The organism is Fulvivirga maritima, assembly GCF_021389955.1.
Taxonomy (GTDB): Bacteria; Bacteroidota; Bacteroidia; order Cytophagales; family Cyclobacteriaceae; genus Fulvivirga; species Fulvivirga maritima.
The window spans coordinates 2,035,317-2,150,659 of record NZ_CP089980.1; the positions used below are offsets into that span (position 1 = coordinate 2,035,317).

The 115,343-nt window shown below is 37.6% G+C and carries 94 protein-coding genes and 1 pseudogene (2 of these 95 cut by a window edge); 66 read left to right on the top strand and 29 right to left on the bottom strand.

Features of this window, described 5'->3' with window-relative positions; translation table 11 throughout:
* Positions 1-34: the final stretch of a LytR/AlgR family response regulator transcription factor gene (locus tag LVD15_RS08660; protein WP_233779898.1), read on the top strand. 689 nt of this gene lie to the left of the window's left edge; only the last 34 of its 723 coding nucleotides appear in the window; its start codon lies beyond the left edge, outside the window; it ends in the stop codon at positions 32-34.
* Positions 35-46: 12 nt separating this feature from the next.
* Here the strand turns inward: LVD15_RS08660 and LVD15_RS08665 are convergent, their stop codons facing one another.
* A complete protein-coding gene (locus tag LVD15_RS08665) occupies positions 47-421 on the bottom strand; it encodes a hypothetical protein (RefSeq protein ID WP_233779899.1) in 375 nt (124 codons plus the stop codon).
* 130 nt (positions 422-551) lie between these two features.
* Positions 552-1,676 (bottom strand): radical SAM family heme chaperone HemW, encoded by a 1,125-nt coding sequence (gene hemW, locus LVD15_RS08670; protein WP_233779900.1) that lies wholly within the window; start codon positions 1,674-1,676, stop codon positions 552-554.
* Here hemW and LVD15_RS08675 point away from each other — a divergent pair.
* The 8 genes from LVD15_RS08675 to porN all read left to right on the top strand — a co-directional run bounded on the left by LVD15_RS08675 (position 1,614) and on the right by porN (position 11,221).
* Positions 1,614-3,446, top strand: a complete 1,833-nt coding sequence (locus LVD15_RS08675; protein WP_233779901.1) for a BamA/TamA family outer membrane protein — start codon at positions 1,614-1,616, stop codon at positions 3,444-3,446. The two genes, hemW and LVD15_RS08675, sit on opposite strands and share 63 nt — an antisense overlap.
* Positions 3,447-3,476: 30 nt before the next feature.
* Positions 3,477-4,601: a DUF4271 domain-containing protein gene (locus LVD15_RS08680; protein WP_233779902.1), complete on the top strand. Its 1,125-nt coding sequence runs from the start codon at positions 3,477-3,479 to the stop codon at positions 4,599-4,601.
* Between the two features lie 30 nt (positions 4,602-4,631).
* Entirely contained in the window at positions 4,632-5,408 is a 777-nt protein-coding gene (locus LVD15_RS08685) for a uroporphyrinogen-III synthase (RefSeq protein ID WP_233779903.1), read from the top strand.
* Positions 5,409-5,524: 116 nt separating this feature from the next.
* Positions 5,525-6,481, top strand: a complete 957-nt coding sequence (locus tag LVD15_RS08690) for a PorP/SprF family type IX secretion system membrane protein (protein ID WP_370687402.1) — start codon at positions 5,525-5,527, stop codon at positions 6,479-6,481.
* A 194-nt stretch (positions 6,482-6,675) separates the two neighbouring features.
* Positions 6,676-7,749: a T9SS ring complex lipoprotein PorK/GldK gene (gene porK / locus LVD15_RS08695; protein ID WP_233779905.1), complete on the top strand. Its 1,074-nt coding sequence runs from the start codon at positions 6,676-6,678 to the stop codon at positions 7,747-7,749.
* A gap of 63 nt (positions 7,750-7,812) precedes the next feature.
* Positions 7,813-8,655, top strand: coding sequence for a type IX secretion system motor protein PorL/GldL (gene porL, locus LVD15_RS08700; RefSeq protein ID WP_233779906.1), 843 nt, complete (start codon positions 7,813-7,815; stop codon positions 8,653-8,655).
* A gap of 52 nt (positions 8,656-8,707) precedes the next feature.
* Positions 8,708-10,297, top strand: coding sequence for a type IX secretion system motor protein PorM/GldM (porM, locus tag LVD15_RS08705; RefSeq protein ID WP_233779907.1), 1,590 nt, complete (start codon positions 8,708-8,710; stop codon positions 10,295-10,297).
* A 21-nt stretch (positions 10,298-10,318) separates the two neighbouring features.
* Positions 10,319-11,221, top strand: a complete 903-nt coding sequence (gene porN / locus LVD15_RS08710) for a type IX secretion system ring subunit PorN/GldN (RefSeq protein WP_233779908.1) — start codon at positions 10,319-10,321, stop codon at positions 11,219-11,221.
* A 156-nt stretch (positions 11,222-11,377) separates the two neighbouring features.
* Here the strand turns inward: porN and uvrC are convergent, their stop codons facing one another.
* From uvrC to porW, 3 genes are read right to left on the bottom strand one after another with little or no spacing between them, the layout of a single operon-like run.
* Entirely contained in the window at positions 11,378-13,180 is a 1,803-nt protein-coding gene (gene uvrC / locus LVD15_RS08715) for an excinuclease ABC subunit UvrC (protein ID WP_233779909.1), read from the bottom strand.
* Positions 13,180-15,507, bottom strand: a complete 2,328-nt coding sequence (locus tag LVD15_RS08720) for a transglycosylase domain-containing protein (RefSeq protein ID WP_233779910.1) — start codon at positions 15,505-15,507, stop codon at positions 13,180-13,182. Before LVD15_RS08720 ends, uvrC begins: the two co-directional genes overlap by 1 nt.
* Entirely contained in the window at positions 15,497-18,070 is a 2,574-nt protein-coding gene (gene porW, locus LVD15_RS08725; protein ID WP_233779911.1) for a type IX secretion system periplasmic lipoprotein PorW/SprE, read from the bottom strand. The genes LVD15_RS08720 and porW overlap by 11 nt, the downstream gene beginning before the upstream one ends.
* A 186-nt stretch (positions 18,071-18,256) precedes the next feature.
* Here porW and LVD15_RS08730 point away from each other — a divergent pair, with 186 nt between their 5' ends.
* From LVD15_RS08730 to LVD15_RS08800, 15 genes are all read left to right on the top strand, one after another.
* Complete coding sequence (locus LVD15_RS08730) at positions 18,257-19,126, top strand: M23 family metallopeptidase (RefSeq protein WP_233779912.1); 870 nt, start codon at positions 18,257-18,259, stop codon at positions 19,124-19,126.
* Between the two features lie 13 nt (positions 19,127-19,139).
* Entirely contained in the window at positions 19,140-19,583 is a 444-nt protein-coding gene (locus LVD15_RS08735; RefSeq protein ID WP_233779913.1) for a bactofilin family protein, read from the top strand.
* Positions 19,567-19,779, top strand: coding sequence for an AtpZ/AtpI family protein (locus LVD15_RS08740; RefSeq protein ID WP_370687403.1), 213 nt, complete (start codon positions 19,567-19,569; stop codon positions 19,777-19,779). Before LVD15_RS08735 ends, LVD15_RS08740 begins: the two co-directional genes overlap by 17 nt.
* The gene (locus LVD15_RS08745; RefSeq protein WP_233779915.1) at positions 19,772-20,167 is read left to right on the top strand and encodes a DUF6168 family protein; all 396 of its coding nucleotides are present in this window, start codon (positions 19,772-19,774) and stop codon (positions 20,165-20,167) included. The genes LVD15_RS08740 and LVD15_RS08745 overlap by 8 nt, the downstream gene beginning before the upstream one ends.
* A gap of 108 nt (positions 20,168-20,275) precedes the next feature.
* Positions 20,276-21,361 carry a F0F1 ATP synthase subunit A gene (atpB, locus tag LVD15_RS08750; RefSeq protein ID WP_233779916.1) on the top strand — a complete coding sequence of 362 codons (1,086 nt, stop codon included), beginning with the start codon at positions 20,276-20,278 and terminating at the stop codon, positions 21,359-21,361.
* Positions 21,362-21,398: 37 nt separating this feature from the next.
* The gene (gene atpE, locus LVD15_RS08755; protein ID WP_202245536.1) at positions 21,399-21,587 is read left to right on the top strand and encodes an ATP synthase F0 subunit C; all 189 of its coding nucleotides are present in this window, start codon (positions 21,399-21,401) and stop codon (positions 21,585-21,587) included.
* Positions 21,588-21,681: 94 nt separating this feature from the next.
* Positions 21,682-22,182, top strand: coding sequence for a F0F1 ATP synthase subunit B (locus tag LVD15_RS08760; RefSeq protein ID WP_233779917.1), 501 nt, complete (start codon positions 21,682-21,684; stop codon positions 22,180-22,182).
* A gap of 7 nt (positions 22,183-22,189) precedes the next feature.
* Complete coding sequence (atpH, locus tag LVD15_RS08765) at positions 22,190-22,750, top strand: ATP synthase F1 subunit delta (protein WP_233779918.1); 561 nt, start codon at positions 22,190-22,192, stop codon at positions 22,748-22,750.
* Between the two features lie 14 nt (positions 22,751-22,764).
* Positions 22,765-24,345: a F0F1 ATP synthase subunit alpha gene (gene atpA / locus LVD15_RS08770; RefSeq protein ID WP_233779919.1), complete on the top strand. Its 1,581-nt coding sequence runs from the start codon at positions 22,765-22,767 to the stop codon at positions 24,343-24,345.
* A gap of 44 nt (positions 24,346-24,389) precedes the next feature.
* Positions 24,390-25,274 (top strand): ATP synthase F1 subunit gamma, encoded by an 885-nt coding sequence (gene atpG / locus LVD15_RS08775; protein WP_233779920.1) that lies wholly within the window; start codon positions 24,390-24,392, stop codon positions 25,272-25,274.
* A gap of 73 nt (positions 25,275-25,347) precedes the next feature.
* Entirely contained in the window at positions 25,348-26,184 is an 837-nt protein-coding gene (locus LVD15_RS08780; RefSeq protein ID WP_233779921.1) for a hypothetical protein, read from the top strand.
* On the top strand, positions 26,181-26,795 hold the full coding sequence (locus LVD15_RS08785; protein WP_233779922.1) for a class I SAM-dependent methyltransferase: 615 nt from the start codon (positions 26,181-26,183) through the stop codon (positions 26,793-26,795). Before LVD15_RS08780 ends, LVD15_RS08785 begins: the two co-directional genes overlap by 4 nt.
* 190 nt (positions 26,796-26,985) lie before the next feature.
* On the top strand, positions 26,986-29,595 hold the full coding sequence (locus LVD15_RS08790) for a PAS domain-containing sensor histidine kinase (protein WP_233779923.1): 2,610 nt from the start codon (positions 26,986-26,988) through the stop codon (positions 29,593-29,595).
* Between the two features lie 37 nt (positions 29,596-29,632).
* Positions 29,633-30,799, top strand: a complete 1,167-nt coding sequence (locus LVD15_RS08795; RefSeq protein ID WP_233779924.1) for a GNAT family N-acetyltransferase — start codon at positions 29,633-29,635, stop codon at positions 30,797-30,799.
* A 15-nt stretch (positions 30,800-30,814) separates the two neighbouring features.
* The gene (locus LVD15_RS08800; RefSeq protein ID WP_233779925.1) at positions 30,815-31,381 is read left to right on the top strand and encodes a YqaA family protein; all 567 of its coding nucleotides are present in this window, start codon (positions 30,815-30,817) and stop codon (positions 31,379-31,381) included.
* A gap of 256 nt (positions 31,382-31,637) precedes the next feature.
* On the opposite strand, the gene LVD15_RS08805 is transcribed toward LVD15_RS08800, so the two are convergent.
* A complete protein-coding gene (locus tag LVD15_RS08805) occupies positions 31,638-31,946 on the bottom strand; it encodes a hypothetical protein (RefSeq protein WP_233779926.1) in 309 nt (102 codons plus the stop codon).
* Between the two features lie 184 nt (positions 31,947-32,130).
* On the opposite strand from LVD15_RS08805, the gene istA reads away from it, so the two are divergent.
* Both istA and istB read left to right on the top strand, forming a co-directional pair.
* Complete coding sequence (gene istA, locus LVD15_RS08810; protein WP_233776528.1) at positions 32,131-33,654, top strand: IS21 family transposase; 1,524 nt, start codon at positions 32,131-32,133, stop codon at positions 33,652-33,654.
* Positions 33,655-33,665: 11 nt separating this feature from the next.
* The gene (gene istB / locus LVD15_RS08815) at positions 33,666-34,400 is read left to right on the top strand and encodes an IS21-like element helper ATPase IstB (RefSeq protein ID WP_233776529.1); all 735 of its coding nucleotides are present in this window, start codon (positions 33,666-33,668) and stop codon (positions 34,398-34,400) included.
* Here istB and LVD15_RS08820 read toward each other — a convergent pair.
* Positions 34,360-35,199 (bottom strand): hypothetical protein, encoded by an 840-nt coding sequence (locus tag LVD15_RS08820; RefSeq protein WP_233779927.1) that lies wholly within the window; start codon positions 35,197-35,199, stop codon positions 34,360-34,362. The genes istB and LVD15_RS08820 overlap by 41 nt on opposite strands.
* A gap of 174 nt (positions 35,200-35,373) precedes the next feature.
* The gene (locus LVD15_RS08825) at positions 35,374-37,518 is read right to left on the bottom strand and encodes a hypothetical protein (RefSeq protein ID WP_233779928.1); all 2,145 of its coding nucleotides are present in this window, start codon (positions 37,516-37,518) and stop codon (positions 35,374-35,376) included.
* Positions 37,519-37,779: 261 nt separating this feature from the next.
* On the opposite strand from LVD15_RS08825, the gene hemH reads away from it, so the two are divergent.
* Entirely contained in the window at positions 37,780-38,796 is a 1,017-nt protein-coding gene (hemH, locus tag LVD15_RS08830; RefSeq protein WP_233779929.1) for a ferrochelatase, read from the top strand.
* A 2-nt stretch (positions 38,797-38,798) separates the two neighbouring features.
* On the opposite strand, the gene LVD15_RS08835 is transcribed toward hemH, so the two are convergent.
* From LVD15_RS08835 to glmM, 3 genes are read right to left on the bottom strand one after another with little or no spacing between them, the layout of a single operon-like run.
* Positions 38,799-39,737 (bottom strand): polysaccharide deacetylase family protein, encoded by a 939-nt coding sequence (locus LVD15_RS08835; RefSeq protein WP_233779930.1) that lies wholly within the window; start codon positions 39,735-39,737, stop codon positions 38,799-38,801.
* Positions 39,738-39,749: 12 nt separating this feature from the next.
* Positions 39,750-40,892, bottom strand: a complete 1,143-nt coding sequence (locus tag LVD15_RS08840) for a cysteine desulfurase family protein (protein WP_233779931.1) — start codon at positions 40,890-40,892, stop codon at positions 39,750-39,752.
* Positions 40,893-40,900: 8 nt separating this feature from the next.
* On the bottom strand, positions 40,901-42,292 hold the full coding sequence (gene glmM, locus LVD15_RS08845; RefSeq protein WP_233779932.1) for a phosphoglucosamine mutase: 1,392 nt from the start codon (positions 42,290-42,292) through the stop codon (positions 40,901-40,903).
* A gap of 158 nt (positions 42,293-42,450) precedes the next feature.
* Here glmM and LVD15_RS08850 point away from each other — a divergent pair, with 158 nt between their 5' ends.
* Positions 42,451-43,416 (top strand): calcium/sodium antiporter, encoded by a 966-nt coding sequence (locus LVD15_RS08850; RefSeq protein ID WP_233779933.1) that lies wholly within the window; start codon positions 42,451-42,453, stop codon positions 43,414-43,416.
* Here LVD15_RS08850 and LVD15_RS08855 read toward each other — a convergent pair.
* The gene (locus tag LVD15_RS08855) at positions 43,413-43,640 is read right to left on the bottom strand and encodes a hypothetical protein (protein ID WP_233779934.1); all 228 of its coding nucleotides are present in this window, start codon (positions 43,638-43,640) and stop codon (positions 43,413-43,415) included. The two genes, LVD15_RS08850 and LVD15_RS08855, sit on opposite strands and share 4 nt — an antisense overlap.
* Positions 43,641-43,731: 91 nt before the next feature.
* Between LVD15_RS08855 and mazG the strand changes: the two genes are divergently transcribed.
* The 4 genes from mazG to LVD15_RS08875 all read left to right on the top strand — a co-directional run bounded on the left by mazG (position 43,732) and on the right by LVD15_RS08875 (position 48,901).
* A complete protein-coding gene (gene mazG / locus LVD15_RS08860) occupies positions 43,732-44,550 on the top strand; it encodes a nucleoside triphosphate pyrophosphohydrolase (protein WP_233779935.1) in 819 nt (272 codons plus the stop codon).
* A 122-nt stretch (positions 44,551-44,672) separates the two neighbouring features.
* A complete protein-coding gene (locus LVD15_RS08865) occupies positions 44,673-46,385 on the top strand; it encodes a sensor histidine kinase (RefSeq protein WP_233779936.1) in 1,713 nt (570 codons plus the stop codon).
* Between the two features lie 116 nt (positions 46,386-46,501).
* Positions 46,502-48,049, top strand: a complete 1,548-nt coding sequence (locus tag LVD15_RS08870) for a glycine--tRNA ligase (RefSeq protein WP_233779937.1) — start codon at positions 46,502-46,504, stop codon at positions 48,047-48,049.
* The gene (locus tag LVD15_RS08875; RefSeq protein WP_233779938.1) at positions 48,050-48,901 is read left to right on the top strand and encodes a zinc-dependent peptidase; all 852 of its coding nucleotides are present in this window, start codon (positions 48,050-48,052) and stop codon (positions 48,899-48,901) included.
* A gap of 33 nt (positions 48,902-48,934) precedes the next feature.
* Here the strand turns inward: LVD15_RS08875 and LVD15_RS08880 are convergent, their stop codons facing one another.
* Positions 48,935-50,086: a hypothetical protein gene (locus tag LVD15_RS08880; RefSeq protein WP_233779939.1), complete on the bottom strand. Its 1,152-nt coding sequence runs from the start codon at positions 50,084-50,086 to the stop codon at positions 48,935-48,937.
* A 289-nt stretch (positions 50,087-50,375) separates the two neighbouring features.
* Here LVD15_RS08880 and LVD15_RS08885 point away from each other — a divergent pair, with 289 nt between their 5' ends.
* Positions 50,376-52,841 carry a TonB-dependent receptor gene (locus LVD15_RS08885; RefSeq protein WP_233779940.1) on the top strand — a complete coding sequence of 822 codons (2,466 nt, stop codon included), beginning with the start codon at positions 50,376-50,378 and terminating at the stop codon, positions 52,839-52,841.
* The gene (locus LVD15_RS08890; protein ID WP_233779941.1) at positions 52,841-53,956 is read left to right on the top strand and encodes a PepSY-associated TM helix domain-containing protein; all 1,116 of its coding nucleotides are present in this window, start codon (positions 52,841-52,843) and stop codon (positions 53,954-53,956) included. The genes LVD15_RS08885 and LVD15_RS08890 overlap by 1 nt, the downstream gene beginning before the upstream one ends.
* Positions 53,957-53,968: 12 nt before the next feature.
* Here LVD15_RS08890 and LVD15_RS08895 read toward each other — a convergent pair whose 3' ends face one another.
* Together LVD15_RS08895 and LVD15_RS08900 are read right to left on the bottom strand one after the other, a co-directional pair.
* Positions 53,969-55,183: a cation:proton antiporter gene (locus LVD15_RS08895; RefSeq protein WP_233779942.1), complete on the bottom strand. Its 1,215-nt coding sequence runs from the start codon at positions 55,181-55,183 to the stop codon at positions 53,969-53,971.
* Between the two features lie 503 nt (positions 55,184-55,686).
* Positions 55,687-56,379 (bottom strand): annotated as a pseudogene (locus tag LVD15_RS08900) (SDR family oxidoreductase); the annotation flags it as partial.
* 483 nt (positions 56,380-56,862) lie between these two features.
* Between LVD15_RS08900 and LVD15_RS08905 the strand changes: the two are divergent.
* The 6 genes from LVD15_RS08905 (at position 56,863) to LVD15_RS08930 (ending at position 66,487) form a co-directional block, all read left to right on the top strand.
* Positions 56,863-57,564, top strand: a complete 702-nt coding sequence (locus LVD15_RS08905; protein WP_233779944.1) for a ferritin-like domain-containing protein — start codon at positions 56,863-56,865, stop codon at positions 57,562-57,564.
* 41 nt (positions 57,565-57,605) lie between these two features.
* A complete protein-coding gene (locus tag LVD15_RS08910; RefSeq protein WP_233779945.1) occupies positions 57,606-58,427 on the top strand; it encodes a ferritin-like domain-containing protein in 822 nt (273 codons plus the stop codon).
* Between the two features lie 164 nt (positions 58,428-58,591).
* Positions 58,592-59,929, top strand: a complete 1,338-nt coding sequence (locus LVD15_RS08915; protein WP_233779946.1) for a deoxyguanosinetriphosphate triphosphohydrolase — start codon at positions 58,592-58,594, stop codon at positions 59,927-59,929.
* Positions 59,930-60,079: 150 nt separating this feature from the next.
* On the top strand, positions 60,080-62,512 hold the full coding sequence (locus LVD15_RS08920; RefSeq protein WP_233779947.1) for an efflux RND transporter permease subunit: 2,433 nt from the start codon (positions 60,080-60,082) through the stop codon (positions 62,510-62,512).
* A 22-nt stretch (positions 62,513-62,534) separates the two neighbouring features.
* Positions 62,535-65,834, top strand: coding sequence for an isoleucine--tRNA ligase (gene ileS / locus LVD15_RS08925; RefSeq protein ID WP_233779948.1), 3,300 nt, complete (start codon positions 62,535-62,537; stop codon positions 65,832-65,834).
* A complete protein-coding gene (locus tag LVD15_RS08930; protein WP_233779949.1) occupies positions 65,834-66,487 on the top strand; it encodes a lipoprotein signal peptidase in 654 nt (217 codons plus the stop codon). The genes ileS and LVD15_RS08930 overlap by 1 nt, the downstream gene beginning before the upstream one ends.
* A gap of 100 nt (positions 66,488-66,587) precedes the next feature.
* Here LVD15_RS08930 and LVD15_RS08935 read toward each other — a convergent pair whose 3' ends face one another.
* Both LVD15_RS08935 and pnuC read right to left on the bottom strand, forming a co-directional pair.
* Positions 66,588-67,001 (bottom strand): AAA family ATPase, encoded by a 414-nt coding sequence (locus LVD15_RS08935; RefSeq protein ID WP_233779950.1) that lies wholly within the window; start codon positions 66,999-67,001, stop codon positions 66,588-66,590.
* Positions 66,998-67,639, bottom strand: coding sequence for a nicotinamide riboside transporter PnuC (pnuC, locus tag LVD15_RS08940; protein ID WP_233779951.1), 642 nt, complete (start codon positions 67,637-67,639; stop codon positions 66,998-67,000). Before pnuC ends, LVD15_RS08935 begins: the two co-directional genes overlap by 4 nt.
* Before the next feature lie 35 nt (positions 67,640-67,674).
* Here pnuC and LVD15_RS08945 point away from each other — a divergent pair, with 35 nt between their 5' ends.
* Entirely contained in the window at positions 67,675-69,072 is a 1,398-nt protein-coding gene (locus tag LVD15_RS08945) for a flavin monoamine oxidase family protein (protein ID WP_233779952.1), read from the top strand.
* Positions 69,069-69,815, top strand: coding sequence for a toxin-antitoxin system YwqK family antitoxin (locus LVD15_RS08950; protein ID WP_233779953.1), 747 nt, complete (start codon positions 69,069-69,071; stop codon positions 69,813-69,815). The genes LVD15_RS08945 and LVD15_RS08950 overlap by 4 nt, the downstream gene beginning before the upstream one ends.
* Here the strand turns inward: LVD15_RS08950 and LVD15_RS08955 are convergent.
* Together LVD15_RS08955 and LVD15_RS08960 are read right to left on the bottom strand one after the other, a co-directional pair.
* Positions 69,812-71,368 (bottom strand): tetratricopeptide repeat protein, encoded by a 1,557-nt coding sequence (locus tag LVD15_RS08955; RefSeq protein ID WP_233779954.1) that lies wholly within the window; start codon positions 71,366-71,368, stop codon positions 69,812-69,814. The two genes, LVD15_RS08950 and LVD15_RS08955, sit on opposite strands and share 4 nt — an antisense overlap.
* 1 nt (position 71,369) lies before the next feature.
* On the bottom strand, positions 71,370-72,029 hold the full coding sequence (locus tag LVD15_RS08960; RefSeq protein ID WP_233779955.1) for a septal ring lytic transglycosylase RlpA family protein: 660 nt from the start codon (positions 72,027-72,029) through the stop codon (positions 71,370-71,372).
* Positions 72,030-72,156: 127 nt separating this feature from the next.
* Between LVD15_RS08960 and guaB the strand changes: the two genes are divergently transcribed.
* From guaB to LVD15_RS08980, 4 genes are read left to right on the top strand one after another with little or no spacing between them, the layout of a single operon-like run.
* Positions 72,157-73,626 (top strand): IMP dehydrogenase, encoded by a 1,470-nt coding sequence (gene guaB, locus LVD15_RS08965; protein ID WP_233779956.1) that lies wholly within the window; start codon positions 72,157-72,159, stop codon positions 73,624-73,626.
* Positions 73,626-74,252 carry a hypothetical protein gene (locus LVD15_RS08970; RefSeq protein WP_233779957.1) on the top strand — a complete coding sequence of 209 codons (627 nt, stop codon included), beginning with the start codon at positions 73,626-73,628 and terminating at the stop codon, positions 74,250-74,252. Before guaB ends, LVD15_RS08970 begins: the two co-directional genes overlap by 1 nt.
* Positions 74,182-75,192, top strand: coding sequence for an apolipoprotein N-acyltransferase (gene lnt / locus LVD15_RS08975; RefSeq protein WP_233780949.1), 1,011 nt, complete (start codon positions 74,182-74,184; stop codon positions 75,190-75,192). The genes LVD15_RS08970 and lnt overlap by 71 nt, the downstream gene beginning before the upstream one ends.
* A gap of 7 nt (positions 75,193-75,199) precedes the next feature.
* On the top strand, positions 75,200-77,476 hold the full coding sequence (locus LVD15_RS08980) for a T9SS type A sorting domain-containing protein (RefSeq protein ID WP_233779958.1): 2,277 nt from the start codon (positions 75,200-75,202) through the stop codon (positions 77,474-77,476).
* Positions 77,477-77,567: 91 nt separating this feature from the next.
* Here the strand turns inward: LVD15_RS08980 and LVD15_RS08985 are convergent, their stop codons facing one another.
* The 5 genes from LVD15_RS08985 to LVD15_RS09005 are packed head-to-tail and all read right to left on the bottom strand — an operon-like array spanning position 77,568 to position 82,213.
* On the bottom strand, positions 77,568-78,158 hold the full coding sequence (locus LVD15_RS08985) for a NifU family protein (RefSeq protein ID WP_233779959.1): 591 nt from the start codon (positions 78,156-78,158) through the stop codon (positions 77,568-77,570).
* A 48-nt stretch (positions 78,159-78,206) separates the two neighbouring features.
* Positions 78,207-79,061, bottom strand: a complete 855-nt coding sequence (locus LVD15_RS08990; RefSeq protein WP_233779960.1) for a dicarboxylate/amino acid:cation symporter — start codon at positions 79,059-79,061, stop codon at positions 78,207-78,209.
* Positions 79,051-79,635: a dicarboxylate/amino acid:cation symporter gene (locus LVD15_RS08995; RefSeq protein ID WP_233779961.1), complete on the bottom strand. Its 585-nt coding sequence runs from the start codon at positions 79,633-79,635 to the stop codon at positions 79,051-79,053. The genes LVD15_RS08990 and LVD15_RS08995 overlap by 11 nt, the downstream gene beginning before the upstream one ends.
* Before the next feature lie 16 nt (positions 79,636-79,651).
* On the bottom strand, positions 79,652-80,731 hold the full coding sequence (gene aroC, locus LVD15_RS09000) for a chorismate synthase (protein ID WP_233779962.1): 1,080 nt from the start codon (positions 80,729-80,731) through the stop codon (positions 79,652-79,654).
* An 18-nt stretch (positions 80,732-80,749) separates the two neighbouring features.
* Entirely contained in the window at positions 80,750-82,213 is a 1,464-nt protein-coding gene (locus tag LVD15_RS09005; protein ID WP_233779963.1) for a BatD family protein, read from the bottom strand.
* Positions 82,214-82,350: 137 nt separating this feature from the next.
* Here LVD15_RS09005 and LVD15_RS09010 point away from each other — a divergent pair, with 137 nt between their 5' ends.
* From LVD15_RS09010 to LVD15_RS09040, 7 genes are all read left to right on the top strand, one after another.
* The gene (locus LVD15_RS09010; RefSeq protein ID WP_233779964.1) at positions 82,351-82,536 is read left to right on the top strand and encodes a hypothetical protein; all 186 of its coding nucleotides are present in this window, start codon (positions 82,351-82,353) and stop codon (positions 82,534-82,536) included.
* 347 nt (positions 82,537-82,883) lie between these two features.
* Entirely contained in the window at positions 82,884-85,925 is a 3,042-nt protein-coding gene (locus LVD15_RS09015) for a SusC/RagA family TonB-linked outer membrane protein (protein WP_233779965.1), read from the top strand.
* Positions 85,926-85,943: 18 nt separating this feature from the next.
* Positions 85,944-87,488 carry a RagB/SusD family nutrient uptake outer membrane protein gene (locus LVD15_RS09020; RefSeq protein WP_233779966.1) on the top strand — a complete coding sequence of 515 codons (1,545 nt, stop codon included), beginning with the start codon at positions 85,944-85,946 and terminating at the stop codon, positions 87,486-87,488.
* Between the two features lie 152 nt (positions 87,489-87,640).
* A complete protein-coding gene (locus LVD15_RS09025) occupies positions 87,641-89,014 on the top strand; it encodes a glucoamylase family protein (RefSeq protein WP_233779967.1) in 1,374 nt (457 codons plus the stop codon).
* Positions 89,015-89,016: 2 nt separating this feature from the next.
* Positions 89,017-89,814, top strand: a complete 798-nt coding sequence (locus tag LVD15_RS09030) for a carboxylesterase family protein (protein ID WP_233779968.1) — start codon at positions 89,017-89,019, stop codon at positions 89,812-89,814.
* Between the two features lie 8 nt (positions 89,815-89,822).
* Positions 89,823-92,126 (top strand): beta-glucosidase BglX, encoded by a 2,304-nt coding sequence (gene bglX / locus LVD15_RS09035; RefSeq protein WP_255763389.1) that lies wholly within the window; start codon positions 89,823-89,825, stop codon positions 92,124-92,126.
* Positions 92,127-92,166: 40 nt separating this feature from the next.
* Entirely contained in the window at positions 92,167-93,117 is a 951-nt protein-coding gene (locus LVD15_RS09040; RefSeq protein WP_233779969.1) for an alpha/beta hydrolase, read from the top strand.
* Between the two features lie 80 nt (positions 93,118-93,197).
* On the opposite strand, the gene LVD15_RS09045 is transcribed toward LVD15_RS09040, so the two are convergent.
* On the bottom strand, positions 93,198-93,539 hold the full coding sequence (locus LVD15_RS09045) for a hypothetical protein (protein ID WP_233779970.1): 342 nt from the start codon (positions 93,537-93,539) through the stop codon (positions 93,198-93,200).
* Between the two features lie 297 nt (positions 93,540-93,836).
* Between LVD15_RS09045 and lpdA the strand changes: the two genes are divergently transcribed.
* The 3 genes from lpdA to LVD15_RS09060 all read left to right on the top strand — a co-directional run bounded on the left by lpdA (position 93,837) and on the right by LVD15_RS09060 (position 96,678).
* The gene (gene lpdA / locus LVD15_RS09050; RefSeq protein ID WP_233779971.1) at positions 93,837-95,231 is read left to right on the top strand and encodes a dihydrolipoyl dehydrogenase; all 1,395 of its coding nucleotides are present in this window, start codon (positions 93,837-93,839) and stop codon (positions 95,229-95,231) included.
* An 89-nt stretch (positions 95,232-95,320) separates the two neighbouring features.
* Positions 95,321-95,878 (top strand): RNA polymerase sigma factor, encoded by a 558-nt coding sequence (locus tag LVD15_RS09055; RefSeq protein ID WP_233779972.1) that lies wholly within the window; start codon positions 95,321-95,323, stop codon positions 95,876-95,878.
* Positions 95,875-96,678 carry an anti-sigma factor gene (locus tag LVD15_RS09060; RefSeq protein ID WP_233779973.1) on the top strand — a complete coding sequence of 268 codons (804 nt, stop codon included), beginning with the start codon at positions 95,875-95,877 and terminating at the stop codon, positions 96,676-96,678. The genes LVD15_RS09055 and LVD15_RS09060 overlap by 4 nt, the downstream gene beginning before the upstream one ends.
* Positions 96,679-96,783: 105 nt before the next feature.
* Here LVD15_RS09060 and LVD15_RS09065 read toward each other — a convergent pair whose 3' ends face one another.
* Entirely contained in the window at positions 96,784-99,039 is a 2,256-nt protein-coding gene (locus tag LVD15_RS09065) for an inorganic phosphate transporter (RefSeq protein WP_233779974.1), read from the bottom strand.
* A 337-nt stretch (positions 99,040-99,376) separates the two neighbouring features.
* A complete protein-coding gene (locus LVD15_RS09070; RefSeq protein WP_233779975.1) occupies positions 99,377-100,006 on the bottom strand; it encodes an alpha/beta hydrolase in 630 nt (209 codons plus the stop codon).
* Positions 100,007-100,184: 178 nt separating this feature from the next.
* Here LVD15_RS09070 and LVD15_RS09075 point away from each other — a divergent pair, with 178 nt between their 5' ends.
* Entirely contained in the window at positions 100,185-101,084 is a 900-nt protein-coding gene (locus LVD15_RS09075; RefSeq protein ID WP_233779976.1) for a glycerophosphodiester phosphodiesterase, read from the top strand.
* Positions 101,085-101,089: 5 nt separating this feature from the next.
* Here LVD15_RS09075 and LVD15_RS09080 read toward each other — a convergent pair whose 3' ends face one another.
* The gene (locus LVD15_RS09080; protein WP_233779977.1) at positions 101,090-104,188 is read right to left on the bottom strand and encodes a sensor histidine kinase; all 3,099 of its coding nucleotides are present in this window, start codon (positions 104,186-104,188) and stop codon (positions 101,090-101,092) included.
* A 141-nt stretch (positions 104,189-104,329) separates the two neighbouring features.
* Here LVD15_RS09080 and LVD15_RS09085 point away from each other — a divergent pair, with 141 nt between their 5' ends.
* The 3 genes from LVD15_RS09085 to LVD15_RS09095 are packed head-to-tail and all read left to right on the top strand — an operon-like array spanning position 104,330 to position 108,795.
* Positions 104,330-105,331 (top strand): adenosine kinase, encoded by a 1,002-nt coding sequence (locus tag LVD15_RS09085; protein ID WP_233779978.1) that lies wholly within the window; start codon positions 104,330-104,332, stop codon positions 105,329-105,331.
* A 31-nt stretch (positions 105,332-105,362) separates the two neighbouring features.
* Positions 105,363-106,721: a M16 family metallopeptidase gene (locus LVD15_RS09090; protein ID WP_233779979.1), complete on the top strand. Its 1,359-nt coding sequence runs from the start codon at positions 105,363-105,365 to the stop codon at positions 106,719-106,721.
* A gap of 1 nt (position 106,722) precedes the next feature.
* Complete coding sequence (locus LVD15_RS09095; RefSeq protein ID WP_233779980.1) at positions 106,723-108,795, top strand: M16 family metallopeptidase; 2,073 nt, start codon at positions 106,723-106,725, stop codon at positions 108,793-108,795.
* A 91-nt stretch (positions 108,796-108,886) separates the two neighbouring features.
* Here the strand turns inward: LVD15_RS09095 and LVD15_RS09100 are convergent, their stop codons facing one another.
* On the bottom strand, positions 108,887-110,614 hold the full coding sequence (locus tag LVD15_RS09100; RefSeq protein ID WP_233779981.1) for a M61 family metallopeptidase: 1,728 nt from the start codon (positions 110,612-110,614) through the stop codon (positions 108,887-108,889).
* Positions 110,615-110,807: 193 nt separating this feature from the next.
* On the opposite strand from LVD15_RS09100, the gene rpmH reads away from it, so the two are divergent.
* From rpmH to LVD15_RS09130, 6 genes are all read left to right on the top strand, one after another.
* A complete protein-coding gene (rpmH, locus tag LVD15_RS09105) occupies positions 110,808-110,963 on the top strand; it encodes a 50S ribosomal protein L34 (RefSeq protein WP_233779982.1) in 156 nt (51 codons plus the stop codon).
* Between the two features lie 76 nt (positions 110,964-111,039).
* A complete protein-coding gene (rnpA, locus tag LVD15_RS09110; RefSeq protein WP_233779983.1) occupies positions 111,040-111,438 on the top strand; it encodes a ribonuclease P protein component in 399 nt (132 codons plus the stop codon).
* Positions 111,413-113,071 carry a S41 family peptidase gene (locus LVD15_RS09115; RefSeq protein WP_233779984.1) on the top strand — a complete coding sequence of 553 codons (1,659 nt, stop codon included), beginning with the start codon at positions 111,413-111,415 and terminating at the stop codon, positions 113,069-113,071. The genes rnpA and LVD15_RS09115 overlap by 26 nt, the downstream gene beginning before the upstream one ends.
* On the top strand, positions 113,072-113,752 hold the full coding sequence (gene tsaB, locus LVD15_RS09120; RefSeq protein ID WP_233779985.1) for a tRNA (adenosine(37)-N6)-threonylcarbamoyltransferase complex dimerization subunit type 1 TsaB: 681 nt from the start codon (positions 113,072-113,074) through the stop codon (positions 113,750-113,752).
* Between the two features lie 27 nt (positions 113,753-113,779).
* Positions 113,780-114,298 (top strand): DUF2480 family protein, encoded by a 519-nt coding sequence (locus LVD15_RS09125; RefSeq protein ID WP_233779986.1) that lies wholly within the window; start codon positions 113,780-113,782, stop codon positions 114,296-114,298.
* A gap of 89 nt (positions 114,299-114,387) precedes the next feature.
* Positions 114,388-115,343: the 5' portion of a M43 family zinc metalloprotease gene (locus LVD15_RS09130; RefSeq protein WP_233779987.1), read on the top strand. Its footprint extends 1,207 nt past the window's final position; only the first 956 of its 2,163 coding nucleotides appear in the window; its start codon is at positions 114,388-114,390; the stop codon falls past the right edge of the window.

Sequence of the window (115,343 nt, forward strand, 5' to 3'; positions counted from 1 at the left end):
AGCGGCCAAGTTCAAAGAAATGATGAGCTTGTAAGTAGAATCAGGTTTAGGAATGACTGTTCCTTAAAATATTGATCAAATCTTCTTCTACCTGCCAGTCACGAGCCAGTTGTAGCATGGCCGTGGCTTCCAGTTCGGTTACATAGCCTTTCAGGTTATTGGCCTTCCATACCATATCTATATAAAAAACACGCTTGTCTTTAGGGTAGTTTCCTATTATATCATTTAGGTAGTTTCTTGCTCTGTCAAATGAGTTAAAGTAATCTTCTGCTATAAAATCATTTACCCATTGCATTTCTTCATGCCCATCTATTTCAGTAGTGCTTTCTTCCAGATTCTTTTTTTCTTCATCATCCAAACCATGGTAATGAAAGATAACTGACTTAAGTAAAAGATATGCTTTTTTTTCCTCGCTGTCCATCTTCGAATTTACTTGGGCAAATAAAGGGTTATAAATACGTATTTTATTCTAGAACTATTTGAATGATGCTATGCGCACTTGAGAAAGTTAACATCATTATTTATAATAATAAAGACCCTAGATCATCTTTTTATATAAATAATGATGAAGATATTTCATCTGCAAGTAAAAGACCTTCTTCGGTCAGTTTTAGATCATTCGCCTCTAAAGTTGCAAACTTATTAGAAATCAAGTTCTTAAGGTAAGAATCATTAAGAGTTTTTAAATCATAATTATAAATATCTTTCAAATAATTAAGATCTACTCCCCACAGTGTTCTTAAACCTGTTAGCAGATATTCATTTACCTTGTCTTCTCTACTTAGAACTTCATACTCAGCCGGAATATTGCCCTGCTTTAGAGAAGATATGTATTTAGGGTTATTAGAAATATTAAACTGCCTGCTATTTCCATTATAGGAATGTGCGCCAGGGCCAATTCCTAAATACTTGTCTTGTTTCCAATAACTTGAGTTGTGTCTGGAATGTTTTCCGGGAAGAGAAAAATTGGATACTTCATAATGCTCGTATCCTATATTTTTTAACTTGCTTATAAGCAAGTCATATTGTTTTGCTTCAAAATCTTCACCTTTAAGAGAAAGCGTCCCTTTTTTAGCTCTGTGGCCAAATACTGTTTTGGGCTCTATGGTTAAGCAATAGGAGGAAATATGTTCAGGTCTGATTTGCGCTATCTCATCAAGATCATTTACCCAATCTTCATGAGTATTAACGGGTATTCCATAAATCAGGTCAATGCTGATATTATTAAAACCAACATTACGAGCCTCATTAACAGAACTAAGTGCTTGACCACGATTATGAGCGCGGTTCAGAAATTGAAGCACCTGTTCTTTAAAAGATTGAATGCCGATGCTTAGCCTGTTTACCCCTAGGTCATAAAGATCATGTAGCTTTTCTGAAGTTAAATCGTCAGGATTAGCTTCCAGTGTGATTTCGGCGCCCTCTTTTACATTAAAATATTTATGAATAGCCTCAAATATAGCTCCCAGATTACTTTTGCTCAGAATTGAAGGCGTTCCACCTCCAAAATAAACCGTATTAATAGGCTCCTTTTCGAGGTAATTGTGCTGTAATTTTATTTCTTCGCATAAAGCCACTGTCATTTCATTCACATATTTTTGATTTGTACTGAAATGAAAGTCGCAGTAATGACACGCCTGCTTACAGAAAGGAATATGGATGTAGATACCCGCCATTATTATTTATATGCTGCAAACTTAAGATTTTTAGTAGGGATTTGTATACTTCTTATTTCTATGTTTAGCTATTCTACCCAGGCCATAGCCCAAAAGTATAGCATAGAGTATATAAGTAGTGATAAGGAAGGGGCGGCAGATATTTCTAAATCATTTCCAGAAAACCTGAAGATTGCCTTTGATAGCGCATCTACTCAATTAAATATTAAAAGCGCTTTAGAATTATTAATGTATGAAGGCTATTTAAATGCCCGAGTGCAAGAGATTGCCTGGCGAGATTCCTTATTAAGAGTTTCTGTTAAAAAAGGCTCCTTATATGAATGGGCCTATTTAGATCAGGGAAATGTACCGGAGGTGCTGCTAAGTAAAGCAGGTTTTAGAGAAAGGTTCTATGTAGAAAGGCCTTTTAAAATAAATGAAATCAATAGAATTTTTAAGAAAGTGATTTCTATTAGTGAGAACAGTGGCTATCCTTTTGCATCTATCAGTTTTGACTCACTGGGTATTGAAAAAAATAAGGTTAAGGCCGTTTTAAATTATGATTCCGGTCCGGTTATTACTTATGATAGCCTAATTATTAATACTGATGTGCCCGTCAAGGCAGAATGGCTGGCAAAATACTTGCGAATCAGTTATGCTAAAAATTATAATCAAAAGGAAGTAAATAGTATCGCAGATAAGATACAAGCACTTCCATTCTTAAACCTGGAACAACCGCCGTCAATTACATTTCAGAATGATCAAGCCAGAATTAATCTGAATGTAAAATATATAAAGGCCAATTCCATAGATGGAGTAATTGGTTTTTTGCCAAATGCTCAAAATGATGGAAGGCTTTTGGTCACAGGTCAGTTCGAAATGAGTTTACAAAATTTATTTAGAAGTGGTAAGTCTTTTCATGTGGAATGGCAGCGGTTAAGACCAGAGTCCCAGCTTTTAGATCTTGCTGTGGGCTATCCTAATTTATTTAACACTCCAGTAAATATGAATCTAGGGTTTAATCTATTGAGAGAAGATAGCACCTTTATAAATAGAAATGCCTTGTTTGATTTTAATTATACAAGAGGTAGAGCTAAGCTGGGCTTTTTTACAGAAATAAGGTCATCTCGTACATTTACTACTGAAACAGTGGTTAATGATTCCATTACCGATTTTAATCTTACTTACTATGGACTGAATTATAATTACAGAAATTATTCGTTAAACAGAAACAAGAGATCTGGCTATAGTTTGGGAGGAAGTGCCGCCATTGGCACAAAAAAGTTACAGGAAAATGCTCTGGCATTTATAGATACTACGGAAATGTTAGACCCCAATTCTGTTCAGTATAGACTGCAGGCAGATTTTGGGTATTATTTCAGACTGGGTAAATATTTGGTGTTAAGTCATAAAATGATAGGAGGTAAGCTTATTAATAATAGCAGCCTATATTTAAATGATATGTTTCGGTTGGGAGGATTAAGAACGCTTAGGGGGTTTAATGAAAACAACTTTTTTGCTTCTGACTATGTGCTGTCTAATTTGCAGCTGGAGTTATATTATGCTGAAGAATCATTTTTATACTTGTTTTATGATCAGTCTTTTATTAACCTCCAATTGAACAATGAAGAGGGTAGCACTTCAGATTATCCTTATGGAATAGGAGCAGGCATTAATTTATACACCGGGAAGGGACATTTAAATTTAGCCTATGCCGTTGGTCATAGTGATACCCAGCCATTAAGTTTGAGGCTTTCTAAATTTCATTTCGGTTATGTGGCCAAATTCTGATAAATTGCATAATTATAAATATAGAGAGAATTGAAGCGGTTACTGATACTACTATTTTTGGCTCATTATAGCATTTTTTCATTCAGTCAGGATACTACTATGATTAGGGATCTTGATCAGGATTGGTATTTCTATGAAGATGATGGCTATCTGCCTTTAATAGATAAAGGTGACTATCATGGTAAAACGCTTCATTTTAATCTTAACTCTAATGATTACGCCGAAGCCACGCTCTTGCTTACAAGTGATCAGCAACTTTCTATATTTATAAATAATAAATTGAGCTTTGTTCTAAAAAGCAAAAGATTGCTTTCCATAGATAGTCTAGCCGGTGAATATGGAGAAAACATGCACTTTACTATCTATAATAAAAACTTAAACCCCTTTCAGATCGGTACTCATATTATCAGGATAGAAGATGCCTCTACCTCTCCTTTGGCGGATAACCTTATTATGATCAAACAGAGGAAGCGCTCTACCTTTAATGAAGTCATTATTGTTGGGATGCTTATACTTATTGCATTGCTAGCCATTCTGTATTCTTCCTATCCAAAGGTATTTAGTGACTTCTTTAAGGTGCGCAGAGCCATGAGCATGCGAGAGTTAGATGAGAATTTACTTAAAACCAGACCCTTAAGTGTAGTTAACCTGCTTTTCTATTTTTATTTAAGCATGATGGTTGCAGTCACACTTATGCTCTATGTTAATCTAAGTGGTACTTTTCAAGAAGTGGGCATTTTTAGGTCAGAAAACTTCTGGGAAGGATTATTTAATATGCTAAAAGTTGCCCTATTGGTGTTTTTCTGGTTTTTGCTTAAATATTTAGTGATAGCAAATCTCACCAGTTTATTTAAGTTAGGCTTCTTCCAGTCATCTCATTTTTATAATTCGGTGAGAATTAACATTTTAATTTTTTCTATCTGCGTAATTTTAATAACAGGCTCATATTTTTGTTTTAGCATTTTAAATCCAGAATATTATACTATTTTGTTTAATATTCTCTTAATAATGATGGGTTTGAGGGTCATTATTTTGTTTTTTAGACTAATGAATACGGGCTCGTATAAAACTTTGCATTTATTTTCATACCTTTGCGGCACGGAAGTGATACCATATGTGGTGCTTCTGTATTTTGGATTTAATCAACCATTCTGAGTATCTAAGAAGTAATAGTTGCGCGAAGATATGACCGACCAAGTGAAAGATAGGATACAACCAGTTAAAAGTATCCTGGTGTCTCAGCCAAAGCCTAATGATGAAAATTCACCTTACTTTAAACTTGCAGAAAAGTATAATATTAAAGTGGATTTCAGACCTTTTATTCAGGTAGACCCTGTATCATTAAAGGAATTTAGGCAACAAAAAATAGATGTACTAAAACATTCTGCTGTTATATTTACCAGTAGAAATGCAGTTGACCATTTTTTCAGTATCTGTACAGATCTGAAAATTGAAATGCCTGCAGATATGAAATATTTTTGTATCTCAGAGCAAACGGCCAACTACCTACAAAAGTACATCGTAATCAGAAAACGGAAAATATTTACAGGGCATAGAACTGCCGGAGATCTTATAGAGATCTTAAAAAAGCATAAGAATGAGAAATATCTTTTCCCATGCTCTGATATTAGAAAAAATGACATACCGGATTTTTTAGTTAAAAATGACTATAAATTTTCGGAAGCAGTAATATATAGGACAGTAGCAAGTGATTTATCTGACCTGGAAGACGTTTACTATGATATATTAGCATTCTTTAGTCCTTCAGGAATTAATTCACTGTTAGTTAATTTTCCGGATTTTAAGCAGAATAATACAAGGATGGCGGCATTTGGCCCTACTACTGCTAAAGCAGTGAGAGATGCCAATATGATTCTTGATATAGAAGCTCCATTACCAAATGCACCTTCTATGACAGGAGCCATTGAACTGTATATAAAGAAGGCCAACGGCATCAAATAGGATATATTTTATATTAATTTAATGTAAATAAGATATTATCTTACGCTTTTTAACGGAAAAGGCTTGAATCTATTGTCAAAAAAAACTTATATTTAAGACTCTTTTTGATTTTAGATATGCACAAGTTATTTTTTTACATATCAATTTTGGCGTTATTTTTTGGCTTCAGCAGAGCTAACGCACAGCAGGATGCGCAATTTTCATTCTATATGAAGAATATGCTCTTCTATAATCCTGCTTTCGCAGGCACCGAAGGCATCACGCAAATGACATTAATTCACAGGCAGCAGTGGGCTGGCTATGATGGCACTTATAGTGATGGCGGAGCTCCTACTACCAGCGTCTTCAGCATGACCACACCTATATACCGACTTAAGAGTGGTTTTGGTGCTCATGTGGTAAATGACAACCTTGGTCCATTAAATAATTTGGAAATGCAGGTTTCCTATGCCTACCATTTAGGTATAAAGAAATCCAAGCTTAGTTTTGGTGTAAGGGCTGGCCTATTTTCACAATCTATAAATGTAGGTGAATATAGAGCCATCCACCCTGATGATGAGTTGCTTTTAAACGGTGATGAATCTCAGATTAGACCAGATATGGCTTTGGGTGTTTATTTTAGATCAGAAAAATATTTTGCAGGATTGAGTTTTAATCACTTATTAAAATCGGAGTTTAATTTTGGTGTTAATGCAGTGAAGAATCCACTAGAAAATCATGCTTATCTCACTATGGGATATATTCATGAGGTGAATTTCGATGTAAAACTTTCTCCTTCATTTATGGTTCAAACGGATTTTAATGAATACAGTTTTATACTCGGAGGACTAATTTATTATAAAGATCAAGTCTGGGGAGGGGTTTCCTATAGACAGTCTGATGATATAAACGCAATGTTAGGGTACAATTTTTTAAAGGATAAATCGTTAAGCTTTGGCTATTCGTTCGGTTATGTTATAAGTCAACAAGACGCTAAGAAGCCAACTACGCATGAAGTACTAGTTAGTTATCAATTACCAGTTAACCCTGGTAGCGGAAAGAAGATTATACGTACTCCAAGGTTTAGACATTAAGCTTTAAAATATTTTGCTTTTAAAGAGAAATTATACAATTTGTGAAATATATTTTTTGAGATACTCTAGTTAAAAACTTAAGCTTAGAGAATTTAGATAGAATTTTTTTATATATTTCCGCTCAAAAATTAAAACAAACAAAATGGTTGGCTTTAACTTGAAAGAATAAGTTAAAGAGTTTAAACAAAAGTGTTATGCATAAAGTTACAAGAAGATTCCTCTACTCATTGTTGTTGTTGGCACCAGCAATATTAGGAGGTTGTGGACTCTTAGGCCTGAGTGGCGGAGGAGGTGACCAAGGCGAGCTGGTAGGCGTTCCGGGTCGTGAAGGCTGGGTAATGACACTACCCTATGGTATGGTACCGATTCCTGCAGGAACGTTCCACATGGGGCAGGCTGATGAAGATCCTGCTTCGACACAAATTAATTTCAACAAGCAAATAACAATCGGTTCATTCTATATGGATGATACCGAGATTACTAATAACGAGTATCGTCAATTTATTAACCGTTTGATGGAAGACTCTGTTAGTGTGCTGGGTGAAGAGACTATCATGAATGATTATTACCCTGACACTACCGTTTGGGTAAGAGACTTTGCTCACCACATGGGAGACCCTGTTCAGGATTACTATTACTGGCACCCTGGCTATGATGACTATCCTGTAGTAGGTGTAAACTGGGAAGCTGCCGTTTATTTTAGTAAGTGGAGAACTGCTTACTGGGCTGATTATAGAATTAGCATCGGCGAAGTACCTATGCCGTCTTTCAGATTACCTAACGAAGCTGAATGGGAATATGCAGCTAGAGGTGGTCGTGATATGGCTAAGTATCCTTGGGGTAACCCTTATATCAGAAACGCAAAAGGTTGTATGTTGGCTAACTTTAAACCAGGCAGAGGTAATTATTACGATGATGGTTTTGCATACACAGCTCCAGTAGCACAGTATTTTGCTAATGATTACGGTCTATATGATATGGCTGGTAATGTAGCTGAATGGTGTTTGGATGATTTCAGTCCTGTTTCAGTGCCCACAGTATGGGATCTTAACCCACAATTTATTGATAAGCGTACTGATCCTACCAGTGCAGATTACGATCCAGAAATTCTTCCTAAGAAAGTTATTCGTGGAGGATCTTGGAAAGACGTAGCTTATTATTTGGAAACAGGAACTAGAACTTTTGAATTTAAGGATTCGGTAAGAGCCTACATTGGCTTTAGAAATGCTATGACTCATTTGGGTAGATCTTCAGGAGCCGAATTTTAGAATTATATTTTTTTATTTATCAAACCCAATAATTAACTTTCATTAAATTAAAACCTTAAGACAATGAGTAAAAAAAAAGGTGGACTAGCGGAACTTGTTTATAAAACCATAATGCCTAAGGTTTATGGTATAGGTGCAGCCGTAGTTATTATAGGTGCTTTATTTAAACTTTTACACTTAAAAGGCGCTAATGAGATGTTGATCCTAGGTCTAGGTACTGAGGCGTTAATTTTCTTTTTAAGTGCTTTTGAACCCCCACACGCAGAGCCGGATTGGGCAAAAGTTTACCCTGAATTAGCAGAAGACTATGAAGGAGTGGCTACTGCTCCACGTATATCTAATAAACCAGTTGCTAATACTAGTAATGGAAACTCTACTAGTCAGCAATTAGATAAAATGATGGAAAAGGCTAAAATTGGTCCTGAGTTGATCGAAAGCCTTGGAAAAGGAATGAAGAGTATGGCTGACTCAGCTTCAAAAATGTCAAACTTGGCTGATGCTGCTGCTGCTACTAACGATTATGCTAAAAACGTAAAAACTGCTTCTCAGTCACTATCTGACATGAACAAGTCTTATGCAACTACTGCTCAGGCTATGTCTTCTATGGCAGATGCGACTAAAGATTCTAAAGAATACCATACACAAGTACAAAATGTAACTAAGAACCTTAGTGCTCTTAATGCTGTGTATGAAATGGAATTGAAAGATGCTGATAGTCACGTTAAAGCAATGAATAAATTCTACACTAACATGGCCGGAGCCTTAGAAGGTATGACCAAAGCTGGTGAGAAGACTAAGACATTTGCTAACGAATTAGATAAGCTTACAACAAACCTTACTTCATTGAACACAGTGTATGGTAACATGCTTACTGCAATGAGAGGATCTAGCCCTAAACAAGGATAATTAGGGATATCAATATTGTTTATGATTTATTCATTAAAAGTATCAATCTAATATGGCTGGCGGAAAAGAAACCCCAAGACAGAAGATGATCGGCATGATGTACATGGTGTTAACAGCCCTGTTAGCACTAAACGTAAGTAGTGCCGTATTAGAGAAGTTTGTCTTTATAGATGAAACATTAAAGGAATCTGGAGTTGCGTTATCTGAAAAGAATAATAAAACTTTAACAAATATTACTGCAGAGGTTAAGAAGAAGGGTGATCGTGGACCGGACGTTAAAGTGCTTAAAAGTGCTCAAGATGTTCGCAACATGACGCAAGATATCTTAACTTACATGGACGGCCTAAGAACCAGAATGGCTGAAGAAACCGGAGGTTACGATCCTGAAACGCACGAGCTTAAAGGTGCTAAGGATACTGAAGGTGTAGCTAATATAATGATTAAGAATAAGGAGGGTGAAAAGTTAAAATCACAGTTAAATGACTATTCTCAAAAATTAGCATCTGTAACGGGATCTGAATTTACTCCTTTAGCAAGAGATGCTGCTGAAATACCTATGGCGGCTTCTGATCCTGATCAAAAAATGAAAGATTTCTCTGAATATTATTTTGGAGATACTCCTACAGCAGCTGGTATGGCAACTATTAGTCAACTTGAAACTGAGCTTTTGGGTTACGAGTCACGAGCACTAGAAATTTTGGCTGAGAAAGTTGGAGCTAAAGATGTAGAATTTGACAAAGTGGTGCCTTTGATTAGGCCAACTTCTAACGTTGTTGCCTCTGGTGCTGATTTTGAAGCAGACTTATTTATAACTGCTGCTGCATCTGGTATGAACCCTACATTTAGTTACAATGGTAAAGAAGTGCCTGCTGAAACTAATGAATTTGGCATCAAATATGGTAAGGTGAAGTTTGCTGCAAAAGCAACTAGCTATGACCCTAAAACTTTGATGTCAGAGCAAAAATTCAAGGCTCAGATTAACTTGAATGATAGTACTTATACTATTGATCATACTTATTACGTTGTAAAACCAGTAATACAAGTTAGATCAGCTGCTTTACAAGCTTTGTATATGAACTGTGGAAATGAATTGGATATTCAGGTACCTGCTTTAGGTACAAGCTATAATCCTTCTTTCTCTTCTTCAGAAGCAACAGTTGTAAAAGGTAACAAACCGGGTCTTGTAGTAGTTGTACCTAAAGGTAGATCAAAAGTTAATCTTACTGTTAGTAATGGAGGTAATGTACTTGGAACTGAAAGGTTTGATGTTAAGAAGGTACCTGCTCCAAATATTGAGATTACTTCAAGGAATAGGCCTGTTGATTTCGAGAATGGTGTAGCATCGGCTGCTTTAACTACTATCAAAGTTAGTGCTGAAGCGGAGGAAAATTTCGCACGTGAAGTTCCAAATGATGCAAGATATAGAGTAAGAAAAATTAATGTTAAGTTGGCCAGATCAGGCAGACAAATTAAGACCGGAGACTTTTCATCAGAAAATATAGATTTAAGAGCTTGGAGGTCATTGTTTAGAGCTGGAGATAACTTAATTATAAAGGTGGAGGATGTTAGTAGAAGAACATATCAAGGTGAAAATGAGAGAGTGAAGCCTACTACTTCTATCTATAATATCCCAATAAAATAAAATTATATAGAGGTTGTGAACATGATAAACTGTAAAAAATTTATACTTGTTGTCTTTATAGGATTGTTGGCCACTCCTATGTTAGCGCAGAAGAGTGAATTGGATCAATATAATCCTAATTCAATAGAGCCCATAGCAAAGTATGAGCATCTGTTTAAAAGGCGAGTATGGCGAACAATTGATTTAAAAGAAAAGCAAAATAAAGGATTCTTTGCAAGAGGTGGCGAGATAACTGCTTTTATCCTCGATGCTATTCGATCTGGTGAACTAGTGGATTTATATACTAATGATTCACTAACTACAAAGATGAGCAAGGATGAATTTTTAAACAGATTAGTTTATCAAGAAGGTCTTGAAATAGCTCCTTGGGAACCAGGTGTAGAGTACTACGAAGGTGATCAGGTAAAATATAACGGTGTAGTTTATTCGGCTATTTTCGATGAGATTACTTCTGTTCCTTCTGAATCACCAGATGATTGGGAAGCTACTCCTGGAGTAGGTAGTGCAATTCTGTTCTTACCTCGTCAGATCAGTATTTTGAGGTTAATGGAAGATATGATTTTCGATAAAAGAAGATCAAGACTTTATTATAAACCTCAGAGTATCCAGTTAATTATACCTGGCTCTGAAACTCTTGATGGAGTAGAGTTGCCATTGGTAGTGCTTAAATACAAAGACTTGTATAAGTTGTTTAAGGATCATCCTGAAACAGCTATATGGATCAATAGATACAACAGTGCTGAAAATAAGAATTTTGCTGATGCATTATCTTTAAGAGAATTTAGATCTACTTTGTTTAAATTCGAAAACCCTGATGATGATCCTATTGTAGATATGTACAAGAATAGGATGGAAGCTGTAATGGCATCTGAATGGTGGGAGATGGAACTGATGGAAAAAGAACACAACCTTTGGGAATATTAATCCTATAACGATAATAAAAAAGGGCCACATCTGTGGCCCTTTTTTTGTTGATAGCAATTTTCCTTTTATAACAGAACCCTATATTTCTTTAGCTAATATTGGATGAGGCGCTAGATTTAAGTCCCAGTTAATCGTGTTGGAGACTGTTAATTGGAATTAAGCTTTGTTATTAAGCCCTTTATTAAAATGCTCGATTATGATTTGAGCTTTTTGATTTCCTACGGAACTGCTAAGTTCTTCCAAGCTTAGTTTTTTAATTTTTGTGATGGACTTATACTCTTTAAGAAGTTTATCTGTAGTGTTTTTGCCAATGCCTGGGATCTGTTCGAGCTCTGTCTGGAAAGTATTTATACTTCTTTTTTGACGGTGAAAAGTTATAGCAAATCTATGCGCTTCATCTCTTACCCGTTGTAAGAGTAAAAGAGAAGGAGATTTTTTATTGATGTGTACTGGTATACTATCTTCGGGGAAGTAAATTTCTTCTAATCTTTTGGCTATACCCACTATTGGAATTTTCCCGTACAAACCTAAATTTTTTAGTGCCTCACAAGCACTGCTTAGCTGTCCTTTACCTCCATCAATAACTATTAACTGAGGTAGTGGAAGGTCTTCGTTGAGTAGTCTTCGGTAGCGCCGATGCACTATTTCTTTCATTGAAGCGAAATCATCTGGTCCAACTACTGTTTTAATATTAAAATGGCGATAATCCTTCTTCGAGGGTTTTCCATTTTTAAAACAAACCATTGAGGCTACAGGGTTGGTACCTTGTAGGTTACTGTTATCAAAGCACTCTATATGCTCTGGGATTTCGGTTAATTTTAAATCAAGCTTAAGTTGTACTAATGTTTCATTTTGCTTTTTCTTCCCTGAATAGGTGAGCTTCTCCTTTTTGTATTCTAATGAATTTTTTAATGATAGTTCGAGCAGCTTGCGCTTATCACCTATTTTAGGGACTGTATTAATTATCCCCTCACCTAAATTAATAGGTTCATTTGAAATGATTTCCTTATGATCGCTATTGTGTAGGTCTCTTAGGGCGACTGCAATTAATGTAAGTACTTCGTCATTGGGTTCTTCTAATTTTTTCTTTACCTCAATGGTCTTGGCTAGTGTAATAGCTCCATTTTTCACCTGCATATAATTGATAAATGCAGTTTGTTTTTCTGTAACTATACTAAATACATCTAGTTCAGAAAGTTTAGGGTTAACAATGGTAGACTTAATCTGGAATTTTTCTAAGAGCGCTAATTTTTCCTTAAATAATTGAGCTTTTTCAAATTGTAATTCTTGAGAAGCATCCAACATATGGCTTTTGAAGTAGTTTTTGACAACTCCGAGATTGCCTTTTAATATGTTTCTTGCTTGCTCAATGTCGTTGTCATAATCACTTTCACTTTGTAAACCTTCGCAAGGGCCTTGGCAGTTCCCGATATGATATTCAAGACATACTTTGAATTTGTGGTCTTTAATATTTTTAGGAGTAAGGCTTAATTTACAAGTTCGAATAGTGTAAAGCTTCCTAATGAGATCCAGCACATTTTTCATTGCCGAAACACTGGAAAATGGCCCGAAATATTCACCGAAAGTAGGTATAAACTTTCTGGTTGAAATTATACGGGGGAAGCGCTCATTAATAATGCATATATAAGGAAAGGTCTTATCGTCTTTAAGGAGAATATTATATTTAGGTTGATTCTCCTTGATAAGGTTATTTTCTAATAATAGTGCATCAAACTCGGTGTCTGCAATGGTATAAGCAATAGCTTCAATTTCAGAAATAAGCTTTCTTGTCTTTCTGTTGAGCTGGTGTGATTTTGTGAAATAACTAGCAACTCGTTTTCTGAGACTTTTGGCTTTACCAACATATATCAGTTGGTCTTCCTTATTGTAAAATTTGTAGACACCGGGCTGTTGTGGTAATATGTTTCTTTGATCAACTTTAAGTTTAGGAACTTGCATTAATTATTGAAATCTGAATCATCCCACATTTGTTCATCTTCACCTTCATCTGCTTCTGTGGAATCAGAAGATACCTGATTATACCTGCTACAGTCCAGGTTGACGTCAATGCCACCAATTGGGCGCTCAAACGGACCTTTTTCTATGGCCAGGTCTTTATCATTATAAACCTTGAGCATATACTTTTCCCAAATTGGTCTTGCAGTTCTTCCTCCTTGACCGGATATCCAGTTTCTGAAGTGTATGCTTCGTTCATCACCTCCTACCCAAACTCCGGTTACGAGGTCTTTTGTTACACCCATATACCAGCCATCTGAAGCATTATTGGTAGTTCCTGTTTTACCACCTACCTCGTTGTTGATTTTTAATTCTCTATCAATACCTACAGAGGTACCACCTCTTTCCTCCACACCACCTCGTAGCATGTAAAGCATTTTATAGGCTGTAGATTGACTGATAGCTTGTCTTGTTTTAGGAACGAAATTTTCAATAACATTACCATTCTTATCTTCAATTCTGGTGATGTAATATGGTTTGGTGTATATACCATTATTAGCAAAGGTGCTATATGCTCCCACAAGTTCATAAATACAAACATCACTAACTCCAAGACATAACGAAGGCACTTCATCTAGGTGGCTCTCTATACCTACTCTATGAGCAAAGTCCACTACATTTTTAGGAGTGACTTCTTTCATGAGATATGAAGTGATCGTATTTACAGACCTTGCCATTCCTTGTCTGATGGTCATTTTGTCTCCGGTACCATACTTGCCATCTGAGTTAGGGGTAGTCCATGTGCCACCTTCAGGAAGGTTGAAAGTTACCATCACATCAGGTACTTCAAAGCATGGAGGGTAACCCTGCTCTATAGCCGTGCCGTAAACAAAGGGCTTGAAGGTAGAACCCGGCTGCCTTTTACCTTGCTTTACGTGATCATATTTAAAATATTTATGGTCAATACCACCCACCCAAGCTTTAATATGGCCAGTGTGAGGATCCATAGACATGAGACCTGTTTGTAAAAAGCGTTTATAATAGTTGATAGAGTCCAACGGACTCATAAGAGTATCTTTTTCACCTCCCCAGCTGAAAACCGTCATTTTACGCGGCTTATTCATCATGATTTTGAGGCTATCAGAATCACGACCATATTTTTTTACCAGTTCTCTGTAATGTTCAGTACGTTTAAAGCGAGATTCTAAGAAATTAGGTATCTCTTTTCCTTCATTGATCCAAGGGTTTCTGTCTCCCCAGTGATCATCGAATAACTCTTGGAGTTTGGACATATGTTCTGTAACCGCTTCTTCTGCATAACGCTGCATTCGGCTATCTATGGTGGTATAGATTTTTAAGCCATCTTCCCAAAGGTCATATCCATTTTGCTCAGACCATTCTATAAGATCACGCCTGATTACAGTTCTAAAGTAAGTAGCTAATCCTTTATTTTGGTTGGCTACATCATAACTTTCCAAGTCAATAGGGCTTGTGCGAAGTGAATCTAATACCTCTTGGGTGATATGCCCATGTCGGTAAATTTTCCCTAGCACCTGGTTTCTCTTCTTTACTGAACTCTCGTAATTATATACTGGGCTAAAAGCATAGGTTCCTTGTAATAGACCTACTAATACAGCAGATTCATCATAATTAAGTTCACTAGGCTGCTTACCGAAGAATGTTTCAGCCGCAGCTTTGATACCATATGCGTTACTACCGAATGAAACGGTGTTAAAGTACATGGCTATTATTTCTTCTTTAGTGAAATTTCTTTCTAAATGAGCCGCAATCATCCATTCTTTGGTTTTGATGATTATCTGCTTAAGTCCATTTATTTTATAAAGGCTACCCTCGTTCTCCGTCATAGTGTTGAAGAGGTTCTCTGCCAGCTGCATAGTGATGGTACTACCACCTCCTGCATAGTTGAACGTTAATTTACCCACTACGGCTCTTATAAGACCTTGAAAGTCGATTCCTGGGTGCTTATAGAAACGGTGGTCTTCCGAAGAAAGTAGGGTATTAACCAGTTCCGGAGATAGCTCATCATAAGTTACCTGGCTTCTGTTATATCTAAAATAACGACCTAGAGAAACACCATCAGCGGAAATTAATTCTGAAGAGAGGTCATTTTCAGGATTTTCCAAGGCTTTAAGGCTGGGCATGCCTCCATATAATCCGAATAGGTTTACATTAACCGTAAGGATATAAATAGGTAGCAATATCACTACGATAAAGAAAAAAATCCACAACGCTAGTACTGCGAATTTAAACCCCTTTGACTTCTTAGTGGATTTAGTTCTGAATTTTTGTAGAATGTTTTTAAAGTCCATTAATATAGTTTTTATTAAAAAACCTTAGATAGGCTTCTAAGTCTTTAGTCTGGTAAAAAATGTTGAAGTTATCTTTTGTGATTACAAATTTATAGAATTTTGAGTTCTTAGTATCTTCTGAAATGGCGTCTGTGTCAATGAATTTTTCATAATAATTCACAGCATCTTCTTTTTGACCTAATCCGGTGACCATAACCATGTCATATTTATCATTCAAAATCAGGTTGCTGGTCTTTAAATTGGCATTTGATAAAGACTTGTTATAATTACTAACCTCTTTAGACAACACGTCGGCTAGGTCTTTACCAGACTCGTATACTAATATGAAATAGTGATCTTGCTCGAAATATTTAACAAATTCAGTACCCAATAGACGCTGCTGCTTTTCCTGGAAGTTTTTAGATGCCTGAAGCAGCTCTTTTGCATATGGCAAGATGTCACTGTCAGGGTTCTTTTCAATAAACTCTGAAAGCTGATACTGATATAGATTTATATTTTCTGTTTTACCAACTATTAAAATTTTCAAAAGCCTTAACCTGGGACTAAATACAGTTTCAGTAATGTTATTAAGTCCTGAATCTAACTTTTGAGTGGCCAGTTTGTATTCCCCATTTTTAAAAAGAGCATAAGCATCTTTATAAACTACTTTCAATTGTTCATTCGCTGCTGTGCTTTCTTCGGTATAGTTCGGGTTAGCAAGTAGCTTAGCATATGTTGTGTTAGGATACTGATCCAGTAGCTGAGTCTTATATATGTCTGTACTTCTATTCAACGCCTTATTAATAAGGTACATTTGGTAGAGCACCTCAGGTTCATTTTCTGATCCAGGAAATCTGGTTAGTAACTTTTCAAAGGTTGCTGAAGCATTTTCAAGCTCATGCAGGTCAAAGTAATAGATGTTGCCCAGTGTGTAGTACGCTTCTTTGATCATTTCTAGCGATTTTTCTTTGGCTTCATCACTAAATGGAATTTGGGCATAAAGCTTATCTGCTTCACTACTTTGAGGTAGTGGATCGGCGTCAGGCTCCTCTTGCGTACCTTCTACCACCTCAACATTGTTCTCAGCCAAATTATCAGGACCTATGGCTGGTGTGTTGCCTTGAACACTGCTTAATCTCCAGTTATCCTCTAGCGCTCGGTCTCCCCAGATTCTTTCAAATTCTGTTTGACCTAATGCTACTGCCGAAGGATTACCAAAATACCAACCTGTGCTATTACCTATACCGCTGTCTTCGTTTGCGAGTGTAAACTGCCGCCTTCTTTCTGCTATTCGGTTTTTCTCTTCAATCTTACGTTGCTCTTCGGCTTGTGCCTCTAAGTATGCATCTATCGTATTTCTTATGGTTATAGAATCTAAAGAAGCCAATTCTAGCAAGCTGTCTTGTAGATGAATAGTGTTGAGCTGGGTCACGAACTTTTCTAAAATTTGCTGGCGTTCTTGAATCTGAGCATAGTTTTCGAAATCTGTCGGTAAAGTTTGAACGGCACTATCATAGTAATTTTTAGCTAGTTCATAATTGGCCATACTATCATATTCTATCTGACCAATTCTCAAATAAGACTGACCTTTTTGACGATTATTGTTAGTACTAGAGTATATGGATGATTTAAAATAAGCGATTGCCTGATCCATATTCCCTTGGCGCAATTCAAATTCAGCCATTTCATAGTAGATCTTATCCTTGTACTCTACGTTTTTCTTATCCTTCAATAATTTTTTGAAATGTTTTCTGGCATCTTTTAGGTCTCCTGATTTGCCAAGTTCGGTAACTTGGGCCATGTATAAGCGAGCATAGAAGTCCAGCTCATACTCAGGATTGCTGGCTATACATTTTTTGTAAAAATTGTAAGCCTCGGAGTCAAAGCCCAGATCCTGGTAGATTTGAGCTATTATAAAATAGATACGGCCTTTGCCATCTTTTCTTTTTAATAAAGGTGCCGCTTTTACTAAGTTGGCCACCATATTATCAAGATCACCTTGGGTTTGGTAATAATGAGCCTGATTGAGATAAAGTATTTTAGCACTCTTTTTATCTAGATCCTCTTTTTTAAGATAATCAGAAACGGCTATAGCATTATTGTATTCGCCATAATCAGTAAAGGTTCTGTGTAAATGTGCCAGTGCCAGGTGCCTGGTGTCATCATCTTCACTTTTAGTGTTTACATACTTAAAAGTCTCAATGGCATTTACATAGTCTAATGAATAAAAACGGGCAAGCCCTATGAGCACATAGCTGTCATCTACCCACTTACTATTCTTGTGAATTTGTATTACCAGAGAAGATTTTTTAATACAGTCATCGACCTGCTCCTTATAACTACTGGCCAGCACAGAATCTATGGGAGGGTATATTTTTAAGACCTTATTGTAGTCATTGTCGGCACTGCTTTTTACAATTTCTTTAATCTCTTTTATATCATTCTTAGCGTAGAAGTAGGCATTATACCTTGCAGTGGTATTATGGTATGCCTTACTGATGATATTCTTACGTTCAGCGGAGCATCCGAGTAAAAAAAGGAGAATGATGAAGGAAAGTAGCGTATAGTTTTTATTGCGTAACAAAGTCTTTTTGTTCTGTTTTTAGGTTACCAGAAAATATGTATACAAAAATGATATTTAAAATGCAGTATGTTGCGAGTTTCGCTAAAATTTAGTTAACTGTCCAAACAACGTAAAAAATATGATAATTAATACAATAATAGTTTATTATATCTATTTTTGTTGCCCTAAATTTTAACAGACAGCAAATTGAAGGCAAGAAAGACACTTTCGAGTTGGTTGGTTAATCGTTATCTGCTGATAATTAGAAACGAGGAGAACTTTGCTGAGAAGTCCACTTTCAGTTTTACCTATGCTAAGGTAATTCTGCTTGCTGTAACAGTGTTTATTATCCTTATGTTTTTAAGTCTGCTGCTGGTAAAAACTTTACTAGCACAGTGGTTTGATCCCAGGCATGCTCAAATAGAAGCTAATAAAAGGTTTTATGAACTGACAGCTAAGGTAGACTCTCTCTCCTTGGAGGTAGATGAGAAAGAGCGGTTTATAAAAAATTTCCAGCGCGTGCTTAGCGGAGATACCGTTAATATTGGTGAAGAATACCACCAGGAACATATTGAGAGCAGTGAAATCATTAATGAGAATATAGACGTGAGTCAATTATCTCCTATTGATTCGCAATTCCGGCAGGAGTTTGAGCGAACAGATATGTCACTATTAAACTATACATCAGGTAATTATAGTGAGTTACAGGAGATATTCTTCTTTTCACCGATTTCTGGATTTATTTCTTCTCCTTATAATATTAAAGACGGCCATTTCGGCGTTGATATCGTAGCTAAGAAAAATGAACCGGTGAAAAGCATTGCAGATGGCACGGTAATAATGTCGTCATGGACGCAAGATTCTGGGTATGTTATAGCCATTCAGCATAGGGGAAACCTGATTTCAGTGTATAAGCATAATGCAGAACTTTTGAAAAAAGTTGGTAATTTTGTTAACGCTGGAGAGATTATTGCCATAATTGGTAATACCGGGGAGCTTACCGATGGGCCTCACCTTCATTTTGAATTGTGGAATAATGGAAACTCTGTTAATCCAGAAGAATTTGTAACTTTTTAAACCCTCTTAAAGTATGTTCGCTTCTAAAGAAGATCATAAAACAGCAGAACTCATAAGCAACTCAAGCAATATCATAGGCAAAGGAACTGTATTGCAAGGTAGTGTTGAAACATTTGGAAATATAAGGATTGAAGGAAAGATAATAGGAGATGTTAAAACAAAATCGAAAGTGGCTTTGGGACAATCTTCTTTTGTGGAAGGCAGCATTCTGGCTCAAAACGCTGAGATAGAAGGAAGGCTAGATGGCAATATTGAAACCACAGAGATCTTAATTCTTAAACCAACAGCGGTAGTAAATGGTGATATATATACCAATAAACTAATAGTAGAAACTGGGGCCATTTTCAATGGAGGATGTAAAATGGGCATTACCACTAAGGAGATTAAGATAGAAACTATGAATAGTAATGGTCAGGCTACCAAATCTTTAACTCCTGAAGGTGCCCAGGCAGTATAATAACTATATCAAATATTCAGGAATGGCCATGCAATTGGCCGTTTCTATCTATGCAGGCCATTGGTTGGGTGAACTTATTGATGAGGAGACAGGAAACGAGTCTGGTCTTTATGCAAAAATCATCACACTGGTTGCGGTCTTTCTCTCTACTTTTTTAATCATCAGAGAAGTTATCAAATCTAATTCAGATGAATAAAGCCTTTAAAAGGTTCATTATTTTTTTCGTAGTTTTAATAGTAATGAGTGTAGCTATGTACAGTTTACAGATGTATGTGCTCAACTCAGGAAACTACGACTTACATTTTACCCTACAGTCAATTTATATTTTTCACTTTATAGCCACTTTGCTGGTTTGCGCATTAATAGAAGCTATTAGCACTATTATGCCTAACCAGGCCGGTTATGCTTATCTTGGTTCTATTTTTATAAAAATTGGACTTTTCGTATTGATCTTCAAAGACGCTCTTTTTATAGAAGGAGGTATGAATAAGCCAGAAAAACTGTCAGTTGTTATACCAATGCTTGTGTTTTTATTGGTGGAGTCAGTATATTGCGGCAGGTTACTTAATGCCCAGCAGGGCTAAAACAGATAGCAACTTTCTGCAAAACAATTTGTAAAAAGGGAAGTTACTTTTCGGGAAATTCTTAGCTTTGCGCCAAAATTATAACAGATTCCTTTTTTCCGTAGCGTGATGATCAAAAAAAACACCGCCTTTTTTACATTATTAGTCATATTGTTTGCCTCAAGCCTGGCCTTTGGATCAAATGATGAAGAAGCTGGCCATTCTACAGGAGGTGCCGTGGATACAAAAGAAGAAATTGATGAGTATATCCATCACCACCTGAGAGATTCCCACGATTTTACGTTGTTCACCTTAGGTGAATCAGGTACACACATAGGTTTTCCTTTACCTGTAATTTTATGGGACGACGGATTACATGTTTTCATGTCATCTAAATTTCACCATGACACAGAAGTAGCTGAGTCTAATGGTAATTATTATGCTGTTCACCATGGAAAGATCTATAAAACTAATGCAGAGGGTCATATGGAATATGATGAGCACCATCATCCTACTAACCCCACTCCATTAGATCTTTCCATTACCAAGAACGTAGTAGGTATGATATTCGCAGGTCTTTTACTCCTGTTGATGTTCGGATCATTAGCTAAAAGCTATAAAAACGGTCCTATCCCTACTGGAGTTGGTCGTTTCTTAGAGCCATTAGTTATATACGTAAGAGATGAAATGGCAAGACCAAACATTGGTGAAAAGCATTATCAGAAATTTATGCCTTATTTATTAACGGCATTCTTTTATATCTGGATACTCAATTTGATGGGAATGACTCCGCTTGGTTTTAACGTTACTGGTAACATAGCCGTAACCGTTTGCCTGGCCTTGTTCACATTCTTTATTGTACAGTTTAGTGGAAATAAAGATTACTGGAAGCACATCTTCTGGATGCCCGGAGTACCCGTACCAATGAAAATTATATTAATGCCTATAGAGATAATAGGTATGTTTACCAAGCCGTTTGCACTACTTATTCGTTTGTTTGCAAACATGACAGCTGGTCACTTTGTGGTAATGAGCCTTATCGCTTTATCAATCACCATGAAGGCCGCTTTTGGCCCGGCAGCAGCTATGGGAATGTCTTTCTTCCTGGCTTTGTTTATCTCTATTATTGAATTACTTGTTGCTTTCCTTCAGGCTTATATCTTCACTATGCTATCAGCATTGTTTATAGGTATGGCTATAGAAGAGCATCACTAAAATTGAATTTATTGTTTAATTATATAAATCTATACACATGTACAATTTAATTGGAGCAGGATTAATCGTAATCGGTGGTGGAATTGGACTTGGTCAAATTGGAGGTAAAGCAATGGAAAGTATTGCTCGCCAGCCAGAAGCAGCCGGTAAAATTCAAACTGCTATGATTATCATTGGAGCATTATTAGAAGGATTAGGTTTTGGTGCCTTAATCTTAGGAGCATAATAGTGCGTAGACATTAAAGCTCACCTTGTTGCGATAGGCGCAAGGTGTGCTTTACCTTAAGAATTAAACACAGAATTATATATATATATAAGAAATGGATCAGCTGATTAATGACTTTTCTCCCGGCTTGTTTATCATGCAGGCTATTATTTTCCTGGTATTATTGTTCATCCTCGGCAAATTTGCGTGGAAACCAATTATTCAATCTCTAAAAATAAGAGAGGAATCTATCCAGGAGGCTTTAGATGCTGCTGAGCGTGCCAAACAAGAAATGGAGCGCTTACAGTCTGATAATGCTAAGCTATTAGATGAAGCAAGACACGAGAGAGAGCAGATTCTTAAAGATGCAAGACACGTAGCCAACAATTTAAAAGAAGAGGCTTCTCAAGATGCTGAAAAGCAAGCGAAAAAAATCCTTGAAGATGCAAGACTTGCTATACAAACAGAAAAGCAGGCAGCACTTACTGAGGTGAAAAATCAGGTAGCTAAGCTTTCATTACAAATCACAGAAAAACTTCTTAGAAAAGAACTTAGTGATGAGAAAGCTCAGAAAGAATTAATAGAAGATTTTGTTAAAGACGCTAAGCTGAATTAATTAGAAAATGACTGAACACAGAGCCGCTTCACGCTACGCTAAGTCTTTACTGGAACTAGCAAAAGAACAAGGAGTTTTAGACCAGGTGCATGATGATATGCTTTCTTTTCATAAAATATGTGAAGAGAACCGCGAGTTTGCACTTATGCTGAAAAACCCTGTGATAAAAAATAATAAGAAACGGGCCATTTTGGAGAAAGTGTTTGAAGGAAAAGTAAATGAGCTGACCCTATCTATATTTAAGGTTATTTCCAGAAAAAACCGTGAAGCTTTATTACCTACTATAGCCAAAGAATTTCATGTTCAATATAACATTATAAATGGTATAGAGGTAGCCAGTGTAACTACAGCTGTAGCGCTAACACCAGAACTTAGAGCACAAATAGAAGAAATGGTTAAGAAAATTTCTTCTAAGCAAAAAGTAGATTTGGTAGAGAAGGTAGACCAGGAAATCATTGGAGGTTATATCCTTAAGGTAGGTGATCGTCAGATTGATGATTCGCTGAAGACAAAATTGAAATCATTAGAACACAAGTTCAGTCAAAATCCATATATCAAAGAATTTTAAATTAACAACATACAATGGCAGACGTAAGACCAGACGAAGTTTCAGCAATACTTAGAGAGCAGCTATCCGGAGCCAAAACCGAAGCCGAATTAGAGGAAGTTGGTACGGTACTAGAGGTTGGTGACGGTGTAGCACGTATCTATGGTTTATCAAAAGCTCAGTCAGGAGAGCTTCTTGAATTTGAAAATGGACTTAGAGCACTAGTGCTTAACCTTGAAGAGGATAATGTAGGTGCTGTAATTTTCGGAGAATCTAAAGGTATCAAAGAAGGTGATACTGTAAAAAGAACCGGCCGTATCGCCTCTATTAATGCAGGTGATGGCATGGTTGGCCGTGTGGTTGACACATTGGGTAATCCTATAGACGGAAAAGGCCCAATAGAGGGAGAAACTTACGAAATGCCATTGGAAAGAAAAGCTCCCGGTGTTATATACAGACAACCTGTAAACGAGCCTTTACAAACAGGTATTAAAGCTATTGACTCTATGATTCCTATCGGTAGAGGTCAAAGAGAGCTTATCATTGGTGATAGACAAACCGGTAAAACTGCCGTGGCTATTGATACTATCATCAACCAAAAAGAATTTTATGAAAGAGGAGAGCCTGTATTCTGTATTTATGTAGCAGTAGGTCAAAAGGCTTCTACTGTTGCTGGAGTAGTAGCTGCTTTAGAAAAAGCTGGTGCTATGGATTACAGTGTGGTAGTTTCTGCTTCTGCAGCTGATCCTGCTCCTATGCAGTTCTTTGCTCCATTTACTGGTGCTGCCATTGGTGAGTACTTCAGAGATACAGGTAGACCTGCTTTAGTAATATATGATGATTTATCTAAGCAAGCAGTAGCTTACCGTGAGGTATCTCTACTTCTTAGAAGACCTCCAGGTCGTGAAGCTTACCCTGGTGATGTATTCTACCTTCACTCAAGATTATTAGAGAGAGCTGCGAAGATTTCTCAAAATGATGAGATAGCGCAAGGAATGAATGATCTTCCTGAAAGCTTACAAGGGAAAGTAAAAGGTGGTGGTTCTCTTACTGCACTTCCTATTATTGAAACTCAGGCTGGTGACGTATCAGCATATATCCCTACTAACGTAATTTCTATTACTGACGGACAGATATTCTTGGAGACTAACTTGTTTAACTCTGGTATCAGACCGGCCATTAACGTAGGTATTTCTGTATCAAGGGTAGGAGGTTCTGCTCAGATTAAATCAATGAAGAAAGTAGCTGGTACGCTTAAGTTAGACCAGGCACAGTTCCGTGAGCTAGAAGCATTTGCTAAGTTCGGTTCTGATCTTGATGCTGCTACTAAGCTTACTATTGATAGAGGTAGAAGAAACCTTGAAATCCTTAAACAAGCTCAATATTCTCCTGTAGCGGTAGAAGAGCAAGTAGCTATTATATTTGTATCTACTAAAGGTATGATAGATGATGTACCTGTAGATAAAGTAAAGGCTTTTGAAAGAAGCTTTATTGATGTGCTAAGAAGTAAGCATCAGGATGCATTGGATTCACTAAGAGCTGGTAAGCTGGAAGACAGTGTTACTGAAGTATTGGCCTCTGTGGCCAAAGACTTATCTAAGCAATACAGTAAGTAATCATTTTCAGGGTGTGTATGCACCCTGGTAACTTAATTCGATAAATGGCGAATTTAAAAGAAGTAAAAGCGAGAATACAGTCTGTTAACTCTACTCAGCAGATCACTAAAGCCATGAAAATGGTGGCAGCGGCTAAGTTGAAGAGAGCTCAGGATAATATTTTACAAATGCGTCCTTATGCTCAGAAACTTTCTGGCATTTTGAAGAACTTATCATCACTTAATGATGGTGATAACAATTCAAGCAAATACTCTGAAGAGAGAGCTGAGGGCAATATACTTCTGATTGTAGTTACTTCAGATAAAGGGCTTTGCGGTGCATTTAACAGCTCTATATTTAAGGCTACTAACAGAGTAATAGAGGAGAAATATAAGAAGCAATTCGAAGCTGGAAGATTAACTATTTTGCCTATTGGTAAAAAAGCTTTGGAATTCTTCACTAAGCGTAATTATAATGTTATTAATGATTACTGGAATATGTTCTCTCCGGTATCATTTGAGAAAAGCTCTGAAGCGGCTCAGTTTGTAATGGATTCTTTTGTTGATGAAAAATTCGATAAAGTAGAAATCATTTATAATGAGTTTAAAAACGTGGCTACTCAGATTCTTAATGTAGAGCAATATCTTCCTGTAGAGCGTGCAGAAGAGGCTGAAGCTACTACTTATGGAGTAGACTATATCTTTGAGCCATCACAAGAGCAGATTGTAAAAGATTTAATACCTAAATCTTTGAAAGTTCAATTATATAAAGCCATTTTGGAATCTAATGCTTCTGAGCATGGAGCCAGAATGACAGCTATGGATCAGGCTACTGATAATGCTGGTGAGCTTCTTAAAGATCTTAGATTAACATACAATAGAACAAGACAAGCAGCTATTACTACCGAAATCCTGGAGATTGTGGCAGGAGCGGAAGCTTTAGGTGCTTAAAAGATAATTTTATTAATTTTGAAAGGCGAACCTCTTTGGTTCGCCTTTTTTGTTTAATCTCCAGCAGATACATATGAGAGGGATGGTGCGGCTGTATAAATATTTTAACCTACTTAGTTTAGATGTGGCCGTAGGGGCTGTTTCATGTTCACTATTTGTGAGCAAGATATTAGGCGTACGTATCCCTTGGCCAGTAACTCTTATTTTAGGATTAACCGTGTGGCTGATCTATACTTTTGATCACCTGGTAGATGCCCGTGGGTTAAAGCACAAGGCCAGTACACAACGTCATCGTTTCCATCAGAAATATTTTAAAGTGCTTACTATTGCTTGCGCGGGGGCTTTGATTGTTAATGCCTACTTGGTGTTTTTCCTTCCCTCTGAAACAGTGCTTTTTGGAATAGCCATTAGCTGTTTAGTAATGGTTTATTTTTTATTGTTACATTTTCTTAAGCTTAAATCAGTTTATCATAAAGAGTTAATGATAGCTGTTTTATATGCTGCTGGAATTATGGTGGGGCCGGTAAGCCTGTATCAAGGACAATTGGACTTACGAATAATCATCATTTTCATTCAGTTTGTTATGATTGCCCTTTCTAACCTCATTGTTTTTTCGCTTTATGAGAAAAGGTCAGATCAGATAGATAGCTTTCCTTCTATAGTGCAGTATTTAAATGAGAAAAATGTACGTATTGGTTTAAAGGTCTTTATTCTATTTCAATTGGCTTTGGCCGTTTTTATATCTCAAATCCCCACTTTGAAAAGCTTCGAATATACATTTATGTTCATGTTGATAATACTTGGCGCTCTTCCCTTTTTCAGATCTTCCTTTGAGAAAAATGAAAAATACCGCTGGGTGGGTGATGCTATCTTTCTGTTGCCTTTAATTACGCTGCTAATTGGCTTATGAAAGTAAATTTTAATCTGATTGCTCCAATATATGATTTACTATCCTCATTGGTGTATGGAAAAGAATTAATAAGAGCTCAGGTTGAGTTTTTAAATAAGATACCCAAAAAATCGAAGGTTTTGGTAATTGGAGGCGGAACGGGTAAATTTCTTGAGTCTCTAGATAAGCTAGGCAGGGCTATGGATTTGGTTTATTTGGAGGCCTCTTCTTCAATGTTAAAAAGAGCAAAGAGTAGAGCACCATTTGAGAATCTGTCAATAGACTTTCAATTAGGCACGCAAGAAGATATTAAAGGAGATTTTGATGTCATTATCACTTTTTTCTTTCTTGATCTTTTTACTGAAGCCAGCCTAAAAGTGATTAGCACCTCTTTGTATAAGCACTTAAAAAAGGAAGGGATATGGCTCTTCGCTGATTTCTGTAAAACTGAAACTTTTTGGCAACAGTGGCTTGTAAAAATAATGTACACCTTTTTTAGAGTAGTGAGTGGTATTGAAGCGAGCCATTTGTTAAACCTACCTCAGCACCTCAGTAATTTACCTCTTGCTCAGCTACAGCAGAAGCACTTTTTTCATGGTATGGTGGCTTCCTATGTTTTCAGAAAATCATAATCTATGGGAAATAAATAAGGGCAAGTTTTAACTTATTTATTATGAGAGTGTTATTGGTATAAACTAATAACCCACACCTTACTTACGTTCTAATGATCTTCATTTTTATAAATGGGGTAATAAACCAATTTTGCTATTGAATCCTAAATAAGAAAGGTTATCTTGCGTAGTTCGGTTATAATATTATGGTATGAATGATTTAGATTCCTCAAGGTTTCTTCTTGAGAATTTTATAGAGCTCAATGCCGAGGCAATTTTAATTGTAGACAAAGAATTTCGTGTTGTAGGTTGGAACAAGCGGATGGAGGTATTAACGGGAAAGAGCCGAGAAGAAGTGATTTCCGCTAGTGTTACAAATATCTTGTCAGTTTGGGATTTTGACTTTGCAAAATATACGGAAGCGGCTTTTTTTACACAAAGTTATTCTTCGTCTGAAATATATAATCTGTATACCAATTCAGAGATTGTTACCGTTTCGCCAAGTTTCTCGCCTTTAAATGCTGAGGAAGAGCCTTTGTGCATGATTATGCTTAAGGAAGTTTCTAAAGAGCAACTTGGGGCTAAATACCAATCATTAGTAGCCGAGTCACCTGTAGCTACCGCTATTTTTCTACCTGGGGGCAAAATGCAATATTTTAACCCTGCCTATGCTCGTTTATGGGATATGGATGATAAAATGGGCATGGAAATGCTGGAGAAATATAATATTCTTGATGATGATCAGCTACTGGATTTAGGTATTATGCCTTTTGTTCAAAAAGGATTTGGCGGAGAAACTTCAGAATTACCACCTACTTATTATGATCCTGCTGATACCAAGAGCTGGTATAAAAATAAGATAGGAGAAAAGAAATATGTTAGAGGCCATATATATCCTGTTAAGAATAACTTGGGTATAGTTAAAGAAGTGGTTATAGTGCTGTCTGATATTACTTTTCAGAAGCAGGCCGAGCAAATTCTTACGGATACTCATTTAAAATTTCAGATGCTCACGCTGGGTTTACCCGGAGTAATTTATGAGCTGGAAGAGCTTCCTAATGGAGAGGAACGCTTCAGGTATATAAGTCATGGCTGTGAAGAGATGTTTGATCTCACCTCTGAAGAAGTAAGAAGTGATGCCTCTTTATTAGAAGGGTTAATTCACCCTTTAGATAAACAAAGCTATTTGAAATCAACCCTTTCTTGTAGAAACAAAGTAAAGGAATGGCAATGGGAGGGGCGCTTGCTGGTAAATGGCAAAGAAAAGTGGATAGAGGGCAGATCCAGCCCAGCTCGTAAAAAAGGGGGCAGTGTTATTAGATATGGGTTATTATTAGATATTACCGATAAAAAGCTAGCCCAAAAACGGTACAGGTTATCAGAGGAACGATTGCATGTAGCGCTTCAGGGAGCCGAATTGGCTTTGTGGGAATGGAAGGTGAATGGTAAGAAAATCATTTTTAATAAATCATGGATTGCCAGGCTTGGCTATGAACCAGGAGAGCTTGAGCTTACATTAGAGGAGTGGTCTAGCTACATACATCCTGATGATGTAGAAGAAACCATTCAAAAGCTGAATGATCACATGGCCGGACTTCTGCCATATTATGAAGCCGAATATCGGTTTAGAACCAAAAACGAAGGCTACCGGTGGTTATTAGTGCGTGGGCGAGTAGTAGAACGATATGCTAATAACCGCGTGAAGAAGGTCTGTGGCACCTATTTGGATATTGACGAAAAGAAGCGTTCTGAAATACTCAGCCAAAGAAATGAATTGCTTTTCACCCAGTTATTTGATAATTCCCCTCTGGGAATAGTGCTTTTAGATGAAAGCCATAGCGTAATGCAGGTGAATCAGGGCTTTAAGAATATGTTTGGTTTCTCTGATGAAGAAGTCATAGGGAATCAGCTTAATAGTGTGTTGGTGCCGCCTGAGCTGATGCAGGAGGCCAAAGATATCAATACCCTCACTGCCAGTGGACAAGTGGGCTTGCTGGAGTCATTCCGGTTGCATAGTGATGGCCATACCGTTCCGGTTATTATTTACGGAGTGCCAGTTTCTTTAAAAAATGAAACCATAGGCATCTATGGTATTTATGTAGACATAACGGAGCGTACAGAAGTAGAGCATGAACTGCAGATAAGAAATAATGAGCTGGATAACTTTGTCTATAAGGTGTCTCATGATTTAAGAGCACCTTTGTCTTCAATCTTAGGCCTTGTAAATCTGGCAGGGTATGAAGAAAATGAAGATGACATTCGCCAATATATCTCTTTAATAGAAAACAGGGTAAAGCAGCTCGATAGCTTTATAAATGATGTGCTCAGCCATTCTAAAAATCTAAAATTGGCGATTACTGTAGAGGCTATTGATTTTAATCAGATCGTTTCTGACTGTTTTACTAATCTTAACTATCTGCCTAAGGCGAAAGAAATTCAAAAGAAGATAGAAATATCTGATCATGCTTTTTATAGTGATAAATGGCGTATCAATGAGATCTTTCGTAATCTTATTTCAAATGCCATTAAATATCTTGACCCTGAAAAGGAGATGCACTATGTGAAAATAGAAATTGGTATTACAGATGAGATGGCCCACATTAGGTTTGAGGATAACGGAATAGGTATAGAAGAGTCTATTTTATCTAAAGTATTTGAAATGTTTTACCGGGCTACTGAGTACTCTGAGGGATCAGGAATAGGCCTTTATATTGTTAAAAATGCTATAGAGAAATTGGGTGGAGAGATCAGGCTAAGAAGTAAGCTGCATGTAGGTAGTACTTTTGATATTATGATTCCGAACAAGAATCCGGAAGGATAAGTCGCTAAAATGAGAAATAAAGCCTTATTATTGCGCTATGAAAATGCTAGAGGTAAATTCTAAGGAGCTCGCTAAGGAGTTTATAAAATTTCCGGTAAGATTATACAAAAATCATCCTACCTGGATTCGCCCATTAGATAAGGATATAGATGCCGTTTTTGATACCAAACAAAATAAGGCGTTTAGAAGTGGAGAATGTATCCGCTGGATCTTGAAAAATGATGGTGGAGAAACCATAGGCAGGATAGCAGCATTCATAAACAAAAAGACAGTAAACAAAGGCAATGATCAACCTACTGGTGGATTAGGCTTTTTTGAATGTATTAATGATAAAGAAGCTGCATTCAAGCTTTTTGATACTGGTAAAGAATGGCTCGAGGCCAAAGGAATGGAGGCCATGGATGGACCTATTAACTTTGGAGAAAGAGATAAATGGTGGGGGCTGTTGGTTGATGGATATGAGCTGGAGCCTAACTATAACTGTAACTACAATTTCCCTTATTATAAAGACCTTTTTGAAGCCTATGGCTTTCAATTATATTTTAATCAATACACTTTTGGGCGTAAAGTAAGAGATCCGTTTTCTCCTAAGCTTATGGAGAAAGGGAAGAAAATGCTTAATGCTCCCGGCTATTCTTTCAGGCATATGGACATGCGCAAGATGGAAAAGTATACCGAAGATTTCAGAACGGTATATAATAAAGCCTGGGCGCGCCATAAAGGAGTGGCTCAAATGTCTTCATTACAGGCTAAGACCATTATGAAGCAGATGAAGCCAATCATGGATGAAAAAATTGTGTGGTTTGGCTATTATGAAGATGAGCCGGTGGCGTTTTATATTAACCTGCCAGAGGTAAACCAGATCTTTAAGCATGTAAATGGTAAGCTTGACCTGATTGGGAAACTTAAGTTTTTATATCATAAGTGGACTAAAAGCTGCAATAAAATGCTCGGCTTGGTGTTCGGGATTACTCCTGAGCATCAGGGTAAAGGTTTAGAAGGAGCATTGGTTTTGGCCACTGCTGAGATGGTTCAGGATAAATACCATCGTTACCCTTACCTGGAAATGAATTGGATAGGAGATTTTAACCCTAAAATGATCAGGGTGGTGGAACAAGTGGGTGGAGAAATCGTTAAGACCCATGTTACCTATCGCAAATTATTTGATGAGAGTAAACCATTTAAACGCTGCCCTATTCAATAAAGCCCATTTTACAATATGGGCAAGCTAAGTTATAAAACCAGGTTCCTGATAAAGAATCTGGTGAGAGGGCTGTTTGTTTTGAGCCTGATCATAGTGGCTTATATAGTTCTTCAGAAGCATACTAACTTTGAAGAATTTCTAGACTATATAGGTCAATGGCCTTTTATGGTTTATACGGTCTATACCATTTCTGAAGTGGTTTTTGGCATCATTCCGCCAGAGCTATTCATGATATGGTCTATTAACAGTGGCTTGTTTGATTCTTATGTATTAGATGTCGCTTTTCTTGCAGCCATATCATATGGAGCCGGAGTGTTAGGGTATTTCGTAGGCAGACGGTTTAAAGGAACTGAGCTTTTTGATCGTTTTTTGGCGAAATATGTCAATCAATATCATAACCTTTTCAGAAGATTTGGCGGCTTTTTAATTTTTGTAGGAGCCATTACCCCTATACCCTTTTCAGCAGTATGCATGCTGGTAGGCATGACTCGATTTAAATTTGGTCGGTTTCTGCTTATAGCCACCACGCGCTTTCTTAGGTTCGCCGTTTATTCCTATATCATCTATCAGGCACAGATATAGCGGGTCATTTGTTTATTGTATTTGATTAAGATGGAGTCCGATATTGCACTGGCTTATGACAGCTTATTGACTATATAATATTGTTGACTTAGCATTTAATCCTTTCATGGCCTAGATAAAGTTGATTGGCTAAATTGAGAACATCCTTCATGTATCTATTGCTCTTTTACCCATACTTAACCAGGCAGAGGTTTTAAAATAATTGTCATGGGGCAAAGGGACTGCTGGGGAAGTCACTTAATAGATTTACTAAATACTATTCATTATCAATAGGTATATAATATGGTTTTAAATAGGAGCCTTCATGAGAGCTCAAAAAATCATTTACTTTATGCTCATACTCCTTAAATTCAATTAAATAATTCTTTAAGTAAGCTGCCAATTCATTACTACAGTATACCTTGGAGTAATTTAAATTATCAACATATTTGTCAGAATCCATGCTTATTTCTGATTTTGCTTCATATGAAGAAATACAATTATTCTTATAAAAATATGATCTTTTTGATTCAAGTTTTCGAGTGGAATCATTGTTGGATACAACGGTTTGAATTATGCCACCCATTTCGGTTAGGTATATGCCAGTGATTTCGGTTCAAACCGTGCCAGTGTATCTATTTGATTACGGTTCGATTTGTGCCACCATATTATAATAATTGATACCTATTACGGTTCGATTTATGCCACTTTAAGAGTTCATTGATTGTTAATATCGCCCCAAAAAAAGGATGGCGAATAAACTTGACATAATGGACTTAAAACAAATTATCAATCTTCATTTGAGAGGGCTGAGCAATCGGCAAATTGCTTTGACCCTGGGTGTGAATAGAAACACTGTTAACCATTATTTGCGATCACTTCAGTCAAGCGATCAGCCCATGGAAGCATTGCTACAGTTGGATACTGATGCTTTAGAAGAGCTATTTTCGTCTAAGACAACCATAAACAATGATCGTTATGCGGTTTTAATGCGTTTTTTTGAGACCATGCACCCACAGCGTCATCACCCTGGCTTTACCCTTCAGTACCACTACCAGTTGTATGCTGAGCAAACTCAGGATAGTTACAGTTACACTCAGTTTACCACCCATTATCAGCGTAAGTACAAACAGGCCAAAGGTTCTATGAAGTTAGAGCACAAGGCAGGAAAAGAGCTTTATGTTGATTTTGCAGGTAAGAAATTAGAAGTAGTAGATCCATCTACAGGAGAAGTAAGCCAGGTAGAAGTTTTTGTGGCCACACTTCCTTTTAGTCAGTATACTTATGTGGAAGCATGTAAAAGTCAAAAAAGGGAGGACTTTATTCAATGCCTCAATAATGCACTCCGCTTCTTTGGAGGAGTACCTGTAGCCATCGTGTCAGACAACCTTAAATCGGCAGTTACCCGATCCAGTAAGTATGAGGCGGTTATTAATAAAACTTTCAAAGACTTCGCTCATCACTATGGGTGTGCCATAAACCCTACACGTAGTTATGCCCCACAAGATAAAGCACTGGTAGAAAATGCTGTTCAGCTGGCCTATCAGCGCATTTATTACCCTATGCGTAAAATGACTTTCTTCTCTATTGAAGCGCTTAATGAAGAGATCCAGCATCATCTTAAGGGCTATAATAATGTGCTTTTTCAAAGAAAAGAAGCTTCCAGAAAAGAGCTGTTCCAATCCGTAGAATCATCCCTTCTAAAAAGCTTACCCCAAAGTACTTATCAGGTTAAAGAATACGCCAGAGCCAAGGTACAGAAGATGGGATATGTATACTTCTCGGCTGACAAGACTTATTATAGCGTTCCCTATCGCTACATTGGCTCTCAAACTCAGATACAGTACACCTCCAAACATGTTGAAGTATACTACAAAAGCCAACGCATTGCGCTGCATAATAGAGTAATGAGTAAGGGTGCTTATATTACTAATAAGAATCACCTCTCCAGTACACACCGTGCTTATAGCCAATGGAGTCCCCAGTATTTTTCTGATCAGGGAGGTAAAATAGGTGTAAATGTAAAGCTGTTTATGACAGGTTTATTCCTGCAGGGTGACTATCCTGAGATTAACTACAAAAGAGCCATGGGCATTTTAATGCTGGCCAAAAACTATGGCCATGAGCGTGTAGATAAAGCCTGCCTAAGGGCTGTTCATCATGACACATACAGCTATCAAAGGCTCAAAAATATACTCAGTAATAATATGGACGAGCATGAAATAGAACAAGAAAATCATCAATCACATATCCCTTCTCACAAAAACATCAGAGGGGCTAACCATTACCAGTAAACAATAATTTTATGAACAATAATCAAACAATAGAAAAACTAAAATCCATGAGGCTATCTGCGATGGCTGAACTGCACAGACAACAACTCAGCAGCAATGCTTATCAAAAATGCACCCCAGATGAATATCTGGCCTTACTCACTGAAAGTGAATGGGAAGACAGGCAGAATAAGAAGATTACACGGCTGATGAAAAAGGCCACCTTCAAGCAGCAGGCAGACATGGATGAAATAATCTTCTCTGAAAATAGGAATCTGGATAAAAACATGTTCAACAGGTTGTCCTCCTTACAGTTCATCAAGCAAAGTGAAAACATCATTATTACAGGTGCTTCAGGAGTAGGCAAAAGCTTTATGAGTCAGGCCATAGGCAGACAAGCTTGTCTGATGGGCTATAGCACCATCTATCAGGTAACAGCTCGCCTGTTCAACAAAATGAAACTCGCCAAAGTAGATGGCACCTATATCAAAGAACTTAAAAGAATTACCTCTGCCCAACTCTTAATACTAGATGATTTTGGTTTACAAAGCATGGACAATATTGCAAGAGAAGTACTTATGGATATTATCGATGATCGTCATGGAAAAACTTCAACTATAATCTCCTCTCAAATACCAGTATCAGCCTGGTATGATATTATTGGTGAAGGCACTATTGCTGATGCCATATTAGACAGGCTCGTTAACTCTTCTCATAGAATAGATCTCAAAGGAGAATCTTTGAGAAAAGGTATGTTGAAACATTAATATTTACTAAAATTACGAAACTCTTAAAGTGGCATAGATACACCGAAATCACTGGCATAGTTTGACCGAAACAACTGGCATAGTCCGACCGAAATAGCCAATTGTCATTTAATCTGCTAAATTCGAAAACATCTTCCCCTAATTTTAATTGATCAACATATTGAAGATGCCCATTCCATAAATAGAAAGTCGTTTTTTGATATTGCATTGGCATAGACCAATAATACTTTCTTCCTTCATTCACACTATGTCCGGTCTCAACTACTATCTTTTGTAATGAATCCCTTTCATCAAAAAAATAGGTTCTTCTACTGTTATTTGTATATGCAATTAATTTAAAAGCCTCGTCTCCTTCAAAATCATAATATAATTTATGATAATCATTATGTCGTAGTTCTCTTGTTCTTAAATTTTTATAAAAGCCATACTCAAACCTGTTGATTATATCTACATATGAATTAGGAAAAACCATTCTATTAAATTCACTATTCCGCTTAGATATGTCTGATACACGTCTATTAATCAAGACCTCGAGTGAATCACTATTAATATCTCCAATTATATTAAAGCCATAGTTATCTGTTTGTGATTTTTTTGAACTAGAAACAATCAAAGGAGCAGGGGGCTTACCTCTCATCTCTCTTACAGCATTTCCTAATTCCCTAGAAGTCATTGACCTTAATTCATTCTCACTATATCTTAGTAATAATGAATCCTTTAAGGTCAATTTATTCTGAGAAAATGAAGGGGTAGATAACATTAATAAAAGAAATATAATAATTATACCTGTGTTTTTCATGTGATGTTTTTCATCGTTTAGCAATTAAATACTTTCATGTATATGCTTAAAAAATGTTGGCCTAGGGTTGTTTATTTCTTTTGGTTTGTTAGTGTCTGCTCTATTTCTCCTTATTAGCACACGTATTACTTTGCTACGCGCGCTTGATGGTGAGATTCACCTTTGCCTATTCGACTAGATGTCTTTCTCGTTAAAATAGGTTTTTCCAGTATTCGTAAGTTGATATTGGTATGGAGCTCCATCTTTTTCACGGGTTCGTAAAACATATCCATGATCTTTATCTAGCTTTCTGCCTCTCCACCCAATTAATTGTCCTGAATAATCTATTTCCCCTGCAATTTCTTTGGCAAATAAAGGGTCATCCACTTTTTGTAATTCTTGAAGTATTTTCAATTCAGGAGTTGGTAATAATTTACTACTATCGATTGATTCGAGTTTTGTTTTTATTGAATCGGATATAGAAAGAACCAGAACCTTGCTTGAACAGCTATTACATTTAAAATTATTAAATTCTAAAAATTTCAAATCCTCCATACCGAATTCCTTTTCGCATTCAGGGTTAGAACATTTTATCTTTTTAGATTCCTTTAAGAACTCAATTATCAGTTTATTGAAATTGAACGGTCTTTCTATAAAATACTTTCTATGTTTACTACCATCAGGCTTTCCCCAAGGAATATTTAAACGTCTAGATAATCCATAATTTATAGCATATACAGAGGATTGTACGCCATCCTTATCACTCATATCATTGTACTTTGTGATAAAAAAATTCAATTCCAGCGTTTTCAGAAATTCTTCAAGTTCCGAATTAAAATGAAAATGAGATGAAAAAGGTTGATTTGGCATGTACGTTGAGCCAGAAAGTTCTTTGGTTTGTATTCTTTTTCTTACGGTACTTAGTCTTGTTGAAATTTCATCTAAAAGGTTTTGGAGTTGCAAAATGGAAACCTTTTCATTCATACTTAACAAAGAGTATGTTGCCGTATCAAAAAACGTTAAAACTTTGTCTTCATAATATCTTTGACTAGCTGATTCAATATCGGTTCTATTGATTTTTTTATCATAAACAGTCTTGGCTTGGTAGCAGTAGGATAAGACATACCCTAGAATTCTTGGAACGTTCATTGATGTTTTAAACAGCAGCGAGTAGTACTCTTCTAAAGTCTGCAAGTCTGTATCAAAATAGTCACTTGGAGTCAAATTGGTGAAATGCTGAATCCGGCTTGCCACAAGTCTGCGAGTGAAATCTGTAGCATTAGTCTCCATTTTATCACGGTCAAATTCCGAGTAGAGATTGTAAAAATCCAAATAAACGGTATCAATTTTTCCTGGATCGATTTTACCATAGTGGATTCGCCCTGGGTATGCTGCTATTTTAAATTTAATGAATTCATCAGACCAATTATTTAATGGCGCAACAACTACATCTGTGAATCTTCTAATTGCTGCATCATCGATCTCCGAGAAATCATCAAGCAAAATGAAAAGATGATCAATATTCAAGATTTTTAGAATACTCTTTATCTCTGAGATGACTTCCTTTATCTGAAACACTTGTAGTAGAACGGTTGAAAATTCCTTTTCAAATTCATCGAGTTGCCCATGACTTTTCTTCCATGTGATACCGGAATCGGTCTTTATGCCTCCGTCTACACCATCGGCTTTCACCCCCCCTTTAATTTCAACTCCGCCTAATTTGGTTTCTTTTTCAGATTTATCTTCGCTGCTTGATTTGAGTTTTGATGAAATCCTTTTCAGAAGTGGGATTTCAATTTGTTCTAAGATTTTATTATCACTTATTTTTTCACTCAGCTCATCAAGTCGTTCCTTGACCGCTTCAGGCTTTGTCGTTACGAAAATCTTAGCAAATTTATCACCCAGAGAGCTATATTTTTTATCCAACTCATCTTTAATGGCGACAAGTGTATTCTGGATAAAAGTTCTTTCTATTAGATACCTCTGAACCAAGTCAGAAGGAATTAATTGGTCGATATTCTCTATTGACGTGCTTTGAGTTTGGGATTTTTCATAAATGGTCTTAACATCTAAATAACAAGACAAATAATTGTCTTTCTTTCTTAATGCTTGTTCCAGCCTCAAAAATATTGTAGATTTCCCTGTTCCCTTTCTTCCAACAAAAAATGTGGTGTTGTTAAGAAGAGCTTTTTTTAGGATTAGTTCATTGGGTAACAAATCTGTGTAGAGTTTTTCCAACAGACTCCTGCCTTTTTCATCAATTAGATCAGCTCTTCGATATTTTTTCATCGACTCTACTGCTTCGAAAAAACCGTTTTTTTGCTCTTCAGTATATTTCATTTAATGTAGTAGTGAGTTATAAATATAATTGTATATAGTCTTATCACATCTCCCTTTCTAATATAGCAAATAATTAATATTTTTTATTTCTTTTAAGGCTTCATCGAAACTGTCAACTCATCTCTGTCTACACTTCAACAATTTTTAAAAGGCGATTCCTAACCAGAAAAAGCCACTCCATTCTAAAATCATTTATCAGGTGCAGATATAAAGGCCTTTTTGTTTATTATTAACTACATTTGCTTTTTCTTAAAAATGGCTATGAATTCAGTAAAAGGTAAAACAGGAGTACTTTTAGTTAATCTGGGCACCCCAGATAGTCCGTCAGTATCTCACGTAAGATCATATTTGTCGCAGTTTTTGAATGATCCCAGGGTAATTGATATCCCTTGGCTTGCCAGGAAAATGCTGGTAAACCTGATCATTGTGCCTTTTAGAGCACCAAAATCTGCCAAAATATATAAGCAATTATGGACAGAGGATGGATCTCCTTTGATTTTTCATAGTAATAAGGTGATGGAGCTTCTACAGCAGGAATTAGGTAGTGAATATGGTGTTCACTTAGCCATGAGGTATAAAAATCCGTCAATACCAGATGTGCTGACTGAAATGCAGAAGGAGAATTATAAAAAAATAGTAGTTCTACCTATGTTCCCTCAGTATGCATCAGCTTCTACAGGTTCTGCTATTCAGGAGGTGATGGATGTGATCAGAAAATGGTGGGTTATTCCTGAAGTGAGGTTTATCAGTCAGTATTATGATCACCCTAAATTTATAGATGCCATTATAGACAGAGCGAGCAAATATAATCTTAAAGATTATGATCATATTCTGTTTTCATATCATGGCCTTCCTGTTCGCCAAGTAGATAAGGTATATGATAATGGCCTTTGCGAAGATCGTGATTGTGAAGAGACAGTAACTGATGAAAATCAATACTGCTACAAAGCTACTTGCTTTGCTACTACCCGTATTTTGGCCGAAAGGCTGGGTATTTCTGAGAAAGATTATACTGTTTGCTTTCAATCTCGCTTAGATAAAAACTGGCTGGAGCCATTTTCTGATAAGGTAGTGGAAGCAAAGGCCAAAGAAGGCGCTAAGAAACTGCTTGTTTTTTCTCCGGCCTTTACTGCTGATTGTCTGGAAACTATTATAGAAATAGGAGATGAGTATCAGGAGATTTTTGAAGAAAACGGGGGTGAGAAAGTACAGCTGGTAGAGAGCCTTAATGATCATCCGCTTTGGGTGGAATGCCTTAAGGAAATAGTGCTTGGTTAAGATTATTCGGAGATGCCTGAATACTCCTGAATGAAATCAGGACAAAGGGGCTCTCCTTTATAAAATTTTTTGGGCTGTTTCTGAGTAATGGCCCAGCGCTGTAACCAGCTAATGCCCCATCCGGCTACCACATTATCTTCAGACTTGTAGGCAGGATCTTTCAGAGCCTCTTCTAATGATACAAATTGGTATCCTTCTTTTTGTATGGCTTCCAGCAGTTCGTCCAGGTGTTCTGCATTTAGCAGGTTGTCATGCACCAGCAGGATTTGTGAAATATTACGGTCGAATAGAGTATGGCTGCTCTTTTCATAATATCTGATCTTACTGATCATATAGCTGACATAGCTATTGGCTATGCTGTCTTTCATTACATCATCATCAGCGTCAAAGGCTTTTTTATAGGCAGCAGCATATATCCACTCTGAGTTATCCAGTGTTACCGGAGCCTCCACCATATTATGATCTTTTAAGTAATCTTCAAGTGCTTTTACTTTTTCGGCAGTGTTACCTCTGTGTAAAAAGGGGTGTCTGAAATATTTAACCTTTGCCGGCTTTATTAATTGACTGGTGATGAGCTGGCCTTTCTCTATTTCTTCAAAAAACTGCTCTTCTGTAACCTTGTTATAATCGGCGTGGCTATAAGTGTGGTTGCCTAGCTCCAGTTTATTATCGACCCAAATTTTCAAAAATTCTACTCCGGTAGAATCCAGTTGATTGTTTTTATAAAGATGAGTTTCGTTAACAAAGCCAATGGCAGGCACCTGATATTTGACACAAGTCTTTACTATCTCTGTATTGACATACCTGATCAGCTCAGGATCTTTGCCTACCGACATATTGGTTAGGTCATCAATAGTGACGGCCATTTTCTTTTGGGCACTGGCAGAGGAAAATAGGCCAAGCAGCATTAGAAAAGTGTATAAAATTTTATTATGCTGCATGGCTTTAATTTTTTAAGCTTCTACTTTATTATAAAATTCGGCTAATTTCTCTACCGTAAAATCAATCTCTTCAGCTGTATTGTATTTGCTGAAAGAAAACCTAACAGCACCTCTTTCCGGATCTGCATTGATGCCTCCCAGCACATGTGAGCCTGTAGAAGCACCACTTGAGCAGGCACTACCGCCAGAGGCAGAGATACCGTTAATGTCTAAGGTAAATAACAACATGTCATTGTCTGGAGACGGAGGTAATGATACGTTAAGCACGGTATAAAGGCTTTTGTCAGCATTATCAGAATCACCATTGAATGATACTCCTTCTATGCTGCTTTTAAGCTTGGCTATCATTCTGTCTTTAAGGCCTTGAATATGGTTTTGATGACTTTCCATATCCTGATAGGCTATTTCAAGTGCTTTGGCTAAGCCAATAATACCGGGTACATTTTCCGTTCCGCCGCGCATATTACGCTCTTGGGCTCCACCATAAATAAAAGGATTGATCTTGGTGTTTTTATTGATATACATAAAACCAATACCCTTTGGTCCGTGAAATTTATGAGCGGCAGCCGTAATACAGTGCACATTAAGATTTCTCAGGTTATGCTGGTAATGGCCTACTGTCTGTACGGTGTCAGAATGGAATATAGCTTTATGCTGAGCGCATAAAACTCCTATTTCATCTATATCGTTCAGGTTACCCACTTCATTATTAGCATGCATGATAGATACCAATGATCTTTCATTTTCTTTAAGTAATCTTTCAAGATCCTTAAGGTCTACATGGCCTTTTTCATCCAACGCTACGTAGCTCAGTTTTATTTTACCTTGCTCTTCCAGGTGCTCAAGGGTATGCAATACCGCATGATGCTCTATTTTGGTAGTGATGGCATGAGTTAGCTCGTAAGTATCTATACATGAGCAGATAAGCGTATTATCTGCTTCTGTGCCACCAGAGGTGAAAAAGATTTCACCAGGAGTTACATTTAATAATTGTGCTACCTGCTTTCTCGCAAATTCAATGGCTGACCTTACTTTTCTGCCATGTGCATGAGTGGATGAGGGATTACCAAAATCACTCAAAAAGTAAGGTTTCATAGCTTCGAATACATCCGGGTCTACTGGCGTGGTAGCTGCATTATCTAAATAAATATTCATTACAGTAATTATGCTTGGGTAGTAATAATGTCTCTGATGTCAGAAATAATTTTATTGGCCAGATATTCTGCCGTCGCTTCTGAGTCTGACTCTGAGTAAATTCTGATGATTGGTTCAGTATTAGACTTTCTTAAATGAACCCATTCATTTTCAAATTCAATTTTTACACCGTCAATAGTGTTTACCTTTTCTTTAGCATATTTCTTTTGTATCTGCTCTAAAATGCCATCCACGTTAATGTGTGGAGTTAACTCTATTTTGTTTTTAGAAATATGATAATTAGGGAAAGACGCTCTTATGCGTGATACATGTAAGTCTGTTTTAGCCATGTAGGTAAGGAATAAAGCAATACCTACCAGCGCATCTCTACCATAATGTAATTCAGGGTAAATAATTCCGCCGTTACCTTCGCCACCTATAATGGCATTGGTGTTTTTCATTTCAGTAACTACATTCACTTCACCTACGGCAGAAGCACTGTATTGACCACCTCTTTTCTCAGTCACTTTTCTTAGTGCCATGGTAGAGGACAGGTTAGAAACTGTATTGCCCGGTGTTTGTGACAAGATATAATCAGAAATGGCCACTAAAGTATATTCTTCACCGAAAGGTGTACCATCTTCTTGTATGAGAGCCAGTCTGTCAACATCAGGGTCTACTACTATTCCTAAATCAAAACGGCCTTTCTCTACCTCGTTACATATATGAGTGATGTTCTCAGGCAGCGGCTCAGGGTTGTGAGGGAAATGACCGTTTGGCTCACAGTAGAATTTTTTAATATTAGTTACTCCTAAAGCTTCTAATAATTTAGGTACTATTAAACCTCCTGTAGAGTTTACACAGTCTATGGCTACACTAAAGTTTTTAGAGGCTATGGCATCAGCATCTACCAGCGGCAGGGCCAATATTTTTTCTATATGCTTGTCGAAATAAGTATCATCCTGACGGTAAGAGCCTAGTTCTAATACTTCAGCAAAGTTATATTTATCTTTCTCGGCTATGCTCAGCACCTCAGCGCCATCTTCGGCAGATATGAATTCTCCTGTGGCATTAAGCAGTTTCAGAGCATTCCACTGAATAGGGTTGTGGCTGGCGGTGAGTATAATACCACCAGCGGCATTTTCTTCAGGTACTGCTATTTCCACCGTAGGGGTGGTAGATGGACCAAGGTCAACCACGTCTAGCCCCAGGCTGATCAAAGTGTTGGCTACCAAGCCGCTCACCATTTCACCAGAGATGCGGGCGTCTCGACCGATCACTATCTTCTTGCTATCACTTTTTGCTTGTGCCCATGTTCCAAAGGCAGCAGCAAATTTCACTATATCCAAAGGAGTAAGGCCTTGTCCGGCTTTGCCTCCTATAGTTCCTCGTATTCCAGAAATTGATTTGATTAACGTCACAGTAATATTTTCTTTTTACTTACGGCAAATTTATGAATTTTTGAAGGCTTAATGTGTTTAAACGGCACAAACATTAATTTAAAAAAATATCCTATATACAGTGACTTTAACTGTTCTTTTCGTCTAAATTGCCTGTTGGCTAAATTAATTTTACATATATGTACACCTATGTCCTGTTTGTATTAGGGTTTGTAATCCTCATAAAAGGAGCTGATTATTTGGTGATTGGAGCTTCCAGCGTAGCGAAGCGCTTTAATATATCAGAGATGATTATTGGGCTTACGGTAGTTTCTTTTGGAACTTCGTTACCCGAATTATTAGTCAATTTATCGGCTAGTTTTAGAGGTAGCTCTGAAATAGCCATAGGTAATATTTTTGGTAGTAACATAGCTAATATCCTTCTTATTCTAGGGGTGAGTGCTATAATCAGGTCTCTGCCTATTACTAAAAACATTTATTTTTCTGAAATTCCCTTTTCCTTGATAGCCACTTTGCTTGTAGGCTTCCTGGCTAATGCCGCACTTTTTTCTGAAAGCAGGGTATTAAGCCTTAGCCGGTTAGATGGCATAATTTTACTGGTGTTCTTTTCATTATTTATGGGTTATATCTATGTGGTACACCTTTCTAACCAGAGTCAGCAAGATATAATGATGAATACTGAGGGAATTTTGAGCGTTAAAAAGACAACGCTTTATATTTTAGGGGGGCTCCTGGGTTTATATTTTGGAGGAGAATGGGTAGTGGCAGGAGCCATAGAAATAGCTGAAGCACTTGGGCTCAGCGAAACCTTTATAGGCTTGACGGTAATTGCCATAGGCACCTCATTGCCAGAGCTATTTACTTCAGCCGTGGCGGCCTACAGAAACAATACTGATATAGCAGTGGGTAACGTGGTAGGGTCTAATATTTTCAACCTACTATGGATTTTAGGTATAAGTGCAGCTATTAGGCCATTACCTTTTGATGTGGCCAGCAATACTGATATTGTAATGATAATTGTAGCCAGCGCACTTCTCCTTTTTGCCGTAGCTGTGGGCAAAGGAGCTAAAATAGTACGCTGGGAGGGTATACTCTTTGTAGTAGTTTATATTGGTTATATCTACTATTTAGTGCAAAGAGGTTAATAATTAGACATTACCTTATTTACTTCAGAGTCAGGGTTTCCACAAGTTTCACCTTCACCCATTTTCTTGCCGCAAAAGCCGCAGGTAGCACCTTCTTTGTTTAAAAAGGGGCTCTGAGAAGCACATGTACCTTTAAACTGTCCGTTTTTTATGAATATTAGCCTTACAGACATCAGTCCGAAAAATAAGGCTATAAGTCCGATTCCCAATAATAAAGTGGTCATGATTATCTATTTTTGCTCAAATTTAGCCATTCACCTTAGAAACGTAAGCATAATGGTTAAAGTTTCTTAACCCCTATTTAGTAAGCATCATATGAAAGAAATTAAGAAGACTCCAGATTCAAATAGAAAGGCCAAACTCGAGGCTTTTGACCGTTTACTTACTATCATGGATGAGCTTCGTGAGAACTGCCCGTGGGATATGAAGCAGACCCTGGAATCTTTGCGCCACCTTACCATAGAAGAAACATATGAGCTGAGTGATGCTATTCTGGAAGGAGACCTGGAAGAAGTGAAGAAAGAACTGGGAGACCTGATGCTGCACAATATTTTCTACGCGAAAATAGCTTCAGAGAAAAAGGAGTTTGATGTGGCCGATGTGCTTAATAGCGTTTGTGAAAAACTTATAGGCAGGCACCCGCATATTTACGGAGATATAGATGCGGAAGATGAAAAGGCGGTGAAACAAAACTGGGAGAAAATAAAGCTTCAGGAAAAAGGGAATAAGAAAAAATCAGTTTTGGGCGGTGTGCCTAAGTCTTTACCTGCTTTAGTAAAAGCTATGCGCATTCAGGAAAAAGCCCGTGGCGTAGGCTTTGATTGGGAAGAACCTAAGCAAGTGTGGGACAAAGTAGAAGAGGAAATGCAGGAGTTTCATGCTGAGTTTAATCCGGAAGATGGAGAGGTGGACCAAAGCAAAGCCCAGGCAGAGTTTGGAGATCTGCTTTTTTCATTAATCAATTATGCTCGCTTTGTAAATATTAACCCTGAAGAGGCATTAGAAAGAACCAACAAAAAATTCATCAAGCGTTTTCAATATCTGGAAACAGAATCGGCCAAAGATGGTAAAAACATTACAGAGATGAGCCTCGAAGAAATGGATGTGTATTGGGAGAAAGCAAAGAAGCTTTAAAATCTGGTATTATTTCTTGATTAAAAATCAAGTTAACCGATAAAGCTCTATTAATCATGTTGTTATCTTTTGAATGAGGGCCATTATATTTAACTTAGTAGTATTGTCTAAGTTGGTGTATAATGGAAAATGTTGGGCTTCGGAAATTGATGTTGGGAAGGGATGCATACTTCCCGGATTGGTCATTATATAAGCGAGTAATCTTAATTAGTCGGTTCAGTATAATCGCGATCACTGTAAGTGTATTTTATTATATTTTTGATTATTACAATGATGCACTATTGCCTTGGTGGGTCTATGCTAATTTTGGTATTGCAGCTTCTATTAGCTTAGTATGTAATCGGCTAGGTTACTATAAAATAGCCACTACTATTTTGCTTACCTTCGCTAATGTTACCGGTTATCTCATGTTTGAGATGGGCCGTATGGAAGCCGGAGCATATCAGTTTTTTTTAATTAATATAATAGCTGCTTTTGCTCTTTTTTCAGGAAAGGATAAATACTTAAGATATGGCTTTGCCGGCTTATCTCTGGTTTTATTTGTGCTGGCCTTTTATCTTCATTTCAATTTTATACCAGCTCCGGTTTATCTACCTGATAATAACAAAATCGTTTTCTTTTTGAATTTTCTGTTTACGGTAGCCACCGTAGTGATGATTATATATTTTCTTATAAGAGTAAATGAGAAGTCAGAAGAGAGCTTAATTGATAGTAAGAAATGTCTGAAGGTATTAATGGATGAGCTATCCATTAGTAAAAGACGTTTTGAGCTGGCTATTATGGGTAGTAGCTCTGGTATTTGGGATTGGGACATGGAAAAAAGGGAATTATATACCTCTCCTATGCTAACGGATTTGTTAGGAATGCCCCAAGATGGGCTTGTGAAAATGGATCCTGGTGGGTTAGTTCAAAATTTAGTACACCCAGATGATCAGAGTAGGTTTAGAGAAAGTTTGGCAATGCATTTAGAGAAAAGGGAACCCTTTTGGGTGGAGGTGCGGATGAAACACCTTTCGGGAGAATATATTTGGGTGCTGGATGCGGGGCAGGCTGAGTGGGATGAAAACGGAAAACCAATTAGAATGGTAGGCTCAGTGGTTGATATCTCTAGAAGAAAGGCGGCTGAAAAGAAAGTAAAAGAGCAAAACACTATGCTTGAAAAGGCCAATGCGGAATTAGATAGGTTTGTCTATAGCACTTCTCATGATTTAAAGGCACCTCTGAGCTCTGTTATGGGGCTTATCCGTATTTTCGAACTCACTGAAAATGAAGAGGAAAAACAACAGTGCCTTGACATGATGAAAGAGCGGATTGATACGCTTAATCAGTTTATTAAAGATATTATTGATTATTCTAGAAATTCACGACTATCATTAGAAAAGGAGGAGGTTAGTCTTAATAAGTTAGTGAGTGATGCTTTGATTAATATTCAGTATTTCGAACAGTCTCAAAAGATAAGGATTGAGAAGCAGAATTTAGGAATTGTTTTTTCTGTAGATAAAAGTAGGCTTAAGATAATATTGAATAACATATTAACTAATGCCATTAAATATCATAATGTAGATCAAGAAGACCCCAATGTCTTTATTGGAGCCTCTGTTAAAGATGATATGCTGCAGCTAGAAATACGAGATAATGGCATAGGTATAGCTGATGAGCTTAAGGAGCAAATCTTTGATATGTTTTTTAGAGCTACCGAAAGCTCTGAAGGCTCTGGCCTGGGACTATACATTGCCAAAGAGATGGCCGATAAACTTGGAGGAAGCATTACAGTAGAATCTGAATTTGGAGTAGGCACCCGCTTTGTTATATCTATACCTGTAGGTAAACAGTAGTTTTTAAGGACACTTTCTCTATTAATTGATCAAATTTATGTCACTATTGTCTATAGACCTCATTAGTAACATGCAATAAGTTATAGCATAAAGATCATTTTATTATCTTTGCGCCCATGGCAAATCTAGATGAAAACCTTTTGAAAAAAATAGTAGCTCATGCCAAAGAGTATGGGTTTGTTTTTCCTTCGAGTGAAATATATGATGGCTTAGGTGCTGCTTATGACTATGGTCAGAACGGTGTAGAGCTAAAAAATAATATAAAAAGCTATTGGTGGAAAGCCATGGTGCAAATGAATGAAAATATTGTAGGCTTGGATGCCTCTATTTTTATGCACCCTACCACCTGGAAAGCTTCCGGCCACGTAGATGCTTTTAATGATCCTATGATTGATAACAAGGATTCTAAAAAAAGGTATCGTGCCGATGTTTTGATTGAAGATTACATTGCTAAAATCGAAGCTAAAATAGACAAAGAAGTAACTAAAGCAGCTAAGCGCTTTGGTGATGATTTCGATAAAGATCAGTTTGTTTCTACTAACCCCAGAGTGGTGAAGTATAATGAGCAGATAGACGAAATCAATGCTAAGCTAAAAGCCGGAATGGAAAGTGGTGAGCTGAATCAGCTGAAAGACTTAATAGAAGAATTAGGTATAGCAGATCCTATTTCTGGCTCTAAAAACTGGACTGATGTACGCCAGTTTAACCTGATGTTTGCTACAGAGTTAGGTTCTTTGGCTGAAGGAGCTAACAAAATATATTTAAGACCAGAAACGGCACAAGGAATTTTTGTAAACTTCCTGAATGTACAGAAAACTGGCCGTATGAAAATACCTTTTGGTATTGCCCAAATCGGTAAAGCTTTTAGAAATGAAATTATCGCCAGACAGTTCATCTTCAGAATGAGAGAGTTTGAGCAGATGGAGATGCAGTTCTTCGTGAAGCCAGGAGAAGAAATGGGCTGGTATGAAAACTGGAAAGAAAAGAGAATTCAGTGGCACAAGTCATTAGGTCTTGGTGAAGATTATTATCGTTTCCATGATCATTTGAATTTAGCTCACTATGCTAATGCTGCCTGTGATATTGAGTTTAACTTCCCTATGGGCTTTAAAGAATTAGAAGGTATCCACAGCCGTACAGACTTTGATTTGAAAGCGCATGAAGAACATTCTGGTAAAAAATTACAGTTCTTCGATCCTCAGGAAAATAAGAGCTATGTTCCTTATGTAATTGAAACCTCTATAGGACTTGACCGTATGTTCCTGGCCTTACTTTCTGCGGCTTATACAGAAGAGACGCTTGAAGACGGTAGTGAAAGAGTGGTATTAAAAATACCTGCTCCATTGGCTCCTTCTAAAGTAGCGGTACTTCCTTTGCTTAAGAAAGATGGTTTACCTGAAAAAGCCAGAGAGATAATAGATGAGCTAAAGTATGACTTCACCTGCCAGTATGACGAAAAAGATGCTATTGGAAGAAGGTATAGAAGGCAAGATGCGGTAGGTACACCTTACTGTATTACTGTAGATCATCAAACTTTAGAAGATAATACCGTAACCTTAAGAGATAGAGATACTGCCAAGCAGGAGAGAATAGCTATTGCTGAGCTAAAGGCTAGAGTGGAGGACTTGGTTTCATTAACTAGTCTCCTCAAAAAAATAAAATAATTGAGTTTAATCGTATTTGCACCAGTAGTAATATTACTACTGGGCATTTTTTATGGGATCTATTCTGTGGCTCATGATATATTTGACTATATCTATAACCACAGCAGGCAATTTATAAAAAGAAAGATGATGCTTGCGCCAAAGCATGAGCTTATTCTTTCAAAATATTCTGCCTATTATAATTTACTTTCAGAAACAGATAAGGCACGCTTTAGAAAAAGAGTACAGTCTTTCATGTACAGCAAAACCTTTGTGCCCAGAGTATTTAAAGCGGTTACTGACGAGATGAAAGTGCTTATTTCAGCCTCGGCTGTTCAGCTTACATTTGGCCTTTCTCCTATATATTTGGCCTATTTTGATCGTATCTTAATCTATCCGGATTCTTATTATTCCCGAATCACCCGTATGTATCATGTGGGGGAGGTCAACCCTAGAATGGGAGTTATAGTGCTTTCATGGAAAGCCTTTGTAGATGGCTATGCAGATATGAGGGACTCTTTTAATGTAGGAATTCATGAAATGGCTCACGCTATTCATTTCGAAAATAGAATAAGGAATGAGGAATATGATTTCCTTAATCGGCGTGCGCTCTATGAACTTGAACAGATCACGGCACGTGAACTTCCTAAATTAAAAGCTGGAGAGCCTCATTTCTTGAGAAGCTATGCTGGTACTAATGAATATGAGTTTTTTGCCGTATCACTAGAGTATTTTTTCGAGCAGCCTATTGGTTTTACCAAGGCTATGCCTGATTTGTATCTTACACTGGTGAGGTTGCTAAATCAGGATCCAGCAAAGCTATATAAAAATAATACTGTTCAAGATGGAGGAGAAAACAGCCAGTCAAATTAATGAAAGGCTGCTTTCTTAGTTAAAAACGGGATTCTACTTTTCCTCCTGTTGCTTGCAATAGTCATTGTATAAATCTTCAGGACTATCTGAGTAAGTATCGTTAAATTTATACACATATTCTTGTTGTTGGATCAATGGAGGGTAAACCATAGTTTTTAAACCTCCCCAACCATCATTTTCATAAGTAAATGTGTTCCAGTTGTTTGCTGTTATTTCTGTAGTGCTAAGAATGAAAGCTCCTGTAGCTTCGTTTTGAATTTGCTTTTTATGTCTAAGCACTTTTTGGTCAAATTCGTTAGACAGCCCTTGGAAGCGAAGTAAATACTCATCGCCTATTTCTACCCAGCATAATGTGAAGCTGTTAGATTCATACACGGTTATATTTTTACCTAATAATGATTTATCAGGAAGGGCGGCCGGAGCAGTTTCTTCTTTCTTATTTTTGAAAGCATCAATCTCAGCCAATATTTTGTCAGCCTCTTCTTTGTGAGGTAAATTATCACCTAGAGATAAGTAGTAGCCAATTTCGTGCTCTACATCATCAGCAAAAACTAATTTGCCAGGTCTGTCATCTCTTGAGTTATATTGCTCTAGCTTTTCTAAAACATCATCCCACACCTTGTTAGACTTGTCATCTACTTCTTTTGATTCCCATACGCTTTTAGAAGCTGGTAATTGTAAGTTTTCAGGGAACGATTTTAGTGCTTGATTAATATCACTTAATACGGCCGCAGCGGGTGCATCAGTTGTATTGAAAAGCTCTACCAAAGCATCTGAAATACTGCCTACTCCTACACCGTAAAGGCCTTTGTAATCTCTGATAATGAGTAGCTGACCTTCATGCAAGGCAGGTAGTGTAATTTCAAATATATCTTTAGTTACAGGCTTAGCTAATGGTTCCAGTTTTTTAGTGAAGTCATGGTTTACCACATCTAAATCCTGAGCAAAAAATACCGTGTGATCGGGCATCCATTCTGGCATGTATACTATTACTCTAAGGTCAGCATCAGCAGGTACATATCTCAGTTTACCTAACTTGTTAAACCCAAATTCCACTTGTATGTCGTAAGGATATACAGGGTAATATAGATTATCTACTAATACATAGTATCCATATGCATTCAGTTCTGTTACTGGTTGAACTGGTAGTGATTGTTCTTCTGGTCGTAATGTTGAATTTGTCATAATATCTCGTTCTTGACTGTAAACAAAGGCTTTAGAACTGAGAAAAAGTAGTAAAACGGCCTATTTGAGCTAAAAATCATCATTAGTAACTACATGCAGGTCATTAGAAATGATTAGCCAATAAGCATTAAAAATTGGTTAAGTAATGAAGTGTAATTAAATAATACAATAATGAATGTGCGTGAGTTTGGCGCCAAGAGGTTAGGCTATATTGGTTTCGATAACTTTATTTGTAATTAGTCTAAATAAGTATAGATTTGTGGCTTTATTAAAATAAAACTTACTTATAATGCGATTTGTGTGCCTTTTATTGCTTTTAGCCGTTACTAATACAGGCTGGGCTCAAACAAGCAGTGCGCTAACTGGAAATATTAAAGACCAGAATAGCCAACCGCTTTACTATGTTAATATTTATATAAAAGACCTCGATAAAGGGGCTTATTCCGATAATAAAGGAGCTTACTCCATTCCATATATTCCTGCAGGTGACTATGAAGTTATTTTTAGTGCTGTAGGTTATAAAACTCAATCTAAGCAAATTCATTTTTCAGGTAGAGAACCTGTTACACTTGATGTTACACTGGAAGAAGACGTTACGGAGCTTCAGAATGTGGAAATAATTGGTAGAAAGGAAAGCTCTTATAAAAATAGCAGATCATTTTTGGGTACCAAAACAGAAATTCCGCTGGAAGACCTTCCTCAAGCGGTTTCTTATGCTACCAAAGAGCTCATTGCTGATCAGGGAGTGATGAGGTTAGGAGATATTGTGAAAAATTTTAGCGGGGTAAATCAAAATACTTTTTATGACGATATAATCATTAGAGGTTTTAGAATCAATGGTAGTCAAAATACGCAGCTGCTAAATGGTATGCGTACTTCTACAGGTTTCTGGAAGCAGCCTTTAGTGAACTACCTGGAAAGAGTGGAAGTGTTGAAAGGGCCTGCATCAGCCATTTCTGGCAATGCTTCTCCTGGTGGAGTCATTAATAGAGTAACCAAAAAGCCTTTGGATGTTCAGCGAAATTCAGTTTCTGTAAGCACCGGAAGTTTTAAAAACATGCGTGTGTTAGGTGATTTTACCGGCCCATTAAATGATAATAAAACCCTTCTTTATAGATTAAATGTGGGCTACGAAGATGCAAACAGTTACCGTGACCTTCAGTTTGACAAAAACATTGTTATTGCTCCTTCCATATCATTTATTCCTTCAGAGAAGACGCAGTTTAATTTTGATTTGATTTATAATAACTCCAAAAGCAGGCTGGATAGAGGGCAATCTGCCTTTAAAGATGATTTGTATAGTACTTCTAACTCATTATCATTAAGTGCGGCTAATGATTATCTAAATGAGGAGTCCTATATTATGACCCTTTCCATGAACCATCAATTTTCATCTAATATCTCATGGTCGGCCTCATATGTTCGTACTGGGTATTTTGAAGATTTAATGGAACACCGCAGTGCAAATGATTATGCAGTAGATGGTGATGGAAATGATATTGTAGATCAGGTAGCTTTAAGGGTTTTTAAAAGAAATAGGAAAAGATTTATAGATAATCTATCTACCTATTTTACGGCTAAGGCTAACACCGGACCTATAAAGCATAATATTACCTGGGGTTATGACTATGCGCAGGAAGAGATTCCTGCTGGTGCTTCTCAGTTAGAAGCCAATGGCTACCTTTCTGCTGACGGTACATCGGTGCTTCAAATTAACAATAATAGCGATGCAGGTAAAGCGGCCTTTCTTGAAAATAAAGCAGCTTATATGCTAGATGCAAATGGAAACCCAGTGCCTAATGTAGCTCATTTCGATTTATCTGATCCTTTGAACTCACAACAGATGAAAGATGAGGCCAAATATATTTATAACAGAGTGCGCTCTTATGGCCCTAATTTATATTATGTTCATGGTGTATATGTGCAGGATCAGCTTACCTGGAAAAAGTTTAAAGCACTGATTGGTCTGCGTTATGATAATTATACCAATGTGCTTAATATGGATCAGGCAGATGAAGATAACGTTCATCAGGAGGCATTGCTGCCAAGATTTGGCCTTACTTATGAATTAACAGATCACATTAATTTATATGGTACTTATGTAGAAGGTTATGAACCACAAGCTGCAGCTAACATGGATCCTATGAATGGAGGACCGTTTGATCCTTTAACCAGTCATATGGTGGAGTTTGGAGCCAAGACCAATTGGTTCAACCATAACTTATCTGCTACATTGGCTGTGTATAGAATCGATCAGCAAAACACGCTATATCCTGTGCCTAATTTAGATTTACTGCAACCCATAGGCGAGGAGGTTTCAAGGGGAATAGAGGTAGACCTAACGGGTAAAATATTACCTAACTGGAGTGTTAATGCAGGGTATGCCTATAATAAAGCGGAAATCACTGAAGATGCAGAAGGAAATGAAACTAACATTCAAAAGCCGAATACTCCGCATCATCAAGGTAACTTATGGACAAGGTATAACTTCACTAAAGGAGCTCTGAAAAATCTTGGAGTTGGTGTAGGGTCTAATTTTATGACTGAGCGTAACTTGCAACAAAATACAAGTCAGCAAGTACCAGGTTATACAGTGTATGATGCTGCTGTATATTATAAAATAAATAATTGCACGGTACAGTTTAATCTCAACAATTTTACTGACAAAACTTATTGGGTAGGAGGGTATGATTATTTGCGTTTATACCCGGGAACGCCTAGAAACTGGTTGCTTACTTTCACCTATAATTTTTAATGAGCAAAACAAAGAAACTCATTGGCCAAATACATTTGTGGCTGGGCTTAGTAATAGGCCAGCCTCTTTTTGTAGTGGCTATTACAGGAGCAATATTAGTCTTTGAAGAAGAATTGGAGCCCTTAGTGGCTCCTGCTCTTTACACCAGCAACTCCTCTCCGAAAGGGAGTTTTTATCCTCTTGATAGCATAATGGAGGAAGTGCAGCATCAGGCTCAAGATCAGGTGATTCAAAGGATTTATTTGGAGGCGGATAGTAGTAGAAGTGTCTTGGTGCAAACTGCTGATAAGCTGGGAGATCGGCATGTGTATGCTGTTGATCGCTATACAGGAAAGATTCAAACTTATGGGTTACTTCATAAGCAGTTTTTTAGAGTGGTATTGGAGCTGCACCGGTATTTATTAGCAGATAAAGTAGGTAAGGCTATTACGGGTGTTTGTTGTTTATGCTTTGTTATTATTATCATTTCTGGTTTGGTGCTTTGGGTGCCTAAAAAAATGAGGAATGCTAAACAAAGACTCAAAATTAAATGGACGGCATCGTCTAAAAGGCTTAACTGGGACCTGCACGTGGTACCTGGTTTTTATGTGGCCCTCTTTGCTTTAATAATTGCTCTTACTGGTTTAGTTTGGTCTTATAAATGGTATGAAGGAATCATCTATTATACTACTGATGGTAAACCAAAACCATCATTAAGGCTTGATAATAATACCAGCGCAGGAAGCTTTGGTCAATTTTCTGTCGATGAGATGGTACAGCAAGTCCATGCAAGCTTCCCGTTTGAAGGAGATGTCAGGCTCACTTTTGGAGATACAGCAACGAACCAAAGTATTATGGTGCAGAAGGTGAATATTGAAACTTTAATTCCTAATCAAGGCAGTTTCATTTATTTTGATGGCAGGAATGGGGATATTATTAAAACAGTTCCTTATGCAGACCTTACTACTGGCACAAAAATCAGAAGGCTGGTTTACCCAATTCATACGGGAAGCATTTTAGGCTGGCCTACAAAAGTGCTGGCTTTTATCACTTGTCTTATTATTGCTTCTTCACCAATTACAGGTTTCTTTATTTGGAGAGGAAGAAAAATGAAAAAGAGTAAAAAAAGGAAATAAAGCTCTTTGGTATTAGTCTTTAATTTCTCCTGCTTTCTTTAATGTTATCTTGGCTAACAAGGGGCCGATGAGCTCATGTAATATGGTAGCACCCATTATGGTGCCTATAATCAGAGGCGCTATGTCATGATAATTTTCATTTTTTTGCATGAGCAAAGCCAGGCCTATAACAATACCACCTTGTGGTATGAGACCTCCGGCAGTATATTTCTTTACTTTTAATGGCATTTTAGAAATAGTAGCACCTAGCCATACGCCAGCGAATTTTCCTACTGCTCTTAGTATGAAAAATATTAGAATAAGAAGCATGGCTGAAGATAAAACCGAAAAATCAAGGTGCATGCCGCTGACAGTGAAGAAAATGATAAATATTAACTCTTCAGTATATCGCTGCAGTACTTCAAAAATCTGTTTTTCCTTAGGATTATAGTTCACTATTATAGCTCCAAAAACCATTGTAGACATGAGTTCTTCTACTCCAAATAATACTGCAAGTCCAAAACACATGCTTAGGAATCCGAGGATAAGTATGATGTATATCTGATCTCCTTCCACTTTAAAAAAGCGGGTAAATAAATTGAAAAGAGCCCCTGAAATGATTCCTATGATGATGGCTCCACCAATAGAACGGACTATTTCTAATAAAATACTTCCAAAATCCGGGCTATTGCTGCTATCAACAAATATCAAAGCAATGCCTGTGGATAAGCTAAAAATTAATATGCCTACCGCATCATCAAAGGCGGCTACGCCCATAATGGTGTCAGAAACTTCTCCTTTCGCTTTATATTCATGAGCCACAGCCAGTGTAGATGAAGGATCTGTGGGACTCGCCAGGCTAGCTACTAACAGGCTAAATGGAATAACCATAGCTTCTAAACCATCTATACCCGCAAGAGGTGTAACTACTAAAAAGCCAATTAATACAAAAAGAAACGCAAAAAATGCTTCAAAGATGGTAATAGATAAGATGCCTTTGCCCGACTTTTTAATCTTAGAAAATGAAAGCGTACTGCCTACCTCCATAGTAATAAAAGCCAGACAAATATTGGTGACAGGCTCGGTGATATCCGGGAAGTCTGAGTCTATAATATGAGTAAGGTTGGGGTTGAGCACGATGCCAGCTATGATATACCCAGATACTTTTGGCAGCCCTACGGTTCGTGCTATTTTCCCTAATAAGTAGCCTATTATTAAAATCAGCCCTAAAGTGAGTGTTATGTCCATGATCATTTTACATTTAAAAAATTTCGGATGATCTTCCGGTAGCTAATGCAGCGTTTTAAGGAGGTAGACAAAACTACTAATTGACCTTCTTTATACCTCTTAAATTGAATATTAAATGGCTGGGGTTATTGATTATAGCACTTATCTCCAAAGCTCTTATCATCTTAGTTACACATGTAACTTTAATGAATAAAACCATTACCATACTACCCGTTAAATGGTTTTATTGAACTTCTTATGCTTTAGCCTAAATCTGTGTTTCTAATTAAGCTTTGGGTCTCTATATGGATCAACTATAAGCTGAGAAAAGGAAAACTGATGAGAGGTAAATTAAAATTCTTCCTAAGAGAAATGGATACTAAGAGTGCCTTAGTTGTCAGGAAGATAGAAGGCTTGAGGTGTATTTGTCAGTTATTGACTACTAATTAGTTTTATGTTTCATATTGTTTTATAAAGGCCTTCAATTATGAAGGTCTTTATTTTATTGACTAATAAGATGTGTTTTATGCATTACCATACATGTTAGATTCACCACCATCTATAGCTATCACTTGTCCACTCACATAACCATTATCTTTGCTTATAAGGAAAGCTACTACCTTGGCTACATCTTCGGGCTGACCTAAATGACGGGTAGGGTTGTGGCTTGCATATTCTTTTTCTGCAGCAGCAGGATCTTCAGGGTTTACCTGTTTAAAAGCTTCAGCTACCATTGGTGTTAAAATAGCACCAGGAGCTATAGCATTAGTAAGTATTCCGAATTTACCGTATTCAAGAGCAGCGTTTTTGGTCATACCAGCTACGGCGTGCTTACTTGCCACGTAAGGAGTTTGATTCAGTACCCCTCTAATTCCACCTACTGAAGCCACATTTACTATGCGACCATAGTTTTGCTTTTGCATTTGAGGGATCACATAGCGTAAGCCGTAGTATACACCCATCAAATTGATATCTATAACTTTTTTGAATACATTAAGATCGTACTCTGTAATTGATGCTTGTTTGCCCTCAATTCCGGCATTGTTATAGAAGCCATCTATCTTACCAAATTTCTCTACCGTTTTCTCCACATAGTTTTTAACGGCTTCTTCGTTAGAAACATCAGCTACTATTGATAGTATTTCTACTGAGGGGTATTTCTCTTTTAAAGATGCAACTGCAGCATTCAAAGTCTCCTCATTATAGTCTACCAATACTAGAGATGCACCTTATGCAGCTAGCTCTTCTGCGGTAGCTAATCCCAGCCCCATGGCTGCTCCTGTAATTATTATTACGTGATCTTTCATATTTATATTATTGATCGTTTGTTCTAATGTTTAAACTTTAAAATAGAAAGGTTAGTTACAAATAACAATGAAATTGTGTTCAGCGGTAGTTCATGTAAGTCATGTGATCATTAATTAAATACAGTTATTTCTATGATGTTCAATGATAAATTTATAACTTCTTAAAGTCATCTAACCCTAATACCCTGAGTGCACTGGTCCATATATTTTATATGTATGGCCGAAGGCTGCCATTTCTAACAACGGCTTTTGACAAGCAGCTTGCATCAGTGTAGTTTTTCATCAATACTAAAAATTGTATTGAGGCCTTTTTTTGATTATTCAGAGGTTTTAAAATCTGATTCCTATTGAAAGGTCGTAAATACTTGAAAATTTCACTAAATACTATGTACTATGAAGAAGATTGATGTTTATCCTAAATACAATAGGGATAGAAGAAGTTTTTTAAAAGCCGGAGGGGCAGGGCTTGCTGCGGCAGGACTTTTACTAACCGGATGTTCTGATGATGATGACGGAGGCAATAATCCGGATCCAGATGTTTTTGATTTGGGTTCTGGAGATTTGGCCGTTTTAAATTATGCTTATGCTCTGGAGCAGCTAGAGGCAGATTTTTATGCTAAAGTTTTTAGTTCTTTCTATGCCGGGATAACTACTGAGGAGCAAACTATTCTAACAGATATTTATTATCACGAGGTAATTCATAGAAACTTTTTCAAAGCAGCTATTTCCGGAGTAGCATCTGAAAGCCAGATATTGCCTGAGTTGGAATTTGATTACGGTGATCTTGATTTTAATGATAGAAGTGCAGTTTTGGCAACGGCCAAGGCTCTGGAAGATACAGGAGTAGGGGCGTATAACGGTGCCGGCAATCTGCTGGAAACGCCAGAGTATTTATTAATTGCAGGAAAAATAGTATCTGTGGAGGCTCGTCATGCCTCGGCTATTCGTAGCCTTATAAACCCTGATTCTAAAGATTTTGCAGGAGATGATATCGTAGATGCTTCCGGGTTAGATACAGCTAAGTTGCCTTCTGAAATTATACCAGTAGCTGCAGGTTTTATTACTACCCCTTTTACTGCTAATAACCTTCCTTAAATTTTCCTGTACCGTAGTTTTCAAATTTAACTTCAATCATTATGAATATAATAAAATTACTAGAGCACTTCACTAGTGCTAATCTTAATAATATACCAGAAGGTGCTATGTCAAGGCATCAGGCGTTTAAGCATTTTGCTAATATAGGTAAGGGTATAGCTATGGCTGCTGCTCCCCTTGGTGTGGCTGCAATGGCCTCTTCAAAATCACATGCAAGAACCATGGAAACTCCTACGGAAGCCCTGCAGTTAGCATTAACTTTAGAGTACCTGGAGGCAGAATATTACCAGATGGGTTTAGATTCAGGTGTTATACCTACTGGCGGCAGAGAAGAAAAAGTCTTTATGCAAATTTCTAAGCATGAAACGGCTCATGTAGACTTTTTGATTGCTGGTTTAGGCGATGATGCTATTGATAAACCTACTTTTGATTTTACTGCAGGTGGTGCTTTTGACCCTTTTAATGAAGATTCTAATGTGAGTGAAGCCACTTCATATGCACAGTTTTTAGCATTGGCTCAAGCATTTGAAGATACAGGGGTGCGAGCCTATAAGGGCCAGGCCGCTAACCTGATGGATGCGCCTGACTTGCTTAAAGCAGCACTACAAATCCATTCGGTAGAAGCCAGGCATGCTTCTGAAGTGAGAAGAATCAGAGGGCTTAAAGGTTGGATAGTGCAAGATACCAGAGGTGACGGTATGCCTGAAGCGGCGCAGCCCGTGTATGATGGAGAAGAGGTTACCATGCAAGCAGGGTTTAATACAGCTACTGATTTTGGTGCTGATGCCGGTACAGAGGCTTATGATGAACCGCTAACCGGAACAGAAGCCACCAGTATTGCCAGTCTTTTTATAGTTACTTAATGAAATGTAAACGTGCTTTCTCATAGGGTTGTGTCTGTAATAGATGCAACCCTTTTTTGTTACTTGCAGGTATTAAATCATACTTTGATATGGGAAAAAAGAGCCTAAAGTTTATCCATTAATCAAATTGGCTTACCTTAGCTGCTTTTAAAAATAAAAGTTCAATGAACTGGGAACAGTTACTATCTAATCAAAGACTAGGAGATAAGCCAAAGGAGCATGCTGTGAGTAGAAGTGCTTTTGAGCAGGATTATGACCGGATCATTTTTTCGCATCCTTTCAGAAGGTTGCAGGATAAGACGCAGGTGCACCCTCTTCCTGAATATGATTTTGTACATACCAGGCTTACTCATAGCCTTGAGGTAAGTAGTGTGGGTCGGTCTTTAGGGAAAATAGTAGGACAAACAATACTTGAAAGAAACCAGCAGCTTGGATCAAAATTTTCTTTTCATGATTTTGGGGCCATTGTGGCTGCGGCTTCTTTAGCGCATGATATTGGCAATCCTCCATTTGGGCATTCTGGTGAAGATGCTATTTCTGAGTTTTTTAAATTTCATACTGCAGGCAGGCTTTTCAAGGATCATGTTAGTGATTGGGAATGGGAGGATCTTACTCATTTTGAAGGCAATGCTCAGGGGTTTAGAATATTAAATAAAAAGCAATATCAAGGCCTTAAGCTCACTTGTGCTACACTCGCTGCTTTCAGCAAATACCCGCGTAAGTCACTATTGCCTGATGCTGATAAGAGCAGAAGGAGCCAAAAGAAATATGGCTTTTTTCAATCAGAGAAAGATGTATTTGGGATAATTGCTGATAATGTAGGCTTGATTAAAAGAGCAGATATGGTCTGGGGGCGTCATCCGCTAACCTTTTTAGTGGAGGCTGCTGACGATATATGCTACCAGCTGATAGACCTTGAAGATGGTTGCCGACTAGGGCTTGTATCTTATGAAGATACAGTAGAGCTGTTTGCTGGTATTCTTAAGGATAAATTAAATAGAACTAAGCTGAAATCTATTTCTAGTATTGATGAACGAATAGGTACTTTAAGAGCTATGTCGATAGGCTGTTTAATAGAAGAGTGCCGTAGTTTGTTTCTTGATAATGAGACCGAAATACTTAGTGGAGATTTTGATGTGGCTCTGGCTGATTCTATTTTGTCTGCACCAGTTTTGAATGAAATTTCTAATATTTCTATATCAAAAATATACCGATCCAGAAAGGTAATGGAAACAGAAACCGCTGGTTTTGATGTACTGCCAGGGCTTATGGAAACTTTTACACAGGCGATTTGCGAGCAGGATCTTGGCAAAGAAGCTTCAAAAAAAGCCAAGGCTACTTACCGTCTGTTACCTCCTGAAATAAGAAATGATCTGGAAAATGAATGTGGCTCAGTATATGAAAAGCTGATGAGCTGCATAGATTTTATCTCAGGAATGACAGATACTTATGCTATTTCATTGTATAGAAAAATAAAGGGCATTTCTTTGCCACACTCTTAACCATTTTTATTGAATAAAATGAAACATGAATTGGTGAAATGGGTTAAGCTTGTAGCGCGTATATACAAACCTCTTTGGTTTTTCCAACATGAATGGAATAAAATTATACTTTAAAATCAAATTCATTACCTTTGTGCCTCTTAAATAAGCATGTGGACTAAACTTTCCCATATAATCATTAAATACCGGTTTTGGCTGGTATTAGTTTTAGTAGCTATAACAGCATTCATGGGCTATCACGCCAAGGATGTTGAGATGAGTTATGACTTCGCGAAAACGGTACCTTCTGATGACCCTGACATGGTGGTTTTTCAGAATTTTAAAAAGCAATTTGGAGAAGATGGAAATCTTGTGGCTGTTGGCCTTAAAGATAGCTCAATATATGAACCTGAGAATTTTGAAAAATTCAGAGAACTATGTCTGGATATTAGCAAGTTTACAGGTGTTAGTAATGTTATTTCTCTTCCTCTAATTCAGCGTCTGCAGAAAGATACTGTAGAAAAGAAATTTGATTTGGAATACATTTTTAAAAGTGCTCCCAAAACACAGACTGAGTTTGATAGCCTTTTTCAATTGGCTATGGATCAGAAGTTTTATAGTGGTAGGCTGGTAAACAAGACCAACGGAGCTACTTTAATGCTCATTTCTATTAAGAAGGAAGTACTTAACTCATCAAAAAGACAAGACTTAACACAGGAAATTATAGATATAGGAGACCAGTTTAAAAAAGATACTGGTATCGAATTGCACTATGCAGGTCTTCCTTTCGTACGTTCCGTGGTAGCGGGTAAGGTGAGTAGAGAAATGAAACTGTTTCTTTATTTATCTGTAGCAGTTACCGCATTTATATTATTCCTGTTTTTCAGAACCTGGGATGCCGTAGTTTTCCCTATGACTATTATTGCCATAATAGTGATTTGGGTATTAGGAACCTTAGGTTTATTCGGATATAAAATAACATTGCTTACCGGTCTTATTCCCCCTGTGATAGTGGTAATAGGTATACCCAATTGCGTATATCTAATTAATAAGTATCATCAGGAGTTTGAAAAACACGGTAATAAGTTTAAAGCAGTAAGTACAGTAGTGAGAAAAATTGGTTTGGTTACACTCATTACCAATTTCACCACGGCTATAGGCTTCTTGGTGCTTGCCTCTACTGACATTGTAATACTTAAGGAGTTCGGAATAGTAGCAGGGATTAACATCATGGCTACTTTTATGGTGAGTATTATACTCATTCCAGCTGTGTTTAGCTGGCTGCCACCTCCTAAAAATAAACAGCTGAAGCATTTAAGATTTAAGGGAATAGATAAGGTGCTGACGCAGATGGATCTGCTTATTCACAGGCATAGAAGTTATATATACGGTATTACAATTATTTTAGTAATTGTTTCGGTATATGGTACTTTAAAAATCAGAGCCGTTTCTTATATGGTAGATGATTTGCCGGAGCACAGTGAAGTAATCAGAGATTTAAACTTCTTCGAGAAAAACTTTAGTGGGGTAATGCCGCTGGAAATAGTGGTAGATACTCATAAGAGAAGAGGTGTTATTGACGAGAAGAACCTAAGAAAGATAGATCGTTTTGAAGACTTTTTAGCTTCTAACAAAGACATTTCAGAGCCCGTTTCTTTGGTCAGTTTCGTTAAGGCATCTAAGCAGGCCTATTATAATAATAATCCTGCCAGATACAGCTTACCAGACCGAAGAGAAAAGAATTACATTTTGCGATACATGAAGGGGCAGAATGATAACAGTGGATTATTCAACTCTTTTGTAGATTCTACCTTGCAAAAAATGCGAATATCACTGCAAGTAGCTGATATTGGTTCTCACAAAATGGATTCTTTGATTACTAATGTTATACAGCCAGAGGTAGATTCTGTTTTTGCTGATTCTGAAATTACATTAGATATTACAGGTACTACGCCTTTGTTTATTAAAGGAAATAACTTCCTTATTCATAACCTAAGAACAAGTCTGATACTGGCATTTGTGATTATTGCTATCATTATGGCTATTCTGTTTGTGAACTTTAGGATGATAGTCATTTCATTATTACCTAATCTGATACCCCTCATTATTACGGCAGGTATTATGGGCTTTGCAGGTATACCACTGAAGCCAAGTACAGCATTGATCTTTAGTATTGTATTTGGTATTTCGGTAGATGACTCCATTCACTTTTTAGCTAAATACAGACAAGAGCTTTTTGCGAATAAGTTTTTTGTCCCCATGGCGGTAAGCAAAAGCTTAAGGGAAACAGGCGCTAGCATGATGTATACCTCTATTATTCTGTTTGCCGGATTTGTTATATTCGCGTGGTCAGATTTTGGAGGAACCGTGGCACTGGGTATTCTTACATCAGTTACGTTGTTGATAGCCATGTTTACCAATTTGATATTATTGCCGTCTTTACTCATGACCTTTGATGATGGTAAGAGGAAAAAAGACGCGCACCCACTTATAGAACAATATGATGATGGCTTCTATCAGGAAGATGAAGACGAGGAAATTGACCTTGATCTCATTAAAGTAGAAGATAGTAGCGACAATTCATCAAAAGAAATTAACTCATAAATTTTAAAAAAAAGGAGCAACGGTGAAGTATAAAGAGTATAAAGGGCTCAATTATGCCGAAGTAGCTGATAAAATCCTCCAGTACTGGCAGGATAATGAAATATTTGAAAAGTCTGTAGATAGCAGAGAAGGAAATGAAACCTTCACTTTCTACGAAGGACCACCATCAGCTAATGGTACTCCTGGTATTCACCATGTGATGGCCAGAGCGGTAAAAGATATATTTTGTCGCTATAAAACTTTAAAAGGCTTTCAGGTAAAAAGAAAAGGTGGTTGGGATACCCACGGCCTGCCTGTAGAGCTACAAGTAGAGAAAGAACTGGGCATTACTAAAGAAGATATAGGTAAGAAAATATCTGTAGAAGAGTACAACCAGAAATGCCGTGAAACAGTAATGCGTTTTAAAAACGAGTGGGATGATCTTACTCGTAAAATGGGCTACTGGGTAGATCTTGATGATCCTTATGTTACTTTTAACAAGGATTATATGGAAACCTTATGGTACTTACTGAAGCAATTATACGACAAAGGCTTGTTGTATAAAGGGTATACCATACAGCCGTTTTCTCCTGCCGCAGGTACAGGTCTTAGCTCGCATGAGCTTAACCAACCCGGTACTTACAGAGATGTAAAAGACACCACGGTTACTGCTCAGTTTAAAATTAAGGGAGAAGAGAATACTTACTTCCTCGCCTGGACTACCACTCCCTGGACGCTAGCGGCTAATACGGCACTGGCTGTAGGTGAGAATATCAATTATGTGAAGGTTAAAACTTTTAATCCTTACACTTTTGATGAAGCTTACGTTATCCTGGCTAAAGATAGAGTGGCAGCTTACTTTAATAGCAAAGCCGCTGATCTTAAATTAGAAGATTATAATTCAGGGGATAAACTTATCCCTTATGAAATAGTAGCTGAATATAAAGGCAAAGACCTTGTGGGGCAGGAATATGAGCAGCTATTGCCATATGTAGAGCCCGATGGCCCTGCCTTTAAAGTAATTCCTGGTGATTATGTTACCACTGCAGATGGTACTGGTATAGTACACATCTCGCCAACATTTGGAGCTGATGACCAGAGAGTGGCTAAGCAAGCAGGAATAGGTGCTATTTTGGTTAAAGACGAAGAGGGTAACCTTGGCCCGATAGTAGATCGACAAGGTCGCTATGTGAAAGAAATGGGAGAGTTTGCCGGCATGTACGTGAAAAATGAGTACTATGCTGATGGCGAAGCCCCTGAAAAGTCTTTGGATGTACTTATAGGCATTAAGCTGAAAGAAGAAAATAAAGCTTTCAACGTAGTAAAGTACGAACACTCTTATCCTCACTGTTGGAGAACTGATAAGCCTGTGCTTTACTATCCGCTAGATTCATGGTTTATAAAAACAACAGCCATGAAAGATAAACTGGTGGAATTAAACAAAACCATCAACTGGAAGCCTGCTTCTACCGGATCAGGAAGGTTTGGTAACTGGCTGGAAAATTTGGTGGATTGGAACTTGTCAAGGTCACGCTTCTGGGGTACTCCACTTCCTATTTGGGTATCTGAAGATCGTAGCGAAGAGAAATGCATCGGTACAATAGAGGAGTTGAAAGCTGAGGTAGAAAAGTCTGTGGCAGCAGGTTTTATGACTGAGAATATCGGTGATGATTTTGATTTGCACAGACCGTATGTAGATGATATCATTTTAGTGAGTGATAGTGGTCAGAAAATGTTCCGTGAGCCTGATCTTATAGATGTGTGGTTTGATTCTGGAGCTATGCCCTATGCTCAGTGGCACTATCCTTTTGAGAATAAAGAAATATTTGAAGCTAATTACCCGGCTGACTTTATAGCTGAAGGAGTAGACCAGACCAGAGGTTGGTTCTTTACACTGCATGCTATTGCTGTTATGCTTTATGGAAAAGTAGCTTTCAAAAATGTTATAGCAAATGGCCTTGTTTTAGATAAAAACGGAAACAAAATGTCTAAGAGATTAGGCAATGCTGTAGATCCGTTTAAAACGCTGGCAGAGCACGGTCCTGATGCCACTCGTTGGTACATGATCTCTAATGCTAATCCTTGGGATAACCTTAAATTCAATATAGACGGTGTAGTAGAGGTGCAAAGAAGGTTCTTCGGAACGTTGCAAAATACTTATTCTTTCTTCGCTCTTTATGCTAACCTTGATGGTTTTGACTTTAAAGATGGTGAAGTAAGTGCCTCTGACAGGACTGAGAGTGATAGATGGGTATTGTCTAAACTCAACAGTCTAATAAAAAAGGTAGATGAAGCTTATAATGAGTATGAGCCTACCAGAGCAGCCAGATTAATTCAAGATTTCACTATAGATGACTTGAGTAACTGGTATGTAAGACTTAACAGGAAACGTTTCTGGAGAGGCGAATTTAATGCCGATAAAAAGGCTGCTTATCAGACTTTATATACTTGCCTGCTTACTATTGCTAAGCTAGGATCTCCTGTAGCTCCTTTTTACATGGAGCAGTTATATCAGGACCTTAATGAAGTGACTGGTTTAGACGCGGCAGAATCTGTACACCTTACTGATTTCCCTGTAGCTAATGACAGCATCATAGATATTGATCTTGAACAAAGAATGGATTTGGCGCAAAATGTATCGTCATTAGTGCACTCTTTAAGAAAGAAACATAAGATAAAAGTGCGTCAGCCTTTATCAAAAATATTGCTTCCTGTAATAAATGATACTTTCAAGAGACAAGTATCGGCAGTGGAGGAGTTAATTCTTTCTGAAGTAAATATCAAGGCAATAGAATTTGTGGACGATGAGTCTGGAGTTTTGGTGAAAAAGGTGAAACCTAACTTTAGCAAGCTAGGTAAGGAGCATGGCAAGAAAATGAAAGCCATTGCTGCTCAGATCAACCAATTTAAGCCTGAAGATATTGCTAGCCTTGAGTCTGATAACAACAAGGTGATAGAGGTAGAAGGAGAAGAAATAGCTTTGACTTTAGAAGATGTTGAAATCACTTATCAAGATATACCTGGTTGGTCAGTAGCTAGTGAAGGCAGGCTTACCGTGGCGCTTGATATCACTATTTCAGATGACCTGAAGAAGGAGGGAATAGCTAGAGATTTGGTGAACAGAGTGCAAAACCTGAGAAAGGATATGGGGCTTGAAGTGCAGGATAAAATCAAAATCAATATTGAGAAAAATACTGATTTGGTTAATGCTGCGTTGGAAGCCAATAAGGAATATATCTGCAATGAAACGCAGGCCTTGTCTTTAGATATTATAGAAAGCTTGAGTGATGGTAGTGAACTAGAAATGGATGAGCATAAACTTAAGGTAAAAATAGAAGCATAATGAAGTTGTACAAATATTACCTGTTGGCTTTAGGAGTAATAGCTCTAGATCAAACAGTGAAATTACTTGTCCATTTTAACATGGAAATGGGCACCGCAGGTGAAATTAATGTAATTGGAGACTGGTTTAAGCTCCATTATCTTCTTAATCCGGGTATGGCTTTTGGACTTAAGTCCAGTCATTATTACGGAAAACTTTTATTAACCTTATTTAGGCTTGGAGCCATGGTAGGTATAGGCTACTATATTTACTATCTATATAAAAAGGGGGCCAAGACCGGCCTCCTCTGGTGCATGGGACTCATATTGGGAGGTGCCGTAGGTAATGTTATTGACAGTACTTTTTATGGTGTATTTTTAAATAATGCTCCACTTGGTTCTCCCACTCCCTGGTTTCATGGTCAGGTGATTGATATGTTATTCTTCCCACTCTTTGACGGCTATTATCCTGATTGGATGCCTGGAGTAGGTGGAAACTATTTCCTTTTCTTTAGCCCGGTATTTAATATTGCTGATTCTTCAATATTTATTGGCGTAGTGTGTATTCTATTGTTTCAAAAGAGATTTTTAAAGAATAAGCAAAACACTACCACCATTACTGAAGAAGATTCTGCTGAGAAAGAAGAAAAGGCTGATAATGTGATAATATCCTAATCAGAGGATATTGTTGATAGCTTGGGTAGCTTTAGCTAATCTTTCATCGAAGCTACCCTTAATTTCTACATACGGAAAGTTGAAATCTTCTAGTTCCTTTTTAAAGAGATCGTAAAAATATTGACGTAGGTGTGGGTTTTTCTCTTTGAGGATCCTCTTCCCAGGGTATGTCTATATACGTGAGCAAATAGAGCTCATAGCGGTTTTCTTTAATACCTTTAATAATTTCTGGCGGACAAGATCCATACTTGTGCTCAGCCCATATTTTAATTACTATAAGCTCCGTATCACAAATTAGTAAGCCATTTTTGGCCTCTACAGCTTTAGCTTTTTCAGAATTAAGCTGTCCTTGGGCTATGGCTATTAGATCATCTTCCTGATACTCTCTGCTTAGCTGATCTATATATCCACGAGCAAATTCAGGTACCCAGACGGTGCCAAATTGCTTTGCGAGTAAGGAGGAAAGTGTACTCTTTCCAGTTGATTCAGGTCCTGTGATTACTACTTTTTTCATGCGCTCTGAGCCTCCATACTTTTTTTCCAAACCAAATATCCTGAAACGGCCAAACCGATATAAACGCAATACAATAAAGCATATAATTGAATGCCTTTATAGAAATAAATGACGGTGCAAAGTACATCAACTACAAACCAATAATACCAATTGTCAATTCTTTTGATGGTAGTGAGCCACATGCCTGCTAAACTTAAAATAGTAGTGGTACTATCCCAATAAGGCAAGCTGGCATCAGTATATTCTTTAAGTAAGTATCCGCAAATCACTATGCCTACTGCGCAGGCTGCAGTAAGGTAAATTAAGGTAGAAGTGGAGCTATGGGTGATAGGCACTTCTTTTTCTCCTTCTTTTTTACCGTAAATCCAGTACCACCAACCATAAATATTAAGCACTAAATAAAAAATGTTGAGCCCAAAGTCCATGTACAATTTTTGCTCCCAGAAAATGACAAAAGAAACCGCTACGTAGAGGATGCCGCAAGGCCACGTCCAAATGTTTTCTTTTACCAAAAATATTACAGCGAGTAATCCGAATATTAAACCGGCACCTTCGTACGGGTCTATGTTGTATAAATAGTTGAGAGCATCTTGCATAATTGTTAGGCAAATATATCTTTTAATAATTATTTTGTACATTCAGGCAAATTTTTTGAACTTATAAAAACAAAACAGTGAACAGAAGAAAAGCCATACGGCAGTTGGGGCTAGGGGCAGCAGCAGGTTTTGTGTTGCCAGGTGTATTGCAATCATGTAAAGATGATGATAGCGAGCCTAGTCCAGAGCTGGAATACGATGGATCTGTTGTTATAGTTGGAGCAGGCGCTGCAGGCTTATATGCAGCACAATTACTGGTTGATCAAGGGGTTAATGTTATTATTCTGGAAGCAGCTAGTGCTGTGGGAGGAAGAGTAAAGTCCTTACGAGGATTTGATGATTACCCGATTGAATTAGGTGGAGGCGTAATTAAAAAGCGCAATTCTTCATTCTTTCAGTCAATACAAGACTTGAATTTGGAGATTACTGATATATCTGGTGGATTAGATAACTTGTTTTTTTATCAGTCAGAACTGAAAACGGCTGCTGATTTAAGCGAGAATACTGCTTTTAATAGTGCTCAGAATTTTGTGGATGGTTTAGAACAGTATACCGGAGGAGGCACTGTACAAACTGCCATTCAAAATGCCGGGATACCATCGGAAATGTATAACATATTGCAAGGGCAAATTGGTAATGAATTTGGGGCAGATAATGACCAGATTAATATTCAGGCCTTGGCTGCGGCACTACAAAATGCTGATGCTAATGATCAGTTAGTTTTAGGAAGTAACCCTATGCAAGATCTGCTATACTCTAAGTTTTCTGACATTACCAGACGGGTGAGGTTTAATACAGTGGTGCAGGCTATCAACTATACAGGTAGCGAAATTACTTTAACTACTAATGCTGGTGATGTAGTGGCTAATAAAGTTATTCTAACCGTGCCTGTTTCTATATTGAAGGAAGGTAAAATCGGTTTTTCTCCGGCATTACCAGAGGCTAAGGTGTCTGCAATGTCCAGAATAGGCATGGCTCCTGCCTTTAAAGTAGTATTTAAGTTTACCAGAAATTTCTGGGGACAAAATGTACAATATATTTATGGAGGCACTCAGGCTACGTCATATTTTAATGCCGGAGCTAAAGTGAGTGAAACCAATAGATGCCTTACTGTTGAGGCTTTTGGGCAGCATGCGGTAGCCTTAGCGGCTCTTTCTGATGAAGAACTAAAGGATGTGCTCATAGCAGAGCTAGATGCTATGTTTGATGGTAGTGCCTCTGCCAACAATGCCTTGGTAGATATGGTGAAATATGATTGGACGGCCGATGAGAATATTATGGGTGGCTTCTCTTACCCATTAGCAGGAGGAAGTAATGATGATAGAATAACATTAGCTGAACCAATTAATAAGAGATTATATTTTGCAGGTGAAGCTACGGATGTGGAGGGGAGTTTCGGTACTATTCATGGTGCTGTGGCTAGTGGTGAGCGAGCTGCTAATGAAGTGCTTACTGATATTTTAGAAACATTATGAAACTGACAGTCATTCCTTTTCTCCTAAGCATCGTAATGGTGGTAGCCTGTAATGCGCCTGCTAAAAAGAAAACTGCTTCAAAAGAAAAGCCTAAGAACGGAGAAGTAAAGCAGTACAGAGCTGATGGTTCGCTCAAAACGGTGGTGAATTATGTCAATGGAAAGAAGAATGGCCGGGCTACTAGCTATTATGAAAATGGTAAGCTGCATCAATCCATAGATTATGTAAATAACAAGAAACATGGAGAGGCGATCACCTTTTATGAAAATGGGAGTAAATCAATAGTTACTCCCTATAAAAATGGGGTGATGCACGGTGTGCGAAAAAAATATCGTATGAATGAAATGCTCACCACAGAGGCTCCGTATTATAATGGCAAGCCATGTGCTGGGTTGAAGGAATATCTCACTTCAGGTAAGCCAAAGACAAAGTACCCTTCCATAGTGGTAAAGGAAATAGATAATTTGGTGAAGAATGGTCAATACATAATAGAATTATCTCTGTCAGATAAATCTAAGGATGTAGAGTTTTTTGTGGGTGAGATGGATGAAAATGGCTGTATACCTGATGACATCCGTTCACTTTTAGAAGTAAGACCCGGCGTAGGTCGTATGGTAGTGCCCGTGCCGCCGGGTATGTTTGTGATGGAGAGAATAACCCTCATTGCAATTACAAAAACCCGGCTGAGAAATGTTTACATTACTTCCAAAAAGTACAACCTTTCTGCTGAAAATCCCGGTTAACGAAGCAGCTTTTGTCTTAGTAAGAGCTGGTTATTGCCAGGAGCATATTTAAGCCCTGTATTAATGGTTTCTCGGGCTTTATTCGTTTGTCCTTTTTTGAAATAGTAAGTGCCTGCTATGGTATATAATTGCCCTATATATTCAGGGTCTATCGACAGCTTTTCTTCAAAGTTGTTTTCAAAAAGCTTTTGATATTTAACCCCTTCGGTAGAATTTTCCAACTGAAAAGAGAGGGCAGATTGCCTTAGATAACTCATGACGAGGACGCTTTTAAACTCTTTGTTTTCTAGTAGCTCAGGATGAGTACTTGCATAATCTTGTAGCAGGCTTATGATTTTTAAATTATCACTTTCCAGTGCTGCCTTTCTTATGATGGTAGTTACCAGCAAAGCCTCAATATCAACATGGTCTTTTTTGAGTTTATAGGCTTCTTCCTCAAAAGGAATGGCCTTGTCAAATTCATTTTTATTGTACAGTACTCTTCCACATTCGTAATTATATAAGAAAGAAATTTCGTTTTTAAGCTCATCACTCTTTGCAGAGGCATAAACTGCTTCATAGGCTTCCTTGTATTTGTCAAAATCACCATGGTTGATCAAAATATCATGATTGACCCGAGTGAACTCACCAAATAACTGATCATCAGTAATTGCTGAGTTTTCAAAACGGGTAAGAGAGGTCAGTAATTTTATGTTCTCGCTCTCATAATAATCTGCAGTGCTAATGAGTATAGTGGCTACATTCATGAGCATATAAGAAACCTTATCGGCAGGATAAAAAAGGTAAGCTTTTTCGAGTTGTTCGTAGGCCTCTTTGTATTTGCTTTCGTTCAGTTTATAAATGGCATCATTAGCATATTGAATGCCTACAAGTTGCTTGAGATTGATGTCTTCTTCTTCAAAATAATATTCGTCAAAAAGGTCAGACACGTTTTTAGCTTTATATTCAGCATCACTAATCAACTTGGCGGCCTTCATTTGGTTTACAAAGTCCGTTTTGAATTTATTGTCAAAAGTAAAAAACCTACCACCCGGATCTGTTGATTCTACCAAAATTCTTTCGCTACTGGGGTACGCAATCATATATACATGTGTAGGACTTTCCTTTAAAGTGTAAGGAATAGAAAGCTCATTAAAAAGTATACTGAATAATGCCGTAGCAGAAACGCAGTTGTAATAACCATTTGAGAATATATGGCCGAAGGTATTTTCTAATTCGTATTTGGAGAAGAAATCTTCATGAATCTGATCATATAGGATTTTCATCTTTTTATCTACCTTCTTCTTGGCCAGTTTATCCAGATTAATAGAGGCAATTTCTTCATCTATTTTATTTAAGGCTGCCTGATAGTTGCCTGGTGTAGACAGCGGATCAGCGGCCATAAAAAGCTGTAGATAATTCTCTTTATCATTAATAAAGAAATTATTAAATGCCTCTTTTTCCATATCAGACCAATAGTTGATTTCGCTAAAAAGAACTAATGAATCTTGTTGGGAATAGGAATAGAATGGGATACTAATACACCCTAAAAATATTATTAAAGCCGCTTTCATTTTACTGGAATTTGGAGAACTCTACAATATAGCTATCTGAGTAATCATTGGAAAGTTTATTTTTTAAAACCAGGGCTTCCTCTCTTGAATCATACACACCCAAAATGAGAGCATACACCTGCTTACTGTTAACCACCTTGGGTTGTAAGGTCACTTTTATGTCTTTGTATTTTTGAGCTAACAGCTCACCTACTTCTAATAAAGCATCCATTTTTGTTAAGCTCATTACCTGTACTCCAAAACCTTTGGGTCTGGTTTTATGGATGCTAAAAGTATAAAATTGGGATGTTTGAGCCGCTATGGCGGAATCAGTAACTATATCTATAGAAACATCTACTATACCCAGATTTATAAAGTCTAAAGCCTCTGCCGCTGCACGGGAGAGATCAATGATACGTGTGCTAACAAATGGTCCTCTATCGTTTACCCTCACGTTAATGACCTTGTGATTATGAAGGTTAGTTACTTTTAGTCGTGTACCAAAGGGTAGGGAAGGGTGCGCTGCGGTATAGCTATCACCACGGTAAATTTCTCCACTGGCGGTTTTCCTACCTTCAAATTTATCAGCGTAATAGGAAGCTTTGCCGGATTGATATTGAGAATGACCAGGAAGATATAATGCCAAAAATGAGACTAATAACAGGAGTTTAAAAAATTTCATTAAATCTTTAGTTTCTATTTTATAGTTTGTGGTCGCAATTAACAAAAATTAATTAACTCATATTCGTTTTTTATATTATGGAATCTCTTTAGCTTTGTTCGGCAAATAACAATAACGCTTATTTGCCATGTCTTTAGACCAATCGAAATTTTTATTTGAAGCACTCACCTATGATGACGTGCTTTTACAACCCGGTTATTCTGAGGTTCTTCCACGAGATACTAACACTTCCACTTTACTGACAAAGAATATTAAACTTAATATTCCTTTTGTTTCTGCCGCTATGGATACAGTGACTGAGGCAGACTTGGCCATTTCTATGGCGCTAGAAGGAGGGTTAGGCTTTATTCATAAGAATATGTCTAAAGAGGCTCAAGCACAGCAGGTGCGCAAAGTGAAGAGATCTCAAAGTGGGATGATACTAGATCCTATCACATTAAATATTAACTCTAATGTGATGGATGCCGAGAAGATCATGAGAGAGTATAAAATTGGAGGGATACCCGTAGTTGATGAAAATCGTAGATTGATAGGAATCATTACTAACAGGGATCTACGTTTCCACAAGGATATGTCTACTCCTATCTCTGAAATTATGACTCGTGATGCGCTCATTACAGCCGAAGAGAATGTAGGGCTTGAGAAAGCAGAAGATATTCTTCAAGAGCATAAAATAGAAAAACTTCCTATAGTAAATAAAGATGGTATTCTTACCGGATTGATTACTTATAAGGATATCTTAAAAAACCGAAATAAGCCTAATGCCTGTAAAGATGAGTACGGCAGACTTAGAGTAGGAGCTGCAGTGGGAGTAACTCCTGATATTCTTGAAAGAGTAGAAGGCTTAAAAGCTGCGGGTGTAGATGTAATCAGCATTGATACTGCACATGGTCATTCTAAAGGAGTGATTGATATGTGTAAAACAGTGAAAAAGGCATTTCCTGATCTTGAAATTATAGTAGGAAATGTGGCTACAGGAGAGGCTGCTAAAGCATTAATAGAAGCCGGTGCTGATGCTATAAAAGTAGGTGTAGGACCTGGTAGTATTTGTACTACAAGAATTATTGCTGGTGTGGGTGTACCTCAACTGTCAGCAGTATACGAATGTGCTAAAGCAGCTAAAGGTACTGGTGTCCCGGTAATTGCTGATGGTGGTATTCGTTTTTCTGGTGATGTAGTGAAAGCGCTGGCTGGTGGTGCTAGCAGTGTTATGATAGGTTCACTTTTAGCTGGTACAGATGAGGCTCCCGGTGAAATGATCATCTATGAAGGACGTAAATTCAAGTCTTATAGAGGAATGGGTTCTGTAGAAGCGATGGAAGAAGGTTCAAAAGACAGATACTTCCAGGATGCAGAAGATGATATTAAAAAATTAGTGCCAGAAGGTATAGTAGGTCGAGTACCTTATAAAGGTATGGTGGCTGAAGTTTTATATCAGTTAATAGGTGGACTTAAAGCTGGAATGGGATACTGCGGAGCAGGATCTATTGAAGCCTTAAATGATGCCAAATTTGTGAAAATTACGGCTGCTGGTGTTCAGGAAAGTCACCCTCACGATATATTCATTACCAGAGAGGCTCCTAACTATAGCAGATAATGATGAAAAATATAGGTCTGGCAATTTTATCGGGTATACTGTTAATCATTGCCTGGCCTCCCGTTGGGCTTACTCCATTGCTGTTTGTTGCAATGGTGCCCTTATTATATGTTCTTTATGACATAAGAAGCATTAAAAAGGCCTTTGTATATACGTACTTGGCCTTTTTTTTATGGTCTTTAGGTACCATGTACTGGATAGCCAATACCAAGTTGGATACTTCTGGTTTTATGGTAGTGCTTACTGCATTTATACTTATCCCTCTATTTCAGAGTCTACCTGTTCTATTACTTATAGGTATTCGTAAGGTGTTTAAATCTTATAACACCTGGCTTTATTTGCCTGTGGTATGGTGTACTTATGAGTATCTTCATAGTAAATGGGAATTGGCTTTTACATGGCTGCACCTGGGGTTTGGTCTTGGTTCCATGCCCTTTCTTGGTCAGTTTTATCAGTTTACAGGCTATTTGGGAGGTTCTGTGTTGATTGTATTGATCAATGTGCTTGTTCTTTTTTCTTTTAAAAGAAGCAGAATATCGAAAGAAATGGGGGCTTATATTAGCTTCTGTTTGTGTGGTGCTTTTGGTTGTAAATGGTATTCTTTATACCTCAGAGGACAGAGGTAGAGGCACAGCCAAAGTAGCGGTAGTTCAACCTAATGATGATTCTTATCAAATTATTGACAAGGAGTCATTACGGCAGAAGGTAGAATCTATAAAAAAGGATTTACAGTCTATTAAGGGACAGGGAATCGATTTGGTGGTCTATCCTGAAGGCTTTATAAGAACTACGCCTAAGTATCCATTTATTATTAATGCGCCGGAAAAGACAGAACTGGTGCAGGCCATTAGAGCAGCGGCAGAGGAAGCGGACGTGGCGGTGTTAGTTGGTTTTGTAGGCTTTAGAGTTTTTCCTGAGCGTACTGCCCCGTCTAGTGCGGTAGCTGTTGGTAATGGATCTTATGCCAGTGGTTATAATGCTGCTATGCTGATAGCTCCAGGAATCACAACCCAGATACAAGTGAAAAATAACTTGGTTCCTTTCATGGAGCGTGTCCCATTTTTAGACTGGACTTCTTATTTTGAAACACTTAGGCTTAATCTCAATCAGGCTAAGGCGAGCTATACGCCAGATAATGTTACAAATGTTTTTAAATATAAGAACCTCCGGATTAGTCCTTTAATATGTCTTGATGCTCTTTTTCCAGATTATATAAGAGAGTTTGAAGAGTCCAGGGCCAATCTTATAGCCATTATAGCTAATGATGGCTGGGCAGGGAAAACTTCTGGCTACGGACAAAATGCTGATTATGCCTCAGTAGCCGCACTTTCTTTTAGGAAACAAGTAGTTCGCTCGGCAGCTACAGGTATCTCCCTTACTCTTAGAGAGAATGGAAAAGTGGAGAATTCTATTTCTTGGGATGAAAATGACATTTTAATTGAAAATGTTACATTAAAAAAAGGTAATACTATATACTCACTTTTTGGTAGCTACATCGGAATAATTGCTCTTTTAATAACTATTGGCTTATTTATTGCATCTTTGCAGAAGGCAAAGAAAATGTAAATATGTAATGAAGCTTACACGTGTGTTTTTGGTTTTAATTTTTGTAGGTATTTCTATGTCTGAAACCTACGCATGTTGGGGAGATAGAACGTTTACCTGGGAAGGGGGGACGAGCAGTAACTGGGGAAATACTTATAATTTTGATATATGGTACTTGCTACCTGGTAATAACGATGGTGTTATCGTTGATTTAGGAGAGTATTTTAATGAGCCTATCGTATCACAAAGCGATAGAATAGGAGTGCTAGTAATGGCCAATAGCGGTGTAATAAACGTGAGAGCTAATCTTAGAGTTGAGAACCTTGTTATTGATGCAGGAGCCAATAACTTAGTGAGAATAGGGGCAGGTAGTTCGTTGATTGTAGATAGAGAGTTAACCTTTAATGAAGCTGGAACTATCACTTTTGAAGGAGCCGGTAACCTGGTTATAGATGATGTCGATCTTAATGAAAATGGCTCTAGGATTATCAATAATCTTACGGGGAGCACCACTATAAATGGTAATTTACTCTTTTCAGGTAGTAATCAGTCTGTTTCAAATACGGGTAATATTAATATAGGTGGCGATGTAAGAGCAGGAGGCTCAGGCAATAATAATAATGTCATTAATAATTATGGCAATTTGTTATTCCGAAACATCATCCTTTCAAATGGTAATTTAACTATCAATAATTATTCATTAATTGATCAGTCGGGGTACTTTAACTCTATTGATAATGGAAGCTCATTTCATAATTATGATGGTTCCGTCTGGCGTTGGGGCTACTCTGGCGGTACCTATGATAATGACATAAATAATATTATGGATTGCTCTAATGGCACTAATACCTTTATATATGATGCTACTGGTGGGCAAAATATCATTCCTATTGATTATAGTAATTTAGTGCTGGCTGGTAATAATGTGAAGTATACACAAAACAACCTGACGGTAAATGGAGACCTTACTATTACAGAAAACGCCCGTCTTAATGTGGCTAATGGTAATGATAATATTACTCTTGCAGGTGATTGGATCAATAATAGCGGTAGTTGGAATTCTTTCGAAGAGGGTAATCGTCGTGTAAGTCTTAATGGTACTGGTAATCAAAGTATAATAGCTAATGAAACATTTTATGATCTGGAAATTAATAAGCCGGCTGGAAATGTTTTATTGTTTGGAGATAATGTGGTGAATCATTCATTGATGCTAAACAATGGTAAAGTGCAAACACGCGATCATTTTTTAACTATTGGAGCATCAGGTTTCATTGCGGGCTCTGATGAGGATAGTTATATTCAGGTTACCTCTGACGGAGGGCTTGTGCAGAATAGTATTGGAGGAGGAGCCAGAACTGGTGATATTCTTTTTCCTGTTGGTTTAAATAGCTATACACCTCTTACTATTAATAACACTACAGGTACTGCAGATAATTATACAATAAGAATGTGTTCTGGTATTAGCCTGAATGGTAACTGTTCTGATGATATGCTGGAAGAAAGTGCTATAAACTTAACCTGGTTTATTGATGAAGATGTAATAGGAGGTTCTGATGTTACCCTACAATTTCAGTGGGGTGGAACTGAGGAATTAGATGGCTTTGATAGAAGTAATATTAGTGTAGTTCACTATAATGGCTCTAATTGGGAACAGCTCAATTATGTAAGTGCATCAGGAACTGGTCCTTATTATGCTTCTGTATCCAATGTGTCTTCATTTTCACCATTTGGAGTGTCTAGTGGAGGGCCACTACCAGTAGAGTTAACTTATTTTACAGGTAGTCTTCAGGGTGAAAATGTGCTACTGAACTGGGAAACGGCTTCTGAGTTGAATAATGACTATTTTTCTGTAGAAAAGACATTAGACTTCGAAACTTATGAGCACGTAGCTACGGTTGGCGGTCAGGGGACTAAATCAAGCCCTTCAGAATATACTTTGACAGATGCAGACCCATATGCAGGTGTTTCTTATTATAGACTGAAACAAACAGATTATGACGGAACATTTACTTACTCCAGACCAGTAAGAATAAATAACCTTACCAGTTCAGAACATATTGATGTATCTTTATTTCCTGTACCAAGTGATGGGAATCTACTTAAATTGGCACTTCAGAGTAATGAGAGTATCGGTCTGGTAGATTTGCAAGTAATAGATGTACAAGGAAAAACAGTATATAAAGAAAGTAATATCCTGCCACAAGGCGAATGGTCTATTCAATTCAACAAACAGTTGAAACCGGGAATTTACAGCCTTTTAATTAACTCGGATAAAACGCTTACTAGAAAATTTGTTGTGGAGTAGGATAGTGCGAGGTGAAACAAAAAAAGGCCGTTTCAATATTTTGAAACGGCCTTTGTATTTATAGCCGATTAGTCCGGCTTATTAGCTTTAATTAAATACCTTCTGCTTCTACTCCTTCTATTTCCGGAAGCATTCTTTTTAGAAGATTCTCTATACCCGCTTTTAGCGTAACAGTAGATGAAGGGCAGCCACTGCATGAACCCTGAAGCAATACTTTTACAATACCGTTTTCATAAGAATGGAAAGAGATAGCACCACCATCTTGCTCTACAGCTGGTTTGATGTATTCATCTAATATACCTTTAATTTTCTTTACTGTTTCAGAGTCACTTTCATCATATTGCTCTTCAGGCATCAGTTTAGTTATAACCTCTCTGCCAGATTCAATATAATCTTTAATGTGCTGTTTCAGAGCATCTTTAATTTCAATCCACTCAACCTCTTCTTTTTTAGTAATAGTAATGAAATTAGACATGTAAAATACCCTGTCCACATACTCAAACCCAAAAAGCTCTTTTGCCAAGGGGGCGTTTTCCGTACTCTCTACATCAGGGAAATCATAACTTGTACCTTCAGGCACCAGCATATAGTTAGCTACGAACTTCATAGAGTTCGGGTTAGGGTTAGCCTCTAGGTATAGGTTTACTACTTTCTGATTGTCATTCTTAACTTTTGTCTCCATCTTATCTATGCTTTATTGGGCAAACAATGTTTATTTATAAAGGTTCCCTTACGAGTATTTAGGAAGTTCACCTTCTGATTTAGCGATGAGTGTAGATACACTGGCATCACCAGTTACATTTACTACGGTTCGGCACATGTCTAGGATACGGTCTACCGGAAAAATAATTGCTATCCATGCAGGATTAAGGCCTACAGATTGTAAAACTATAATCATCATTACCAATCCTGCACTAGGCACGGCCGCAGATCCTATAGAGGCAAGGGTAGCTGTAAATACGATGGTAAGCTGCTGTCCGAAGGTCAGGTCTACCATATGCATCTGAGCTAGAAAAACTACCGCTACGGCCTGATAAAGGCTGGTTCCGTCCATATTTACAGTGGCACCAATGGGTAATACAAAACTGCTTATGTTTTTAGAAACTCCCATGTTTTCTTCCACACACTCCATAGTAACAGGTAATGTGGCAGCACTGGAGCTGGTAGAAAACGCCAGAAACTGTGCCGGACTTATATTCTTGAAAAATTCTTTATAACTGAGTTTTTTAACGAAAAGAGTAATCAATAGTGGGTAGAAAATAAAAACCATAAAAGCCAAACCCAGCACTAGTGTTAATGAATAAGTCCACAAGCCTTTGAATATTTCGAATACTTCAGCAGGGGTGTCAGCCATTTTGGCAATTACACCGGCTAGCAGCGCGAAAACAAAGAATGGCGCAGCTTTCATAACTATGTCCACCATTTTAAGAAAAACCTCATTTATGCCGTTTATGAAGTCAATAACAGGTTTTCCGGTTTCATTAGGAATAATAGCTAATGACAAACCAAAAAATATGGCGAAGAAAATTACTTGCAACATGAGGCCGTTATCAGAAAGAGACATCATGATGTTTTCAGGAACCATATCTACTAAAAACTGTAATGGGGGGGGTGTCCTTTGTTTTTTCTGCAGCTACCATTTTTTCTTGTACTGCGGCAGCTTCAGCATGTTGTGCTGCTTGGGCCAGGGTTTCATCACTGGCAATTTCTTCTACCTGATCTCTATATTCAGGGTCAGTGAGTACATTTTTATCATCCTTTACTCCTTCTACACCATCAGTAGCCTGTACCCATTTTTCATATTCTATCCTGTTTTTTAGCTGCTGCTGTTCATCTATAAATTTGCCGGGCTTTACAATATTTACCAATAATAAGCCTATGCCTACAGCTATTACCGTGGTTAAAAGGTAGAGACCAAGCGTTTTTGCTCCCAGGCGTCCTAGCTTAGAAATATCGCTTAAGCTGGATACTCCTCCTATAATAGAAAATAGCACCAGCGGTACTGCAATAAATTTTAATAACCTAATGAATATAGTGCCAAATGGGTTGATCCAATTAATGGTAAAATCATTCCAGCCAAGTGCACTTGAAATAAATGCATATATGATTCCGGCTACAAGGCCAATAATAATTTTAATATGTAAAGGGAGGTTTTTCATAGAAAGGATGAAAAATTTAGTCGGATAATTTACTCGATTTATTAATTAAAAAGAAGTCTGCTATTACTAAGGCAGCCATAGCTTCTACAATAGGTACTGCTCTTGGTACTACACAAGGATCATGTCTTCCCTTGCCACTTACCGTAGCTTCATCTCCAGCTTTATCTATAGAAGGCTGATCTTTCATAATAGTAGCCACCGGTTTAAAAGCGACATTAAAATATATATCTTCTCCGTTAGATATGCCTCCTTGTATTCCGCCAGAGTGGTTAGTCTTAGTTTTCACCTTACCCTCTTCATTATAAAAGAGGTCATTATGCTCAGACCCGTACATCTCCACTCCTTTAAATCCACTACCATATTCAAAGCCTTTTACAGCATTGATGCTCAGCATGGCTTTTCCTAACTCAGCATGGAGCTTATCGAAAACAGGCTCACCAAGACCTACAGGCGTATTTTTGATAACTGCTGTTACCACGCCACCTATGGTATCCTGATTTTTACGAGTCTGATCAATAAGAGTGATCATTTCTTCGGCCACTTTAGGATCGGGACACCTAACTATATTATCTTCTGTTTTAGACAGGTCCATTTCATGATACTCAGGAGCCTGAATAGAGCCTACTTTAGATACATAGGCAGTTACATCTACTCCTATTTTCTTTAGAAATAGTTTAGCTACTGCACCCGCTGCTACACGAGCTGCAGTCTCCCTGGCACTACTACGACCTCCTCCTCTATAATCTCTAATACCATATTTAGTGTCATAGGTATAATCAGCATGAGAGGGACGGTATTTTTCTGCTATGTGCGAATAATCTTTGCTTTTGGCGTCTGTATTATGAATGACTAAACTAATAGGAGTGCCGGTTGATTTACCTTCAAATACGCCAGAAAGAATTTCAAATTCGTCGTTTTCTCGCCTCTGAGTGGTAATCTTTGATTGACCGGGTTTACGCCTGATCAGCTCATTTTGAATAAAAGTTTCATCTATTTCCAGGCCTGCAGGGCAGCCGTCTATAATCACACCTAATGCCTTGCCATGAGACTCGCCGAAGGTGGTTATTTTGAATAAAGTACCGAAAGAATTTCCCAATGTTTTATGGTTGGAAGGTTATTTTTTAAAAATAATTATTGCTGAAATCACTAACATAGCCAAAATAAAGATGTTGACAAAGATTTTGGTCCACTCAAAGCTTGCTGTGCTTTTTAAGGTATTGTCTTCTATATTGATGCGATCATAAAAAGATCCCATATCATTGGCCTGTATGTTTTCATTCTTTTTACTTTCTCCTGTTACATGCACCACCTTTGCTGAAGTAAGGGTGTCATAGGTTTCTGTTTTAGGATTAAAGTATATCCAATTAAAGTAATCTTTCATATTATAGTCTCCGGGCTCTTTAGGAATGCCGAAATAATTGAAAGACTTAGAACCGGTAACAGTGTTATTTCTTCTGTTAATGTTTTGAGTAACGTTAGGATCATAAAAATCGAAATTTTCGCCGCCATCAACTATAGGTTTATTAATAGCAGATATATTACCTTCTCCATAAACATTAAACTCATAGCTAAAGCTTTGGCCCGTTTCTAGCGTAGGAGTGCTTAGCTTTTCATTTAGCTTGTAGTCACCTACGGCCACCTGATCTTTAAGCGGGTGAGGAGGTAGTTTTTTTACATTAACGCTTTTAGGTTTACTATAAAATGTTTTGAAGTCTTCTTGGCGGTTTCTTCCAAAGAAAGAAGGATTTTTGGCCACTTTATATTTTATCATTTCTAAGCCTACTGACGGAAATTGGATAGGCTCAGCATTTAAGGGGTAAAGTTCTGCCTGGTATATTTTATATTGAGTGTATTTCTTGCCGCCTATGTTTACCGGTTCACCATTAATATTCTCGATATTGAAGTTCTCTTCCCAGCAGTTTTCGGGTTTTAACTTTTTAAGTATTTCTCCCAACTGCTTACCTAAGTCATGAAATTGTAAAGGTGCTCGGTTATCTTCAGCCACATAAAATGATAAGCTCGCGGTGAAGCCTTCTCCTACATAAACTTCTCTTTTGTCAGTACTTAGTGCCAGAAAGGCGTCTTCCTTAATATCCAAAAACTCAGTTTTACGATCATCATTAAAGAAGTTATCCATAGGATCATGATCAAAAAAGCTTCTGAAAGGGTCATTTCTTTGCTGCCTAGCTACTGCACCTCCTACTTTTATGGTTTTACCTTGAGATGATAATGCCTTACCATTTACATTTATAGTAAAAGGTTTTAATGTAAATGTACCTTGAGCAGTAGGTACGTAAGACATAGTTACGCTCTGCGAGCTTGAAATTTGCCCATTAATGATCTGAGTAGATGAAGAGGATGACGTACCTCTTTTTTGAAAACCCTCTATATCAGGGAAGTCACCATAATTAGATAGCCTTTCATTAGCAGCGGTTATAGTAATAGTCCAGGTCTGGTTTTCGCCAATCTCATCAGGCCCAAGCTCTATTTTAAGCTCCTGCGCCTGAGAGGCATGTGCCAGACCGAAAATACTAATTAAGTAGAAAAATACGTTAAGTCTACGATATATCCATCCCATAATTTACAAACTTAGTTGTACGTACACCGTATACAAATTTATAGTAATACTTTAACAAACTGTAACGATTTTGTATATTAAAGGTGGAGATAAGTTGCGAAGGGACGGAAATTAACTTTTTAAAATTCAAAGCTCTTATGTTAGATTACGTAAAAACCATACTCACAAAGGTGAGTTTTGATTCCAAACTTTTTGAAAAGGAGTTGAAAAAGGCCATACAATCTTTGATAGATGAAGAGGTCTCTGAATTAAGAAACTGGTGCTATTCCAGGTTTAATGACAGGTACGAACAAGTGCTTCAGCGCTGTTTCGTAGTGGCCTAAAGAAGAAAAAGACTACTCATTTATAGAATCCCGGATCATGTTGGTCCGGGATTTTTTTATGTACAATATGATAGGAAGTAAGAGAAAATCAGGTGCTTTTTTCTCGTTTTTGGTCTAAAATCGATTTCTGAGTTTTAAACGGGATGGCTTGTTGGTTAAGATGTAAAATAGCCTTTATACTGCTTTAATCATTGTTTTTAAAGCGCAATATTGGATTTGGGAGATCTTAGAATTTTCGTTTATTTTCTTCGAAATTGTTTGCAGGATTTTGGGTAAGATATTTAATACTTTTAGCATTACACCATAATTGCAATCGTTTGCTAGATTTAATTTAATTTTTAAACCCAATGATTAAACTTTTACGACTAACGTGTCTGCTTTTTTTGGCTATGACAGCCATAAATGCGCAGGCCCAGAATACTGTTGAAGGTAAAGTTACTTCAGCTGATGATGGTGAGCCTCTTCCAGGGGTGAACATATTGGTAGAGGGAACTTCACAAGGAACAGTTACTGATATTGAAGGTAACTACTCTTTAGTAGTGGGAGATGATGCTACATTAGTTTTTTCTTTTGTAGGTTTTACCACCGCAAGGGAGCAGGTGAATGGACGCTCGGTGGTCAATGTTACTTTAAGCAGTGACATTAGTGAGCTTCAGGAGGTAGTAGTGATTGGTTATGGTAGCTCAAGTGAAGACGAGATAACTACAGCCATATCTACTATTAACAACGAGGATATTACTAAAACACCTAACAGTAACCCTATGCAATCACTGCAAGGTAAAGTGGCAGGTGTTCAAATTACCAGTAGTGGAGCTCCGGGAGCCAGCCCTAATGTACGTGTTAGAGGGTTAAGCTCTTTCGCAGGAGATGATGGTGGACAGCCCTTATATGTAGTAGATGGTATGTTTGTAGATAATATAGACTTCCTTAACCCATCAGATATTGCCAGCATGAGTATTTTGAAAGATGCTTCAGCGGCTGCTATCTACGGTGTGCGTGCTGCCAATGGTGTTATTATCATAGAAACCAATTCTGGTGATTACGAGCAGCCTGTTAAAATAGAATATGACGGCTACTATGGTGTGCAAAGACCGCAGAATGTGCTGGATATGGCTAACACTGAACAATATGTTAATTACATTAATCAGACAGGAAATGCAGGTCAGCAAGCTTTAATACAGAATTCGATTGATCGATTTGGAGCTAATCCTAATAATCCCAATTTGCCAGCTACCGACACTGATTGGTATGATCAAGTTTTAGAAAGTACAGCACCCATTCAAAATCATTCTCTTAATATAAGTGGGGGAACTAGTAAATTGAAATACTCAGTTGGTGGTTCATTTTTCAAACAAGATGGAATAGTAAAAAACGCAAAAAATGATTACGAAAGGTATAATTTAAGGGCAAGAATTGATGCCAAAGCAACCGATTGGTTAACAGTTGGTGGTAATGTAAATATTAGTAATGCTACCCAGTATAATGCAGACCAATCTATCTGGGATCGAACTTATTATGCCGTGCCAATATTGCCAGTATATGATCCTCAAAATACAGCGGCTGAACCAACTCGATATTCAAATGCACAGAATTTAGGTTTTAGGGATGCACAAAATCCTTTATATCATGTTGATGGTAATAATGATAGAAATCGAGTGGCTAAGATTTTGGGAAATTTCTATGCAGATATACAATTGATTCCTGACAAGTTATCTTTCAAAACATCGCTAAATTATTTCTATCAGGATGTGTTAACTAGAAATGTTGATCTGGGATTTAATAATGGAACCCAAATCACTCCAAATGGAATTACCAGACAGGCTGTAACTGACTATAACACCATTTGGGATAATGTTCTAACTTATGATAACCTTTTTGGAGATCATAGTGTGAATGTAACAGCTGGTTATTCTTATAGAAGCGAGAGAAATGAAGGAGTATATGCCGCATCAAATAGTATTTGGACGCTAGATAGAAATGACGAATCTACGTGGTATATACCAAAAGGAGCTGAATTAAATGTTAACGACACATATGATGACGGCGAACATTTTTATGGTGTTTCTTATTTTGGTCGTATTCAGTATGGGTACAAGAATAAATACTTGTTATCCACTTCATATCGTAGAGATGGAACTAATAAGTTTTCCAAGAAATGGGGTAATTTTTTCACTGTTAGTGGAGGATGGATTATTTCCAGAGAGAACTTTTTTAATGTTGAAGGTGTAGATTTTCTCAAGTTGAGAGCTGGTTGGGGACAAATGGGTAATGATGGAATTGCTCCTGCTATTGGACAAGTTACTTACAATCAGGTGAGCTTAGCTATCAATAATGGATTGGTAACAGCGGTTCAGCCTAATAATGTTTATGATTTAATTACCTCATGGGAAACAACAGAAGAAACTAATATTGGTATCAGTGCAGAATTTCTAGATAGTAGACTAACCTTAGATGCTGATGTTTACAGAAGGGACACCAAAGATGCTGTATTAGGAGTGTTGCTTCAAGGAACAGGTCAGTCGCCAAGAAGAAATGCAGGTGAGGTTAGAAATCAAGGGATTGAATTAGGAGTAGGTTGGTCAGATGAAATTAGTGATGACCTTTCTTACAATGTATCTGCTAATTTTTCCACTTTGGATAATGAAGTACTTAGTGTAGGTGATCAGGAGTTTTTATATGGCGGATCAGCAGAGCTCAGACAAATATCTAGAGAGGGCTCTTCTTTAAATGAATTCTATGGTTATGAAATCAACGGTGTTTTTCAAAATGATGAGCAAATAGCGAATTCTGGGTATACAACTGAATTCATAAATAGTAATTCACTACAGCCGGGGGATTTCTTTTTCAGGGATCAAAATGGTGATGGTGTAATAGATGCCAATGATAGAGTGTTGCTAGGGTCATTCATTCCTACCTATAACTATGGCTTTAGCTTAGGAGTAAATTATAAGAATTTATCATTAACGGCTAGTTTCCAAGGACAGGGAGGTAATAAAATTCTGAATCAAAAAAGAACCAACGTAAGGACTACACAAGATACCAATATAGATGCTGACTTAGCTACTCACTTCTGGAATGGTGAAGGATCTACTAATTCTTACCCTTCGGCTGCAGCTTATAGAAGGGCATATAATAATAATTTAATGAATGAATTTTGGCTTGAGGATGGAGATTATTTCAGAATCCAAAATGTACGTATAGCTTATCAGTTCATTGATAAAGAGTTACTTGGTGTGAAACTGCCTAAAACTACAGTTTCATTTACTGCCGATCGTCCATTAACGGTATTTAATTATAATGGGTTTAATCCTGAGGTATCTAACGGAGTAGATAATCAAACTTACCCTATACCAGCAGTGTATACCGTAGGACTTAATATTCAACTTTAATCCAGAAATATTACAACTATGAAATTTTTAAAAAATATAATGATCATAGCTTTGATATTTTCTATATCAATAGCTTGTGATGATAAGCTAAATGAGCCTCTTGAAAATGAGCCATTAGGAAATGAACAAACTGAGGAGGGGCAATACTCAATATTGATGGGTGCCTATGCTGACCTTTATAATCTGGGGTGGGAGGTTCACCCTACTATAGGACTTAGAGGTGATGATGTGAATAAAGCTGGAGGGACAGACCAAGAGGTTATGATTTACCTAGACAATTATAACTATGATGCCAATGCTTGGCACCTAAATAGTACTTGGGATGGGTTATATTCAGATATAGTAACTGGCTTTTACTTAGACATTGAGAGTATTGAAGAGATTAATCAGGTAGTTGCAGATCCTAGTCGTGGAAATCAATATGTTGCTGAAATTAAGGTGATGATTGGTTTTGAGTTACTTCAGATTAGCAGACTATGGGGTGATGTATTGGTTCCCGAATCTTCAAGTTCACCGGAATTCACTGAATTGCCAGTAACACCTAGAGAAGAGGTATTACAGCATATTTCTGATCTTATGGATGAGGCTATTCCTGCTTTGCCAGATATGAGACCTAACCAGAGAACAGATGTCACTGGTGGAGTTACCAGATATACTGCATTAGCAGTTAAAGCCATGGCTAATTTAGATTTAGAAAACTATCAGGCAGTTGAAGAAGCTACTTCTGAAATAATCCAAAACGGAGGTTTTTCTCTTTATAGTAATTTTTATGATCTGTTTAAAAGAGCGGGAGAGTTAAGTGACGAAAGTCTATTGGAATTTCAATATTCCGATTTTGGAAGTTCAAGTACAGCTACTGATGAGTTTAATCATGGATTCGATTTCTATGGACCTGTAGGTGAAGGTTGGAGACCCAGCGTTGCAGGAGTTTCGGCTGGTTGGGGATTTTATGAACCTACTATAAAATACATCGAATTCATGCTCGATAGAGGAGACTATGATAGGTTAGAGACTTCAGTTTTATTTACTCCAGATGGTGTCCAAAGACTAATTAATGACGGTTATACTTCCTTGCCTGATTTTACTAATGCAGATCAGGATGGATTTATTTATACAAGAAGCGGAGATGGTATAGGTAATAATGAGAGAGCTGATTTTCAAAGTGGTAAATTTTACTTACCTACTGAAGAGATTAGTGCGGGTGTGAATCGATACTCTTCAGGTAAGAATTTCCTCGTTATTCGTTATGCAGAAGTGTTGTTAATGCATGCAGAAGCTATTTTGAGCGGAGCGGCTTCTACTTCTATTTCGGCTGAAGAGGCAGTGAATATGGTAAGAGCAAGAGCTGGTCTTGATCCTTTAGCGGCAGTAACATTAAATGATGTGTTAGATGAGAAATACGCTGAGTTTGCTACTGAGTGGGGAATCAGATTTGCTGATGTGGTAAGACATGGTATTACAAGTGAGCTAAATGAAGGTGGCAAAACTTATGAGCCTGCTACTGGTCGTTTTGTTCCTTACCCTACCAATCAGGTAGATCAACTACCTCAATTGCGTAATTAACCTAGGATGATATAAAGGCAATTAAAAATAAGGTTAAGTTAAGTTTATGTTAAGATGGAGATGGGCTTCGGTGGGTTATCGAAGTCCATTTCCTTAACAGGTCAATTCGTCTTAATATTAGCCTTAATTTATTCCAGCTAAAAGCGATAAATATGAAATTAAAAAACATAATACTGACTAGCTCGCTGGCTTTAATAGGCCTATGGGCTTGTACAGATAATAAAGAGTCGGCAGACCAGCCAGCGGATAATCAGGACAGCACCGCTACAGCTGAGGTTTCTGAAGATTCTTTGCTTAATCTGGTGCAGTACCAGACTTTCCAGTACTTCTGGGAGAATGCTGAGCCTACTTCAGGACTTGCTCCCGAACGTACCCACATGGATGATGTATATCCGGAGAATGATAAGGATGTAGTCACGATTGGCGGATCAGGCTTTGGCTTTATGGCTATACTAGTAGGTGTAGAAAGAGGTTTTATTACCAGAGAGCAGGCACTAGCGAGATATGAAAAAATGATCAATTATCTTGAAAAGGCCGATAGATATCACGGAGCATGGCCACACTGGCTAGATGGTCCTACAGGAAAAATGAAGCCTTTTAGCCAAATGGATAATGGTGGAGATTTAGTAGAAACAGCCTTTTTGGTTCAGGGAATGCTTACTGTTAGAGAGTTCTTTAAAGATGGAAATGACAGAGAGCAGGCTTTAGCCTCTAAAATAGATGAACTATGGCTAGGTGTAGAGTGGGATTGGTATACTAAAGGCGAAAATGTGCTTTATTGGCACTGGTCTCCTGAGCATGAATGGGCTATGAATTTCCCGGTTGGAGGTTATAACGAGGCTCTGATTATGTACATCTTGGGAGCATCTTCTCCTACTCATGCTATTAATAAAGCGGCCTATGATGAAGGTTGGGCCAGAGGAGGTGCTATTGCTAATGGCACTACTTATATGGGGCTGCCTACCGTTCTAGATCATTACGAAGGTAATGATGACCCGGTTGGGCCATTATTCTGGGCTCATTATTCTTATTTAGGTCTTAACCCTAAAGGTCTTAAAGATCAATATGGAGATTACTGGGAGCTAAATAGAAATCATGCTCTTATTGATTATAAGTATTGTGTTGAAAACCCTCATGGATTTAAAGGCTATGGAGAGAATTGCTGGGGCTTAACCTCGAGCTACTCGGTAAACGGATATGCCGGGCATCATCCTGGTAAAGAAGATATCGGTGTAATTTCGCCAACAGCAGCTTTGTCATCATTCCCATATACGCCAGATGAAAGTATGGCCTTTTTAAAATATTTATATAACGATGCTGATAGCCTTGTAGGTGAATACGGTCCTTATGATGCTTTTAGCGTGGAAGATAGCTGGTATACACCAAGATATTTGGCCATAGATCAAGGCCCAATTCCGGTGATGATAGAGAACTATAGAAGCGGTTTATTGTGGAGTTTATTTATGGAGGCACCTGAAGTAAAAGCAGGATTAAACAAGCTTGGTTTTACCGTGGAGGGTGAATAGCCATGAAAAACACCTTTTCTAAATTCTTTTTATGGGTTTTTGTTTGTGCTTTGGCCTTTACGGAAGTCAAAGCTCAAAACCCCATAGATGCATTTCAACCCAAAGTATTTCATACTGATTCAGATTCTCTGCTTTACAGAATTCTGTGGCCTGAAGACTTCGATGAAAATGAAGAGTACCCCGTAGTACTGTTTTTACATGGGGCAGGAGAAAGAGGTAGTGACAATAAGACTCAGCTTACACATGGCAGTAAATTATTTTTAGAACATAAAAGTGATTTTCCTGCCATAGTCATATTCCCGCAGTGCCCTAAAAGTGATTATTGGTCTAATGTTACCATAAAAACTAAAAAGGGTAAAAGAACTTTCCATTTTGACGACAAGGGCGATCAACCAGCCAACAAGTCTCTAAAAATGGTAATGCAGCTGGTAGACTCCATTAGCGACCTGGCTTATGTAGATAATAGCCGAATATATGCAGCAGGCTTATCTATGGGCGGCATGGGTACTTTTGAAATAGTGAGTCGTAAGCCAGATACTTTTGCTGCAGCAATAGCTATATGTGGAGGCGATAACCCTGCAAGTGCTAAGAATTATGCCGGAAAAGTTCCTTTCTGGATTTTCCACGGAGAGAAGGATGATGTGGTGCCATGCAAAAATTCAAAGCGAATGGCCAAAGCGATTAGCAAGGAAGGCGGAGAGGTTAAATTAACGCTATATCCAGAAGCCAACCATAATAGCTGGGACAGTGCTTTTGCTGAACCCAAACTTTTACCCTGGTTATTTTCAAAACGCAAATAATACAAATTATGATAAATCGATTGTTTCTCGTCTTGTTCATTTCGGTGGCGGTAATGTCCTGCGAAGTAAAGCAGAAAAATGCCGAAAGTAGTACCAATGATGGTAGTGCCTTTATCGATTCTTTAATGAGTGAGATGACTTTGGAGGAAAAATTAGGTCAACTCAACTTGCCCTCGTCTGGTGATATCACTACCGGGCTGGCCAATAGTTCTGATATAGGATCTAAAATTAAGGAAGGCAAAGTAGGTGGCCTTTTTAATATAAAAACGGTAGAAAAAATTAAAGAAGTACAGCGAATAGCTGTGGAAGAAAGCCGTTTAAAAATACCATTGATTTTTGGTATGGATGTTATCCACGGTTATAAAACCTTATTTCCTATTCCATTAGGCTTATCTAGTAGCTGGGATATGGAGCTTATTGAAGAAACTGCACGAGTAGCTGCCATAGAAGCGAGTGCTGATGGTATCTGCTGGACTTTCTCTCCTATGGTAGATGTGGCCAGAGATCCGCGTTGGGGTAGAGTGTCTGAAGGTAACGGAGAAGACCCTTATCTTGGAGCTGCTATTGCCAAAGCGATGGTAGAAGGATATCAAGGTGAAGACCTTACCGACCCTAAAACTATTATGGCTTGTGTAAAACACTTTGCTTTATATGGAGCTATCGAAGCAGGTAGAGATTATAATACAGTAGATATGAGCCGCATAAGAATGTTCAATGAATATTTTGAGCCTTACAAGGCGGCAGTTGAAGCAGGAGTAGGTAGTGTTATGACTTCTTTTAACGAAGTAGAGGGTGTGCCAGCGAGTGCTAATAAGTGGTTAATGAATGATCTTTTACGCGAACAATGGGGATTTAATGGTTTTGTAGTTACTGACTACACGGCTATTAATGAAATGATAGACCATGGTATTGGTGATTTGAAAACCGTATCTGCAAGATCATTAGAAGCAGGAGTGGACATGGACATGGTAGGAGAAGGTTTCCTTACTACTTTGAAAGCTTCTTTAGATGAAGGTAAAATCTCTCAGACTATGATTGATGAAGCTTGTAGAAGAATATTAGAGGCAAAATATAAATTAGGCCTTTTTGATGATCCTTATAAATATTGTAGCGAAGAGAGAGCTAAGAATGAAATCTTCACTGCTGATCATAGAAAAAAAGCCAGAGAGTTGGCAGCAGAAACTTTTGTGTTGCTTAAAAACGAAGGAGACATTCTGCCTTTAAAAAAGGAGGCTAAAGTAGCCCTAATTGGTCCAATGGCTGATAATAGAGAAAATATGGCTGGTACCTGGAGTGTAGCAGGAGATTTTGAAAAATCAGTTTCTTTAAGAGATGGTTTAGAGGCTGCAGTAGGAAAGCAAAATGTAGTGTACGCCAGAGGAGCTAATATTACTGCAGATTCTTTACTAGAAAGCAGAGTGAGTGTGTTCGGTAAACCTACTTATAGAGATGAGCGCCCTGCTGATGTAATGATAAGAGAAGCAGTAAATGCCGCTAAAAATGCTGACGTTATTGTGGCTGCTATGGGTGAGTCTGCTGAGATGAGTGGAGAAAGCGCCAGTAGATCAAACATTGAAGTACCTCAAAGTCAAAGAGATTTGATGAAAGCATTATTAAAAACAGGAAAGCCTGTAGTTATGGTGTTGTTTACTGGTAGACCATTAGCTATGAAATGGGAGCAAGAAAATGTTCCTTCTATTCTTAATGTGTGGTTTGCAGGAACTGAAGCGGGTAATGCTATCGCCGATGTTTTATTTGGAGATGTGAATCCTTCAGGTAAGCTTACTGCTACTTTCCCTCAAAATGTTGGTCAGGTGCCATTATATTATAATCATAAAAACACAGGTAGACCATTAGCAGAAGGAGCATGGTTCCAGAAATTCAGATCTAACTATCTTGATGTTTCTAATGATCCTTTATATCCTTTCGGTTATGGCTTAAGCTATACCACTTTTGAATATAGTGACATTCAGCAGAGTAGTACTTCTATTGGTATGGATGATGAATTGACTGTTTCAGTAAACATTACTAATACAGGAGAATATAAGGGTGCTGAAGTGGCTCAGCTTTACATAAGAGATATGGTTGGCAGTATTACCAGACCAGTAAAAGAGCTGAAAGGCTTTAAGAAGATTACTTTGGAGCCCGGTAAATCAGAAACTGTTACCTTCACAATAGATAAAGATGATCTTGCTTTTTATAACCAGGATTTAACTTTTGCTGCTGAGCCTGGTGCATTCAAAGTTTTTGTAGGTACCAGTTCTCAGGAAGTGAAAGAAGCTGAATTTACTTTGCAGGAAAAAAGCGAGTAATAGGATTAAACATAATCCATTAATCCTTCTTTAATCTAATATGAGAAGACTATTAATTTTGGCCTTTGCGTCTATACTAGTTATAGGCGCAAAGGCTCAATCGTTTAATTACGAGAAGCTTAATTTTGAGGAAACTACGGTTTCTACCGTTACCTATGCCCATGAGGGAACTTCTAACGCCCTTAAAATGGATGTGTACGAGCCTGAAGGTGATAAAAGAAAGGATAGACCTGTTTTTTTATATGTACATGGAGGAGGTTTTTCTGGTGGAGCCAGGGATGAGGCTTGGATAAAAGAATATGCTGAGCAGATGGCCAAACATGGCTTAGTAGTGGTGAGCATGTCATATACCCTACTAATGAAGGGAAAAGGCTTCGGTTGTGATATCTCAGCAGCGGAAAAGATCAAAGTATTTAATCAAGCAGGAGAAGAAGTGGCTATGGCTGCTGCCAGTATGGTTAAAAATAAAGATAAATTTAATATAGATCCTGACAAGATCATTTTGGCAGGAAGTAGCGCTGGTGCCGAAGCTATTTTACATGCGGCATACATCAAGGCTAATTATTCGCCATTGCCAGAAGATTTTCATTATGCCGGAGTCATAAGCATGGCAGGAGCAGTATCGCAGCTCGATGATATCACAAAAGAATCAGCTATTCCTACACAAATTTTCCATGGTACTTGTGATGATGCCGTGCCATATGGTACTGCTGCACACCATTATTGTAAACTAGGTGAGCCTGGCTACCTTACGCTATTCGGAGGCAGAAGCATTGCAGATAAATTACAATCACTAGATCAGCCGTATTACATGGTGACGGGTTGTAATGGAAATCATGGCTGGCATAGCATACCCATGAAGCAGTATAACCACCTTATTCTGGATTTTATTCAGAATGATGTAATCAATGGAGAATTCAGGCAAATACATCAGGTGATCAAATCTGATGAGACCTGCGGACGAAATTCAGCACCATCCATTTGTGACTAGTAAAAACAAAAGCAGGCAATCTAACGACTACCTGCTTTTTTTGTAAAAGTGCTAAAGTTACAAGTGTATAGTTCTGAAGTTTACTCTTCTATAACGTCACCGTCATTGGTATAAACTTCTATTTCTTTCTCATTTTCTTTATTTTGAAAATGAACTTCATACTCTACCTGGTCTTCAGTGGTAGGAGTAGATTCATCATAAGTGATTTTATAAGCCTTGGCAATGCTCCACTTAGAAAATTCGCCATCTACAATAGCTTTTTTCACTCCAATGGGAAGCTCTGTAGCACTAATTTCTGTTTTCTTGGGATCTACCTTCACTACTACGGCATCGTTGTTGGTTTTTATGGTGGTAGCATTGGTACTAACTGCTGCAGAAAATACAATGGCTAAGGCTCCTATCATTATTTTATGAAATTTCATGGTTGTTCGTATTTAAAGTTTAATATATTCTTTTGACTATGTATATGATAGAACTATGCCAAAAATCATGTTTTATCGTAACTATTTGTTAATCAGTGTATTTACGATTTTTCAGTATTAGCTAAAACTCAGTTGTTGTTGGATTATTCTACAAATTGACGGGTAAAGCCCGTGTTTCAACACTTTTTTTTTCATGATCCTTGTCACACTGACACAGGTAATTTTTTTCTAAAGCCTTTTCGATTAAATTTGCACTCCTACGAACGGACTAGAAATACAAGATAAAATATACAGCTTATGTCAAAAAAATATGATCTTTTGGTTTTAGGTAGTGGCCCTGGTGGTTACGTAGCGGCTATTAGAGCTTCTCAGTTAGGCCTAAAAGTAGGTGTTATAGAAAAGGAATCTCTAGGAGGCATTTGTCTCAACTGGGGGTGTATTCCTACTAAAGCCCTATTAAAGAGTGCTAATGTTTTTGAATATATATCTCATTCTGAAGATTACGGTATTACAATAAAAGATGCCAAAGCAGACCTTAACGCTATGGTGAAAAGAAGCCGTGGTGTAGCTGAAGGTATGAGTAAAGGTATCCAGTTCTTATTTAAGAAAAATAAGATCGATGCCATTATGGGATTTGGTAAGCTTGTTCCTGGTAAAAAAATTGAAGTTACCGGTGAAGATGGAACAGTAGAAACTTACAGTGCAGATCATATTATTGTAGCTACAGGTGGTAGATCTCGTGAGTTGCCTAACCTGCCTATCGATAATGAGAAAATTATAGGATATAGAAAAGCCTTAGTATTAGATAAATTACCTAAGAAAATGGTAGTAGTAGGCTCAGGAGCCATCGGCGTTGAGTTTGCTTACTTCTATAATGCTATTGGTGTAGAAGTTACCATAGTAGAGTACTTACCTAGAATAGTGCCTGTAGAAGATGAAGAAGTTTCTAAAACATTAGAAAGAAGCTTCAAAAAAGCAGGTATCAATATTTTAACAAATGCCGAAGTAACTAATGTAGATACTAAAGGTAAAGGCTGCAAAGCTACAGTTAAGACTCAAAAAGGTGAAGAAGTTATAGAGTGTGATGTAGTACTTTCTGCAGTAGGTATCTCTACAAACCTTGAAGGTATCGGCCTTGAAGATGTAGGTGTAGCTACAGATAAAGGTAAAGTATTAGTAGATGACTACTATAAAACTAACATCCCAGGTATTTATGCTATCGGAGATATAGTACATGGTCCTGCTTTGGCTCACGTAGCTTCTGCAGAAGGTATCATCTGTGTAGAGAAAATAGCTGGTGAAACTCCTCAGCCATTAGATTACACTAACATACCTGGTTGTACTTACTGTACTCCTGAAGTAGCATCAGTAGGATTTACTGAAGCTAAAGCTAAAGAAGCCGGATATGATATTAAAGTAGGTAAATTCCCATTCTCTGCTTCTGGTAAAGCTAGTGCTGCCGGAGCTAAAGAAGGTTTTGTAAAACTTATCTTTGATGCTAAATATGGTGAATTACTAGGAGCTCATATGATTGGTAATAACGTTACTGAAATGATTGCTGAAATAGTAACAGCAAGAAAACTGGAAACTACCGGTCATGAAATTATTAAAGCCGTACACCCTCACCCTACTATGTCTGAGGCGGTAATGGAAGCTGCAGCTGCGGCATATGATGAAGTGATACATATCTAATCATTAGATTTTTTCTTCAAAAATTTTAACAAAAGCACCAATTAGCGTTGGTGCTTTTGTTTTTATTGATTTATTTGCTGTAGAATCTCATGTCTACAACACTACAAGGCCATATTGATCAGGCAGAGCTGGCTGCTCTTTTAAAGAATAAGGACAAAGCGGCCATGAAGTATCTGTACGAAAACTATTCTGCTGCGCTCTATGGGGTCATTTTACGTATAGTTGTAGATGAAAAAGTGGCGGAAGAGGTGTTACAAGATGCCTTTTTGAAAATATGGGATAAGATAGCCACATATGATGCCCAAAAAGGGCGTTTGTTTACCTGGATGCTTAACCTTACCAGAAACCTGGCAATTGATAAACTCAGATCTAAAGAGATTAAACGAGTTCAGAAAACTGATGAGCTGAGTAACAACGTATATAATATCGAACGAGATAATCTCATTCATCAAAATATTGATACGATAGGCGTTGAAAAGTTTTTAGACAAACTGAGGGAAGAGGAGAGACTAGTTATTGATCTCATTTATTTTAGGGGCTACACACAATCTGAAGTTTCTGAGGAAAAAAACATTCCCTTGGGTACGGTTAAAACTCGTCTGCGCATGGCTTTAACAAATCTTAGAAAAGAGTTAGGAGTAAGGTGAATATTCAAGAATACATATCATCAGGTATTTTAGAAGCCTATGCTCTCGGAGAGTTAACTTCTACCGAGGAGCAGGAAGTTTCTGAAAATGTGCAAAAGTACCCGGAAATTAAAGATGAGCTCAATAAAGTGGAGCTTACATTAGAAAATCTCGCATTTGAAACTGCGGTTTCTCCAGCGCTAGAGGTAAAGACTTCTGTATTACAAGCAATAGGAATAGAGGAAGAGGAAGAAAAGGAGGAAAAAGTACGAGCAATGCCCCGCAGACACTTAGGCATGTGGAGGCTGGCCGTGGCTGCTTCCGTAACCATAGCTGCAGTTAGCTTAGTACTGGCTTACAATTATTATAATAAATGGAAGCATACAGAAAACGAACTGACTAGCTTAATAGCTCAAAATGAAAGGTTAGCTCAGGATTATAATCAAGTGAATCAAAAGCTTGATAAAGTAGAAAGTGATTTTGATATATTGAGTGATGCTGGTTATAGGCGTGTGGCCATGAACGGTACTGATAACGCACCTCAATCAAAGGCTTTTGTCTATTGGAATGAAAACACTCAGGATGTTTATTTAAACATAAGCTCATTAGATCCGCTAGAGCAGGAAAAGCAGTATCAGCTTTGGGCCATTGTAGATGGCAAGCCGGTAGATGCTGGTGTATTTAATAGTGGAGAAAAGCACCTGCTTAAAATGAAAAATATTGAAGGAGCTTCAGCTTTTGCTGTTACCGTGGAGCCCAAAGGGGGAAGTATAAATCCTTCGCTAGAAACTATGCAGGTTATGGGGCCGGTAGAAAGCTAAAAAAGAGGCCATCTCAAAACGAACTGAAACTGATATTCTCTAATATCATGTAACTAATTTTGAGACGGCCGTTTCTGTACTACATTACAATTATACTTTTTCTAATTATAGGTCTGAAGTTTTAGCATGGCCATTAAATCCTGCCTTTTTAAATACTTTTATAAAGCGGCTGGTGGTATTTACCATTTCTTTGGTTTCTAGTAATATGTTGAAGAATAAGGTGGAAGTTCTCTTACTCTGACCTTTTTTCCTCACTTCTTTAATCTGGAATTCCATTAATGATAAGATCTGATCTAAAATCACCCTTTTAAGTGTAATGAGAGAATTCATTTTTTTGTTGCTATTCTCTTCAAGTACATCAACTGCCTGCGTCATAAAGGCTACGAAGTTATCAGTCAGCTCTTTTAGTCCCTCCACCTGTTTATCAGTTAGTGAAGAGTGCATGTTTTTGACATGATTAAGACTTTCCTCAATTATAAATTTAATAGAATGGGTGAAGTCCTGCTCCAGGTCATAAATATTTAAATAAGTTTTACTGGTATTGCCTTCGTTTTCATCCATGCGGTTGATAAACTTAATTAAGTTGGCCTTGAACTTCTCGTTTCTATCAATCAGATCATTGAGTGTTTTACGAGATTTCTTCAAAGGCTTTTTCTTCTCAATAAAAAGGCCGCCTAAAGATTCTTTATACAATTCTGTAACCATACTCAGGTTTTCTCTGGTTCGGTTATTGGCTTCAATGAGTGCTTTATTCACGGGTATTAGTGAAGTTTGAGCCAAAAGCTTTTCAGCCAAAGTTTTTTTCCTTTCCTTTTCTTTATGATAGGTAAAGCTTCTGTAGATGGTAATTACCGCTATTACTAGTATTACTGCCACCATAGAAAGACCTACTTTGAAAATTAAGAAGGCAAAAATGCTGGATATTAAAAAGGCAATTACAGCGGTGCCTAACCAGCCCAAAATAACATTAATTACCCCTGAAACCCTGTAAACGGCACTGTCTCTTCCCCAGGCTCTATCAGAAAGTGACGAGCCCATGGCTACCATAAAAGAAACATATGTGGTAGATAAAGGAAGCTTGAGCGAAGTGGCAAAAGCTATTAATATACTGGCTACCGTAAGATTCACAGATGCTCTCACCAGGTCAAATGCAGGTGCATCATCAGTGTTTAAGGTTACTTCGTTGTCAAAATTCTCTTCTAATTGAGAAAGTACACTTTTAGGCACCACAGCTGTAAGACCTTTACCTATTCCTCTGGCACCTTGCACTATTCCTCTTGAGACTGCATTGGCCTTGAACCGCTCGCTGCCAGCATCCTGTCTTCCCAGGTTTACTTCAGTTTCTGTTACTGATTTGGCCTTTTTAGATAACCATAAGGTGAGTACCATAATTATACCAGCAGCCAATAGAAGATAGGTGTTGGTTTTTACGGGCTTGCTCAGCGAAGTCATGAACATCTCATGAGGATCTAAGCCGGAAGCACTCCATTCTTTAAATGATTCTAAACCTGCAATGGGCACTCCTATAAAGTTCACCAGGTCATTACCTGCAAAGGCCATGGCTAAAGCAAATGTGCCGAAAAGCACTACTATTTTTAAAATATTGGTTTTGAAGACTTCTCTCAGTATAAAGAAGATTACTGACCATGCTAAAAAGGAGAAGATGCTTATTTCAAGACTATTACGTTCAAACCATTCTATTTTGTCATCAGAGATAAATGAGCTGCCTTTTACACCTTTTATAATTAAGAAGTAACTGATGGCGGTAAGGGCAATGCCTGCCCAGATTACGCCAACCGTTTTCATTCTTTTTTCATATTGGAAGGTAAAAAGTACACGGCTAAAGTACTGTACTATCATGCCCACCGTAAAGGAAACAGCCACAGAAATAAATATGCTGGAGACTATGGTAAGTGCATTGTCAAAATTTATGTACTGGTGCATGATACTCAGTCCGGAATCATCTTGCAGGGTTTTCATCAGGGCTACAGCAAAGGAGGCGCCCAGTAGCTCAAACACAATAGAAACTGTAGTAGAGGTAGGCATGGCAAAGGTGTTGAAAAGATCCAACAGAATAATGTCAGTAAGCATTACTGCCAGAAATATTACCATTACATCAGCAAAGTAGAAGTGATCAGGGAAGAAAATGCCTTTTCTGGCCACCTCCATAATGCCTGATGAAAAGGTAGCTCCTAGAATAATACCTATGCTGGCCACTATTAATATCACATGTCGTGGCGCTACTTTAGAACCGATGGCGGAGTTAAGGAAGTTAACAGCATCATTGCTGACTCCCACTATAAGGTCCGTAATGGCCAGGGCAAAGAGTAAAATAATTAGGATTAGATAGACTTGTTGCACGCTCTCAGGTTTGTTTTGATTCGAAGCTAATTAACAAGAAAATGAGCGGTTTATTACACTTTCTTATTAAGCTTAACAATTAATTAATGTTAAGGGTATTTAAACTATAGATTAATTTAATTAAGCATGAATTCTTGCCTGATGATCAAATAATTTTCACTCTTTAAAATCCAGACTATCAGGAGGGTTCGTATATCAGATAAGTATATTGGTTTTAAGAAGCTAACTGACATGAATTTTTTGCAAGGTTAGGATAATGTCGATGTAGGGTGCACATGTCAGGAAGGTTAGTTTCAGGTTTGAAGAGCCTCGGGGTGGTTTCCCGAGGCTTTTTTAATTATGCCAGGTAATGGTTGATAATGGTGGAAATAGACTCTGCATGAGAAACTACCATAAAATGAGAACCATTTCTAATTCTTAAGGCTTCTCTATGGCAGGGTATTAATCGATCTTTAGTGCCATGTAATGCCAGTAGCGGAATATTTTCAGTATTATTCCACATCAGGATTTCCTGTATGGCCCATTTGAAAAAATCAGGATCCGTATCTTCAATAATTGCATTGAGCAATTCCTTGTCTTCCTTTGTTTTAACACCAAAAAGCCAATGACATATTATTTTAGGTGGAATGAGCCATTTTGCGGGTATTATGCGGACTATGCCCAGGCTACCTATGGCCCTGAAGTCTGGCGGCAGTTCTTTTCTGGTAGGAACAGAGGAGATAATGATGGTCTTTTGTGGGGTCTTGATTTTCGCGATTTCAACCACTACCATACCTCCAAATGATAAACCCATCAGGCCGAAGGGTTTAGAATCATCAATATCTTTCAAAAAACGCTGAGCGTATGATCTTAAAGTTTCACCGGGAACGGGTGTTTTCCAAGGGAGGTGAATTATGGGGTGTTTTAGTTGGAGTTTATAAAATGCCCGCTCATCAGCTCCTAAGCCACTAATAGCGTATATCTTCATTTTTATAAAAATTGATAAAGCCGTTAAAAAATATTAGAATAAAAAAATCGTATTCAAATAATAACGTTTGAATATAGATTGTTTAAAAAGAAGAATGGCTTTTTAAAACCAGTATTTTAGAATAAAGCTGGTTTAGTTGTACATTTAGGATGGCTATAGTACATCAAACCTTACTAGGATGAAACAAATAATAACGGCTTTCTTTTTATTGATATCAATGTCAATGAATGCACAAAAAACAGATATACAAGGGCATAGGGGTGCACGCGGCATGATGCCTGAAAATACCATTCCGGCTTTTATGTATGCTTTAGATCAGGGAGTTACCACTCTGGAAATGGATGTGGTAATTACTAAAGATAAAAAAGTAGTGGTGTCTCATGATCCGTGGATTTCTCCGGGAATCTGCGTAAATGTGGATAATAGCAAGATCAAGGATGAACATCAGTTCGTTATTTATAAAATGAATTATGATGAGGTGAAGCAGTTTGATTGCGGTAGCCTGAATAATACTCGTTTTCCAGAGCAGCAAAAAATGGAGATTAATAAGCCGTTGCTAAGTGATGTAATTAAGGAAGCCGAGAAGCATATTAAGAGCTATACTCAATATGAAGTGAACTATAATATTGAGATAAAAAGTGATGCTCAGGGAGATAATGAGTTACACCCAGAGCCCGAGGAGTTTTCTAAATTAGTATATAATCTGATAGATCAATATTTGCCGTGGGAGCGAGTCATTATTCAATCTTTTGATTTTAGGGTGTTACAATACTGGCATGAGCATTACCCCAAGGTGAAATTAGCGGCTTTGGTTGAAAATGATCGGTCTATCACTACTAATTTGGCTAACCTGGGCTTTAAGCCTCATATTTATAGCCCCGATTTTAATTTGTTGACTGATGCCAGAGTGCGAGAGCTGCATAGACTAGGTATACAGGTTATTCCCTGGACGGTAAATGAGGAGGCTGATTTCAAAAAATTGCTCAAGTGGAAAGTAGATGGCATTATTACCGATTATCCGAATAAAGCTAAAGCCATGGGACTTACTGTAGAGCTAAAGCAACCGGATTCACATTAAAAGAATCATTCTGTTTGAGGGATTTCTAAAGTAACGGTAGTGCCTATTCCAAGATCACTGGCTAGGCTGATTTTTCCGCCTATTTTATCAACGGCCTCTTTTACAATATAAAGCCCAAGCCCTGAGCCTTTGGAGTTTTCGTTTGCCCTGTAAAACATATTGAAAATATTAGGCTGCATAGCGGAGTTTATGCCTTGTCCGTTATCATTTACTTTAATGAAAATGCTGCCATTATCTCTATAGGAAGAAATTTTTATGAAGGGTTCTGACTTTTCTAAATCATGGTAATTGACAGCATTAGAAAGAATATTGGTAAGAATAACCCTCAAACGAAGAGAATCAGTAATGAATTGGTCAGCTTCTTTGCCTGTTTCAATGGAGATGGAAATATGTTCGAAGTTGTCTAAGAAACGGAAGTTCTCAATGACTACACTAATAAGTTTTTTAAATTGAATAGGATCTCTACTCACCTCGGCGCGGGCATTTCTGGAGAAGTCAATGAGCTCTTTGGTGAAGGTTTCTAATTGCGATAAGCTTTTCTGTAATAGAGGCAGGTATCTGTCGTAGAGCTCTTTTTGTTCTTCAATTAGCATTATATTTAATAGGCCTCGCATACTTTTTATGGGTGCAGTAAGATCATGAGACGCACTGTAGATAAACCAGTCTAGCTCTTTGTTAATCTTGGTGAGCTCATGAATAAGTTTTGATCTTTCAGTTTCAGCTATTTTCCTGACCTCTATTTCTTCCAATAGCTGGTTATTCTGATTTTTAAGTTCTTTTTGGGAGGCGGTGATTTGAGCGGTTTTTTCTTCTACAGTCTTTTTTAAAATGGTATTTAACTCTATTTGATTGATGTAGTAATTAATCATATACCCCAGCATAATGGCAAATAATACGCAACCAATGATAAACCACCAGGTAATGTAAAAGGGTTTATCAATAGAAATAGATGAGCTAAGTGTGGAGGGGCTCCAGGGGCCATTGCCTATGCTAGCTTGTATTTCTAGCTGATAGTCTTTCCCGTAAGGTAAAGAAGTGTACAAAATGGAGTTTTGCTGATGATTATTAATATATCGCCATTCCTTCTCAAGGCCAATTAACCGAAGTCGGTAGTTAGTTTTTTGCTCATCAGTAAATGAAATGGTTCTGAAGAAAAATTCAAGGTCATTTTTCTGATGACTGAGGTCTGATAGCTCCTCTTCAGAAATTACTTCATTTTTATTTTTTATATACAGTATGTCTACTTTTTCAGGATTAGGAATTTCACTATCCATTTCAGGGTCATAATAAGAAACACCTTCGCTGGTGCCAATCCAGATTCGGCCATGACTATCTTCATAAAAGGAGTTTCTATTTACTTCATTACCAATAAGGCCATCATCTTGGGTATAATGTTTCATGCGGCCTTCATCAATTATGTAAACGCCATTGGCCGTGCCCAGCCATATTTTTCCATCTCGTGTTTTAAGCATGTCATAAATGGGTTGGGTAATGTTGTAGTTATGAAGCGGAGCATGAAAAATACTGTCGTTTTTAAGTTCTAAAAGGCCTATGTGAGAACCGATATAGGTATGACCGTTAATATTTTTAAGCACATAAAAGTTAGAGGAAGCTTCATGTTTATAAAGTATTGTCTTGCTAGTTCCGTGTTCAAAAATAGTGAGGCCAGCATTAGTAACTGCACATAGGCGGCCGTCCGGTAACTCAGTAATTTGGCGAGTGTAAGCATATATATCTCCAGCTTTTTGTAAGGAGGAGCCTGTTTTTTTATATATATGGTTATGGTTGCTTAAGTAGATATTTGAGTCGGAAATATGAATAGTCTCAACCCTGTCTAATTCGGGGAATTGATGCCACTTTACGTTAAAGTCTTCTTGTAAAATCCCAAAACCTAAGATTCCACCAGCTATGTATGTGCCTGTAGGAGACTTTTCAATATCAAATATTCTTTGAATATGCTTTTGCATAAGCATAGTGCCTAAGTCATACGGGCGAATGGATTTATCTGCTTTGTTAATAATACTGTAGCCTTCTGAGCTCCCGATAAACATTACGCCGGGCTTGAGTTCCAATATAGCGGTGCCTTCATTTTCTAATAATCCTGAAGATTTATTATAACTGGTAAATCTAAAACTGTTTACCTTGTATGCTCCACGATATGTTATGACCCAAAAGTTCTTTTCCTCATCTATAAACAATCGTGAACGGAGGGCAGCAGCATTATGGTCTTGTATTTTAAACTGAAAGAGCTCATGCGTTTGTGTGTTAAAGCGGTAAAACCATTCTGAAGAAGTAAAATAGATATTGTATTCACCATCATCAGTTATATAGGAGCTTTCACTTAAGGTCTTATCCGGAATGTTGGCTATGAGTTCTGTTTTATGGTTATAAATCCTTTTAATCCATCCGTTACCAATTATAAATTTATTCTTTCCGTTATCTATAGAATATATGTGTATATAGCCCTTATCATCATTAGTTTTTAACACACCTAGCTTTTTTGCTCCCGGTTGGCGCACGTAGATTTGTTGTGCTGTAGTGAGGTATAAAGTATCATTAATGTATCTCAAAGACCTGATATGAGGGATGTCAGGATGTTTTTCTTCAGGGAGTTTAAGGCTGTCCCACTTAGAGGTGTAAAAATCATACTCATAAATGTAGTTAAGAGTATTGAAGGCGAATTTTTTAAAGCCATCTCCTTGAGCTACTGCAGTTTTAAAGTATTGAGTATAGCCATTTGTGGGGTTAAAGGGTATGTCTATCCATTGCTGGTTATCATAATAGAGTATTTTAAACTGTTGTTGGTCAAAACCCGCCGCAAGCAAAGTTTTGTCCTTAAAGCTAAGGAGGTGATTATGCCATCCTTTTGGAGGAGTTTGGCTGGTGTCCTTTTTCCAGCTAATGCCATCATAACTACATAGCCCCTGATCAGTAAGAAACCATAATAAACCTTCAGCATCCTGACCTATACCTGCTACAATATTAGATGGCAAACCATCTTTTTCATGATAGGCTTTAGGTACGTAAAGCTGAGGATACCCAATTTTACAAACGGTAAACAGAATATAGATAGTAATAGCGTATTTAGCACTTTTGAGAGCCATATAAACATTAATATAAAAAAATATTTTCAGCGAACAGATATTGGTTTTCGAAATCCAATAATAAACTGTGTGGCTGTTCTAGTAAATTTTGAATAACATTATAAAAGATTAAATTAGCAAGGTTTTATTAAATAGGAATTTATGAAAAAGAAATATGACATTTACGGAATGGGTAATGCTTTGGTAGATATTGTTACTGAAGTAAATGACCAATTTCTAGAAAAGTATAACGTGGAAAAAGGGCTTATGACCCTGGTGGATGAAGAACGTCAGTTTGAGTTAATGAATGCTATTAATTTACCTAATGCTGATAAGAAATGCGGAGGTTCTGCAGCCAATACTATTATAGCAGCCAGCCAGTTTGGAGGTAATTGTTTTTACAATTGCAAAGTGTCTAATGACGAAATGGGTGATTTCTATTTGAAAGACCTTAAAGATAATGGCGTAGACACTAACCTTCAGGAAAAAAACAGAGAAGAAGGGATTACTGGTAAATGTTTGGTAATGACCACTCCTGATGCTAACCGAACTATGAATACTTACCTGGGTATCACAGCTACTTTTTCTAAAGATCAGATAGATGAAAGTAAAATTCAAGACTCTACTTACTTATATATAGAAGGCTACCTTATTACTTCTGAAAATGGACAGGAAGCCATGAAATATGCTAAGAAAGTAGCCGAAGAGTCAGGCACAAAAGTGGCGCTTACTTTTTCTGACCCTAGCATGGTTAAGTATTTTAAAGAACCTATGGAGCAGGTAGTAGGAGCTAGTGTAGATCTGCTTTTCTGTAATGAAGAGGAGGCTATGCTTTTCACAGGAAAGGATACTTTGAATAAAGCGAGAGAGGAGCTTAAGAAAGTGGCTAAAAAATTCGCTATAACTATGGGTGAGAATGGTGCTACCATTTTTGATGGTGATACTTTCATTGATATAGAGCCTTATGAGGTAAAAGCTGTAGATACTAATGGAGCCGGAGATATGTTTGCAGGAGCATTTCTTTATGGCATTACCAATGGTCATAGCTATGCTGAGGCAGGAAAGCTTGCTAGTTTGGCTTCTTCAAAAATTGTATCTCGCTTCGGACCAAGATTGGAGTGGCATGAAGCTAAAGAAATCCTTTCTCATCTTTTTGAAAACTAAAAAAAACGACTAACATAACCACCTAAACAGTATGAGAAAAACGATAATGGTTTTTCTTGTAGGTCTGTCCCTTAGCTTAGGGGCATATGCACAAGAGAACAAAATTGAATTTACCGAATATGACTTGGATAATGGACTGCATGTAATACTGCATCAGGATCATAGCACTCCTATTGTAGCTGTAACTATGATGTATCATGTGGGTTCAAAAAATGAAGATTCTACCAGAACAGGATTTGCTCATTTTTTCGAGCACCTTTTGTTTGAAGGATCAGAAAATGTTGCTCGAGGAGAGTTTGATAAGTACATTACCAATGCCGGAGGAACCAACAATGCCAACACTTCTAATGATAGAACATTTTATTATGAGGTATTGCCTTCTAATGAGTTGAAGTTAGGACTGTGGCTAGAGTCTGAGCGTTTAATGCACTCTAAAATTGATGAAGTAGGAGTGGAAACGCAAAGAGAAGTGGTGAAAGAAGAAAAAAGACAACGCATCGATAATAAGCCTTATGGATCTATTTTGGCAGAAATCAGCAAGAGAGCTTATAAAATACACCCTTATCGCTGGACCACCATTGGCTCATTAGATCATTTAAATGCAGCCACTATAGATGAGTTTAGAGATTTCTATAAAACCTTTTATGTTCCGGAAAATGCGACCCTTTCTATTGCTGGTGATTTAGATATCGACCAGACAAAGGAATGGATAGAGCAGTATTTTGCAGGTATACCTGCAGGGGAAAAGGAAATTTCTAGACCTACAATTGTTGAGCCTGAGCAAAAGCAAGAGGTTAGAGATATTGTGTATGATAAAATTCAGCTGCCTGCTGTTATCCAGGCCTATCATATGCCAGCGCAAGGCACTGATGATTATTATGCTTTGAACATGCTTAGCACATTATTATCTGATGGCCAAAGTTCTCGCATGTATAAAAAGTTGGTAGATGAAGAGCAGAAAGCCTTACAAGTAGTGGCCATTCCGTTTGGCTCTGAAGACCCTGGTTTATACCTGGTTTTTGGGTTGGCTAATGTAGGAGTGGAGGCTTCTGAGCTTGAAAAGGGGATGGATTCTGAGATCGAAAGAGTAAAAAAGGAGCTTATTTCTGACAGAGAATTTCAGAAAATCAAAAATCAGGTAGAGAATGATATTGTTACAGAAAACAGTACCGTGAGCGGAATAGCAGAAAACCTGGCTAACTATCATGTGTATTTTGGTGATGCCAACCTGATTAATACTGAAATAGAAAAATACATGAAGGTGACCAAAGAAGACATCAAAAAGGTCGCTAACAAGTACTTGAACAAGCAGAATAGAGTAGTGCTTTACTACTTACCTGAATCTGCTAAAGAACAATCTGATAACGCTGAACCTAAAACCGATAAATAAAATGTTGACAAAATATATATCACTACTATTTACGTTTGTATTTGGTTCATCATTTTTGTTTGCACAGGTAGATAGAACCAAAGCACCTGAAGCAGGTCCTGCACCTAAAATACAAGTAGGAGAATACAAATCATTCGAACTGAAAAATGGCTTAAAAGTATTTGTGGTAGAAAATCATAAAATACCGAGAACTACTTTTTCTTTGATTTTCGATAATGATCCTATTCTTGAAAAAGAAAAGGCCGGCTATGTAACTATGGCGGGACAGCTCTTAAGGAGCGGAACTACTAATTACACTAAAGCGGAGCTAGATGAGGAGGTAGATTTTATAGGAGCTTCTTTAAGAGCCTCTTCTAATAGTGTATATGGCTCTTCATTATCTAAGCATACAGATAAGTTGCTTCAGCTGATGACTGATGTGTTATTTCACCCTGCCTTTCCTGAAGATGAGTTAGAGAAAATCAGAAAGCAGACCTTATCAGCCATAGCTGCAGGAAAAGAAAGTCCTAATGAGATAGCATCTAATGTGGAGGCTGTTTTAACCTATGGTAAAGACCACCCTTATGGAGAGCTTACTACGGAAGAAACGGTTGAAAATGTTACGGTGGAAGATATTAAGAATTATTACAATACTTATTTCAAACCTAACGTGGCTTATATGGCTGTAGTGGGAGATATCTCATTTAAGGATGCCAAAAAACTGGTAAAGAAATATTTTAATGATTGGGAAAAGGGAGATGTTCCTCAAGTCTCTTATGAGCAACCACAGGCTCCGGATCAAACTATGGTAGCTATGGTAGATAGGCCAAGCAGTGTACAGTCAGTTATTTCTGTTACCTATCCTGTAGAGCTTAAGCCAGGTCAGCCAGATGTGATCAAAGCATCTGTGATGAATCAGATTTTGGGTGGTGGTTTTTCTTCTCGTCTCATGCAAAACCTAAGAGAAGATAAAGCTTTTACATACGGAGCCAGGTCTTCTATTTCTAGTGATAAACTTATTGGTGGTTTCTCGGCTTCAGCTAGTGTAAGAAATGAAGTTACAGATAGCGCTGTATATGAATTCATGAAGGAGTTAAAGAAGATCAGAAATGAACAAGTAGAGCAAAGCGAGTTAGATGCAGCCAAGGCTTCTATTGTTGGTAGCTTTGCACGTTCTCTTGAGCAACCTTCTACTGTGGCTAGTTTTGCTTTGAACACCGCTCGCTATAATTTGCCGGAAGATTATTATCAGAACTACCTGAGAAATGTATCTTCTACCACTCTGGCAGAGGTAAAAGCTATGGCCGATAAATACATCAAGCCTGATCATGCTAATATATTGGTAGTTGGTAAAGCTTCAGAAGTAGCAGATAAGCTTAAGACCTTTGGTCCTGTGAAATACTATGATATTTATGGTAATGAATATGATCCGCAGGATAAAACGCAGGTGCCAGCAGGTCTCACTGCCGATAAGGTAATTGATAATTATATTAAGGCCATTGGTGGTAAGGCAGCTTTGAATAAAGTGAAGTCCATAAAAACAGTAATGGGAGCTGATATGGGTGGCCGATCAATCACTATTACATCCATTAAAAAAGAACCTAAAAAAGTGTTGCTGGAAGTAAGCATGGCGGGTAATGTTATGAGCAAACAAGTGGTTAATGGAGAGGAAGTTTCTGTGTCACAAATGGGTAATAATGTGCCGATTGATGAGACAGCAAAAGAACAATTGATGATAGAAGGCTACATATTTCCTGAAATGAAATATGAGGAACTTGGAGTAGAGACTAAACTTGCAGGAGTAGAAAAAGTGGAAGGTATTGATGCTTATGCAGTAGAGCTAACTTATCCTTCAGGCAATAAAGTTACCGAGTATTATGATGTGGAAACGGGTTTTAAAATTAGAGTGGCCAGAAACCTGGAAACACCACAAGGTACTGTAAATGTGGCTACTGATATGGGAGATTATAAAGAAGTATCGGGTGTGTTTTTTGCGCATTCTATAACTCAACCTATGGGAGCTATGAAGCTAAATATTCAGGCCTCAGAGATTCAGGTTAATCCTGAAGTGAGTGATGATATATTTAAACCTTGATAAAAAATAATACATAAGAATGGGCCGTCTCAGAAGTGGTTAATTAGTCTTTACGACTTGAAAAATTGCTTTTGAGACGGCCTTTTTATTGCTAAAATAATTCTACGCCAGTCCAGCCTTTAAAAGCAGCTTTTTGAGCCTCACTTGCATCAGCTTTTACATGAATTTTATATTGCGTGAAAAAACTTTGATCAGTACTGCTGACATTGATATTCAGCTGTTTGTTAAAGTTTCTACTAATTTCAAATGCATAGTTTCCTGCTTCGTATTTTGCAATATTTTCCAGGTCCATCGGCTCATTATTTACTGAAATAATTTCATCATTTAGAGAGAAATATTTCTCTCCAATTGATCCTGGAGCAATATGAACTATTTTCGGGTTAGCATTCGGCACCGTTGGGTTAGTAGATATTTTTAACCCGAAAAATCTTTCAAAAGGATTTTTGGCATCTGAAATGGTCAATTCACAGCCTACGTGTTGTAGAAGTTCATTAATCAGTTTTTCCTTGGGCGCGGTTCCGTGCACATGCGTTTTGAAGAATTCATCTAAACTCTCTCCATATAATTCCTCACATAAATTTTGAATATCTTTTGAGGTGTAGCCAATAGCCGTTTTTCCATGCTGCTTCCAAAGCATCACCATAATATCATCAAGCGAATACTTGTTGTCAGATTTTCTTCTCAGCATCAGGTCAAGGCATAGGGCTACCATAGCGCCTTCTACATATATCGAACTTTTTCTATCGGGAAAATTAAGTGCATATCCATCTATCCATAAGTCAATAGAAGAATCTACTACAGAGTAACTTAGCCTGCCAAAATTTGTAAAATGTCTTTTGAAAAGTAAGTTCAATTCATTGAAATAACTGTCTCTTGAGAATACACCACTTTTAGCTAAAAACAGATCTCCGTAATAAGTGGTAAACCCTTCAGCCACATAGCCTGTAGGGAATGTTACTTCTTTATTAAAGTCATAAGGTTGAAGCTCTTTAGGTCTTATTTTTATAATATTCCACGCATGAAATAGTTCGTGCGAGCTTACTCCTAGCAATTGATTATAAAGCTCTTCTTTGTCTTCAGTAACGCCAGGCCCTATTGATATTACCGTAGAATCATGGTGTTCTACCCCATGGTAAAATTTATAAGGTAGTAGGTGCAGTAGAAAGTGATAGGTGGGTTCGGGGAATTCACCCATAATTTCAATTTGCTTTTCACTGAATTTATAAAAGTGATCCTGTAGGGTAGCGGTATCAAGATTATGTTGTCCGCTGATCCAGATATGAAAAGCTGTACTACCTATTGTGTAAGTATAATGTTCCAAATTAGCAGAGGCTATCATAGGGCTGTCTACTAATTCGTAGTAATCTTTTGCTATTAAAATATTGTCTTTTTGCTCCAGGCCACAGGCAATTTCATACGAATGCGGTAAATCAAGAGCCACTTCACAAGAATCATTTATCGAATCTTTAGTGTAAATAAGGCAATTTACAAAATTGATATAGATAAGATCTTCATCAAAGTAGCTATTACCAGCATCCATTTTATAAGCCCAGTACTTATAGCGAACCTGTATCTCTCCAAGTCCTTCAGTAGCTACTTCCCAGGTGCTATGAGATGTCTTTACATACGAAACAGCATTTCCATGACCATCAATAATTTCGAAGTTTTTAATGTTTTTAGCATAATTAGTAGCTTCATAGCGCCCAGGTCGCCACATAGGAAGATATAGGCTTATGGACTTTTTATTTTCTGTTTTGATCTCAGCTTCAACCTCTATAAAGTGCTGTAGAGGGTTGGGAAATGATATATTATAACGCATTGATTCTTTTTTTTGTAAAAATAGACATATTACGAAGCGACATTAAGAAATTATTACTAAAATTGCTCTTTGTAACAAATCTCAGAAGGTAGTTTGCATTTGTGAAAATACTCGCTATCTTTGCAGCCCGGAAAAAATTAAAGTGAAGGTGACTCCTCTCTTTTTTAACTAAGAAGGATTAAAGTATATCAAAATGAAAAGAACATTTCAACCATCGCAAAGAAAAAGAAAGAACAAGCACGGTTTCAGATCTCGTATGGAGTCTGTAAATGGCAGAGCAGTGTTAGCTAGAAGAAGAGCTAAAGGCAGAAAGAAACTTACTGTTTCTGACGAGAAAACTCATAAATAATATTTTGAGCCAGCTTGCTGGTTTAAAGTATCCGTGTAAGTTGTTTTTTTCATTTGGCTGAAAAAAACCACTTGAGATGAGATTAAACACGTTTGGAAAGTCAGAAAGACTTTCCCAGAAGAAATATATCCAGGAACTCTTTTCACAGGGTTCCTCTTTTTATTTGTATCCATTTAAGGTCTTTTATAGGCCCTTTTCTGATATTGATGAAAATCAGGTACTCATAGCCGTTTCTAAAAGAAATTTTAAAAAGGCTGTAGACCGCAATAAGGTGAAACGCAGGGTTCGCGAAGCTTATCGTTTGAACAAGCCCCAATTCCAGGCTCCTGTGAAATTTCAAATTGCTTATATTTATACGGCTAAAGAAATTTTGCCTTTTCGTAATATCGAAAAGAAACTCATTTCTGTTAGCCAGCGTTTGAATAAAATGTCGACCTTAAAGCATAACAATGATGAAGAGACTACTAAAGGCTAAGATAATAATCCCTTCCCTGGCGCTTATCACCTTGGTTTCGTTTATGGCTCCTACTGAGCGATATTTCGAAATAGCCAAGAACCTGGATATTTTTGCCACATTATTTAAAGAGGTTAATGCCTATTATGTAGATGAGGTCGATCCTGATAAAATGATCGAAACAGGCATAGATGCTATGCTGGGCTCTCTTGACCCTTACACCAGTTATATTCCTGAAGATGAAATAGAAAATTTCAGAACCATGACTACCGGCCAGTATGCGGGTATAGGGGCTATGATTGGCAGAGTGGGAGACAAAACACTGATTACCATGCCTTATGAAGGCTTTCCTGCCTTTAAGTCTGGTTTGAGAATAGGAGATGAGCTCATTAATATCAATGGCCATGATGTGGAAGGAAAAAGTGTATCAGAAGTCAGTCTGTTGCTGAAAGGTCAGGCCAGGACAGATGTAGATGTTACTGTTAAAAGATATGGTGAGGAGAAGCCGCTTGATTTTCATATAAAGAGAGAAAAAATCACGGTGGATAATGTCCGCTATTCCGGATTAGTGTCAGAAGGAGTTGGTTATATCAAATTGGAAGACTTCACTACAGAGGCAGGTAAAGAAGTGGCTCATGCGGTCGAAAGCCTGAAGGAAAGTGGAGCAAAATCCATCATTCTAGATTTACGAAGCAATCCTGGGGGTCTACTGAGTGAAGCGGTTAATGTGAGCAATGTGTTTATAGATAAGCATAAGGAAGTGGTGTCTACTAAAGGAAAGGTCACAGATTGGAACAAAAGCTACAAAACGCTAAATAGCCCCGTAGATACTGAGATACCCTTGGTAGTACTTACTAATGGCGGGAGCGCTTCTGCTGCCGAAATAGTTTCAGGTGTTATTCAAGATTATGACCGAGGTATTCTAATAGGTACAAGAACTTTTGGAAAAGGACTTGTGCAAACCACCAGGCCGCTTAGTTACAATGCTCAGCTTAAGGTTACTACTGCAAAATATTATATTCCTAGTGGCCGCTGTATCCAGGCCCTTGATTATGCTCATAGAAATGATGATGGCTCGGTAAGTAAATTTGCTGATTCATTAAAAACTGAATTTAAAACTACTAGTGGTAGAGTGGTATATGATGGGCAGGGCTTAGATCCTGATATTAAAATTGATCATGAGTATTATGCCCCCATTACCATGAGTCTGGTTACAAAAGGGTTGGTCTTTAATTATGCTACCCAATATGCAGCTGAGCACAATGCCCCGGCTAATGCTAAGAATTTTCAACTTTCTGATAGTGACTATGACCAGTTTAAAAAATGGCTTAGTGATAAAAATTATGACTACACTACTAAGGTCGAAAAGGAAATAGATGCCTTGGAAGAGTCATCTAAAGAAGAGAAATATTATGAAGATATCCATAAGCAGTTAATGGATCTCAAAACAAAAGTGAAGCATAACAAGGAATTGGATCTGGAAACTTTTCAAGATGAAATTGCTCAGGCGCTGGAAGTAGAGATAGCAGCAAGATACTTTTATCAAAAAGGTGAAATCGAAGCTTCTTTCAGAAATGATGAAGATGTTCAAAAGGCCATTTCAGTTTTAAATGATTCACAGAAATACAAAAGCATACTCGCAGGAACTAACTAAATGTCATTAATACTAAGTATAGAAACAGCCACTCCTATCTGTTCGGTGGCTTTATTAAATCAAGGTGAAATTCTCGGTAGTCAGAACTTATATATTGAAAAATCACATTCAGGTTTATTGGCTCCTATTATTGATGCATTGGTGAAGCAGTGTGGTTATAAACTTTCAGATCTGGATGCAGTGGCAGTCTCTGGTGGCCCGGGATCTTATACAGGCTTGAGAATTGGCGTTAGCACAGCAAAAGGCATTAGCTTTTCATTAGACATACCTTTAATTAGTATCAATACTTTAGAGGCTATGGCCTACGGGATGAATCAGGTAAATTATACTAATGCACTTTTATGCCCAATGATTGACGCTCGCCGGATGGAAGTCTATTGCATGGTTGCAGATAATAGTTTGAGTCAAATACAAGAGACGGCACCCAAGATTGTTGATGAGTTAAGTTTTGTAGAATTACTTAATGAAAGAGAAATTATTTTTGCCGGTAATGGTGCAGGCAAATGCAGAACCGCGATAACTCATGAAAATGCCTCATTTATTGATCTGCCATTTATGAATGCTGAATATGTGGGTAAGTTGGCCTTTGAGAAATTTCAAGAACAAATATTCGAAGATGTAGCTTATTATGAGCCATTTTATCTTAAAGAGTTTCGAGTAACTCAACCTAAGAAGCGTTGAGGCCGTTCAATGTAAAAAAATAGAATTATGTCTGAAGAAACAGAAATTATTAATAGAGTAGCTAATAGTCCGTTAATAACCTTAGACCTTACTGACTTTATCGATAAATCGGAGAGAATGGTGTTTGATCTTAAAGACTGGTTATTTCAGGAAATGATTCTTAAAGAAAAGGATTTCCGTGGCTATGTAAAAGATCATGATTGGGCTCAATATGAGGGCAATCATGTAGCACTCACTTGTACTGCTGATGCTATTATTCCTTCATGGGCATATATGCTCGTCACTACCAAATTAGAACCATATGCTAAAACCGTAGCTTATGGAGATTTGACAGATTTAGAAAAACTGATTTGCACACATGCTATTGCGAAAATTGACGTTCAGCAATATCAAGATAAAAAAGTAGTAGTTAAAGGGTGCAGTGATTTGTTGGTTCCGGAGTTTGCTTATGTAGAAGTAACCCAAAAACTAAGGCCGGTAGTTTCTAGTATCATGTATGGCGAGCCTTGTAGTACCGTACCATTGTACAAAAAGCCAAAGAATTAATATTATATAATAATAGTTCTATGTTGAATTAGGTTTTAAGGACGGATTTTAGTTTATTAAACTCCATTTTTAATCTTAAAACCTAATCTATGAACCAAAATCTACTTTCCTGTCTGTTCGGCAGAATTATATTTTTTCTTTTCTTAATTACTCCTTTGTTTTCTCAAGGCCAGGAAAGAAAATGTTTTAGCTACGAATATGAACAACGTTTACGGAGTAAATACCCTCAGTTAAAGTCTATTGATGATTATGAAAAGGCTTTAAAAGACTTTTCTAAACAACGTAAATCATCATCTCAATACAGAGAGCCTGGAGATGTCTTTACCATTCCTGTCATATTTCATGTAATTCATAATGGTGAGCCAGTAGGCAGTGGAGATAATATCAGTGCAGCATTAATAGAGGCACAGATAGAACAGCTAAACTTCGATTATAGAAAAAGAGAAGGAACATTAGGCTATAATGATAACCCTGTAGGTGCTGATGTGCTGGTTGAGTTTGCGCCAGCATTAATTGGTGCAGATGGTCAAATACTGGAAGAACCAGGTATAAATAGAATTGATCGTAATGATATGGGCTGGAGCGCTCCTCCTTATGGGGTATGCACATCTTTTGGTCTCGATGAAACTTATATAGAAGAGGTAATAAAACCGGAGTCTGGCTGGAATGCTAATCAGTATCTTAATATTTGGATTATGGAGATAAACTGTAATATTTTAGGATACGCTCAATTTCCAAGTTTGGCACAACTACCAGGTATGGAAGATGATGAAGGACCAGCTTCAACGGATGGTGTTGTTTTATTAACCTCTACTGTAGGAGGTGAAAATTTAGCTAATCCTGATGGTGGAAATTTCAACATCGGTCGTACTGCAACTCATGAAGTAGGTCATTGGTTAGGGCTTAGACACATCTGGGGAGACGGAGGTTGTAGTGTAGATGATTATTGTGATGATACCCCAGCTGCAAGTGAACCAAATTATGGATGTTCAGAGCATGAAAGTTGTGGTTCAATGGATATGATTGAAAATTATATGGATTACAC

Bases quoted from the DNA above. Each gene is read 5' to 3' on its own strand.
- LVD15_RS08795 (WP_233779924.1), top strand. From the start codon at position 29,633: ATGAAAATGCTAGAGGTAAATTCTAAGGAGCTCGCTAAGGAGTTTATA.
- LVD15_RS08835 (WP_233779930.1), bottom strand. From the start codon at position 39,737: ATGCAGCATAATAAAATTTTATACACTTTTCTAATGCTGCTTGGCCTA.
- LVD15_RS09070 (WP_233779975.1), bottom strand. From the start codon at position 100,006: ATGAAGATATACGCTATTAGTGGCTTAGGAGCTGATGAGCGGGCATTT.
- LVD15_RS08865 (WP_233779936.1), top strand. From the start codon at position 44,673: ATGGAAAATGTTGGGCTTCGGAAATTGATGTTGGGAAGGGATGCATAC.
- atpE (WP_202245536.1), top strand. From the start codon at position 21,399: ATGTACAATTTAATTGGAGCAGGATTAATCGTAATCGGTGGTGGAATT.
- LVD15_RS08790 (WP_233779923.1), top strand. From the start codon at position 26,986: ATGAATGATTTAGATTCCTCAAGGTTTCTTCTTGAGAATTTTATAGAG.
- LVD15_RS08910 (WP_233779945.1), top strand. From the start codon at position 57,606: ATGAATATAATAAAATTACTAGAGCACTTCACTAGTGCTAATCTTAAT.
- istA (WP_233776528.1), top strand. From the start codon at position 32,131: ATGGACTTAAAACAAATTATCAATCTTCATTTGAGAGGGCTGAGCAAT.
- LVD15_RS08930 (WP_233779949.1), top strand. From the start codon at position 65,834: ATGAAGTTGTACAAATATTACCTGTTGGCTTTAGGAGTAATAGCTCTA.
- atpB (WP_233779916.1), top strand. From the start codon at position 20,276: ATGATCAAAAAAAACACCGCCTTTTTTACATTATTAGTCATATTGTTT.
- porN (WP_233779908.1), top strand. From the start codon at position 10,319: ATGATAAACTGTAAAAAATTTATACTTGTTGTCTTTATAGGATTGTTG.
- LVD15_RS09075 (WP_233779976.1), top strand. From the start codon at position 100,185: ATGAAACAAATAATAACGGCTTTCTTTTTATTGATATCAATGTCAATG.
- tsaB (WP_233779985.1), top strand. From the start codon at position 113,072: ATGTCATTAATACTAAGTATAGAAACAGCCACTCCTATCTGTTCGGTG.
- LVD15_RS08720 (WP_233779910.1), bottom strand. From the start codon at position 15,507: ATGGACTTTAAAAACATTCTACAAAAATTCAGAACTAAATCCACTAAG.
- LVD15_RS08920 (WP_233779947.1), top strand. From the start codon at position 60,080: ATGTGGACTAAACTTTCCCATATAATCATTAAATACCGGTTTTGGCTG.
- LVD15_RS08805 (WP_233779926.1), bottom strand. From the start codon at position 31,946: ATGGGTGGCATAATTCAAACCGTTGTATCCAACAATGATTCCACTCGA.
- LVD15_RS09010 (WP_233779964.1), top strand. From the start codon at position 82,351: ATGTTAGATTACGTAAAAACCATACTCACAAAGGTGAGTTTTGATTCC.
- rpmH (WP_233779982.1), top strand. From the start codon at position 110,808: ATGAAAAGAACATTTCAACCATCGCAAAGAAAAAGAAAGAACAAGCAC.
- hemH (WP_233779929.1), top strand. From the start codon at position 37,780: ATGAATTCAGTAAAAGGTAAAACAGGAGTACTTTTAGTTAATCTGGGC.
- LVD15_RS08760 (WP_233779917.1), top strand. From the start codon at position 21,682: ATGGATCAGCTGATTAATGACTTTTCTCCCGGCTTGTTTATCATGCAG.
- LVD15_RS08950 (WP_233779953.1), top strand. From the start codon at position 69,069: ATGAAACTGACAGTCATTCCTTTTCTCCTAAGCATCGTAATGGTGGTA.
- LVD15_RS09125 (WP_233779986.1), top strand. From the start codon at position 113,780: ATGTCTGAAGAAACAGAAATTATTAATAGAGTAGCTAATAGTCCGTTA.
- porL (WP_233779906.1), top strand. From the start codon at position 7,813: ATGAGTAAAAAAAAAGGTGGACTAGCGGAACTTGTTTATAAAACCATA.
- LVD15_RS08885 (WP_233779940.1), top strand. From the start codon at position 50,376: ATGCGATTTGTGTGCCTTTTATTGCTTTTAGCCGTTACTAATACAGGC.
- porM (WP_233779907.1), top strand. From the start codon at position 8,708: ATGGCTGGCGGAAAAGAAACCCCAAGACAGAAGATGATCGGCATGATG.
- pnuC (WP_233779951.1), bottom strand. From the start codon at position 67,639: ATGTACAAAATAATTATTAAAAGATATATTTGCCTAACAATTATGCAA.
- bglX (WP_255763389.1), top strand. From the start codon at position 89,823: ATGATAAATCGATTGTTTCTCGTCTTGTTCATTTCGGTGGCGGTAATG.
- LVD15_RS09040 (WP_233779969.1), top strand. From the start codon at position 92,167: ATGAGAAGACTATTAATTTTGGCCTTTGCGTCTATACTAGTTATAGGC.
- LVD15_RS08870 (WP_233779937.1), top strand. From the start codon at position 46,502: ATGGCAAATCTAGATGAAAACCTTTTGAAAAAAATAGTAGCTCATGCC.
- LVD15_RS09025 (WP_233779967.1), top strand. From the start codon at position 87,641: ATGAAATTAAAAAACATAATACTGACTAGCTCGCTGGCTTTAATAGGC.
- LVD15_RS08685 (WP_233779903.1), top strand. From the start codon at position 4,632: ATGACCGACCAAGTGAAAGATAGGATACAACCAGTTAAAAGTATCCTG.
- LVD15_RS09080 (WP_233779977.1), bottom strand. From the start codon at position 104,188: ATGGCTCTCAAAAGTGCTAAATACGCTATTACTATCTATATTCTGTTT.
- LVD15_RS08745 (WP_233779915.1), top strand. From the start codon at position 19,772: ATGAATAAAGCCTTTAAAAGGTTCATTATTTTTTTCGTAGTTTTAATA.
- LVD15_RS08935 (WP_233779950.1), bottom strand. From the start codon at position 67,001: ATGAAAAAAGTAGTAATCACAGGACCTGAATCAACTGGAAAGAGTACA.
- istB (WP_233776529.1), top strand. From the start codon at position 33,666: ATGAACAATAATCAAACAATAGAAAAACTAAAATCCATGAGGCTATCT.
- porK (WP_233779905.1), top strand. From the start codon at position 6,676: ATGCATAAAGTTACAAGAAGATTCCTCTACTCATTGTTGTTGTTGGCA.
- LVD15_RS08905 (WP_233779944.1), top strand. From the start codon at position 56,863: ATGAAGAAGATTGATGTTTATCCTAAATACAATAGGGATAGAAGAAGT.
- LVD15_RS09045 (WP_233779970.1), bottom strand. From the start codon at position 93,539: ATGAAATTTCATAAAATAATGATAGGAGCCTTAGCCATTGTATTTTCT.
- LVD15_RS08980 (WP_233779958.1), top strand. From the start codon at position 75,200: ATGAAGCTTACACGTGTGTTTTTGGTTTTAATTTTTGTAGGTATTTCT.
- atpA (WP_233779919.1), top strand. From the start codon at position 22,765: ATGGCAGACGTAAGACCAGACGAAGTTTCAGCAATACTTAGAGAGCAG.
- LVD15_RS08990 (WP_233779960.1), bottom strand. From the start codon at position 79,061: ATGGTTCCTGAAAACATCATGATGTCTCTTTCTGATAACGGCCTCATG.
- LVD15_RS08780 (WP_233779921.1), top strand. From the start codon at position 25,348: ATGAGAGGGATGGTGCGGCTGTATAAATATTTTAACCTACTTAGTTTA.
- LVD15_RS08785 (WP_233779922.1), top strand. From the start codon at position 26,181: ATGAAAGTAAATTTTAATCTGATTGCTCCAATATATGATTTACTATCC.
- LVD15_RS09115 (WP_233779984.1), top strand. From the start codon at position 111,413: ATGATGAAGAGACTACTAAAGGCTAAGATAATAATCCCTTCCCTGGCG.
- LVD15_RS08735 (WP_233779913.1), top strand. From the start codon at position 19,140: ATGTTCGCTTCTAAAGAAGATCATAAAACAGCAGAACTCATAAGCAAC.
- atpG (WP_233779920.1), top strand. From the start codon at position 24,390: ATGGCGAATTTAAAAGAAGTAAAAGCGAGAATACAGTCTGTTAACTCT.
- LVD15_RS09020 (WP_233779966.1), top strand. From the start codon at position 85,944: ATGAAATTTTTAAAAAATATAATGATCATAGCTTTGATATTTTCTATA.
- LVD15_RS08960 (WP_233779955.1), bottom strand. From the start codon at position 72,029: ATGAAATTTTTTAAACTCCTGTTATTAGTCTCATTTTTGGCATTATAT.
- LVD15_RS08995 (WP_233779961.1), bottom strand. From the start codon at position 79,635: ATGAAAAACCTCCCTTTACATATTAAAATTATTATTGGCCTTGTAGCC.
- LVD15_RS08665 (WP_233779899.1), bottom strand. From the start codon at position 421: ATGGACAGCGAGGAAAAAAAAGCATATCTTTTACTTAAGTCAGTTATC.
- rnpA (WP_233779983.1), top strand. From the start codon at position 111,040: ATGAGATTAAACACGTTTGGAAAGTCAGAAAGACTTTCCCAGAAGAAA.
- uvrC (WP_233779909.1), bottom strand. From the start codon at position 13,180: ATGCAAGTTCCTAAACTTAAAGTTGATCAAAGAAACATATTACCACAA.
- LVD15_RS08880 (WP_233779939.1), bottom strand. From the start codon at position 50,086: ATGACAAATTCAACATTACGACCAGAAGAACAATCACTACCAGTTCAA.
- hemW (WP_233779900.1), bottom strand. From the start codon at position 1,676: ATGGCGGGTATCTACATCCATATTCCTTTCTGTAAGCAGGCGTGTCAT.
- LVD15_RS08890 (WP_233779941.1), top strand. From the start codon at position 52,841: ATGAGCAAAACAAAGAAACTCATTGGCCAAATACATTTGTGGCTGGGC.
- LVD15_RS08690 (WP_370687402.1), top strand. From the start codon at position 5,525: ATGCACAAGTTATTTTTTTACATATCAATTTTGGCGTTATTTTTTGGC.
- lpdA (WP_233779971.1), top strand. From the start codon at position 93,837: ATGTCAAAAAAATATGATCTTTTGGTTTTAGGTAGTGGCCCTGGTGGT.
- guaB (WP_233779956.1), top strand. From the start codon at position 72,157: ATGTCTTTAGACCAATCGAAATTTTTATTTGAAGCACTCACCTATGAT.
- LVD15_RS08915 (WP_233779946.1), top strand. From the start codon at position 58,592: ATGAACTGGGAACAGTTACTATCTAATCAAAGACTAGGAGATAAGCCA.
- LVD15_RS08895 (WP_233779942.1), bottom strand. From the start codon at position 55,183: ATGGACATAACACTCACTTTAGGGCTGATTTTAATAATAGGCTACTTA.
- LVD15_RS08970 (WP_233779957.1), top strand. From the start codon at position 73,626: ATGATGAAAAATATAGGTCTGGCAATTTTATCGGGTATACTGTTAATC.
- LVD15_RS09100 (WP_233779981.1), bottom strand. From the start codon at position 110,614: ATGCGTTATAATATATCATTTCCCAACCCTCTACAGCACTTTATAGAG.
- LVD15_RS08675 (WP_233779901.1), top strand. From the start codon at position 1,614: ATGAAAGTCGCAGTAATGACACGCCTGCTTACAGAAAGGAATATGGAT.
- LVD15_RS08850 (WP_233779933.1), top strand. From the start codon at position 42,451: ATGTACACCTATGTCCTGTTTGTATTAGGGTTTGTAATCCTCATAAAA.
- LVD15_RS09030 (WP_233779968.1), top strand. From the start codon at position 89,017: ATGAAAAACACCTTTTCTAAATTCTTTTTATGGGTTTTTGTTTGTGCT.
- LVD15_RS09015 (WP_233779965.1), top strand. From the start codon at position 82,884: ATGATTAAACTTTTACGACTAACGTGTCTGCTTTTTTTGGCTATGACA.
- mazG (WP_233779935.1), top strand. From the start codon at position 43,732: ATGAAAGAAATTAAGAAGACTCCAGATTCAAATAGAAAGGCCAAACTC.
- LVD15_RS08800 (WP_233779925.1), top strand. From the start codon at position 30,815: ATGGGCAAGCTAAGTTATAAAACCAGGTTCCTGATAAAGAATCTGGTG.
- LVD15_RS08825 (WP_233779928.1), bottom strand. From the start codon at position 37,518: ATGAAATATACTGAAGAGCAAAAAAACGGTTTTTTCGAAGCAGTAGAG.
- LVD15_RS09090 (WP_233779979.1), top strand. From the start codon at position 105,363: ATGAGAAAAACGATAATGGTTTTTCTTGTAGGTCTGTCCCTTAGCTTA.
- LVD15_RS08840 (WP_233779931.1), bottom strand. From the start codon at position 40,892: ATGAATATTTATTTAGATAATGCAGCTACCACGCCAGTAGACCCGGAT.
- LVD15_RS09005 (WP_233779963.1), bottom strand. From the start codon at position 82,213: ATGGGATGGATATATCGTAGACTTAACGTATTTTTCTACTTAATTAGT.
- LVD15_RS09095 (WP_233779980.1), top strand. From the start codon at position 106,723: ATGTTGACAAAATATATATCACTACTATTTACGTTTGTATTTGGTTCA.
- LVD15_RS08955 (WP_233779954.1), bottom strand. From the start codon at position 71,368: ATGAAAGCGGCTTTAATAATATTTTTAGGGTGTATTAGTATCCCATTC.
- LVD15_RS08985 (WP_233779959.1), bottom strand. From the start codon at position 78,158: ATGGAGACAAAAGTTAAGAATGACAATCAGAAAGTAGTAAACCTATAC.
- LVD15_RS08820 (WP_233779927.1), bottom strand. From the start codon at position 35,199: ATGAAAAACACAGGTATAATTATTATATTTCTTTTATTAATGTTATCT.
- LVD15_RS09055 (WP_233779972.1), top strand. From the start codon at position 95,321: ATGTCTACAACACTACAAGGCCATATTGATCAGGCAGAGCTGGCTGCT.
- LVD15_RS09085 (WP_233779978.1), top strand. From the start codon at position 104,330: ATGAAAAAGAAATATGACATTTACGGAATGGGTAATGCTTTGGTAGAT.
- LVD15_RS08855 (WP_233779934.1), bottom strand. From the start codon at position 43,640: ATGACCACTTTATTATTGGGAATCGGACTTATAGCCTTATTTTTCGGA.
- atpH (WP_233779918.1), top strand. From the start codon at position 22,190: ATGACTGAACACAGAGCCGCTTCACGCTACGCTAAGTCTTTACTGGAA.